This window comes from Paraburkholderia saeva, from assembly GCF_907164555.1.
GTDB lineage: Bacteria > Pseudomonadota > Gammaproteobacteria > Burkholderiales > Burkholderiaceae > Paraburkholderia > Paraburkholderia saeva.
Window position 1 is genome coordinate 1 of sequence record NZ_CAJQZC010000013.1, and the last position, 115,343, is coordinate 115,343.

97 protein-coding genes, 2 pseudogenes and 1 riboswitch are annotated in these 115,343 nt (G+C 63.2%); of the genes and pseudogenes, 53 read left to right on the forward strand and 46 right to left on the reverse strand.

Annotation, left to right across the window (positions count from 1 at the left end; translation table 11 throughout):
- The first annotated feature begins 604 nt into the window (after nucleotides 1-604).
- The 4 genes from LPA36_RS25760 to LPA36_RS25775 all read left to right on the forward strand — a co-directional run bounded on the left by LPA36_RS25760 (nucleotide 605) and on the right by LPA36_RS25775 (nucleotide 5,787).
- Entirely contained in the window at nucleotides 605-2,200 is a 1,596-nt protein-coding gene (locus LPA36_RS25760) for an MFS transporter (protein ID WP_228882978.1), read from the forward strand.
- Between the two features lie 72 nt (nucleotides 2,201-2,272).
- Entirely contained in the window at nucleotides 2,273-3,097 is an 825-nt protein-coding gene (locus tag LPA36_RS25765) for a hypothetical protein (protein ID WP_228882980.1), read from the forward strand.
- Nucleotides 3,094-4,287 (forward strand): amidohydrolase family protein, encoded by a 1,194-nt coding sequence (locus LPA36_RS25770; RefSeq protein ID WP_228882982.1) that lies wholly within the window; start codon nucleotides 3,094-3,096, stop codon nucleotides 4,285-4,287. The genes LPA36_RS25765 and LPA36_RS25770 overlap by 4 nt, the downstream gene beginning before the upstream one ends.
- 159 nt (nucleotides 4,288-4,446) lie before the next feature.
- Complete coding sequence (locus LPA36_RS25775; protein WP_228882984.1) at nucleotides 4,447-5,787, forward strand: metallophosphoesterase family protein; 1,341 nt, start codon at nucleotides 4,447-4,449, stop codon at nucleotides 5,785-5,787.
- Nucleotides 5,788-5,803: 16 nt separating this feature from the next.
- Here LPA36_RS25775 and LPA36_RS25780 read toward each other — a convergent pair whose 3' ends face one another.
- Both LPA36_RS25780 and LPA36_RS25785 read right to left on the reverse strand, forming a co-directional pair.
- On the reverse strand, nucleotides 5,804-6,280 hold the full coding sequence (locus LPA36_RS25780) for a (2Fe-2S)-binding protein (protein ID WP_228882986.1): 477 nt from the start codon (nucleotides 6,278-6,280) through the stop codon (nucleotides 5,804-5,806).
- On the reverse strand, nucleotides 6,262-8,613 hold the full coding sequence (locus LPA36_RS25785) for a xanthine dehydrogenase family protein molybdopterin-binding subunit (protein ID WP_228882987.1): 2,352 nt from the start codon (nucleotides 8,611-8,613) through the stop codon (nucleotides 6,262-6,264). The genes LPA36_RS25780 and LPA36_RS25785 overlap by 19 nt, the downstream gene beginning before the upstream one ends.
- A 317-nt stretch (nucleotides 8,614-8,930) precedes the next feature.
- Here LPA36_RS25785 and LPA36_RS25790 point away from each other — a divergent pair, with 317 nt between their 5' ends.
- Nucleotides 8,931-9,740 (forward strand): mechanosensitive ion channel family protein, encoded by an 810-nt coding sequence (locus LPA36_RS25790; RefSeq protein WP_228882989.1) that lies wholly within the window; start codon nucleotides 8,931-8,933, stop codon nucleotides 9,738-9,740.
- A 127-nt stretch (nucleotides 9,741-9,867) separates the two neighbouring features.
- On the opposite strand, the gene LPA36_RS25795 is transcribed toward LPA36_RS25790, so the two are convergent.
- Nucleotides 9,868-10,485 carry a histidine phosphatase family protein gene (locus LPA36_RS25795; RefSeq protein ID WP_228882991.1) on the reverse strand — a complete coding sequence of 206 codons (618 nt, stop codon included), beginning with the start codon at nucleotides 10,483-10,485 and terminating at the stop codon, nucleotides 9,868-9,870.
- A gap of 253 nt (nucleotides 10,486-10,738) precedes the next feature.
- Here LPA36_RS25795 and LPA36_RS25800 point away from each other — a divergent pair, with 253 nt between their 5' ends.
- Together LPA36_RS25800 and LPA36_RS25805 are read left to right on the forward strand one after the other, a co-directional pair.
- Entirely contained in the window at nucleotides 10,739-12,754 is a 2,016-nt protein-coding gene (locus tag LPA36_RS25800) for a VTT domain-containing protein (RefSeq protein WP_228882992.1), read from the forward strand.
- A gap of 95 nt (nucleotides 12,755-12,849) precedes the next feature.
- Nucleotides 12,850-13,824 (forward strand): VTT domain-containing protein, encoded by a 975-nt coding sequence (locus LPA36_RS25805; protein ID WP_228882995.1) that lies wholly within the window; start codon nucleotides 12,850-12,852, stop codon nucleotides 13,822-13,824.
- Here LPA36_RS25805 and LPA36_RS25810 read toward each other — a convergent pair.
- On the reverse strand, nucleotides 13,769-16,123 hold the full coding sequence (locus tag LPA36_RS25810) for an FdhF/YdeP family oxidoreductase (RefSeq protein ID WP_228882997.1): 2,355 nt from the start codon (nucleotides 16,121-16,123) through the stop codon (nucleotides 13,769-13,771). The genes LPA36_RS25805 and LPA36_RS25810 overlap by 56 nt on opposite strands.
- Nucleotides 16,124-16,286: 163 nt before the next feature.
- Here LPA36_RS25810 and LPA36_RS25815 point away from each other — a divergent pair, with 163 nt between their 5' ends.
- Complete coding sequence (locus LPA36_RS25815; RefSeq protein WP_228883203.1) at nucleotides 16,287-17,699, forward strand: aminotransferase-like domain-containing protein; 1,413 nt, start codon at nucleotides 16,287-16,289, stop codon at nucleotides 17,697-17,699.
- Nucleotides 17,700-17,731: 32 nt separating this feature from the next.
- Nucleotides 17,732-18,016: a helix-turn-helix domain-containing protein gene (locus tag LPA36_RS25820; RefSeq protein WP_228883000.1), complete on the forward strand. Its 285-nt coding sequence runs from the start codon at nucleotides 17,732-17,734 to the stop codon at nucleotides 18,014-18,016.
- Between the two features lie 68 nt (nucleotides 18,017-18,084).
- Here LPA36_RS25820 and dhaK read toward each other — a convergent pair whose 3' ends face one another.
- The 10 genes from dhaK to LPA36_RS25870 all read right to left on the reverse strand — a co-directional run bounded on the left by dhaK (nucleotide 18,085) and on the right by LPA36_RS25870 (nucleotide 27,336).
- Nucleotides 18,085-19,074, reverse strand: a complete 990-nt coding sequence (dhaK, locus tag LPA36_RS25825) for a dihydroxyacetone kinase subunit DhaK (protein WP_228883002.1) — start codon at nucleotides 19,072-19,074, stop codon at nucleotides 18,085-18,087.
- Between the two features lie 17 nt (nucleotides 19,075-19,091).
- On the reverse strand, nucleotides 19,092-19,721 hold the full coding sequence (gene dhaL, locus LPA36_RS25830; RefSeq protein ID WP_228883003.1) for a dihydroxyacetone kinase subunit DhaL: 630 nt from the start codon (nucleotides 19,719-19,721) through the stop codon (nucleotides 19,092-19,094).
- Entirely contained in the window at nucleotides 19,718-20,746 is a 1,029-nt protein-coding gene (locus tag LPA36_RS25835) for an ABC transporter ATP-binding protein (RefSeq protein WP_228883005.1), read from the reverse strand. Before LPA36_RS25835 ends, dhaL begins: the two co-directional genes overlap by 4 nt.
- Nucleotides 20,739-21,842, reverse strand: coding sequence for an ABC transporter ATP-binding protein (locus tag LPA36_RS25840; protein WP_228883007.1), 1,104 nt, complete (start codon nucleotides 21,840-21,842; stop codon nucleotides 20,739-20,741). The genes LPA36_RS25835 and LPA36_RS25840 overlap by 8 nt, the downstream gene beginning before the upstream one ends.
- Before the next feature lie 2 nt (nucleotides 21,843-21,844).
- Nucleotides 21,845-22,042, reverse strand: coding sequence for a hypothetical protein (locus LPA36_RS25845; protein ID WP_228883008.1), 198 nt, complete (start codon nucleotides 22,040-22,042; stop codon nucleotides 21,845-21,847).
- Nucleotides 22,039-22,992: a carbohydrate ABC transporter permease gene (locus LPA36_RS25850; RefSeq protein WP_228883010.1), complete on the reverse strand. Its 954-nt coding sequence runs from the start codon at nucleotides 22,990-22,992 to the stop codon at nucleotides 22,039-22,041. Before LPA36_RS25850 ends, LPA36_RS25845 begins: the two co-directional genes overlap by 4 nt.
- The gene (locus LPA36_RS25855) at nucleotides 22,989-23,945 is read right to left on the reverse strand and encodes a carbohydrate ABC transporter permease (RefSeq protein WP_228883011.1); all 957 of its coding nucleotides are present in this window, start codon (nucleotides 23,943-23,945) and stop codon (nucleotides 22,989-22,991) included. The genes LPA36_RS25850 and LPA36_RS25855 overlap by 4 nt, the downstream gene beginning before the upstream one ends.
- A 109-nt stretch (nucleotides 23,946-24,054) precedes the next feature.
- A complete protein-coding gene (locus LPA36_RS25860; protein WP_228883013.1) occupies nucleotides 24,055-25,383 on the reverse strand; it encodes an ABC transporter substrate-binding protein in 1,329 nt (442 codons plus the stop codon).
- Nucleotides 25,384-25,494: 111 nt separating this feature from the next.
- Nucleotides 25,495-26,514, reverse strand: coding sequence for a LacI family DNA-binding transcriptional regulator (locus LPA36_RS25865; RefSeq protein ID WP_228883015.1), 1,020 nt, complete (start codon nucleotides 26,512-26,514; stop codon nucleotides 25,495-25,497).
- A gap of 393 nt (nucleotides 26,515-26,907) precedes the next feature.
- Entirely contained in the window at nucleotides 26,908-27,336 is a 429-nt protein-coding gene (locus LPA36_RS25870; protein ID WP_228883016.1) for a hypothetical protein, read from the reverse strand.
- Between the two features lie 176 nt (nucleotides 27,337-27,512).
- Between LPA36_RS25870 and LPA36_RS25875 the strand changes: the two genes are divergently transcribed.
- Nucleotides 27,513-28,202: a TetR/AcrR family transcriptional regulator gene (locus LPA36_RS25875; protein ID WP_228883017.1), complete on the forward strand. Its 690-nt coding sequence runs from the start codon at nucleotides 27,513-27,515 to the stop codon at nucleotides 28,200-28,202.
- 85 nt (nucleotides 28,203-28,287) lie between these two features.
- A complete protein-coding gene (locus tag LPA36_RS25880) occupies nucleotides 28,288-29,580 on the forward strand; it encodes a hypothetical protein (RefSeq protein ID WP_228883018.1) in 1,293 nt (430 codons plus the stop codon).
- Between the two features lie 114 nt (nucleotides 29,581-29,694).
- On the opposite strand, the gene LPA36_RS25885 is transcribed toward LPA36_RS25880, so the two are convergent.
- The 3 genes from LPA36_RS25885 to LPA36_RS25895 all read right to left on the reverse strand — a co-directional run bounded on the left by LPA36_RS25885 (nucleotide 29,695) and on the right by LPA36_RS25895 (nucleotide 35,129).
- Nucleotides 29,695-33,168, reverse strand: a complete 3,474-nt coding sequence (locus tag LPA36_RS25885; RefSeq protein WP_228883019.1) for an ATP-binding protein — start codon at nucleotides 33,166-33,168, stop codon at nucleotides 29,695-29,697.
- 10 nt (nucleotides 33,169-33,178) lie between these two features.
- Nucleotides 33,179-33,826, reverse strand: coding sequence for a response regulator transcription factor (locus tag LPA36_RS25890; RefSeq protein ID WP_228883020.1), 648 nt, complete (start codon nucleotides 33,824-33,826; stop codon nucleotides 33,179-33,181).
- A gap of 784 nt (nucleotides 33,827-34,610) precedes the next feature.
- Complete coding sequence (locus LPA36_RS25895) at nucleotides 34,611-35,129, reverse strand: methylated-DNA--[protein]-cysteine S-methyltransferase (protein WP_228883022.1); 519 nt, start codon at nucleotides 35,127-35,129, stop codon at nucleotides 34,611-34,613.
- A 429-nt stretch (nucleotides 35,130-35,558) separates the two neighbouring features.
- Here LPA36_RS25895 and LPA36_RS25900 point away from each other — a divergent pair, with 429 nt between their 5' ends.
- The 5 genes from LPA36_RS25900 (at nucleotide 35,559) to LPA36_RS25920 (ending at nucleotide 40,721) form a co-directional block, all read left to right on the forward strand.
- Nucleotides 35,559-35,804, forward strand: a complete 246-nt coding sequence (locus LPA36_RS25900; RefSeq protein WP_228883205.1) for a hypothetical protein — start codon at nucleotides 35,559-35,561, stop codon at nucleotides 35,802-35,804.
- A gap of 96 nt (nucleotides 35,805-35,900) precedes the next feature.
- On the forward strand, nucleotides 35,901-36,341 hold the full coding sequence (locus tag LPA36_RS25905; RefSeq protein ID WP_228883024.1) for an HIT family protein: 441 nt from the start codon (nucleotides 35,901-35,903) through the stop codon (nucleotides 36,339-36,341).
- Between the two features lie 248 nt (nucleotides 36,342-36,589).
- Complete coding sequence (locus LPA36_RS25910; RefSeq protein WP_228883025.1) at nucleotides 36,590-37,579, forward strand: DedA family protein/thiosulfate sulfurtransferase GlpE; 990 nt, start codon at nucleotides 36,590-36,592, stop codon at nucleotides 37,577-37,579.
- 112 nt (nucleotides 37,580-37,691) lie between these two features.
- Complete coding sequence (locus LPA36_RS25915) at nucleotides 37,692-39,395, forward strand: FAD-dependent oxidoreductase (protein ID WP_228883027.1); 1,704 nt, start codon at nucleotides 37,692-37,694, stop codon at nucleotides 39,393-39,395.
- Between the two features lie 21 nt (nucleotides 39,396-39,416).
- Complete coding sequence (locus tag LPA36_RS25920; RefSeq protein WP_228883029.1) at nucleotides 39,417-40,721, forward strand: winged helix-turn-helix domain-containing protein; 1,305 nt, start codon at nucleotides 39,417-39,419, stop codon at nucleotides 40,719-40,721.
- On the opposite strand, the gene LPA36_RS25925 is transcribed toward LPA36_RS25920, so the two are convergent.
- The 3 genes from LPA36_RS25925 to LPA36_RS25935 form a co-directional block, all read right to left on the reverse strand.
- Nucleotides 40,639-41,238, reverse strand: coding sequence for a LysE family translocator (locus LPA36_RS25925; protein WP_228883031.1), 600 nt, complete (start codon nucleotides 41,236-41,238; stop codon nucleotides 40,639-40,641). The two genes, LPA36_RS25920 and LPA36_RS25925, sit on opposite strands and share 83 nt — an antisense overlap.
- 186 nt (nucleotides 41,239-41,424) lie before the next feature.
- Complete coding sequence (locus tag LPA36_RS25930; protein WP_228883207.1) at nucleotides 41,425-41,682, reverse strand: hypothetical protein; 258 nt, start codon at nucleotides 41,680-41,682, stop codon at nucleotides 41,425-41,427.
- Between the two features lie 267 nt (nucleotides 41,683-41,949).
- Nucleotides 41,950-42,450 carry a nuclear transport factor 2 family protein gene (locus tag LPA36_RS25935; RefSeq protein WP_228883033.1) on the reverse strand — a complete coding sequence of 167 codons (501 nt, stop codon included), beginning with the start codon at nucleotides 42,448-42,450 and terminating at the stop codon, nucleotides 41,950-41,952.
- A 209-nt stretch (nucleotides 42,451-42,659) separates the two neighbouring features.
- Nucleotides 42,660-42,769: riboswitch (guanidine-I (ykkC/yxkD leader) on the forward strand.
- A gap of 57 nt (nucleotides 42,770-42,826) precedes the next feature.
- On the opposite strand from LPA36_RS25935, the gene LPA36_RS25940 reads away from it, so the two are divergent.
- The 10 genes from LPA36_RS25940 (at nucleotide 42,827) to LPA36_RS25985 (ending at nucleotide 58,711) form a co-directional block, all read left to right on the forward strand.
- Complete coding sequence (locus LPA36_RS25940; protein WP_228883035.1) at nucleotides 42,827-43,894, forward strand: putative urea ABC transporter substrate-binding protein; 1,068 nt, start codon at nucleotides 42,827-42,829, stop codon at nucleotides 43,892-43,894.
- A 31-nt stretch (nucleotides 43,895-43,925) separates the two neighbouring features.
- The gene (locus LPA36_RS25945) at nucleotides 43,926-44,741 is read left to right on the forward strand and encodes an ABC transporter permease (protein ID WP_228883037.1); all 816 of its coding nucleotides are present in this window, start codon (nucleotides 43,926-43,928) and stop codon (nucleotides 44,739-44,741) included.
- The gene (locus tag LPA36_RS25950) at nucleotides 44,738-45,529 is read left to right on the forward strand and encodes an ABC transporter ATP-binding protein (RefSeq protein ID WP_228883038.1); all 792 of its coding nucleotides are present in this window, start codon (nucleotides 44,738-44,740) and stop codon (nucleotides 45,527-45,529) included. Before LPA36_RS25945 ends, LPA36_RS25950 begins: the two co-directional genes overlap by 4 nt.
- Nucleotides 45,530-45,548: 19 nt before the next feature.
- The gene (locus tag LPA36_RS25955) at nucleotides 45,549-46,253 is read left to right on the forward strand and encodes an urea amidolyase associated protein UAAP1 (protein WP_228883039.1); all 705 of its coding nucleotides are present in this window, start codon (nucleotides 45,549-45,551) and stop codon (nucleotides 46,251-46,253) included.
- A 14-nt stretch (nucleotides 46,254-46,267) separates the two neighbouring features.
- Nucleotides 46,268-46,909: an urea amidolyase associated protein UAAP2 gene (locus tag LPA36_RS25960; RefSeq protein ID WP_228883040.1), complete on the forward strand. Its 642-nt coding sequence runs from the start codon at nucleotides 46,268-46,270 to the stop codon at nucleotides 46,907-46,909.
- A 185-nt stretch (nucleotides 46,910-47,094) separates the two neighbouring features.
- Nucleotides 47,095-50,718: an urea carboxylase gene (gene uca, locus LPA36_RS25965; RefSeq protein ID WP_228883041.1), complete on the forward strand. Its 3,624-nt coding sequence runs from the start codon at nucleotides 47,095-47,097 to the stop codon at nucleotides 50,716-50,718.
- Between the two features lie 59 nt (nucleotides 50,719-50,777).
- On the forward strand, nucleotides 50,778-52,604 hold the full coding sequence (atzF, locus tag LPA36_RS25970) for an allophanate hydrolase (RefSeq protein WP_228883042.1): 1,827 nt from the start codon (nucleotides 50,778-50,780) through the stop codon (nucleotides 52,602-52,604).
- Between the two features lie 222 nt (nucleotides 52,605-52,826).
- A complete protein-coding gene (locus LPA36_RS25975) occupies nucleotides 52,827-54,983 on the forward strand; it encodes a hybrid sensor histidine kinase/response regulator (protein ID WP_228883045.1) in 2,157 nt (718 codons plus the stop codon).
- A 706-nt stretch (nucleotides 54,984-55,689) separates the two neighbouring features.
- Nucleotides 55,690-57,381, forward strand: a complete 1,692-nt coding sequence (locus LPA36_RS25980; RefSeq protein WP_228883047.1) for an acid phosphatase — start codon at nucleotides 55,690-55,692, stop codon at nucleotides 57,379-57,381.
- Nucleotides 57,382-57,586: 205 nt separating this feature from the next.
- A complete protein-coding gene (locus LPA36_RS25985; protein ID WP_228883050.1) occupies nucleotides 57,587-58,711 on the forward strand; it encodes an aminotransferase in 1,125 nt (374 codons plus the stop codon).
- Between the two features lie 107 nt (nucleotides 58,712-58,818).
- Here the strand turns inward: LPA36_RS25985 and boxA are convergent, their stop codons facing one another.
- The 4 genes from boxA to LPA36_RS26005 form a co-directional block, all read right to left on the reverse strand.
- A complete protein-coding gene (boxA, locus tag LPA36_RS25990; RefSeq protein WP_228883051.1) occupies nucleotides 58,819-60,066 on the reverse strand; it encodes a benzoyl-CoA 2,3-epoxidase subunit BoxA in 1,248 nt (415 codons plus the stop codon).
- 76 nt (nucleotides 60,067-60,142) lie between these two features.
- Nucleotides 60,143-61,570, reverse strand: coding sequence for a benzoyl-CoA 2,3-epoxidase subunit BoxB (boxB, locus tag LPA36_RS25995; RefSeq protein WP_228883052.1), 1,428 nt, complete (start codon nucleotides 61,568-61,570; stop codon nucleotides 60,143-60,145).
- 67 nt (nucleotides 61,571-61,637) lie between these two features.
- The gene (gene boxC / locus LPA36_RS26000; RefSeq protein WP_228883209.1) at nucleotides 61,638-63,341 is read right to left on the reverse strand and encodes a 2,3-epoxybenzoyl-CoA dihydrolase; all 1,704 of its coding nucleotides are present in this window, start codon (nucleotides 63,339-63,341) and stop codon (nucleotides 61,638-61,640) included.
- A gap of 185 nt (nucleotides 63,342-63,526) precedes the next feature.
- Nucleotides 63,527-64,435, reverse strand: a complete 909-nt coding sequence (locus LPA36_RS26005; RefSeq protein WP_228883211.1) for a helix-turn-helix transcriptional regulator — start codon at nucleotides 64,433-64,435, stop codon at nucleotides 63,527-63,529.
- A 182-nt stretch (nucleotides 64,436-64,617) separates the two neighbouring features.
- Between LPA36_RS26005 and LPA36_RS26010 the strand changes: the two genes are divergently transcribed.
- From LPA36_RS26010 to LPA36_RS26035, 6 genes are all read left to right on the forward strand, one after another.
- Nucleotides 64,618-65,097 (forward strand): 4-hydroxylaminobenzoate lyase, encoded by a 480-nt coding sequence (locus LPA36_RS26010; RefSeq protein WP_228883053.1) that lies wholly within the window; start codon nucleotides 64,618-64,620, stop codon nucleotides 65,095-65,097.
- Between the two features lie 116 nt (nucleotides 65,098-65,213).
- Nucleotides 65,214-66,812: a 3,4-dehydroadipyl-CoA semialdehyde dehydrogenase gene (locus tag LPA36_RS26015; RefSeq protein ID WP_228883054.1), complete on the forward strand. Its 1,599-nt coding sequence runs from the start codon at nucleotides 65,214-65,216 to the stop codon at nucleotides 66,810-66,812.
- Between the two features lie 115 nt (nucleotides 66,813-66,927).
- Nucleotides 66,928-68,520 carry a benzoate-CoA ligase family protein gene (locus tag LPA36_RS26020; protein ID WP_228883055.1) on the forward strand — a complete coding sequence of 531 codons (1,593 nt, stop codon included), beginning with the start codon at nucleotides 66,928-66,930 and terminating at the stop codon, nucleotides 68,518-68,520.
- An 80-nt stretch (nucleotides 68,521-68,600) separates the two neighbouring features.
- Complete coding sequence (locus LPA36_RS26025; protein ID WP_228883056.1) at nucleotides 68,601-69,431, forward strand: alpha/beta fold hydrolase; 831 nt, start codon at nucleotides 68,601-68,603, stop codon at nucleotides 69,429-69,431.
- 367 nt (nucleotides 69,432-69,798) lie between these two features.
- Nucleotides 69,799-70,584, forward strand: coding sequence for a 2-dehydro-3-deoxyglucarate aldolase (gene garL / locus LPA36_RS26030; RefSeq protein ID WP_228883058.1), 786 nt, complete (start codon nucleotides 69,799-69,801; stop codon nucleotides 70,582-70,584).
- Between the two features lie 73 nt (nucleotides 70,585-70,657).
- A complete protein-coding gene (locus tag LPA36_RS26035; RefSeq protein WP_228883060.1) occupies nucleotides 70,658-71,554 on the forward strand; it encodes a 2-hydroxy-3-oxopropionate reductase in 897 nt (298 codons plus the stop codon).
- 73 nt (nucleotides 71,555-71,627) lie between these two features.
- Here the strand turns inward: LPA36_RS26035 and LPA36_RS26040 are convergent, their stop codons facing one another.
- Nucleotides 71,628-72,827: a YbfB/YjiJ family MFS transporter gene (locus LPA36_RS26040; protein ID WP_228883213.1), complete on the reverse strand. Its 1,200-nt coding sequence runs from the start codon at nucleotides 72,825-72,827 to the stop codon at nucleotides 71,628-71,630.
- A 257-nt stretch (nucleotides 72,828-73,084) separates the two neighbouring features.
- Between LPA36_RS26040 and LPA36_RS26045 the strand changes: the two genes are divergently transcribed.
- Nucleotides 73,085-73,522: a hypothetical protein gene (locus LPA36_RS26045; RefSeq protein WP_228883062.1), complete on the forward strand. Its 438-nt coding sequence runs from the start codon at nucleotides 73,085-73,087 to the stop codon at nucleotides 73,520-73,522.
- 69 nt (nucleotides 73,523-73,591) lie between these two features.
- Nucleotides 73,592-73,786, forward strand: a complete 195-nt coding sequence (locus LPA36_RS26050) for a hypothetical protein (RefSeq protein WP_228883064.1) — start codon at nucleotides 73,592-73,594, stop codon at nucleotides 73,784-73,786.
- Nucleotides 73,787-73,889: 103 nt separating this feature from the next.
- On the opposite strand, the gene LPA36_RS26055 is transcribed toward LPA36_RS26050, so the two are convergent.
- Complete coding sequence (locus tag LPA36_RS26055) at nucleotides 73,890-75,338, reverse strand: catalase (RefSeq protein ID WP_228883066.1); 1,449 nt, start codon at nucleotides 75,336-75,338, stop codon at nucleotides 73,890-73,892.
- Nucleotides 75,339-75,384: 46 nt separating this feature from the next.
- Nucleotides 75,385-75,861, reverse strand: a complete 477-nt coding sequence (locus LPA36_RS26060) for a DUF3331 domain-containing protein (RefSeq protein WP_228883068.1) — start codon at nucleotides 75,859-75,861, stop codon at nucleotides 75,385-75,387.
- A gap of 478 nt (nucleotides 75,862-76,339) precedes the next feature.
- Here LPA36_RS26060 and LPA36_RS26065 point away from each other — a divergent pair, with 478 nt between their 5' ends.
- Nucleotides 76,340-76,921 carry a TetR/AcrR family transcriptional regulator gene (locus tag LPA36_RS26065; RefSeq protein ID WP_228883071.1) on the forward strand — a complete coding sequence of 194 codons (582 nt, stop codon included), beginning with the start codon at nucleotides 76,340-76,342 and terminating at the stop codon, nucleotides 76,919-76,921.
- A 103-nt stretch (nucleotides 76,922-77,024) separates the two neighbouring features.
- Here the strand turns inward: LPA36_RS26065 and LPA36_RS26070 are convergent, their stop codons facing one another.
- The 4 genes from LPA36_RS26070 to LPA36_RS26085 all read right to left on the reverse strand — a co-directional run bounded on the left by LPA36_RS26070 (nucleotide 77,025) and on the right by LPA36_RS26085 (nucleotide 79,671).
- Nucleotides 77,025-77,573 carry a methylated-DNA--[protein]-cysteine S-methyltransferase gene (locus LPA36_RS26070; RefSeq protein ID WP_228883077.1) on the reverse strand — a complete coding sequence of 183 codons (549 nt, stop codon included), beginning with the start codon at nucleotides 77,571-77,573 and terminating at the stop codon, nucleotides 77,025-77,027.
- A 186-nt stretch (nucleotides 77,574-77,759) separates the two neighbouring features.
- Entirely contained in the window at nucleotides 77,760-78,278 is a 519-nt protein-coding gene (locus LPA36_RS26075; RefSeq protein ID WP_228883079.1) for a hypothetical protein, read from the reverse strand.
- Nucleotides 78,279-78,490: 212 nt separating this feature from the next.
- Nucleotides 78,491-78,970 carry a nuclear transport factor 2 family protein gene (locus tag LPA36_RS26080; protein WP_228883081.1) on the reverse strand — a complete coding sequence of 160 codons (480 nt, stop codon included), beginning with the start codon at nucleotides 78,968-78,970 and terminating at the stop codon, nucleotides 78,491-78,493.
- Nucleotides 78,967-79,671 carry a TetR/AcrR family transcriptional regulator gene (locus tag LPA36_RS26085; protein WP_228883083.1) on the reverse strand — a complete coding sequence of 235 codons (705 nt, stop codon included), beginning with the start codon at nucleotides 79,669-79,671 and terminating at the stop codon, nucleotides 78,967-78,969. The genes LPA36_RS26080 and LPA36_RS26085 overlap by 4 nt, the downstream gene beginning before the upstream one ends.
- 126 nt (nucleotides 79,672-79,797) lie before the next feature.
- Here LPA36_RS26085 and LPA36_RS26090 point away from each other — a divergent pair, with 126 nt between their 5' ends.
- Nucleotides 79,798-80,448, forward strand: a complete 651-nt coding sequence (locus LPA36_RS26090; RefSeq protein ID WP_228883085.1) for a YceI family protein — start codon at nucleotides 79,798-79,800, stop codon at nucleotides 80,446-80,448.
- Nucleotides 80,449-80,574: 126 nt separating this feature from the next.
- Here the strand turns inward: LPA36_RS26090 and tdh are convergent, their stop codons facing one another.
- Complete coding sequence (gene tdh, locus LPA36_RS26095) at nucleotides 80,575-81,606, reverse strand: L-threonine 3-dehydrogenase (protein WP_228883087.1); 1,032 nt, start codon at nucleotides 81,604-81,606, stop codon at nucleotides 80,575-80,577.
- Nucleotides 81,607-81,620: 14 nt separating this feature from the next.
- Nucleotides 81,621-82,820: a glycine C-acetyltransferase gene (locus LPA36_RS26100; RefSeq protein ID WP_228883089.1), complete on the reverse strand. Its 1,200-nt coding sequence runs from the start codon at nucleotides 82,818-82,820 to the stop codon at nucleotides 81,621-81,623.
- Nucleotides 82,821-82,973: 153 nt separating this feature from the next.
- Between LPA36_RS26100 and LPA36_RS26105 the strand changes: the two genes are divergently transcribed.
- The 3 genes from LPA36_RS26105 to LPA36_RS26115 all read left to right on the forward strand — a co-directional run bounded on the left by LPA36_RS26105 (nucleotide 82,974) and on the right by LPA36_RS26115 (nucleotide 85,251).
- Nucleotides 82,974-83,600 carry a helix-turn-helix domain-containing protein gene (locus LPA36_RS26105; RefSeq protein ID WP_228883091.1) on the forward strand — a complete coding sequence of 209 codons (627 nt, stop codon included), beginning with the start codon at nucleotides 82,974-82,976 and terminating at the stop codon, nucleotides 83,598-83,600.
- A gap of 127 nt (nucleotides 83,601-83,727) precedes the next feature.
- Nucleotides 83,728-84,114 (forward strand): DUF2471 family protein, encoded by a 387-nt coding sequence (locus LPA36_RS26110; RefSeq protein WP_228883093.1) that lies wholly within the window; start codon nucleotides 83,728-83,730, stop codon nucleotides 84,112-84,114.
- A gap of 102 nt (nucleotides 84,115-84,216) precedes the next feature.
- Complete coding sequence (locus LPA36_RS26115) at nucleotides 84,217-85,251, forward strand: tyrosine-type recombinase/integrase (protein ID WP_228883095.1); 1,035 nt, start codon at nucleotides 84,217-84,219, stop codon at nucleotides 85,249-85,251.
- A gap of 144 nt (nucleotides 85,252-85,395) precedes the next feature.
- On the opposite strand, the gene LPA36_RS26120 is transcribed toward LPA36_RS26115, so the two are convergent.
- Nucleotides 85,396-86,607: a DNA-binding protein gene (locus LPA36_RS26120; RefSeq protein WP_228883097.1), complete on the reverse strand. Its 1,212-nt coding sequence runs from the start codon at nucleotides 86,605-86,607 to the stop codon at nucleotides 85,396-85,398.
- A gap of 1,836 nt (nucleotides 86,608-88,443) precedes the next feature.
- Between LPA36_RS26120 and LPA36_RS26125 the strand changes: the two genes are divergently transcribed.
- Complete coding sequence (locus LPA36_RS26125; RefSeq protein WP_228883099.1) at nucleotides 88,444-89,796, forward strand: replication initiation protein; 1,353 nt, start codon at nucleotides 88,444-88,446, stop codon at nucleotides 89,794-89,796.
- A gap of 81 nt (nucleotides 89,797-89,877) precedes the next feature.
- Here LPA36_RS26125 and LPA36_RS26130 read toward each other — a convergent pair.
- The 3 genes and pseudogenes from LPA36_RS26130 to parA form a co-directional block, all read right to left on the reverse strand.
- A pseudogene (locus LPA36_RS26130) lies at nucleotides 89,878-90,753 on the reverse strand (ParB/RepB/Spo0J family partition protein); the annotation flags it as partial.
- A gap of 89 nt (nucleotides 90,754-90,842) precedes the next feature.
- Nucleotides 90,843-90,954 (reverse strand): annotated as a pseudogene (locus LPA36_RS29620) (ParB/RepB/Spo0J family partition protein); the annotation flags it as partial.
- Nucleotides 90,955-90,978: 24 nt separating this feature from the next.
- Complete coding sequence (gene parA / locus LPA36_RS26135) at nucleotides 90,979-91,641, reverse strand: ParA family partition ATPase (RefSeq protein WP_228883103.1); 663 nt, start codon at nucleotides 91,639-91,641, stop codon at nucleotides 90,979-90,981.
- A gap of 914 nt (nucleotides 91,642-92,555) precedes the next feature.
- Between parA and arsC the strand changes: the two genes are divergently transcribed.
- Nucleotides 92,556-92,924: an arsenate reductase (glutaredoxin) gene (arsC, locus tag LPA36_RS26140; RefSeq protein ID WP_228883111.1), complete on the forward strand. Its 369-nt coding sequence runs from the start codon at nucleotides 92,556-92,558 to the stop codon at nucleotides 92,922-92,924.
- A gap of 56 nt (nucleotides 92,925-92,980) precedes the next feature.
- On the opposite strand, the gene LPA36_RS26145 is transcribed toward arsC, so the two are convergent.
- Nucleotides 92,981-93,946: a sulfonate ABC transporter substrate-binding protein gene (locus tag LPA36_RS26145; protein ID WP_228883113.1), complete on the reverse strand. Its 966-nt coding sequence runs from the start codon at nucleotides 93,944-93,946 to the stop codon at nucleotides 92,981-92,983.
- 247 nt (nucleotides 93,947-94,193) lie between these two features.
- Between LPA36_RS26145 and LPA36_RS26150 the strand changes: the two genes are divergently transcribed.
- Together LPA36_RS26150 and LPA36_RS26155 are read left to right on the forward strand one after the other, a co-directional pair.
- On the forward strand, nucleotides 94,194-95,570 hold the full coding sequence (locus LPA36_RS26150) for a GntT/GntP/DsdX family permease (RefSeq protein ID WP_228883115.1): 1,377 nt from the start codon (nucleotides 94,194-94,196) through the stop codon (nucleotides 95,568-95,570).
- Between the two features lie 263 nt (nucleotides 95,571-95,833).
- Nucleotides 95,834-96,124, forward strand: a complete 291-nt coding sequence (locus LPA36_RS26155; protein ID WP_228883117.1) for a DUF1272 domain-containing protein — start codon at nucleotides 95,834-95,836, stop codon at nucleotides 96,122-96,124.
- Nucleotides 96,125-96,233: 109 nt separating this feature from the next.
- On the opposite strand, the gene LPA36_RS26160 is transcribed toward LPA36_RS26155, so the two are convergent.
- The 3 genes from LPA36_RS26160 to LPA36_RS26170 form a co-directional block, all read right to left on the reverse strand.
- Nucleotides 96,234-96,443, reverse strand: coding sequence for a zf-HC2 domain-containing protein (locus LPA36_RS26160; protein WP_228883122.1), 210 nt, complete (start codon nucleotides 96,441-96,443; stop codon nucleotides 96,234-96,236).
- Entirely contained in the window at nucleotides 96,424-97,032 is a 609-nt protein-coding gene (locus LPA36_RS26165) for an RNA polymerase factor sigma-70 (protein ID WP_228883124.1), read from the reverse strand. Before LPA36_RS26165 ends, LPA36_RS26160 begins: the two co-directional genes overlap by 20 nt.
- A 495-nt stretch (nucleotides 97,033-97,527) precedes the next feature.
- Nucleotides 97,528-97,734, reverse strand: a complete 207-nt coding sequence (locus LPA36_RS26170) for a hypothetical protein (protein ID WP_228883125.1) — start codon at nucleotides 97,732-97,734, stop codon at nucleotides 97,528-97,530.
- Nucleotides 97,735-98,073: 339 nt separating this feature from the next.
- On the opposite strand from LPA36_RS26170, the gene LPA36_RS26175 reads away from it, so the two are divergent.
- Complete coding sequence (locus tag LPA36_RS26175) at nucleotides 98,074-98,631, forward strand: NADPH-dependent FMN reductase (RefSeq protein WP_228883127.1); 558 nt, start codon at nucleotides 98,074-98,076, stop codon at nucleotides 98,629-98,631.
- A gap of 126 nt (nucleotides 98,632-98,757) precedes the next feature.
- Here the strand turns inward: LPA36_RS26175 and LPA36_RS26180 are convergent, their stop codons facing one another.
- Together LPA36_RS26180 and LPA36_RS26185 are read right to left on the reverse strand one after the other, a co-directional pair.
- Entirely contained in the window at nucleotides 98,758-100,014 is a 1,257-nt protein-coding gene (locus LPA36_RS26180) for a hypothetical protein (RefSeq protein WP_228883130.1), read from the reverse strand.
- 245 nt (nucleotides 100,015-100,259) lie between these two features.
- Nucleotides 100,260-102,524, reverse strand: coding sequence for a hybrid sensor histidine kinase/response regulator (locus LPA36_RS26185; RefSeq protein WP_228883216.1), 2,265 nt, complete (start codon nucleotides 102,522-102,524; stop codon nucleotides 100,260-100,262).
- A 704-nt stretch (nucleotides 102,525-103,228) separates the two neighbouring features.
- Between LPA36_RS26185 and LPA36_RS26190 the strand changes: the two genes are divergently transcribed.
- The 3 genes from LPA36_RS26190 to LPA36_RS26200 are packed head-to-tail and all read left to right on the forward strand — an operon-like array spanning nucleotide 103,229 to nucleotide 105,148.
- A complete protein-coding gene (locus LPA36_RS26190; protein ID WP_228883132.1) occupies nucleotides 103,229-103,597 on the forward strand; it encodes a response regulator in 369 nt (122 codons plus the stop codon).
- On the forward strand, nucleotides 103,590-104,213 hold the full coding sequence (locus tag LPA36_RS26195) for a chemotaxis protein CheC (protein ID WP_228883134.1): 624 nt from the start codon (nucleotides 103,590-103,592) through the stop codon (nucleotides 104,211-104,213). Before LPA36_RS26190 ends, LPA36_RS26195 begins: the two co-directional genes overlap by 8 nt.
- Entirely contained in the window at nucleotides 104,210-105,148 is a 939-nt protein-coding gene (locus LPA36_RS26200) for a GGDEF domain-containing protein (protein ID WP_228883136.1), read from the forward strand. Before LPA36_RS26195 ends, LPA36_RS26200 begins: the two co-directional genes overlap by 4 nt.
- A 9-nt stretch (nucleotides 105,149-105,157) precedes the next feature.
- Here LPA36_RS26200 and LPA36_RS26205 read toward each other — a convergent pair whose 3' ends face one another.
- Entirely contained in the window at nucleotides 105,158-105,436 is a 279-nt protein-coding gene (locus tag LPA36_RS26205; RefSeq protein ID WP_228883138.1) for a hypothetical protein, read from the reverse strand.
- Nucleotides 105,437-105,695: 259 nt separating this feature from the next.
- Here LPA36_RS26205 and LPA36_RS26210 point away from each other — a divergent pair, with 259 nt between their 5' ends.
- The 6 genes from LPA36_RS26210 (at nucleotide 105,696) to LPA36_RS26235 (ending at nucleotide 111,608) form a co-directional block, all read left to right on the forward strand.
- A complete protein-coding gene (locus LPA36_RS26210; RefSeq protein ID WP_228883140.1) occupies nucleotides 105,696-105,944 on the forward strand; it encodes a hypothetical protein in 249 nt (82 codons plus the stop codon).
- A 136-nt stretch (nucleotides 105,945-106,080) separates the two neighbouring features.
- On the forward strand, nucleotides 106,081-106,929 hold the full coding sequence (hpnD, locus tag LPA36_RS26215; protein WP_228883142.1) for a presqualene diphosphate synthase HpnD: 849 nt from the start codon (nucleotides 106,081-106,083) through the stop codon (nucleotides 106,927-106,929).
- Nucleotides 106,929-108,194, forward strand: a complete 1,266-nt coding sequence (gene hpnE / locus LPA36_RS26220) for a hydroxysqualene dehydroxylase HpnE (RefSeq protein ID WP_228883144.1) — start codon at nucleotides 106,929-106,931, stop codon at nucleotides 108,192-108,194. Before hpnD ends, hpnE begins: the two co-directional genes overlap by 1 nt.
- On the forward strand, nucleotides 108,191-110,239 hold the full coding sequence (gene shc / locus LPA36_RS26225) for a squalene--hopene cyclase (protein ID WP_228883145.1): 2,049 nt from the start codon (nucleotides 108,191-108,193) through the stop codon (nucleotides 110,237-110,239). The genes hpnE and shc overlap by 4 nt, the downstream gene beginning before the upstream one ends.
- Entirely contained in the window at nucleotides 110,239-110,958 is a 720-nt protein-coding gene (locus LPA36_RS26230) for a phosphorylase (RefSeq protein ID WP_228883147.1), read from the forward strand. Before shc ends, LPA36_RS26230 begins: the two co-directional genes overlap by 1 nt.
- 164 nt (nucleotides 110,959-111,122) lie before the next feature.
- Nucleotides 111,123-111,608 (forward strand): acyl-CoA thioesterase, encoded by a 486-nt coding sequence (locus tag LPA36_RS26235; RefSeq protein WP_228883149.1) that lies wholly within the window; start codon nucleotides 111,123-111,125, stop codon nucleotides 111,606-111,608.
- A 127-nt stretch (nucleotides 111,609-111,735) separates the two neighbouring features.
- On the opposite strand, the gene LPA36_RS26240 is transcribed toward LPA36_RS26235, so the two are convergent.
- Both LPA36_RS26240 and hpnN read right to left on the reverse strand, forming a co-directional pair.
- Complete coding sequence (locus LPA36_RS26240) at nucleotides 111,736-112,716, reverse strand: MlaA family lipoprotein (protein ID WP_228883151.1); 981 nt, start codon at nucleotides 112,714-112,716, stop codon at nucleotides 111,736-111,738.
- Entirely contained in the window at nucleotides 112,713-115,340 is a 2,628-nt protein-coding gene (gene hpnN, locus LPA36_RS26245) for a hopanoid transporter HpnN (RefSeq protein ID WP_228883153.1), read from the reverse strand. Before hpnN ends, LPA36_RS26240 begins: the two co-directional genes overlap by 4 nt.
- Nucleotides 115,341-115,343: the final 3 nt, after the last annotated feature.

The window sequence follows — 115,343 nt, forward strand, 5'->3', positions numbered from 1 at the left end:
GACTCGCAGTCGCCCGCGAAACCCTTGCCTCTGGCTAACACTTCCCCTTGCCGGGTGTGTAGAGGACTTTCACCTCCCAGTGAGTGCGCCCTGCCGGGCGCACAAAAAAAATGGCCGCAGGAAACCTGCGGCCATTTACCCCCATGTGTGCGGCTTTGAGTCCGCTACGTTTTTCTCGTGTTGTTCTTGTTTTTGTTTTGCTGAGCTTCTTTTTATCCCCGAACTACCTTCGTCCCCGAACTACGCTTTCCCCGACTTACTGGCCCCACGCGCTTCCAACCCCGTATTTGTTCTTATCGTTTGGTCACACTTAGTTACGTTTGGTTACAGTCTATTCATTCCTCAGTCGGACGCCATTGTCGTTTTCTCTCTTAGGGTTTTCCCTTAAAAACAGGGATGGTCCTGCAGGCTTTCGATGTTGCCCGCACCGGCCAGAATCACAGGTGCGAGGGCCACGCCGAAGCCACACCTGCGTGCCGATCGTCGTAAGAATCAAATGGCTTGCTGCTTTCGGGTCGCGGTGCGACATTCATGAAGCCCGGCACCCGCAGGTCTGTCCGCTTCTGACTGCGCGTCGCAACCCCGACATTCCGCGGAGCACCTCATGACTCCCGGCATCACTGCCTTTGATCCAGACAGGCAACTGCTGCCCTTTCGCGAATCGCTCATGGCCATGCTCGGCGTGGCCTTCGTAGCGATGCTGGTGGCGCTCGACCAGACCATCGTCGGCACCGCGCTGCCGCGTATCGTCGCGGACCTGAAGGGCTTCGATCTCTATGCGTGGGTCGCAACGTCGTACATGCTGGCCTCCGTGATCACCATTCCGATTTTCGGGCGGCTCGGCGATCTCTTCGGACGAAAGCCGTTTCTGGTCGCGGCGATTCTCGTGTTCACGGTCGCGTCGATTTTGTGCGGCGTCGCGACGAGCATGCTGTTCCTCGTGATCGCGCGCGGGCTGCAGGGCATCGGCGGCGGCATTCTGATCGGCACGATGTTCGCCACCGTCGCCGATCTCTTTCCCGATGCAAAACTGCGGCTTCGCTGGCTGGTGTTCGTTTCGACCGCATTTGGCCTCGCCAACATCGTCGGACCGACGCTCGGCGGCATGCTGACGCAATACGGCGGCTGGCGGCTGGTGTTTTTCGTCAATGTGCCGATCGGCGTCATCTCGCTGCTATTCGTGTGGCGCTTTTTGCCGCATCTGCGCCACGCGCGTCAGAGCGGACCGGTGCGTCTCGACTGGCTGGGCGCCGCGGTGCTCGCGGTGACGTTCGGCGCGCTGCAGCTCCTGATCGAACTGTTTCCGCGCGAAGGCGTATCGCGCGCGACGATGGTGCTCGGCGCGGTGACCGCCGGCTGCGCCATCACGCTCTGGTTCTGGGAAAAGCGCATGGGCGATCCGATCGTGCCGGTCGACATGCTGCTCGACCGCAAGCTCGCCGCGCTCTTCGCGATGTCGGTGCTCGGCGGTTTCGCGCTGTTTTCGCTCGTGTTTTACGTGCCGCTGCTGTTTCAGGGCGGATACGCGATGTCGCCTCACGATTCCGGGATGCTGATCACGCCGCTTCTGCTTGGAACGACCGTCGGCAGTGTGCTGAACAATCGCATCGTCACGCGCGTGCGGCGCGCGAATGCGATCATGTACGTGGGGTTTGCGTTATTCGCGCTGGGCTGTCTCGTGCTCGTCGCGCTAAACGGCACGGAGCCGCACATCGTCTGGATGTCGTGCATGGGCGTGAGCGGCCTCGGTCTCGGTTTCGTCGCGGCGAACCTGACGATCTTTTCGCAGCAGATCGTCGAGCGCGATCATATCGGCGCGGCCACTGCGCTGCTGCAGTCGTTGCGCACGTTTGGCGGCATGCTGGGCACGGTGATGACTGGCGCGCTGCTCAGCCATCTGTACACGATGGGCGTGCATCGCTCGCTGGACGCATATCAGGCGACACAGTGGTTCAAATCGTTCGCGAGCCCCGAACTGCTGGTGGATCGCGACGAGCAGGCCGCGCTGATCAACCGTCTGATCAGTGCCGGGCATTCCGGCGATGCGATGATGCATTCCGCGCGCGATGCGCTGGTCTCTTCGATCCACGTCGGCCTTGCGCTTGCGACCCTCGCCGCACTGATCGGTCTGTGTCTCGCGTGGTTCGTGCCGCCCGTGCATGTGGGCAACGAGGCGCCCGCTATGCGCAAGCCTGGATAGGTGACCCGTGTTCGCGTGCGGCGACGCGCTTCGCGGCAAAGGTGTTTTCGAAAATCAGAAAAAGGGGTATGAATGACTGGACATGAAATCCTCCATCCGTTAAGGCCTTTTCTAAAAAATTACGTCTGGGAGCACGGACATATCGGCACGCGTTTTCTCGACTGCGCCGATGGCGGCGTGAAGTTCGACGAAGGCAAGAAGTCCCGCTTTGCCGCGGAAAAATATCTGTACGTGCCGCTTGGCAAGGATGCCGCGGACGACCCCACCGCCGGGGGCCCGGCGATCCACGAAGCCGGCCTTGCCCGCTTTCTGCGCGCCGCGCAGATGGGCAAGCCGGAGGAAGCCGGCTCGGTGGCGGAAGTGCAGCGCGCCGTGCACGACTGCGTGGAACTCGGCGTGTTCAGCGCCTACCAGCGCGAGGCGCTTGCCGCCCACGCCCGCTACTCCGAAGAAGCGATGTTCGACGACGAGATCCGCGCGGCAGTCGTCGGCGATATTCGGCGGCTGTACGTGCAGATGCGCGAGCAGCTGTCGCTTTACGACTACACCGTGCTTTACAGTCTGCCGTCGCCGCTCATGTTCAGCGACGCGCCGTTCATCGACTGGCGCGTGCGGATCACGCCTGCGCTGCCGTTCGTGTCGTTGCCGCTCGGGCCGTATGCACTGCTCGTCGGCGGGTCATCGGGACGAACCAGCAAAGCCGCGCCCGTGGTCTGGAAAGCCGCGAGCGCGCTCGGGCCGCTCAAGGACCACAACCGTCATCAGGTAGAGCGCGCGCAGCGCTGGATCGTTGCGACCATCGACGATCAGCTCGTCGCCGTGCAGCCGCGCTTCGCACCGCCTGCTGCAACACCGGAAACGCCTGCAACGCGTGACACAGCGGCGGGGTCGGCATGAGCGGCAATCTGCTGATCACCGATGTGCGACTTGCGAATGGGCAACAGGTCGACATTTCGATTGCCGGCTCACGCATCGAGGCAATCGGGCCCGACCTGAAGCGCGAACCCGGCACGACGGAAGAACATGGCGCAGGCGCACTCGTGCTGCCGGGTTTCGTCGAAGGTCACACGCATCTCGACAAGACCATGTGGGGCATGCCGTGGTATCGCAATGCAGTCGGCCCGAAGCTCACCGACCGCATCGAGAACGAGCGTCGCTGGCGTGCGACGAGCGGCCATGATGCGGGCGCGCAGTCGCTCGCGCTCGCGCGCGCGTTTCTGCATGTGGGCACCACGCGGATTCGCACACACGTCGATGTCGACACAGACGCGGGCCTGCGTCATCTCGAAGGCGTGCTCGCCACGCGCGAAATGCTGAAAGGCGTGATGGACCTGCAGGTCGTCGCCTTCCCGCAGTCGGGCCTGCTCAAGCGCGAAGGCACTGCGGCATTGCTCGATCGCGCGCTGGCCGAAGGTGCCGACGTGCTCGGCGCGCTCGACCCCGCTTCGATCGACGGCGATCCGGTCGCTTCGCTCGATACGACCTTCGCAATTGCGTCGCGGCACCGGAAACCCATCGATATTCATCTGCACGAGCCCGGCGAAACCGGCGCGCGCACGATGTCGCTGCTGCTCGATCGCGTCGAAGCACTCGACATGCAGGGGCAGGTTGTCATCAGCCATGCGTTCTGTCTTGGCGAGTTGCCGGAGCAGGCGCGTGATGCGCTGCTGGAGCGCCTCGCCCGTCTGCGCGTCGCGCTTTTGACGACGGCGCCGCCTTCCGTGCCGGTTCCGCCGCTCAAGGCGTGCGTCGCGGCCGGCGTCACGATCTTCGCGGGCAACGACGGCATCCGCGACGCATGGACGCCGTACGGTTCGCCCGACATGCTGGAACGCGCGATGTTCGTCGGCATGCGCTACGACCTGCGCCGCGACGACGCGCTCGAACTCGCTTTCGATACGGTCAGCGGCGCAGCCGCGCGCGGCTGCGGTTTCGCGGACTACGGCCTTACCGTCGGCGCACGCGCCGATCTCGTGTTGCTCGACGCCGAGACGGTCGCACATGCGGTAGCCGCGCGACCGCCGAGAAAATGCGTCATCTCCCACGGGCGGATCGTCGCCCGGAACGGCGCGGGCGTCGCACAGTAACTGCCGTCTTCAGCGCTCACGTCTCTTCACGCCGGCCTGTCACGCGCTATGTGCGATACCGCACACAGCGCGATAACAAAATATTCGGGCCGCATTCGTTATACCAACACTGGAGACGGCTAAAGACCGCGCACTGCGAGAAGCCGCAAGGAGACCCTCATGACGATGCCGCAGAGCTTTCGCAACCCGTTTGTTTCGCTGTACCAGTCTGTCGTCGATCAGGTCGCGCGTACGACCGCCGGTCTGGCGACCGGCCTCGCCACGCGACCGGGGCTGGAAAACGGGCTCGTGCATGCGGCGGAACAGGTGGCGGCACTCAAGGCAAAGGGTGCTGCGGTGCTGCCCGACGCGCCGCCCGACGGCATCGCGCAGGACGTATGGAAGTGCGCGAAACTCGGTTTTGCCCTCATGGAAGCGCGGGCGCATGGCGATACGGCCTCGGCGGAAAGCATCGAGGACGTCATGCGCTACAACGTCTGCGACCCGAACTGGGCGGGCACGATTGCCAACTATGTGCAGTACTTCGGACCTGATGGCAGCCGCGCAAAAATCCCGTACATCCGGCCCGCTACAGTCGGCCCCGTCACCGTGCCGCTGAAGGCCGGAGCCAGGGTCGCGCTGATCGCCGACTGGGGAACGGGCACCGACATCGCCGTGAATCTGCTGAAGGAAGTGGCGTTGCAGAATCCGGACGTCGTGATTCATCTTGGCGACATTTACTACTCCGGCACGGCGCACGAGTGCGACGTGAACTTCAGACGGATCATCGACGCCGTGCTCGAGCGCGACACAAAAGATCTGCCGGTCTACACGCTCTCGGGCAATCACGACATGTATTCCGGCGGCGCCGGTTATTACGGTCTCATCGCTTCGCTGAACAATCACCCGTGGTTGCAGCCCGCCAGCTTCTTCTGTCTGCGTAATGACGACTGGCAGTTCATCGCGATGGATACGGGCCTGCACGATTACATCCCCGTCATCGGCGACGAAATCCTGACGTACATCGAACCCGACGAGGAAGCCTGGATCATCGACCGCCTGAGCGAGTTCGACGGCAAGACGATCCTGCTGTCGCACCACCAGCTCTTTTCGGCGTTTTCGCAGATCGGTCCGCGCGGCACGAACGGCACGTTTACGGCGTACAACCCGAAGCTCGTCGCGAGCTATCAGCGGTTCGCAAAGGCCGCGAAGCAGCCGATTGCCGCGTGGTTCTGGGGCCACGAGCACAATCTGTCCGTCTACGATCCGTTTCAGGGGCTGCAACGCGGGCGCTGCATCGGCCACGGCGCGGTGCCTGTTTTCGTCGACGACACATCGCCGTTTGCGCCGATGCCCGGCGTCGTCAATCCGCCGAAAGTGGCGGATGTGCAACTGGGCGTCGAGGGCCGCACGTACATGCACGGTTTCACGATTGTTCGACTCGGCGCGGGGAGCGCCGCAACCGCCGAATACTACGAGGACAACAACGGCACCCAGCCGATGTTCACCGAAGACCTCTAGCCGGCAAAAACGCCGCTCAGTAGTAATGCAATGCCTTCGCTGCCTGATGTATGGCACGGCGGATGCGCGGATACGTACCGCACCGGCAGACAATGCCGCACAGCGCCACGTTGATCGCGTCATCCAGCCTGTCCGGCTTGATCTTCGGCTTCACATCCTTGAGCAACGCACAGGCCGCCATGAACTGCGCACTCTGACAGTACCCGCATTGCGAGACGTCGATGTCGAGCCACGCGGCCCTGAGCGCCTTCGCTTCCGCGCCCTCCACGCCTTCGATCGTGGTGATCTTCTCGCCGTGTAATGCGTTGAGTTTCGTCTGGCAGGCGAGGCCCGCCTTGTCGTCCAGATGAATCGTGCAGCCGCCGCAGACGCCCACCCCACAGCCGAACTTCGTGCCGGTCAGGTGCAGCTCGCAGCGCAGCACCCAGAGGAGCGGTGTCTCGGGATCGGAGGCGACGGTGACCGTCTTGTTGTTCACGGTGAGGGAGGACATATTCTCTTCGTCGCAGTGTTGGCAGGGTTGGCCGGGCAGGGCGTTTTCAGGCGCACGTCGGCAGGCTCGAGCGGCAGCGAATAGTGGCGCTCGCCGGTCAGCGCGAAGAGCGCATTCGCGACCGCCGGCGCAACCGGCGGCACGCCCGGCTCGCCGACGCCTTGCGGATGCGCCTCGCTCGGCATGATGTGAACCTCGATCGCTGGGCAGGTCGACATTCGCATGACCGGAAAATCCAGGAAATTGGTCTGCATCACCTGGCCGTCACACAGCGTGATTTCGTTCTGCAACGCGCTCGAAAGACCGAAGATGATCCCGCCTTCCATCTGCTGCGCGATCAGGTTTGGATTCACGGCCGTGCCACAGTCGATGACACAGACAACCCGATGCACGCGCACGCTTTTGTCAGGATCGAGCGACACCTCGGCGACCTGCGCGACGATGCTGCCAAACGCCTGATGCATTGCGATGCCGCGCGCGCAGCGCACGCCCTTCGGGCCCGCCACCGGTTTGCCCCAGTCCGAAGCTGCAGCGGCGCGACGCAATACAGCCAGATGCTTCGGATGCTGCGTCAGCAGGCTCGCGCGAAACTCGACCGGGTCCTTGCCCGCGAGCGCCGCGACTTCGTCCATGAAGCATTCGGTGAAAAACGCCTGATGCGAATGCCCGACCGAGCGCCAGAATCCAACCGGCACCGGCAATTCGACGAACGCATGCGCAACGCGCATGTTCGGACATTCGTAGGGCTGGTCGAACGCGCCTTCGGACGTCGTCTTGTCGTAGGGAAGATGCAGATCGGGCAGGCCGAATGTGCGCGTGAGCACCTGCGGCACGATCGCCTGACCCGCCGACGTGTTGCGCCACGCCACGAGCTTGCCGTCGGCATCGATGCCGGCCTCGAAGCGCGACAGGCACGCTGGCCGGTAGAAGTCGTGCTGCGTGTCCTGCTGGCGTGACCAGAGCGTCTGGACCGGCCGGCCGCCGGCTTCCTTTGCGATGGCCGCGGCCTGCGCGATAAAGTCCAGTTCCAGGCGCCGTCCGAACGCGCCGCCAAGCAGCTGCATTTGAATGTCGACGTTGTCTTCGCTGATGCCGAGCACTTTGGCGACGTGTTTGCGCGCGAGCGTCGGCATCTGCGTGGCGGCCCAGACGGTGGCCTTGCCGTCCTTGAACTGCACCGTGCAGTTGACCGGCTCGACCGGCGCGTGCGCGAGGTACGGCGCGCGATATTCAGCGCTGATTTTCCGGTGCGCCGTTTGCAATGCCGCATCGACGTTGCCCACGGTATAGAACGCGTGGCCGCTGTCCTTGTTGAGCGTCTCGACGAGGCGCGCGTCGATGTCCGCACTCGACAGTTTCGCGGCAGCGCCCGTGTGCCACGCCGGCTTGAGATAGTCGCCCACGGCGGTGAGCGCGCCATACATGTCCCGCGCGATCACGGCGACGCCGCCCGTGCCGCCGTTGAACGGCGGCACGATGAACGTCTTGATGACGCCGAGCTTCGCGGGTATCTGCGAAGCGTCGTAATGCGCGACCGTGCCGCCCAGCGTCGGGCACATGTTCACGCTGGCGTACAGCAGGCCTTCGGGCAGCGCATCGATACCAAAGCGCGCACTGCCGTCGATCTTCGATGGTGCCTCGATACGCCGCAGCGGCTTGCCGATAATCCTGAACTGCGCCGGCACCTTGAGATCGACCTTGCGCGGTATGGGCTGCTGCGCCGCGAGTGCCGTCAGTTCGCCGAAGCTCGCCGTGCGGCCCGAAGGATGCGTCACCTTGCCGGCCGCGACGCTGCAATCCGCCGCGCGCACGTCCCACTTCGCGGCGGCCGCGCCCACCAGCATCGCGCGCGCGGACGCGCCGGCTTCGCGCATCGGCGTCCACAGATCGTTGAGGCTCGACGAACCGCCCGTCGTATTCACGCCGAAATCGCGCGTGAACTTGCGCACCATCCAGATCGCGAAGCGCTTGCTCTCGCTTTCGTCGTCTGGACGAAACCAGAGATCGTCGACGATGCTCTGCTGGTCGTTATAGATTTTCTCGATTGGCGCGTTTTCGACTTTCACCTGCGACCAGTCGGCGTCGAGTTCGTCGGCGAGCATCATCGCGAGGCCGGTGTGCACGCCCTGCCCCATCTCCGACTTGCACATCATGATCGTCACCGTGCTGTCGGCCGCGATCTTGACCCAGCCGTTCAACGCGACCTGCGTGCCTGTCACCGGCAACGGCCTTGACGTCGTCAGACGCTGCGCCGGCGGCATCGCGCTCCAGCCGACGAGCAGGACGCCCGCCGCACCGGCCCCTCCGAGCAGGAAAGTTCTTCGCTTCATCATGCGGCGCCCCGGGTGGAGTCCACGATAAAGGAGCGTCCCGATACGCGCGGGCGCCGTTTGTTCTGAACACTTATAAAACGTTCGAGCAGCGACTGAAATGCTTCATCTTAGTCTGTCCACGCGCAGTTTCCAGGGCAGCGCGGCACGGTAATTGCGATCTGTGCAGACGTAATCTGCCGCGTTCCTGCTGGCCTGATGATTGCTCGCACACGGCTGCACAAGCCTCCACGGGATGCGGGAACATTCCGGCCGCAAGAGCGTTACGAAGTAAGCGCAACAGGGAAACCGCGGAAAAAGCGCGCAAACCAAAGGAAACGATGGAAAATTTTCTCGACCGTATCTTGCACCTGCAGCCTTCGCTGATCGTCACGCTCACGCATGACGCGCTGCACCTTGTGATCGCCGCACTGATCATCGCGGCCGGCTGGTGGATTTCCAACCGCATCGGCGCGCTCTTCGCGAAGGCGCTGGCGCGCACCCATGCGGACCCGACGCTTGCGCCAATGCTGGCCTCGATGGGCGCCTGGGCCGTGCGGGTCGTGGCGTTTGTCGCGGCGCTGAGCGAAGTCGGCATTGCGACGGCGAGCGTACTCGCGGTGCTCGGCGCGGCGGGTCTCGCGATTGGCCTTGCGTTGCAAGGCACGCTGCAGAACATCGCCGCCGGCATGATGCTGCTGATGCTGCGGCCGTTCCGTACCGGCGACATCATCGAAGGCAGCGGCGCGACGGCAGGCATCGTGCGCGAGGTGGGACTCTTCACGACGCACATCGAACGCAGCGACGGCAATGCTGTCTTCGTGCCGAACAGCCAGATCTGGAGCAATCCCGTCATCAACTACAGCAGCGGCGGAACGCAGCGCATCGAAGTGGAAATCGGCCTTGCGCAGCGCAACGATGTCGATTCCGCCATTGGCGAGCTTCAGAAGATGGTCGCAAGCGAACCCCGTGTGTTGAGCAACGCGACGCTTGCGCCGGCCGTGACGGTTGCGAGTTATACCCCCGCCGGTGGTGCGCGCCTGCGCATCGCCGCGTGGGTGCGCAGGCCGGACGCGCCGCTCGCCGGCGAAGATCTGCGCAAACACGCACGCATCACGCTCGAACAGGCGGGTTGCCCAGTCGCTGCGTAGCGATCTGTTGTGTTTGGTTCACTTCTGCCGAGCCTCAGCGGAGAGTCGCACGAGCGCACACCGGTCATTCACAACGGCCGTCCGCTGCCGACATCGCGCTTGTGGGACATGGCGTTCGGCAACGGCGTTATCCGGCTCTGGAACAGCGAAGATTCCACTGCCGCAGCGCGCGGTTCTCGCGATCGAAGCCCAGAATGCTGATCGACGCCGTATCGAGCACCAGATGCGCGCCGAGCGCAGCCGAATCGCCCATCCAGCAGCCGCCCAGCACGCGCAGAAAATGCGCATGCGAGAAGAGCGCGATGCGCCCCTGCATCGTCAGGAGACGCCCGATCAATCCGCGGGCGCGTGCTTCGATCTGCGCGAGGCTTTCGCCTTCGGGAATGGACGAATCCCAGACTGACCAGCCGGGCACGCTCGCACGGATCTCCGGCGTCGTACGGCCTTCGTAGATGCCGTAGTCCCATTCGTGCAGATCCGGCTCGGCTTCAGCGTGCTCGCCGAGGCCCGCCGCGTGACACGTTTCCATTGCGCGTGACATGGGGCTCGTCAACACGTGGTCGAACGGCTGTGTCGCGAGAAACGGAGCAATCAGGCGCGCCTGCTGGCGTCCGCGTTCAGTCAGCGGAATGTCGGTGCGGCCGGTGTGCTGGCCGGACAGACTCCACGCGGTTTCGCCGTGCCGGATGAGCCAGATTTCGAGGTGTCCTTCGTCTCGCGGGGGCGTGGCGGTTGCAGTGTTCATGAGCGGGCTCTTTGGACGGAATGAAGTCGTCGGCGCGACAACACGACGCAACGCGATGCATCGAATGACGCCGCAGGTTGACCGATTCTAAAGCGACTGGGCGAAGCGCGCCGCCGACGGGGCATATGTCGTGCGCCTTACACCGCAACCCGGCCCGCCTGCCCTGTAGCGTGCGCCATGCATTGATCGCATGCTATGTTTCCGGTGATCCAGCGCCGCCCGGCCGCCCGCCCTGAAGGACACACACCCGCAGATGGAGCACGCCTACTTCCAGTTGCTGCATTTTCTGACTGCGAATCCATCATGGGCGCTGGCGGTCGTGGTACTTGCCGCATTCTTCGAAGCAATCGCCGTCATCGGCACGTTCGTGCCGGGCAGCACCGCGATGTTCATCGCCGGTGCGCTGGTCGGCACGGGCACGCTCAACCTCGGCTGGGTGATGGTCTGCGCGATTCTCGGCGCCATCGCCGGCGACGCCGCCAGCTACTGGTTCGGCGCCCGTCACAAGACGACGATCATGCGTCTGTGGCCGTTCAGCTCGCACCCCGGCATCCTGATCGCCGGCAAGAAATATTTCCAGAAGCACGGCGCGAAGAGTGTCATCTTCGCGCGCTTCATTGCGCCAATACGGGCCATCGTGCCGGTTGTCGCCGGCATGATGGGCATGTCGCAGCTACGCTTTTTCGCGTTCAACATCCTGTCGGCACTGCTCTGGGCGCCCGCGCATATTCTGCCTGGCGTCGTGTTCGGCGCTTCGATGGAACTCGCGGGCGCGGTTTCGTTCCGGCTCGTGATCGTCGTGGCGATCTTCGTGGCGATCGGCTGGATGACGTTCAAGCTGATCGGCGTGATCGTCTCGCACGCCAGGAACTGGACCGATGCGTCGCGCCAGCGCCTGCTCTACTGGGCGAAGCACAACCCGCGCGCCACCGGACGCATTGTGCTGCGCGCGCTGAATCCGGACAATCCGGCCACCGGCCTGATCATCGGCATTTCCATTCTGCTGCTGGTCGCGGGCGCGGTGTTCGTCTTCACGCTCAACGATGTCGCGCGCGGGAATCCGCTGGTCCAGATGGATATGTCCGTGTACCGCTTCCTGCGTTCCTTCCATGCTTCGCTGTACGACCGCGCGATCTTCCTGCTCTCCACGCTTGGCAGCGCCCTCACGCTGTCGATGCTCGCGCTTGCCGTCGTTATCTGGATGACGTTCGAGCGGCGCTGGCGTACGGTCCTGTACTGGCTGATCGCCGTCGCGTTCTCGCAGATACTGATTCTCGCGATCCAGATTGCGGCACTCGGTCTGACGACGGCGTCCGTCACGTCCAGCGTGCGCGCGTTTCCGAGCAACCACGTGGCGGGCGCCGTGGTTATCTACGGCTTTCTCGCGTTTCTGCTCGCGCGCCGCGTCGGCCTGCTCTCGCGGATTCTCGTCACGACGGCCACTGCGGCCATCGTTGCCGCCGTCGCGCTGTCGGGCCTGTATTCGGGACTCTTCTCGTTTTCGGCCGCGCTCGGCGGCGCCGCGCTCGCCGCGATCTGGGTGTTTCTCGTGGCGCTGACCGCCGTCTGGCGACATCCTTCCAACCCGACACCCCGGCCGTTCATGCCGCTCGTGTTTCTTGTGCTGATCGCCCTTGCCGTCGCGGCGCAGGTGGACGCGACCCGGCGCAACGAATGGATGGCTGCCGCGAAGCCGGTGCCGGCCATCGTCGTGACGCCCGGTCAGTGGACCGACCGCGTCTGGCGCACGTTCTCCTGCTACCGCGCCGACATGGAAGGCGACCGCCGCGAGCCGATCACGGTGCAATGGACGGCCACCGCCGATCAGGTCCGCACGCAGTTGCTGAGCCGTGGCTGGGAGATCGGCACGCCACTTTCCGCGCGCAGCGTGCTATCGCTGGTTTCGCCCGATGTGACCGCAGCCGACCTGCCCGCGCTACCCAGGCTGAATAACGGCGAGCCGTCGACGCTCGTCTTCATCCGCCCGGATGCGACGGGCGACCAGCGCGACGTCCTGCGTTTCTGGCCGACGGCCTACGCAGTCGAACATCAGCGCGGCGGTGCGCCGACGCCGATCTGGCTCGGCTCGGTGATTCACGAACGCTTACGACGCCCGACCTGGCCGTTCAACGTGCTTCGCCCGGACCTGCGCGTCCAGCCGATGATTCTCGACGAGAGCAGGACCTCGTCATGGCACGACCTGCAGATTGCGAAAAGCACCGGATGTCAGGGCGTGCAGGTCACGCTGATCGCTTCAAGGGCGGGATGACCGCATGGCCGGCCGCAAGCGCGCCGGCCGATCACACGGCACAATAAGCAGATGTAACGAACGGGCCGGTGCGCGTTCATCACAGGAGCGAGCAGGTGATCGAGTTTCCCGCAGCGGCAATTGCGACATGGGGCGCGGTGGTGGTGTTCGGCAACGTGCTGCTGACACGCCTCGGTGCCCCGCTGCCCGCGATTCCGGTGCTCGTCTTTGCCGGCTCCGCGATTGGCAACGGGACGCTCTCATTCACACACATCCTGTTCGCCGCCGTGGCCGCCGCGATGCTCGGCGACTGCGTCTGGTTCGCCGCAGGCCGGCGCTTCGGACACCGCCTCATCGACAGTCTGGCGCGTTTCTCACTCACAGTCGCAACCAGCGTGCGACACACGCGCACGCTCTTCGGGCGCTTCGGCTTGCCGATCGTCGCGGTCTGCAAATTCGTGCCGGGTCTCGCGCTCGTCACGCCGCCGCTGATGGGCACCACGTCCGTCGGGATTTCCGCCTATTTTGCGTGGGACGCCGCGGGCACACTCGCGTGGGCCGCGTTCTGGCTGCTGGGCGGGGCGGTGTTCGAACAGGAGCTGTCGAGGTTCATGGCCGTCGTCCGGTCGCACGGCGCGACGATCTTCGATGTGATCGCCGCCGCTGCTGTCCTTTACATCGCGTATCGCTACTGGCAGCGTCTGAATTTTCGCCGGCGCATCGCGCATATGCAGGTTTCGCCCGAACAGCTCGACGCGATGATGCGCTCCTCTTCGCCGCCCGTCATTGTCGACGCGCGGCCGGAGTCGGTCCGCGACGAAGACCCGTGGCTCATTCCCGGCGCCATGCTGCTCGATCTGCAATCCGCCGAGCCGCTGCGCTCGAAGGTGCTCAAGCGCGACATCGTGGTGTACTGCTTCTGCGAAAACAGTTCGTCGTCGCGGAAAATGTGCGAGCACCTGCACAAGGAAGGCTTTTCGCACACGCGCACGCTGACGGGTGGCCTCGACGCGTGGCGGCAATCCGGCTATGCCGTCAGGCCAATGCCGCCTCGTATTGAGACGTTTCCTGCAGCGCTTGTTGGGACGTAGCGTCCCCACAGGCCGTCAGCAGGACCGGAATCGACTTCGACGTCGGCGTACCCGCGCCATCGGCCACCGATGACAGCGGCACGAGCGGATTCGTCTCCGGGTAGTACGCGCCCAGACACCCACGCGGAATATCGTATTCGACCAGCAGGAAACTGTCCGCGCGACGCTCGATGCCGTCGTCCCATACGCTCGTGATGTCGACCCGCTCGCCGGCCTTGAAACCGAGCATCGCGATGTCGTCGCGGTTCGCGAACAGCACACGGCGCTGGCCGTAGACGCCGCGATAGCGGTCGTCGAGGCCGTAGATCGTCGTGTTGTATTGATCGTGCGAGCGCGTGGTCATCAGCGTCATCAGGCGTTCGCCGTAGAGCGCCCGCGCGCGGTGAATCGGCGTATCGAATGAAATCGCGTGCACGATGAACTGCGCCTTGCGGCTCGGCGTGTTCCAGATACGGTCGCGCGATGCGACGCCCAGATGAAAACCGCCCGGCTGCTTCAGGCGCTCGTTGTAATCCGTAAAGCCTTCGATCACCTTCGCGATGCCGTCGCGGATCAACGCGTAATCGTCCGCGTGTGCGAGCCAGTCGACCTTCGCGCTGCCGAGCGTCGCGTGCGCCATGCGCGCGACGATCGCGATTTCCGACAGCAGATTCTCCGAAGCCGGCTTGTTCATGCCGTAGGAGATGTGGACCATGCTCATCGAATCCTCGACGCTCACGCCCTGCGCCACGCCCTTCTGCAGATCGATTTCGGTGCGGCCAAGCGTCGGCAGGATCAGCGCGTCGTGGCCGTGCACGAGATGACTGCGGTTCAGCTTCGTCGTGATGTGCACCGTCAGCGCGCACGCGCGCATGGCCTCCCAGGTGCGCGGCGTATCGGGCGTCGCAATCGAGAAGTTGCCGCCAAGGCCGATGAACACCTTCACCTTGCCGTCGAGCATCGCCTGAATCGTGTTCACGACATCGAGGCCGTGTTCGCGCGGCGGTTCGAAGTCGTACACTTCGCCGAGGCGGCCGAGGAATTCCTGCGTCGGCTGCTCCTCGATGCCGACGGTGCGGTCGCCCTGCACATTCGAGTGTCCGCGCACCGGGCAGAGACCCGCGCCGCGCCGTCCGATATTGCCGCGCATCATCATGAGGTTCGACAGGATCTGCACCGTCGGCACGGAGTTCTTGTGCTGCGTGAGGCCCATGCCCCACGTCGAGATCACTGCGCGGCCCTTCACGTAGATATCGGCGAGCTTCAGCACCTCTTCGAACGGCACACCCGATTCGGCGACAATCGCATCCCAGCTTTCCGCGCGCAGATCGTCGGCGAACGAATCGAAGCCCACCGTGTGCTCCGCGATGAAACCGACATCCAGTACGCGTTCCAGGTTCGACGCGATGGCTTCGTCATCGAGTTCGATCACGCGCTTCGCCACGCCCTTGATCAGCGCGAAATCACCGCCGACCTTCGGGCGGATAAACACCGAGCTGATTTTCGTGCTGCCCATCGTGATCATTTCGACCGGATGCTGCGGGCTCGCGAAACGCTCGAGGCCGCGCTCCTTCAGCGGATTGATCGACACGATGGTCGCGCCGCGCTTCGCGCATTCGCGCAGTTCGCCCAGCATGCGCGGATGGTTCGTCGCCGGATTCTGGCCGAAGAGCAGCAATGTGTCGGCGTGTTCGAAGTCGTCCAGCGTGACTGTGCCCTTGCCGACGCCGACGGTATGCGGCAGGCCGCGGCTCGTCGCTTCGTGGCACATGTTCGAGCAGTCGGGGAAGTTGTTCGTGCCGTACATGCGCACGAAGAGCTGGTACAGAAACGCCGCTTCATTGCTCGCGCGGCCCGACGTGTAGAACGCGGCGCGGTCCGGATCGTCGAGCTGCTTCAGATGGCGCGCGATCAGTTCGAACGCGTCGTCCCACGAGATCGGCACGTAGCGGTCGCGGGTGGCATCGTAGACAAGCGGATCGGTCAGGCGGCCATGCTGCTCGAGCTCGAAATCGGACTGCGTCATCAGATCGGCGACTGTGAACTGCTCGAAAAGCGCAGGCGTGGCGCGCTTGCTGGTGGCTTCGGCGGCCACGGCTTTCACGCCGTTTTCACAGAATTCAAACGTCGACGCGTGTTCGCGGTCCGGCCACGCACAGCCCGGGCAATCGAAGCCATTCGGCTGGTTCTGCGCGAGCAGCGTGCGGTAGTTGCCGCCCGCGACCTTCTCCTTGAGCAGGTTCAGCGCCACATATTTGAGCGCGCCCCAGCCCGCTGCGGGGTGCGTGTAGGGCTCGATACGAGCTTCGGGTTTCTTCATGACCGTGTCGTCGGGTAGACGCATAAGCAGGCGGATGTGCCGATGGAGTGAAGCGTACTGTGTTCCAAAACGAACGCGGCGCACAGAAAATGTGAAATCCAGGGAGTACAGTTAGAAGAGTCGGGCTACACTGATGGCATTCCCTGTCCGGACCTTCTTCGCCGTGAAGCTCTACGAGAAACTCGCCGACGAAATCGAGACCGCCATTCGCAATGGCGTTTTCGCTGCGGGCGAGCGCATTCCGTCGGTGCGGCAGGCAAGCGAACGCCAGGGCGTGAGCATCAAGACGGTGCTGCACGCGTATGCGCTGCTCGAAGGGCGCGGCGTGGTCGAAACGCGGCCGCAGTCCGGCTATTTCGTGCGCGAGCTGGTCCGCACGCATGCTGCGCGAGCCAGCTCGCCACAGGCGCCCGCTGTCGCTTCCGAGGTCGACGTGAGCCGGCTCGTGCTGTCGACGCTTCGCAGCATCCGTGCGAACGACGCGATGCCGCTCGGCTCGCCGTATCCCGACCCATCGCTCTTCCCGTGGCGCAGGATCAACCAGTACGCGAACGCGATTGCGCGACGGCACGCGAGCTGGAACCTGATGGACGACCTGCCGCCCGGCAATCCCGAACTGATCCGCCAGATCGCACGGCGTTACGCCGAAAACGGCGTGCCGGTCGACCCGCAGGAAATCGTCATCACCATGGGCGCAACCGAGGCGATCAACCTCAGTCTGCAGGCGGTCGCGAAACCGGGCGACACCGTCGCCGTCGAATCGCCGACGTATTACGCGATGCTGCACGCGATCGAACGGCTCGGCATGCGCGCGATCGAAGTGCCGACGCATCCCGTCGAAGGCATCGATCTCGAAGCGCTGGCGCAGATCATCGCGCGCGAGAAGATCGCGGCGTGCATGGTCATGCCGAACTTCCAGAATCCATTGGGCTTCCAGATGCCCGACGCCCGCAAGCGGCAACTGGTCGAACTGCTGGCCGCGCACGACATTCCGGCCATCGAAAACGATGTGTATCAGGAGCTGTACTACGGCGAGGCGCGGCCTTCGACGCTGAAGAACTTCGATACGCGAGGGCTCGTTCTGCATTGCGCGTCGTTCTCGAAGAGTCTGACGGCTTCGTACCGGATCGGCTGGGCGATGCCCGGGCGCTATCGTGCACAGGTCGAGAAACTCAAGTTCCTGAATACGCTGACGACGCCTTCCGTGCCGCAGGTCGCCGTCGCCGACTATCTGCGTCAGGATGGCTACGACAGGCATCTGCGGCACGTGCGCCGGGTTTACCGGCAGCAGGCGCGCCTGATGACCGCCGCCGTGCAGCGGTTTTTTCCCGAAGGCACGCGCACGTCGGCGCCGCAGGGCGGTTACGTGTTGTGGGTGGAACTGCCGGAGCGCGTCGATTCAATGCGGCTCTATCAGGCGGCACTCGCACGCGGTATTACGATCGGGCCCGGTTACATGTTTTCGACGCGCAACGAGTTTCACCATTTCATCCGGCTGAACTACAGCTACGCATGGACGCCCGCAACGGAAACTGCGCTGAGGACGCTAGGGGAACTCGTTGCGCAGATGGCTTGAGAACACACTACAAGCACTGAACGGAGACGCACATGAACGATGAGATCGATCCCGCGCTGATCGCCGTGCTCGCGCAGCTCTGGCGCGCCACGCAGGAAACACCGGAGCGCGCGTGGTCGCTGGCGAAGCTCTCCAAACAGGCGGGCCTGCCGATGAGTGGCTTGCGCCGTCAGTTGACGGCGCTCGTCGATGGCGGCTTTGTCGATACGACGTTCGACGAGGCAGGCACCGGCACCGCACGTTTGACCGATGCCGGACGTGCGTTGTGTGCGGCGCTCTTCGATGAGGGGCGAGCATCAGGGCAGCAATACCATTGAAGTGACTGAAGGCATCCCACGATCCCGCAACGGGCCGCCCTCATACGCCCTTCAACCGCTCCAGACTGCTACCGCCCCCACCGCAATCCCGGCGTATGCACGGCACTATCCCAATGCCGCATCATTTCCGCGTCGAGCACGCAGAGCGTGATCGACGCGCCGGCCATTTCCAGCGATGTCGTCAGCGAACCGACCTGCGCGCGCGCAATACGCAAGTCATGTTGCTGCAACCACGCGCGCGTGGAGTTAAAGAGCAGGTACAGCTCGCCAAGCGGCGTGCCACCGAGTCCGTTGATGAGCACCAGTAACTGCGCATCCGACGCGGGCTTAAGGTCGTCGACGATAGCCGTCAGCAACTCGGCGGCGATCGCATCGGCCGGTTCGAATTTCGCGCGACGTCGGCCCGGCTCGCCGTGAATGCCTACGCCGACCTCGATCTCGTCGTCACCGATCTTGAACGTCAGCGTGCCCGCAGCCGGCACCGTGCAGCTCGTGAACGCGACGCCCATCGACGCGGTCCGCTTGTTGATCCGGTCACCGAACGTCTTGCACTCTTCGAGATTCGCGCCGCTTTCCGCCAGGCTGCCCACCAGTTTCTCGACGATCACTGCGCCCGCCACGCCGCGACGCCCTGTCGTATAGCTTGAATTTTCGACGGCGACGTCGTCGTTGATCAGCACCATCGCGTTCGCCACGTCCGACATCTCCGATGCCATTTCGAAGTTCATCAGATCGCCCGAATAGTTCTTCACGATGAACAGCACGCCCGCGCCAGTATCGACGGCCTTTGCCGCGGCCATCATCTGGTCGGGCGTCGGCGACGTGAAGATCTGTCCGGGGCACGCCGCATCGAGCATGCCGTAACCGACGAAGCCAGAATGCAACGGCTCGTGCCCCGAGCCGCCGCCTGAGATCAACGCGACCTTGCCGGGCTTCAGTTCCTTGCGTCGCACGAAGAGCGGTTCCTGATTCAGTACAACGAGATCGGCATGCACTGTGGCGAACCCCACCAGACTCTCGGCAAGGAAATCGTCGACGTGGTTGATAAATTTCTTCATGGTCTCCGCTCCTTTCGTTAGCCGTTTTGCGCGAGCCGCGCGCAGACCGCCGTGATCATCAACTGGCTGGAACGCGCACCCGGATCGATGTGGCCGCGTGAACGCTCACCGAGAAACGACGCGCGGCCTTTAGTGGCGAGCATGTCGCGCGTCGCGAGCATGTTTTCTTCCGCGACCTTCGGCAACGCCTCAAGCACGGCGGCTTTTGGCTCGCCCGCCACTGCAAGTTCGTCGAAACGCGCGGCGACTGGAATCAGCACGTCCATCATCGTCTTGCTGCCAACTCCTGTCTTGCCGCGCTGCCCGACCGCCTCGACGCCCGCGGCATAAATGTGCGCGAAGCCGGCGACATCCATTGCGTTACCCGCCGATGCTTTCGCCATGCCGTTAAGCAGCGAGAAAAACAGCGGGCCCGACGAGCCGCCAACCGTAGACAGCACCTTCGATGCAGCCAGGTCCAGCGCCGCGCCGAAATCTTCCGCTTCGATATCGGCGCGTACGGCGAGCAGTGCCTCCATGCCGCGCAGGAGATTGAAAATATGATCGCCGTCGCCGATCTGCTGGTCGAGCAGCGCGATTTCGTCGGTGTGTTCCTTAAGCGATGCATATGCGGCGTCGATGCACGCCATGACCGTTTTGCCGTTCATGTCGGAATCCTCCTGCCGTCGGCCCGGAAATAGAGAAGGCTGCGCGGCGGCATCGAGACGCCGACCGACTGCCCTGGAGTGAAGTTGCGTTCGGCAACGGTCGTCGCGACAACGGCCGTTCCTTCACGATCGAGGATCAGCAGATGGCGCAACGGCGAATACTCGAGCACCCTGAGGTTGAGGGCGTCGCCCGTCGGCTGCGATTGCGCGTCATGCAGCACGATGTCCTCCGGCCGGATCGCGACGGTCGCGGTGCCTGCCGGCATACCCGCCGGATCGAACAGCGCGGGTGGCAGCAAATTGATAGGCGGTGATCCGAGACGCTGCGCGGCGCCAAGCGAAACAGGGTTGCCATAGACTTCGCGCGGCGTGCCCAGTTGCACAAGCCGGCCGTGTTCGAGTATGCCGATGCGGTCGGCGAGCGTCGTCGCTTCAACCTGGTCGTGCGTCACGTAGATGATCGTCGCGCCGATCGTGCGGTGCAGCCGCTTGAGTTCGATGCGCAGTTCCTCGCGCAGCTTGGCGTCGAGCGACGACAGCGGTTCGTCCATCAGGAACACCTTCGGCTGCCGCACGAGCGCCCGCCCTATCGCGACGCGCTGCATCTCGCCGCCCGACAGATGCGTCGCCATGTTGTCGAGCTTCGATTCCATATGCAGCATTTCGGCGACGGCCTGAACGCGTGCGCGGATTTCGGATTCGCTGCTGCGCCTTCTGGGTGAGCGAAGCGGAAACGCAAGATTGCCGAATACCGTCAGATGCGGATAGAGCGAGTATTGCTGGAAGATAAACGCGACGTCGCGATCCGACGGATGAACGTGCGTCGCGATTTCGCCATCGATCAGCACGTCGCCGCCATCGGGCTTTTCGAGGCCCGCGATCAGCCGCAGCGTAGTCGTCTTGCCCGCGCCGCTCGGGCCGAGCAGGACGACGAACTCACCGTCCTTGACGTCGATGGAAAGATCGTCCACCGCGACGATGTCGCCAAAGCGTTTCGATACGTTGCGCAACTGGATTTCAGCCATGGCTGTCTCCGTTAGCGGGAATCGTGCGCGCCGCACCTGGCAGCAGGCGCGTCGTAGCGGCGTCGTACAGCAGCGTGCGATCCTTGTGAAACGAGAGGCCCACGGCCGTGCCGGCCGGCAGCCCGTCGTCCTTGCCGGCCCGCACGCGTACGATGCCAAGCGCCGTCTCGACCACCAGCACCTGATGCGAACCGAGATATTCGTCGGCGATCACGTTGCCGCGCAGCGGGCCGTGATCGTCGATAAATATGTGCTCGGGACGAATACCCAGCAACACGCTCGCCGCGTCGGCGTCGCAACGCGGTACCGAAACCGGCGCGCCTTGCAGCAGAACCTGCTCGCTTCCCGCTGTCACGCCGCCATCGACGCGCAGAAAATTCATCGGCGGGCTGCCGATGAAATTGCCGACGAACACCGTCGTGGGAAAGTGATAGATCTCGTGCGGCGATCCGGCCTGCAACACTTCGCCCTTGTTCATCACGACGATGTCGTCCGCCATCGCCATCGCTTCGCTCTGGTCGTGCGTAACATACACAGTCGTCGCGCCCAGCGCGTTGTGAAGCTTGCGCAACTCCAGACACATCAGCTCGCGGAAATCGGCGTCGAGCGTGCCAAGCGGTTCATCCATCAGAAAGGCTTTCGGCTGCCGTACGATCGCGCGGCCCAGCGCCACGCGCTGACGGTCGCCGCCAGAGAGGCCACCGGTCTTGCGGTCGAGAATGTTTTCAATGCGCAGCATGTGCGCGGCGGCATCGACGCGCCGCACGATTTCCTGGCGCGACACATGTTCGTTCTTGAGCGGGAACGCGATGTTGTTGCGAACCGTCATGTGCGGATACAGCGCGAACATCTGGAACACGAAGGCGATGTCGCGTTGCCGCGCGCGCAGCGCGGTCACGTCTTCGCCATCGATGAGTATCTGGCCCGACGTCGGCAGCTCGAGGCCGGCGATCATGCGCAGCGTGGTGGTCTTGCCGCAGCCCGAAGGGCCGAGCAGCACGACAAAACGACCCGCCGTGATCGTCAGACTGGTGTCGCGCACCGCGGTGAAATCACCGAAGCGTTTGTGCAGGTTGGCGAGAACGATCGTGGACATGATCAATCGGGAAAATGACTGGTGACGACGAACGCAAGCGCCCCCACCAGAATGACGGGAAACGACCAGGTGTAAAGCGCGAGCGAAAAAGGCTGGACCAGCATGGCCGTGCCCAGCCCGATCACAACGGTCGATGCCCCTTCGCTATAATTGCGCCGCAGGAAGCGTCGGCGCGGCGTCGTATGGGTCGTCTGATTCATTTGCGCACCGCTCCGAAAGTGATACCGCGCAGCAGATGCTTGCGCAGCACGACGGTGAAGAAGAGGATCGGCAGCACGAACAGCGTCGTCGCGGCTGCTACCGCCGGCCAGTCCTGGCCGCCCTCGCCGATGATGAACGGGATGAACGGCGGCATCGTCTGCGCATCGCCGCTCGTGAGCAGCGACGCAAACGCATATTCATTCCACGCGAAGATCAGACAGAAGATCGCCGTCGCGGCGATCCCGGTAATTGCCTGCGGCAGCACGACCTTCACGAACGCCTGCAGGCGCGTATAGCCGTCGACAAGCGCCGCTTCTTCATACTCGCGCGGAATCTCGTCCATGAAGCCCTTAAGCAGCCACACCGCCAGCGACACGTTCACCGCCGTGTACAGCACGATCATGCCGACGTAGCTGTCGCTCAAGCCCAGCGCGCGATACATCAGGTAGATCGGAATGGCGACGGCTATCGGCGGCATCATCCGCGTCGAGAGAATGAAGAAGAGCAGATCGTCGGCGAGCGGCACCTTGAAGCGCGAGAACGCGTAAGCCGCCAGCGTGCCGAGAAACACCGCGAGAAACGTCGAGCCAAAGCCGATCACGAGCGAGTTCATGAAGCGCGGCAAAACCTTCGAAGGCCCGGCGATCACCATGTTGCGCTTGCGCACATCGCGCTCGTACCACGTCTGTGCCGGCGGCAGGCTCGCAATGAACTCCGGCGTCTGGCGCGAGCGGATCGTGAAGAGATTCACGTAGCCTTCCATCGAAGGATGGAATACGACGACAGGCGGATAGGCGATCGCATCTTCCTGCGTCTTGAAGCTGGTCAGGAAAATCCAGACCATCGGCAGCGTGGCGATCAACGCATACGCAATCACGATCGTGGCGGCCACGCGCTTGCCGCGCGGCGTCGCGGCCACGACCGAATGTTGGGAGGTGGTCGGTCTCATCGCTGTTTCACCCGGTTGAGCGCCTTCACGTAGATGTTCGCCGCGCCGAACACCGTGACGAACAGGATGATCGCAAGCGCCGACGAGTACCCCGTCTGCCACTTTTCGAACGCCGCGCGCTTGAGCGTAATCGACACGGTTTCCGTCACGGAGCCGGGTCCACCCGACGTCAGCAGATTCACCATGTCGAACATCTTGAAGTTCTCGATGCCGCGAAACAGCACGGCAAGCATCAGGAACGGCAGCGTCATCGGCAGCGTGATTGACCAGAACTGGCGCCACGGCGTGGCGCGATCCACTTCCGCGGCTTCGTAGATGTAGTCGGGAATCGAACGCAGACCGGCGAGGCAGATCAGCATCACGTAGGGCGTCCACATCCACGTGTCGACCATGACGATCGTCCACGGAGCAAGCGGCACGTCGCCGATCATCTGGAACGAGGCCGGCGCGATACCTGTAAAGAAACTGACGATGTCGTTAAAGAGGCCCGTTTGCGGTTGCAGCAGGAACGTCCAGAAGTTACCCACCACGGCCGGCGACAGCATCATCGGCAGCAGGATCAGCGTGGTCCAGAAACTGTGGCCCCGAAACTGCCGGTTGATCAGGAGCGCAAGACCGAATCCAAGCAGCACTTCAAGACCGACCGACCAGAAGATGAAGCGCGCTGTGACCTGCATGGCGTACCAGATGTCTTCGTCGGTCAGAATGTCGATGTAGTTGTCGATGCCGACGAAGCGCGCGGGCACACTCGGCATGTTCGACTTGAAGTTCGTGAACGACAGCCGCAGCGCCCAGATCAGCGGAAAGATGTTGATCGCGAGCAGCAGCAGAATGGTCGGAAGAATGAAGAGCCATGCGATCGTGCGATCCGACAGCCCGCGCAGGCGCGCGCTCATGCGCGTCTGCGCGGCCGTTTCAATGCCGTGCGGCGGAAAAGGCTTGTTTGCCAACATGCCTGCCTCCTTTAAGCGAACCCGCACGCGTATCCTGCACACGCGATGCGGGTCCAGTCTTCATACACCTGATGCGCGTTGATGCGCGTTGATGCACCTTGATGCGCGCTTACTTGCCAGCATCCTTGAAAACCTTGTTCCAGTCTTTCACGAGCAGATCGAGCGCATCCTTTGCGCTGCCCTTGTCGGCCACCACGTAGTCATGCACGCGCTTTTGCATGTCGAGCAGCAGTTCGGCATACGTGGGCTCGGCCCAGAAGTCCTTCACGATCGCCATCGACTTCAGGAACGCAGGGGCGAACGGCTGGCTCTTGGGGAAATCCGGCGCATCGACCACTGACTTCGCCGCCGAATAGCCGCCCAGTTGCCACCATTTCTTCTGCACGTCACCCTGGGCAAACCATTTGATGTATTCGAGTGCGTCGTCCTTGTGATCCGAGTACGACACCACCGAAATACCCTGACCGCCAAGCTGCGTGAACTGCTTCATCTCCTTCGGGTTCACGAAGAAGCCGATCTTGTCGCCGCCCACATTCGGATCCTTGTAAAGACCCGGGAAAAACGCAAACCAGTTCATCTGCATCGCGACCTGGCCGGACTTGAATGCGTCGAGGCCTTCCTGCATGTAGGCGTTCGTCATGCCGGGCGCCGTGCAACACTTGTAAAGCGCCTTGTAGAACTCAAGGCCTTTAACCGCACCGGGCGAGTTGACGAAACCATCCAGCTGATACGGCTTCTTCGGGTTTTCATATTCGAAGCCGAAGTTGTAGAGCATGTTCGTCACGCCCATCGTGATGCCTTCGGAACCGCGTTCGGTAAAGATGTACGCGCCGTATACCGTCTTGCCATCGATCTTGCGGCCCTGGAAGAACTCGGCGGTCTGCTTGAGTTCATCCATGGTTGTCGGCGGTTCAAGTTCGCGTTTGTATTTCTGCTTGAACTCGGCGCGCAGTTCGGGGCGCGCAAACCAGTCCTTGCGATACGTCCAGCCGACCGCATCGGCCATTGCCGGCAACGCCCAGTAATTCGGCGTGTTCTTTGGCCACTCCGCATAGCCGACCACGGTAGCCGGCACGAAGTCGTCCATCGAGATCTTGTTCTTCGCGAAGAAGTCGTTGAGCTTGACGTAGTGACCGTTCACCGCCGCGCCGCCAATCCACTGACTGTCGCCGATAATCAGGTCGCACAGCTTGCCGTGTGAATTGAGTTCGTTGATGAAGCGATCCGCGTAACTCGTCCACGGCACAAACTCGAACTTCATCTTGATGCCCGTTTTGGCGGTGAAATCCTTCGACAGTTCGACGAGTGCGTTGGCCGGGTCCCAGGCCGCCCAACACAGCGTCAACTGCTTGCCCTGCGCGTGCGCGCCGCCTGCCATGCTGAGCCCCAGCGATAGCACGGCCGCAGCCATTACCCTTGCTGACGTAAGACGAAACATGAGTCTTCTCCTTGTGTTCTTCCGGTCTCCAACCTGTCAGGCAGCGCCCATGCGCCGGGCGCCGTGTTTCGGCTCTTGCGGATCTGACGAACGGTCCGCGTGTCGCGAGCATCAGGCATGCGCATTCTCACGAAGATAAATTCGGGTTTCCGGCGTCGGAATGGCAAGCGCGCCCCGCACGTCGTTCAGAAAATTGATGGCCGCAAGCCCGGCCCAATGCACGATGCCGCGCACGTCCTGATCGAGGATCACGTCGATCGCACGCCCGGATAGCTGCGCGCGGGTTTCGGCCGTGCATTCGTGACCGACCACAATGAGACGGGCCTTGTCGCCGGATTCCATCAGCGAGGAAGCAATGCCTGAAATGCCGCCGCCCGTCGCATACACGCCGACCAGATCCGGATGACGCGCGAGCAGCCCTTGTACGGCAAGTCCTGCACCATCGTCGTCTTCGGCAAAGTCCGGTTCGGCGACCCAGCGCAGGTTGCGAAAATCCTCTTCGAGTACCTGGGAAAAGCCGGTGCGACGCTCAAGCTGATCGTGCAGGCGCGACGATGCCGAGAGCACCGCAACCGTGCCGATGCGTGCGCCAAGAAAGCGTCCCATCAGCAATCCGGCCGTGCGCCCCGCGATGCGGTTATCGACACCGACATAGGCCGCGCGACGGCTCGACGGCAAATCGGAGAACACCGTGACGACAGGCACACCCGCTTCGTTCATCTCTTCGATCAGCCGTTCGACCCACGGATAGTCGAGCGGCACGAGTACCAGCGCGTCGTAGTCGACGGCCTGTTCGGCGAACGTCGCGGTGTCACGCTGGCTGGAAAAGTCGCATCGATAGAAAGAAGGCGTGATGCGATGTTCGCGAAAGAAGCTCGCCGACAGCGCGATGTCGCGCTCGACGTGATCGAGAAAGCGGGAGTTGACCTGCGGCAGCACGAAGGCCACGCGAAATGAATTCGGCTTTGCTGGCCGCCCGCGACTTGCGCGTTCGTCGCGAAGGTTCGCGAGCGCGATATGCACGCGTTCAGCCGTTTCCGGACGCACCGCCTGGTCGTCGCGCAGCACACGGTCGACCGTGGCCACGCTCACGCCGGCGCGACGCGCAATCATCATACGTGTAGCCGGCATGTGTCTCCTCCGTTGCCGCGCTGTGCATCTTTTGCCGATGCCGCTTTACATCAAGTTAGTTTTTTCCGGCACAAATGCAAGTTTTTTCGCGTCATTAAATGCATCATTTTTGATGGCTTAAATGGAGCAAGCGTTGAAAAGCAATCTTTCGCTGCGCTGCAGGACCGGACGGCCGTGAGCGCGCGTTTCCCTTTACAGCTCTATCGGAGACCTAAGAAAGATATGTGAAATGCAGCGAATTGCTGCGCCACGTCATGGCTTCCATGACGGCGCCCTGACGGATGCGGTCGCCCGCGTTTCGCGATCGGGGAAAATGTCTGAAGATACTTCGCACGACGTCGATACCCGTCACACGCGCATCGATGCCGTCACGCAAACGAGCAATGCAGACGTCTACGGCTTTGTTGTCTCCGGGCCGCCGCCGGACGCCGCGGCCCGCGTGTTCTTGATCCGGAATCGCAAACGGTTGCAATCGCCCTTCGCGCGCTCGGCGTAGGCCTGCGGATTGGTGGTGCGCAGCGTCTGATACTGCAGAAGCGAACGTTCCTGCTGGGTCCAGCCGTAATTCCACTGATAGTCGAAGTCGTTCGCCTCGGGCGTCGAAGCGCGCAGCTTCGCCTTGTAGTGCGCAACCTGATCGGCGGTGAAGCCGCACACTGCACTTCCGAAATGTGCAGCCCGGCCCGCTGACTGGATGGCCTCGTCGGCGCTGTGCAGTTGGCCCCAGGCGCCTGCCGACCATCCCGCAGCAGCAAGCAGCATGGCAGCGGTTACTCGTTGCGGATGCATCATCACGCCTCCGTTCGATATGAAGTCCAGCATACCGCGAAACCACCTCGGCCTGAATGCGTGACATCAACGGCGGCCCGCTTCATGGCTCCCCCCGCCGCCATTTTTATCTCTTTAATGCGGCTCAGGGAAATCACCTGGCAAAAACGACGCGGTAAACCGGTACGATCGTACCAGTACGACCGTACCAAAACCATTTCGCCTCCCACGTGACCCAAAACCCGTCTAGCACCCGAGCCTCAACCGAACCGAGCCCGAAAACGCGGCTCATTGAGGAGGCCATCGCGCTCTTCGCGCAACACGGCATCGAAGGCGTCTCGTTCCGCACGCTGAACAAGGCGGCCGGCGTGTCGAGCCAGAACGCCGTGTATCACTACTTCGGTGACATGTGGGGTCTCGTCGAGGCGGCGATCAAGGTCGCGGTCAAACAGTATCTCGACGGCGTCAGCGCGATTCTCGATGAAGCCGAGGCCGCGCACGCGGCAGCCAATACCGGCGATGCACCGCTGCCGCTTTCGACCGTCGTCGAAGCGCTGGTGCGCCCGATCGTGCGCATTTCGGCCACGCCTTCGGGCATGGCGAGCCTGCAGTTCCTGACTCGCATGATTGGCGGCTCCGGTGCGCGCGGCAAGGAAGTCATCGCACGCGAATGGCGCGAAGTCGCGGTGCGGGTCAACGAACTGGTCTATCGCGCGGTGCCCGCGAACGGCCGCGAAGCCGCGGGCGCCAAGGCGCTTTTCGCATTCAATACCGCGCTCAACGTGGTCACCGATATCGGACTCGAAGCTTACTGGCCGCTAGAGACGACCAGCGTAAGCCGGCTCGACCGCTATCTGCTCGACTATATCGAGGGCGGCATTCGCTTCAGCTCGAAGCAACCTTCAGGCGACAACACCTGATTACATAAAACAGGGAGACGTACAGGCCATGAAATCATCCACAAAGATTGGGTCATCCATTCAATCAGTTGTACTTGGCATTTCGATGCTGCTGAGTACCTCGCTGCTGTCGGCATGCGGCGGCGACATTCACCAGGAAACACCCGACACCCCCGCGAGTTTTGCCGTTTCGCATGCAATGTCGACGTGCTTCTGGCAAGGCCCGTATGGCACGTCGCCTGCCGACACCAATATTGCCTACCCGGATTCCGGTGCGACTTACTGGTCAGCCGTGTTCAAGGTGCCGACCGGCACGCGCGTATTCCTCAAGGGGCAGTTTCCCTATTCGCGCTACATCTCGTACAACAGTTACCGCACCGACAACTCGCCCGCCTCTGCGCTGACCGACTATCAGATCACACCGGACGCGGGCTCGACCAATCCATTCGTCGATGGCGCGATCCGCTACGCGCCGGCTCGCAACTATGCGGTCGAAGTCGTGCCGACAGCGCAAGCGGGCGCAGCCGCCCCGAACACGCTTTACGCCGATAGCGACTTTGGCCAGACGATCACGATCTGGTATCGCGTCTACGCTGCGGACAAGGGCGCGGACACCACGGGCGGCGTCGGCCTGCCCGATCTTCAGGTGCAGCAACCGGACGGCACGATCCTGACGGGCGCGCAGGCATGCAACGTTCTCTCGCCCGCGCAGACAACGCTGCCGGGCCCGGTACTGCCTCCCGCGACGTACAGCGCACTGCGCGACCAGCCCGGCAAGCCGGCGGGATTTCCGGGCGTGAATCCGGCAGTGTGGATGGCGCAATACAACTCGCAATACGGTCTGGGCTGCATGTTCCTCGGCAAATGCGGTGGCACGCCGGTGCGTCAGGTCGCGTACTTCGCGAACCTCGATAACGCGTACGTCACGGCGCTGATCAGCCGCGCGTACGGTCCGGTCGTCGTGCTGCACGGTCGCATTCCAGTCACGCCGAAGACGTTCAACAACGTCGCCAGAATGACGTCCGGCCAGATCCGTTACTGGTCGATGTGTACCAACGAGTTCTATACGCAGAAGGGCACGTCGTGCCTCTACGACGAGCAGGTACCGACGGATGCGAACGGCAATTACACGATCGTCGTCAGCCGGGATGCGGATCGCCCCGTCAATGCGACGACGGCATGCGGCCGTGGCTTCCTGACGTGGTCGGATGCGGGCGACGGCGCCGGCCACACCGACGACGGTCTGCTGATCATGCGCAATATGCTGCCCGCAGCGGATTTCACGAACGCGATCCAGAACACGAAAACGCCGGGCGACGAAAGCGCCGTCATCGGGCCGTATCTGCCGGACGTCAGCTACACGACCAAGGCAGCGTTCGAGGCGCAGGGTTGCAAGTGAGCGTAAGCGCATAGACCTTGCGCTCGCACGAAGCGAAGGCAAACGTCCGGCCGCCGGGTTCAACGAGTCCACACTCCGCGAACCCGGCGGCCGCTCGCTTCCAGTTTTCGTCTTTCAGGAAACGGCGTCGCCGTGGATGTCGAACTGCTCGCTGAGCGTCGCATGCAGTGTGTCTGCCCGCTGCTGGAGGTCGGGCGTCCAGCCGGACGTCGTGCCGCAGCGTTGCTCCAGTTCGCGGCAGTCCTTCGCGAGCACCTGTTCCTGCACCACGAGGAACGCGCCCGCGCTGCTGTGCGCCCACTGCCGCAACATCGCGACATCCTGCCTTTCGATGATGCCTGCGAGCTTCGGCAGATCAGTCGCGAGATGGTCCTTCAGGATCGTCATGTAGCGCGATTTTTCCTCGGCGGCCATGGAGTAGGAGGCGGATGTGTCATCGCCGTGCGGCGCGGGTGTCGCAACTTGCGTCTCCGTCTGCGTGGGCAGCAGCTCCGGCAACGGCTTCGTCGGACTCGCCGCTACGATCGCGCCGCTGCGCACGAGTCCGAGCAACGCCATTTCCAGCTCCTTCAACGAAGCCGGCTTTGCAACGTATGCCGCGAAGCCGCGCTCCCGCCAGTCTTCGGCCTGTTCGTTGCTCGTCACCGCGCTGAACGCGAGCACGGGCACATCCGGATGCGAGACGTGCAATCTGGCCAGCAGTTCGTGCCCATCCATCACGGGCATGTGGATGTCGGTCAGCACGGCGTCGACTTCCGTGTTCTGGAGTGCGGCGAGCGCCTGCCGTCCGTCGCCGACGATGATCGGCTGGCAGCCAAGCGTATCGAGTTGCTCCGCGATCAGTGCCTGGTTGAGCGGGTTGTCTTCAGCGACGAGGATAACGAGGCCGTGCAACGCCGCATCCGGCGCTTCGACTTCGGCGGGACGCTCGGGCGCCGCCTCGACCTCGCCCGACGATTCGCTCAACGCACGCTCGATGGTGGCAAGCACCGACCGGTGATTGAAGGCGTTCACTTCAAACACGCCCTCGGCGTGACGCACCGCGCGATGGTGTCCCGTGCGCGTCATCCATACCACCGGCACGCTGCGCACGGCACGAAGTGCATCGATCGTGGCGCGGTCGTACTCGCCGGTCACGATCATGAAGCCCGGCGTGTAGGCGCGCAGAAACGCTTCGGCCGCGGGCTGCGTCAGCACGATGTTCGTCAGCCAGCCGGCGCGTAGCAGCCAGGTCTCCAGATACTTGCCGCTATCGCGTTCCTGACACACGACGAGCGTCGTGCCGCGCTGCACGGGCGCGGGCGGCTGGGCCTCCGGCGCATCGTGCAACGAAGTCAGCGGAATCATCACGGTAAACGCAGAACCGACGCCCGGCACGCTCTCAACCGTGATATGGCCGCCCATCAGCTCGCACAGGCGCGCACAGATCGACAGGCCGAGTCCGGTGCCGCCAAAACGGCTCGACGTCGTCGCTTCCGCCTGAACGAACGGGCTGAAGATCCGCGACACCAGCACCGCGTCCATGCCGATGCCCGAATCGCACACGCGGCAAACAAGGATGTCGCGTTCCTGCACGTCGACCTGCATCTCGGCGCTGAACGTGATCTTTCCGCACGCCGTGAACTTGAACGCGTTGTTCAGCAGGTTATTGACGACCTGCGCGATGCGCGTGCGGTCGCCGCGCAGCACCTTGTCGAGCGTCGCGGACAGATGCACGTAAAAGCGCACAGGCCGGTCCTGCGCCATCGGCGCATAGGAAAGCGCGAGACTCTCCATATCGTCGATCGGCCTGAACGTCTCCGCGACGAGCTTCATCTCGCCTGCATCGATCTTCGAAAAATCGAGGATGTCGTTGACGATGCGACGCAGGCCGTCGGCCGCCATGCCCAGCGCCCGCAGCCGCTGTTCATGCGGCCGCACGCCCGGGCTGCGCGACAGCAGTTCGAGATTGCCGAGCAGCGCGTTGAGCGGCGTGCGGATCTCGTGACTCATCGATGCAAAGAAGTTCGAGCGCGCGCGCATCGTCGCTTCGGACGCCTGCTGCGCGGCACGAAGCTGCTGCTCGAGCGTCTGCTGCTCGGTGACATCGATGACTGCGCAGAACAGCACGTCTTCGCCGTCGTAACGTGCGGGCGCGTAGGTGATCTGCAGGAATTGCGGCGGCGGACCGCCGGCCTCGGACGGCTTCGCATGCACGATGAAACCGGCGATCTTCGCAAACGCGGAAGCCGACACCTCGTGCCCGCCCTGCTCCCGGAACGCCGTCACGATGTGCGCCGGCAGGCTCGCCTCGCTTCCCAGATGGAGCAGCGCGGCGGCCAGCTGGTTGAAGGTCAGCAGCGAATAGTCGCGTCGCCGGACAATGCACAGCCCAACCGGCGTCGCGCTGACAAGGATATGGTTGATCGTCTCGCTTTCGAGCGCGCGCTCCGTTTCAGTCTGGGAGCGGCGAAGCAGACGCAGGCCCCAGAAGCGGGCTGTCAGCGTGACGCCTGCGATCAGCACGAGTGCGAGCCCGGCAATCACCGTCAGCTGCTCGCTGAGCGCACCGAGCAAACCCGCGTACGAGATGAAATAAACCAGCGAGCCGAAGCCGGGTTGCGTCGGCTCGACGAGCAGCGCGCCTTCGCGCGAATAGACGAAGCGTCCGGGCGTAGCGCCGTTTGCAAGGTCGAGCAGACGGCTGGACTGCTCCGACGTGACAGCCGGCGACGCAGCCACGAAGTGCCTCGCGTCGTTCAGCAGAATGAGCGTGCCCGGGTCGTCCGGACGCGTGAGGCCCCCGAGGAAAGTTCCGACAGGCACGCTTGCGGCGACGAGCGTCGTGGGCGCGTCGTTTTCGTAGACGGCCGTGACCGCCGTCACCACGACGATGTTCTGCACCGGGTCGACGTACGGGCCGATCCAGACGCGCTCACCCGGCGCCGGCGTACCGCGCCCTGTCTTCGACCGGAGTTCGCGCGTCAGCACCTCGCGCAGCTGCGGCGCCAGCTTGACGTCCAGTGCGGATGGCCTGCCGGGCCCCAATGCATCGAGCGCGGGAAGAATCACGCCGTAGCTGTCGGCGAGCCCAAGCAGATATGCGCGGTGATTGAGTTCGAATGCGAGCTGCGTGGCAAGCGTCGAGTCCGCGGATTCGTACAGACGGGCGAGCCGTTCGTCGAGCGCGCTGCCCCACGCGTCGCGCGTGGCCGGCGGCACCAGCACATCGAAGTGCGCGTCCGGCAGTTTGCCGAAGCCGCTCACGATGCCCGTCTCGCGCAACTGGTCGGCGACGCCGGCGGGCAACGGACGCGGCGCCACGATCGCGTCGTAGTAGCGGACGGTCAACTCGGTGCGATGCAGAAACGAGCCTTCGCGGTTAACCAGTGCAGAGACCTCGGTCGCGTACTGCACGACGCGCGCGCGCCGGTAGTCGAGATACCGCGCGGCGGCCAGCATGCTCACCAGCGCCACCGAAACGATCACGATCACCAGCAGCGTGACGATCGTCGCAAAATAGAGATAGCGTTGACGCCGCGCGCTCCGGGCGAGTGCCGCGAACGATTCGGCGAGCGAGTCCTGCGTGAGGTCGAGAATTTTCTGCATGACGCAGCCGTCAGATCAGTCCGTTCTCGTAGGCATAGCGGATGAGATCGGTGTTCGTCTGCAAGCCAAGCTTCTGCATCGCCATCGTCTTCTGGCTTGACACTGTGCTGACCGAACGCCCCAGCTTCGTCGCGATTTCCGACAGCAGGGAGCCTTGCGCATAGAGCCGCACGACTTCGAGTTCGCGTGGCGTCAGATCGGTTGCGGGCGCGGCGTTGACCGAGGCCGAATCGAGTAGCGCGCGGATGGAAGGCGAGTAGAAGTGACCATCGCTGACAGTCACGTGGATGCACGCGCGGACGGTTTCGTCGAGCTGGTCTTCCTTGCTGACGAAGGCGCGCGCACCAAGCTTCATCGCGCGCATCACGACACCTGGATTGGTCTGCGCGCTGACCACGACGATTCGCGTATCGGGATAAAGACGTGACAGGCGCTTGAGCAGATTGAAGCCGTCGATCGATGCATCGCCGTGTCCCATGCTGAAGTCAGTCACGACGACGTCGGCCGGATTCTGCGCCAGCGCCTGCACCAGCTGGCTGCCGTTCGTGCACTCGCACACGACTTCGAATCCTGGCGCCCTTCTCAGGCAGTCCCGCAAGGCGACGACAATCAATGGATGATCGTCGGCGAGCGCGACGCGAATAGGCTTGACTGACATGCCGTTGTTCCTTAGGACGACGGAGGGGAATGTGCTGGCTATTCTCGGAGGCAGTTTAGCCTTTTTGCTAACCTTAGGATATGTCTGATTCACAAATCTGGAATTGGCGTAATTCTTTAGACTGCCGTTCAACGAATATCCGGTTTTGCTGGAATATGAAACGGGTGAACGGGACGTTAAGAGATGTAATGGTGGTCCCTCGCTGCAGCGGTCCGCATGGCATCGAACTCGCGAAAGCGTCCTGCTGTGAACAAGCCTGGCGGCCTCTGACGCCCGGACGGTTGTCGGACTACATTAATCAGGATTGCCCGACACAATATGTGCCGTGCATTCTCAATGGCACTCCTGGCAAGCGGTATCGTATTTCCCTTAAAGTGGCATTCCGGTTTTCAGATATTTCGCATATAACGCGGCAGGTGTTCCGCCTTATACGGCGGGCGTCCCGTTATCGGACGCAGCGAATCTGGATTGACCGGCGTGTCGAACTGTCGCAACGCGCGTTGCAACGGTTTGCCATCTGGCGATGCGCCGGGGAATCGATACAGACGTTGAAGCGAAAGCAGAATTGATCTGATAGATCGGCGTTACTACCATCTCGACAGCACGCGGAGAACGGCTCACGATGGACCTGTCAGCGCCCAATAGTGTGGGCCGGCTGATCCAGGTAACAACGGCGTTTTAGCGGCCCGCCCAGGAATGGACGGGCTATTTTTTTGGCCGTTTTGCGGCCGATATACAGCCGATATGCGGCCGGTTCTGTCCGGGTATCTTGCGCGGTCGTGGCTCAGACGCCGAACAGGTTCATCTGCCGGGCCGATGTGATCGCCGGCCGTTCGAGTGCGAGCAGTCCCTGCTTGCGTTCAAGGCCGCCGGCATATCCGGTCAGGTCGCCCGCCGCCGAGAGCACGCGATGACACGGCACGATGATCGCCACCGGGTTGCGCCCGCTGGCCGCACCGACGGCGCGCGCGCTGTTGCCATCGAGCCCGAGCCGGTCGGCGAGGCCGCCGTAGCTCTCGACCTGCCCATAGGGAATCTTCACGAGTTCGCGCCACACGCGCAGCTGGAACGCCGTGCCCGACGGCTTCACGGCGACCGTGAACACCTTGCGTTCGCCCGCGAAGTATTCGGCAAGCTCATCTTCTGTCTGGCGCAGGACGCGCGCGGTCCCGCCATCGCGATTGTCAATGTGCTCTTCGGGATAGTGCTTCTGGCCGACAAAATAGAGACCAGTAAGCGCGTCGCCTTCCGCGCGCAGCAGGATGTCGCCGAGCGGGCTCGCAATGAGAGTGCACTGTTTCATGGCGCTCCTGGTTCTCCGCTTCTGGTTCTTTCGTGGCCCGCGTGTCTCTCACGGTTCTGGCAGCGGTTCCAGTTCCCATCGAAGGCAGCTTTCGGCCGTTGCCAGTTCCCACTCTAGCGCATCGCTTCATCGTGCATCGCGCCCCTGCTTCGATTTGAGCGACACCCGCTCGCACACCCTCGCGACACGGCGATGACACCCGCACAAATGACCGGAAAGCGCGTGCACCGTGGCTGGGCATGCAAAAAGCTCGCCAGCCCGACGGACACTCGCGTTACACTCATCTGGAACCGCGGCGCCAGGCTGCATGCGGTCCTCCGGGCAGTGAGGCCCACGGCAGAGGGTGCCGCGGGGATGGCCGCCCGGCAGACGAAGTCTGCAGCCAGCCCGTACAATGAACCGCTCAACTACGGAACGAGGACAATGTCGATGCGCATCACCGGCTCTTCCGGGGCAATGACCCTGCTCACCGAATACGACGACGCAACGGCGCGCGAACTCCGCTCGCTGCGCCTCGAATCGACTGAAGACGGCAAAGGCATTCTTCTGATCGAGGTCGATGAACGCAAGCCGGGAATCCACCGCGAAGTGCGTTATGAGATCACGCCCGCGGAACTGATCGCAGCGATTCGCGCTCACGGCGCGGAACTGCCCGGCGAGCAGCACAACCGCTAATTCACCCTGAACCGCCCGCACAGCGGGTTTCATTCCGGCGGCAGCAGGCTTCGCGCCATGTCGTACGCGCGCGCCGCCGATCCACGAAGGCAGACAATGGAATACGATCCGCAGAATGCGTTCGCCCGGATCCTGCGGGGCGAGTTGCCCGGCATCCGCGTGTACGAAGACGAACTGACGCTTGCGATCATGGATATCATGCCGCAGGCCGATGGCCACGTGCTCATCCTCTGCAAGGAGCCGGCCGCCGAGATTTTCGAACTGTCGGAAGAAGGCGCGGCCGCCTGCATGCGCACCACCCAGCGGGTCGCGAAAGCCGTCAAGGCGGCCCTGAACCCGCCCGGCGTGCTGATCGCCCAGTTCAACGGGCGTGCGGCCGGCCAAACCGTGCCGCACGTGCATTTCCACGTCATTCCGCGTCGCGAGGGCGAAACGCTGAAGCCGCACGGCGCAGTACCCGCCGACGCCGGGAAACTACGCGAGCTCGCCGCGCTGATCGTGGCGGCCATGCCCGAAGGCGCTGTCCGACCTTTTTAAAGCGCGATACGCCCCCATCTGGCGGGGATGGCCAGGATGGGAACACGGCGGCCGTCTCTACCGCCGCCAGCGGGCCGGGTGCGTCAAGCGCCCGGCCCGCTGCGCTTCTCCGGCCTGCTGGCGGCCGGCGCGATTCTGAATTTCTTTTGTTTTCAAGTCACATTTGTGCCCGCTTGCACGTCTCAAAAATGCGTCCATAATCTTTGAGTCACCTTCATTTCTGGCCATAAGGCCGCGGATGTAAGCCGATGCTACATGACCTCGTCGAACAGTACGGGCCGTTGCTGGTGTTTGCCAATGTGCTCGCCGCATCGCTCGGGCTGCCCCTGCCCGCGATGCCGTCTCTCGTACTTTTTGGGGCAATGGCTGCGTTGCATCCGGGTTCCATCGGCGGACAACTCCTGCCGGTTCTGGTGCTGTCGATCTTCGCGACGCTGATTGGCGACAGCGCGTGGTTCCTCGCCGGCCGCGTCTACGGCGGCAATACGCTGAAAACACTCTGCAAGCTGTCGCTGTCGCGCGATACCTGCGTGAAGAAGACCGAGCGCTTTTTCGGGCGCTGGGGCGTGCGCGTGCTGGCCGTGGCCAAGTTCGTGCCGGGCCTGTCGATCGTCTCGGTGCCGATGGCCGGCGCGATGGGCGTGCCGTATCGCACGTTCCTGACTTACGACGGCATCGGCGCAGCGCTGTGGTCGGGCGTCGGGCTTATCGTCGGCGCGCTGTTCGCGCCGCAGATCGACATGCTGTTTGCCGGCGCGAGCCGCCTCGGGCGCATGACGGCGGTGGTTGTGGTCGCGCTGTTGCTGCTGTATGGCACGTATCGCTGGATCCGCCGGCGTCAGCTGATCAACAAGCTCGCCACCGCGCGCATGGATGTCGAGGAACTCGACGCGCTGATCACCAAAAATCAGACGCCCGTGCTTTTCGACATCCGCTCGCATGAAAAGCGCAGGCTCGATCCGTTCGTGATTCCCGGCTCGCAGTACGCCGACGAGCGTCAGCTCGCGGAAATCATCGCGAAGTATCCGCACGACCAGAAGGTGGTGATTTACTGCTCGTGCCCGAACGAGATTTCGGCGGCATGGATGGCGAAGCAGATGACCGAGGCCGGTTTCTCCGACGTCGTGCCGCTGCGCGGCGGACTCGACGCCTGGCGCGAAGCCGGTCGCGAGCTGGAGCCGCTGCCTGGCGAGCCCCGCAGCCACGTCGACGCCGACATCGCACCGAACGCGGCGTAACGCGCGGCCACGCAACGCTGCGTTACGGGCGACGCGAATGGCTGCAGCCGGCCCGGCGCATCCGCGCCGTCACCGGCGCCATGAAACACAGAAAAGAGGAAGGAGCCGTCTGATGGCAGCGACTCAGGACAATGCAGGTCAGGAAATCGTAGCGGATGCACCGTTTTCGAATCTGAGCACCCGGCGTCACCAGATGTTTCCGGAACTCACCGACGCGGAAATCGACCGTCTGCGAAAATTTGGCGAAGTCACGCACCGGGAAGCCGGCGAATATCTGTTCCTCACCGGCCAGACCGGCCCGGGCATGTTCGTGATCCTGTGCGGTGGCGTGCGCATCACCCGGCGTGACGGACTCGGCCGCGAGCATCTGATCGCCGAGCACGGCCGCGGCCAGTTCATGGCCGAGGTCGGCCAGCTGTCCGGCAAGCCCGCGCTGGTCGACGGGCTGACGACGCGTCCCGTCGATGTGCTGCTGATTCCGCCCGCGCGCCTGCGCGCGCTGATCATCGCCGAGGCGGAGCTGGGCGAGCGCATCATGCGGGCGCTGATTCTGCGCCGCGTCGCGCTGATCGAAAACGGCTCCGGCGGCCCGGTGCTGATCGGCAAGCGCAACGACCGCCGTCTTCTCGCGCTGGAAAGCTTCCTGTCGCGCAACGGTCATCCGCATTCGGTGATCGATGAGAGCGACGAAGATGCGCTGCGGCTCATCGAACAGTTCGCCGCGCGTCCCGAAGACCTGCCGCTCGTGATCTGCCCGGACGGCACCGTGCTCCATCATCCGAGCGATCCCGAACTGGCGACGGCGCTGGGCATGCTGCCGGATCTCGACGCCTCGCACGTCTACGATGTCGCGGTTGTCGGCGCCGGTCCGGCCGGGCTCGCGACCGCGGTATATGCCGCGTCCGAAGGACTTTCGGTGATCGTGCTCGACAGTCGCGCGCCCGGCGGCCAGGCCGGCGCCAGTTCGCGCATCGAAAACTACCTCGGTTTTCCGACAGGCATTTCCGGGCAGGCGCTGGCCGGCCGCGCGTTCGTGCAGGCGCAGAAATTCGGCGCGCACGTCGCGATTCCCGTGAAGGTGCGAGCGCTCCATTGCGACGAGCAACCGCACCGGCTGGATCTCGTGTGCGGCGGCAGTATCCTGTCGCGCACGGTGGTGATCGCGACGGGCGCGGTGTACCGCCGCCCGCAGCTCGAAGGGCTCGAACGCTTCGAAGGGCGCGGCGCGTACTACTGGGCTTCGCCTGTCGAGGCAAAACTCTGCAAGCATGAAGAAATCGTGCTGGTGGGCGGCGGCAACTCGGCCGGACAGGGCATCGTCTATCTGGCATCTCACGCAAAGCATGTGCACGTGCTGATCCGCAAGAGCGGTTTCGAGTCGACGATGTCGCGCTACCTGATCGATCGCATTCGCTCGTTGCCGAACGTGACCGTGCATCCGCACGCCGAAATCGGCCGGCTCGACGCCGACGAAAGCGGGCTCGCTTCCGTCGTCCTGAAGTCGCCGCTGCCGGACGGCACCGACCACTTCGATACGCGTCACCTGTTCCTTTTTACGGGCGCCGATCCAAACACCGAATGGCTGCGCAGCTGCAGCGTCGAAACCGACGCGAAGGGCTTCGTGCTGACAGGCGTCAATGCAGGATCGGGTTGCGATCTGTCGACGACGGTCGAAGGCATCTACGCCATCGGCGACGCCCGCGCGGGGTCGACGAAGCGCGTGGCGGCGGCCGTCGGCGAAGGTGCGGCGGTGGTCGCGCAGATTCACCAGCTGCTCGCCGAACGGGCCGGTGAAGCGATCGCGCTGGGCGCCTGAGCGCAGCGCGCGCGCCGCGTCTTGAAGACCGTTCCGTTATCGGCTGCCCGCACGCTGCATCTGGCCGCTCAGGGTCTCCTCACGCCGCCGCGCCGCAAGGCGACGAAGGCGGATGTGCTCCCGGCCATCCGCCGCATGGCGCAACTCCAGATTGACACGATTCACGTGGTGGCGCGCAGCCCGTATCTCGTCCTCTTCAGCCGCATCGGCGCGTACGAGCAGGCGTGGCTCGACGCGCATCTCGCGGAGCGCAATCTCTTCGAGTTCTGGTCGCACGAGGCGTGCTTCGTGCCGATCGAAGATTACGGCCTGCTGCGCCACCGGATGCTCGATCCGGTCGGCATGGGCTGGAAATACGCCGCCGACTGGCACAACCAGTACCGCGCCGACATCGATAACCTGCTCGATCACATTCGCCAGAACGGCCCGGTGCGCGCCGCGGATTTTGCGCGCGAGGGCGGCAAGGGGAACGGCTGGTGGGACTGGAAGCCCGAGAAGCGTCATCTCGAAGTGCTGTTCTCGACCGGCCAGCTGATGGTGTCGTCGCGCCACAATTTTCATCGCGTCTACGACCTTACCGAGCGCGTGCTGCCCGGCTGGGACGACGCGCGCGACCTGCAACCGGTCGAAGCAGTCGAACGTGAATTGCTGCTGCGCAGTTGTCGCGCGCTCGGCATCGCGCGCGCGGACTGGGTCGCGGATTATTACCGGATGCCGCGCCGCCCGTACGTCGACGCGCTGAGAGCGCTCGCCGATGAAGGCGAACTGATCCCGGTGCGGGTAGATGGCTGGAAACAGGACACGTTCGTGCATCGCGAGTTCGAGCCGCTGATCGACGACGCGATCAGCGGTGCGCTCGCTTCAACGGTGACCACGGTGCTCTCGCCGTTCGATCCGGTCGTGTGGGATCGCAGGCGCGCGACGGCGCTCTTCGATTTCGACTACGCGATCGAGTGCTACACGCCCGCTGCAAAGCGCAAATACGGCTACTTCGTGCTACCGCTGCTAAGCCGCGGCAAGCTCGTGGGCCGCGTGGATGCGAAGGCCCATCGCACGGAAGGTGTGTTCGAGCTCAAATCGTTTCATCTGGAACCAGGCGTGCGCCTGAGCGGGCGGCTGACCGACGACCTGCGCCGTGCGCTGCAGCGTTGCGCGGACTGGCACGGCACGCCGGCGTTGCGCTTTACGTCGGCGCCGAAAGACGTGCTGGCCGCGTTCGGCGCGGAACCGCGCAAACGCGAAGTCAGTGAAACGCCGCCCACGCCAGCGACAACGAAAACACGCCGAGCACAATCGACGCGCCGCGCTGCACTTTCGACGGATTGACCCACGCAAGCCTGCCGTTGCCAAGCGCCGCGCCGAACGCGATCCACGTGAGCGCCGCCGGCACGAGCAGGCAGACGAAAATCGACATCGCCAGCAGCCAGGCTTCGCCGTTGGCAAATGCCGCGGCCGGAAAGATCGTGCCCGCGAACAGCAGCCCCTTCGGGTTGAGCAGGGTCGCGACGAAGAGCGTGCGCAAACCGGTCGCCGCCTGCGTCGAAGCAGACAAGGCCACAGCCGCCTTCCACATGTTCACGGCGAGATAAGCGATGTAGAGGCCGCTGGCGATGCGCAGCACCGAAGGCAGCCACGGCCACGCGTGCGCGGCCTGCGCGAGAAAATGTCCCCACAGCGAAATCGACACGATGTAGCCCGCGAGTTCAGCGCCCACGAGCGGCAGCGAGCGGCGCAGGCCCTGCCGCAAGCCGGCTGCGGCGAGCAGCGTGTTCGTCGGTCCGGGCGTGATGAGCACTACGGCGATACCGAGGGCGAGCAGTAAGGCTTCGGAAACTGAAAGCATGACAGGTGAGGACTGGCGGATATCGTGCGACTTTTTAACACAGAACGCGGGGCGTCCAAAACCATCCGTAACGATCGGTGGCGCAATGCCGGGAAGATGCCGGAAACAAAAACGGCTGGCATCGCGCCAGCCGTGTGCACACGGAAGCAGCGCCGGTCCGCATGACCGGCGCGAGCGGTACGCGCCCTAGCGTTCGAGCCTCGCGCGTAGTTCGCGGGCGGTTTCGAGCAGACCTTCATAACCGGAGCGTGCGTGCTCCGGCAGGTCCGGATCGCCGACGAACGCGCCCAGCGTTTCGATCAGGCTGTACAGAATGCCCTTCGCCGCGCCCGCTGCAATGCCGCCCGTCGACACCAGATGATCGACGTGGCTCACCGCCGCATCGAGGTGTTCCAGATCCGGCCGCTCACCCGTTTCCTGCTTGTCCGATACTTCGCGCGTCATGATGGTCAATCGCTCCTGTTGAAGGACCCGTGATACATCTTTCACGTTGTTATATACCGATCGCGCGCAGTCGTCCATCGGGCGGGGCCTGAACGTCTGCCAGACGTTGCCGGGCGTATCGACCCGGTAGAAACCATTGCCGTTCGTGTCGCGCGACATCCATTCATCGTACGCTGGCTGGCCTGCCGGCCACACACCGGGCATTGGGTTCTGCGCGAATTCGTCGGGCATCTTTCTTCGACGCGTACCGACGCATGCGTTCGCCATTCAAAACATCGTATTCGAATTCGCGGACTGCTCGGGCACCGGCTGGATCACGTCCCAGTGCTCGGTGATCCTGCCGCCTGTCACGCGATAGATGTTGACGATCGCGCGGCCTCGATCGGACGGATTCAGCGTCGAATGAATATGCACGTAGACGAGGTCGCCATCGACGGCGGAACGGACGATCTCGGAGCGCGCCGCAGGATTGCGCTCGAACACTTTCGTGAAGACATCGACGAGCGCCTTGCGCCCGTCGGGCACGGTCGGGTTGTGCTGCACGTAATTTTCCGCGACGTATCGGTCCGCAGCGCTCAGGTCGTGCTGGTTGAAGAACTGCTCCTGAAACGCCAGCACGATGCGGCGGTTCTGTTCCTGCTGCTTCATGGCGACAGCGGCGGCAGCGGCTGCTGGCGGCTGCGTCTGCGCGCGTGACGGCGCGGGCATCGTCAGCCAGAACGACACGGCGAGCGCCGCCGCGCAGGAGGTCAACCGGTTCGATGTCATCGTTTCAGTCTCCGCAAGAGGGTCATGATGGTTGCGTCTGCACACAAATCGTGCAAACAGGCAGAACGCCATGCAAGCCGCGCTTCATCTTCGTGCATGAACGCGCGGTAAACCCCGGCTGCGTGGGGTTTGCCGGCATGGCACGTTTATCGCTTATCCCTAAGCAAGGGAGCCGGCGCACCATCCGGTTGAGTACGTAGTCACAATTTGCAATGGACGACTAGGGTTCCGGTCTGCGTGGCTTCAGCGCCTGCAGATGCTGGTCCGAGAGTGGTCGACCTCAGGCGAGGTTACACGGCGGGATAAAAGCCCGGGAGAGAACGCGATGATTCGCGCCGCTCCTGCCGTCGATAAACTGTCCTGCGAGGTCAACCCCATGCGCAAGCTTCGTCTTTTCGCCTCTGCTGTCACCGCTCTCTCCATTCTCGCCTCCACCCCGGCATTCGCCGCCGGAAAAACCGACTTCAAGGTCTGCTGGACCATCTACGCGGGCTGGATGCCGTGGGGCGAAGCCAAAACCCAGGGCATCGTCACGAAGTGGGCCAAGAAGTACGGCATCAACATCGATGTCGTTCAGCTCAACGATTACATCGAATCGATCAACCAGTACACCGCAGGCAAGTTCGACGGCTGCGGCATGACCAATATGGACGCCCTGACGATTCCCGCCGCGGGCGGCGTCGATTCCACCGCGCTTATCGTCGGCGACTATTCGAACGGCAACGACGGCGTGCTCATCAAGGGCAAGGGCAAGAAGATCACCGACCTCAAGGGTCAGTCGATCAACCTCGTCGAACTCTCCGTGTCGCACTATCTGCTCGCCCGCGCGCTTGAATCCGCCGGCATGAGCGAGCGCGACGTCAAGACCGTCAACACGTCCGACGCCGACATCTCCGCTGCATTCGCAACGCCGACCGTCAAACAGGCCGTCACGTGGAACCCGATGCTCGCCGACCTGAAGGCGCAACCGGACGTCACCGAAGTTTTCGATTCGACGAAGATTCCGGGCGAGATCATGGACATGATGGTCGTCAACACGAAGACGCTGGCGGATAACCCGGCGCTCGGCAAGGCGCTCACCGGCGCATGGTTCGAGATGCTCGCGCTGATGAAGGCGAACAACGCGAGCAGCACGGCCGCGCTGACCTCGATGGCGAAAGCTTCGGGCACTGACCTCGCCGGCTACAAGGGTCAACTGGCCACGACCGCGCTCTTCTACACACCGAAGGATGCGCTTGCGTTCGCCACCAGCCCGAGCCTGCCGCAAACCATGACGCGCGTCGCGAAGTTCTCGTTCGACCACGGCCTGCTCGGTCAGGGCGCGCCGAACCCGGACGCCGTCGGCATGGCGTTCGACAAGGGGGTCATCGTCGGCAGCAAGAGCAACGTGAAGCTGCGCTTCGACCCGACGTACGTCCGCATGGCCGCGGACGGCAAGCTCTAAACCTGTCATCCACTTCGAAAGACGGCGCACCATGCGACTCATCAACCGACACCCGGGCCGAAGCGGCGCGCTCATGCTGCTGCTCATGCCGTTCATCGTGCTGGTCGCGGTGTACTTCACGGGTTCGTCACTGCGGCTCGCGGCGAACCCTGAAGACAAGCTGCTGCCGAGCGCCACGCAGATGTCCGACGCCATCAAGCAGTTCGCCTTTACCGAAGACAAGCGCACGGGCGAACACCTGCTGTGGGCCGACACGGCCTCCAGCCTTCGACGCCTTGGCATCGGTCTTTTGGTGAGCGCCGTGATCGCGCTGGTGGCGGGCATCCTGACGGGCAGCATTCCGCTCGTCACAGCCACGCTGTCGCCGTTCATCACGGTGATATCGATGATCCCGCCGCTCGCGGTGCTACCGATTCTTTTCATCGTGTTCGGACTCGACGAACTGTCGAAGGTCGTGCTGATCGTGATCGGCATCACGCCGATGATGATCCGCGATCTTCAGCAGCGCGCCCGCGAAATTCCGAACGAGCTGTGGGTGAAGGCGCAAACGCTCGGCGCGACAAGCTGGACGTTGATGCTGCGCGTGATCGTGCCGCAACTGTTGCCGCGTCTGCTGGTCGCGCTGAGGCTTTCGCTGTGCTCCGCGTGGCTCTTTTTGATCGCGGCTGAAGCGATTGCTTCGACGGATGGCCTCGGTTATCGCATCTTCCTCGTGCGCCGCTATCTCGCGATGGACGTGATCCTGCCTTACGTCATGTGGATCACGTTGCTCGCGTGGCTGATGGATGAAGCGCTGCGCCGTCTGACGAAGGCTGCGTTCCCGTGGTACGGCGGAGGTTCACGATGATCGAAGTCCGTAACGTCTGGAAAGAATACGGCGATCAGGTCGTGCTGGAGCGCCTGAACCTGAAGATCGAGCAGGGCGAATTCTGCTCGATGGTCGGTGCTTCGGGATGCGGCAAGTCTACGTTCCTGCGTCTGCTGCTCGGCCAGGAACGCGCGACGCGCGGCGAAATCCTGCTCGACGGCGAACCGCTGCCGGGCGAGCCTGACGCGCATCGGGGCGTCGTGTTCCAGCGCTATTCCGTGTTCGATCATCTGAGCGTGATGCGCAACGTGCTGCTCGGACTTGAACTGCCGCACGCGAAGTTCACTGGGCGTCTGTTCGGTGCGCACCGCCGCGCGGCACAGGATGAAGCCGTTTCGATGCTGGAGCGCGTGGGTCTTGCCGCCGCGCTCGACAAATATCCGCATCAGCTTTCCGGCGGCATGCAGCAGCGTCTTGCGATTGCCCAGGCGCTTGTCATGAAGCCGCGCGTCCTGCTGCTCGACGAACCGTTCGGCGCACTCGATCCGGGCATCCGCAAGGACATGCAGGACCTGCTGCTGAAGCTCTGGCGCGAAACGGGCCTCACGATTTTCATGGTGACGCACGACCTGAAGGAAGGCTTCGCGCTCGGCAGCCGCGTGCTGGTGTTCGACAAGGTGCGCGTCGATCCGCAGGCACCCGGCGCATACGGCGCGCGCATCACCTACAACATTCCGCTTGAACGCAATGCCGATTCCGCGTCCGCGATCCACCTGGCGAAGGCTGCCGTGGAAGGCGCCGCACGCGTCGACGTGCTTGCGGCCTGAGAACAAGGACAACACGAACATGGATTTCCTGCTCGAAGAAAATGTACCCGGCGGCGGCCATACCTCGCTGATCGTGAAACGCGGACAACTGCTGCGCATCACCGATCTGCGCGGTGGCGCCAACGTCAGCGTGATGATGGTCAACGCCGCCGAGAAAAGCGAGCGCCTGAACCTGCCTGACACGCTCAAATGCCAGCACACGGCGAAGCTCACGAAAGGCCATTGCCTCTACTCCGACATGGGCCGCGTGCTTGCCGCGATCGTCGCGGATACGTGCGGCTGGCACGACACCCTCGTGGGCATTTCGAACGCCGAAGAAGTGCACGAAAAGTACGGCATGGGCCGTTATCAGGAACTGCGTAACGCGTTCTTTCGCAACGGCACCGACAACCTGCTCGTCGAACTCGGCAAATGGGGCCTTGGCCTTTCCGATCTGCTGATGACGCTGAACCTTTTTAGCCGCGTCGACGTCACCGATGCGGGCGCGTTGAGCTTCGTGCCCGGCAACTCGAAGGCCGGCGACTACGTCGAGCTGTACGCACCGATGAATACGCTCGTCGTGCTCACCGCCATCCAGCATCCGCTCGATCCGAACCCCGAATACGCACCGAAGCCGGTCAGGCTCACGCTCGCCGGCTCCGATGCCCAGGTCGCCGAAATCTGCCGCACGTCGTGCGACGAAAACGGTCGCGGCTTCATCAACACTGAACGCTTCTTCCTCTGACCGGAGCACGCCAGATGACGACAACGCTCACTGAAAGCACAAAAAATCCCGCCGAAGCCGTCTACCGCGAAACGCTCGCAGCCGGCGAGCCGTGGCTGAAAGAAGTGAAGGCAGGTCAGACGCTGCGCATTCACGATCTGGAAGGCAACCAGGCCGTCGATACGCTGTTCTACAGCCTCGCCGATCCGCGCGAACGCTACGACGCGCAACGCACGCTGCGCCGCCAGCAAAGCCTGTATCTGACAACCGGCACCGTGCTGTATTCGAACCTCGGCAATCCGATGCTGACGATCGTCGCGGATACATGCGGACGCCACGACACGCTCGGCGGCGCCTGCGCGCAGGAAAGCAACACCGTGCGCTACGCGCTCGAAAAGCGCTACATGCATAGCTGCCGCGACAACTACCTGCGTGCGTGCGCGCATGACGGCCGTCTGTCGAAGCGCGACATCAACGCGAACGTCAACTTCTTCATGAACGTGCCGGTCACGGCAAGCGGCGGTCTCACGTTCGAAGACGGCATTTCGGCGCCGGGCAAGTACGTCGAGATGCGCGCGGAAATGGACGTGATCGTACTGATCTCGAACTGTCCGCAACTGAACAACCCGTGCAATGCGTACAACCCGACGCCCGCGGAGCTCCTGATATGGAACTGACCACCTTGCGCGACTGGCTCTACGCGATGATGAAAGCGCGCGCGGAACGTCTTTTTCCGATGCAGCGCACTTCGCTGAAGCGTTGAGCAACACGTAAAACGCAGCACCGCTGACATGCCGTGGACGACCACGGCGTGCATGCCCACGGTGGCGGGACGACCCGCCCATGCCTGACACGTCCTCTCATGTTCGAGAAAGTTCTGATCGCCAATCGCGGCGCAATCGCCTGCCGCATCCTGCGCACACTGCGCGAACTCGAAGTGGCGGGCGTCGCCGTCTATAGCGAAGCCGATCGCGCGAGCCGTCACGTCATCGAAGCAACCGTCGCCCACGGGCTCGGAGAAGGCGCGGCCGGCGCCACGTATCTGGACATCGGCAAGATCCTCGCGATCGCGCGCGCCGAAGGCGTGCAGGCGATCCATCCGGGCTACGGCTTCCTGTCGGAAAACGCCGCATTCGCCGAAGCATGCGAAGCCGCCGGCATCGCGTTCATCGGACCGACACCCGAGCAGCTGCGCGCGTTCGGCCTCAAACACACGGCCCGCGCGATTGCAGGCGAACAGGGTGTGCCGATGCTCGAAGGCACGGGCCTCCTCGACGATATCGACGCGGCGCTGGGCGCGGCGGAACGCATCGGCTATCCGGTGATGCTGAAGAGCACGGCGGGCGGCGGCGGCATCGGCATGCGCGTGTGCCGCTCGGCGGACGAGCTGACCGCGCAGTTCGAAGTGGTGAAGCGGCTCGGCCAGAACAACTTCAGCGATGCGGGCGTGTTCCTCGAAAAGTACATCGAGCGTGCGCGTCACCTCGAAGTGCAGGTATTCGGCGACGGCAACGGTCACGCGATCGCGCTCGGCGTGCGCGACTGCTCCGTGCAGCGGCGCAACCAGAAAGTGCTCGAAGAAACGCCCGCGCCGAATCTGCCCGAAGGCATGGCCGAAGCGCTGTGCGACGCGGCGATCAAGCTCGCGCGCGCAGTCAGCTACCGCTCGGCGGGCACCGTCGAGTTCGTCTACGACAGCCTCGCGCAGCGTTTCTATTTCCTCGAAGTGAACACGCGCCTTCAGGTCGAGCATGGCGTAACCGAGCAGGTGTGGGGCGTCGATCTCGTGCGCTGGATGATCGAGCTGGCCGCCGGCACGCTCGCGCCGCTCGACATGCTCGCGCGCGATCTGCGACCGTCGGGTCACGCGATCCAGGCGCGTCTTTACGCGGAAGACCCAGGCCGCGACTTCAAGCCGAGCCCGGGCCTTCTGACCGACGTCGCGTTTCCCGCAGCCGATGGACGCGCGTTGCGTATCGATACGTGGATCGAAGCGGGCTGCGAAGTGCCGCCGTATTTCGATCCGATGCTCGCGAAGCTGATCGCCTGGTCGCCAACGCGCGATGCAGCCCGTCACACGCTGGGTGAAGCTTTACGTACAACGCGCCTCTACGGCGTCGAAACGAATCGCGACTATCTGCGGCAGATTCTCGACGACACGCCGTTCGCGAGCGGCGAACCGTGGACGCGCTGCCTCGAAGGCCTGCGCTACCACGCCGCCACGTTCGAGATATTGAGCGGCGGCACACAGACGACCGTGCAGGACTATCCGGGCCGCCAGGGCTACTGGGCGGTCGGCATTCCGCCGTCCGGTCCGATGGACGACCGCGCGCTGCGCCTCGGCAACCGTCTGCTCGGCAACGAAGCCGACGCTGCCGCGCTCGAAATCACGATGAGCGGACCCACGCTGCGCTTCAACACGGACGCCGTCGTCGCCATCACCGGCGCGACGCTGCCCGTCACGATCGACGACATCGCACAGCCGATGAACACGTCGCTCTTCATCGCCGCCGGCACGACGCTCACGCTCGGCACGATTCGTGGGGCCGGCGCGCGCGCGTATCTGTGCGTGCGCGGCGGGCTCGACGTCGCGCAGTATCTCGGCAGCCGCAGCACGTTCACGCTCGGCCAGTTCGGCGGACACGGCGGCCGCGCGCTGCGTGCCGGCGACGTGCTGCATCTTCAGCCGCTTGCCGATCAACGCGCGGGCGCCACGTTGCCTTCAACGCTCACGCCGCCGCTCGAAGCCGTACGCGTGCTGCGCGTGATCTACGGCCCGCACGGTGCGCCCGAATACTTCAGCGCGCCGTACATCGAGCGTTTTCTCGCGACCGAGTGGGAGATTCACTTCAACTCGAGCCGCACGGGCGTACGCCTGATCGGCCCGAAGCCGGAATGGACGCGTCAGGACGGCGGCGAAGCGGGCCTGCATCCGTCGAACATCCACGACAATCCGTACGCGGTTGGTGCAATCGATTTCACCGGCGACATGCCCGTGATTCTCGGGCCGGATGGCCCGAGCCTTGGCGGCTTCGTGTGCCCGGTCACGATTGTCGAAGCCGACCTCTGGCAGATCGGCCAGCTCAAGGCGGGCGACAGGGTCCGCTTCGTTCCCGTCGATATCGCCACGGCACGCGCCGCCGCGACTGCACGTGCTGAAGAAACCAGGACGCTGGAAGCGCTGGCGAATGCAACACCGCTTACGCTTGCCGATACCAGCGAAGCCCCTGTGTTGAATTCACCGGTCGTCCTCGATATCGGGGCGGAGCGCGAGCGTCTCGTTGCGCGCCTTTCCGGCGATACGCATCTGCTGCTCGAAATCGGGCCGGCGGAACTCGATCTCGTACTCCGGTTTCGCGGCCACGCGTTGATGCAGCAGCTTGAAGCGCTCGATCTGGACGGCGTGATCGACCTGACGCCGGGCATCCGCTCGCTGCAGATTCACTATCAGCCGGAACGCCTGCCGCTCGCGACGCTGCTCGACACCGTCGAGCGCACCTGGCAACGCGTGCTGCTGCAGCAGGATCTGCGCGTGCCTTCGCGCGTCGTGCATCTGCCGCTTTCGTGGGACGACCCCGCGTGCCAGCTCGCCATCGACAAATACATGACGACCGTGCGCAAGGACGCGCCGTGGTGTCCGAGCAATCTGGAGTTCATCCGGCGCATCAACGATCTCGATTCGATCGATGCGGTGAAGCGCATCGTGTTCGATGCAAGCTATCTCGTGATGGGTCTCGGCGACGTGTATCTCGGCGCGCCGGTCGCGACGCCGCTCGATCCGCGTCACCGGCTTGTCACGACCAAGTACAACCCGGCGCGCACGTGGACGGCGGAGAATTCCGTCGGCATCGGCGGCGCCTATCTGTGCGTGTACGGCATGGAAGGGCCTGGCGGTTACCAGTTCGTCGGCCGCACGTTGCAGATGTGGAACCGCTTTCGCAAGACAGCGGATTTCGCCGGGCGTCCGTATCTGCTGCGCTTTTTCGACCAGATCCGTTTCTACGAAGTCCCGGCAGATGAGCTGCTGCAGATCCGCGCCGACTTCCCGCTCGGCCGATATCCACTGAAGATCGAAGAGACCGAACTGTCGCTCGCGGACTATCAGGGCTTCCTCGAGCGCGAGGCCAGCGAGATCGATACGTTCCGCGCGCGTCAGCAGGCTGCGTTCCAGGCAGAGCGCCAGCGCTGGCACGAAGCCGGCAGCGCGGAAGAAACGCTGGAGCCGCCCGTCGCCGACGAAGCCGGTACGACGGCGCTCGACGACGGCCAGATCGCCGTCGACAGCGAGATCGCGGGCAACCTGTGGCAGGTCCACGTGAATCCGGGCCAGACGGTTGCGGCCGGCGATGTGCTGCTGGTTATTGAATCGATGAAAATGGAAATCTCGGTGACCGCGCCGTGCGCGGGTGTCATCGACGAGGTGTACGTTGCACCCGGTTCGCCGGTGCGCGCCGGGCAGCGCGTCGTGGTCATTGGCCGTGCATGAGCGTCGAATCCCGCGACAGATCCACAATGACAGACACGAACCCACACTCAGGAGCCGGCATGCCTTCCTTCGATATGCGACTGCCGACGTTGCGCGCGGCGTACCGCGCCGGAGAGACCACGCCGCGCCAGTTGATTGGCGAGTTGCGCGAGCGCGCCGCCACGTTGAACGCGGAATTCCATCTCTTCATTCATCTGCTGGACGAAGCGGAACTCGAACCGTATTTCGCCACGCTCGAAGCCGCCGACGCCAGCACGTTGCCGCTCTACGGCATCCCGTTCGCGATCAAGGACAACATCGATCTCGCGGGCATCCCGACGACCGCCGCATGCCCCGCGTTCGCGTACACGCCGGCCGCTTCCGCGAAGCTCGTCGAGCAGCTGATCGCGCTCGGTGCGGTGCCGCTCGGCAAGACCAATCTCGACCAGTTCGCGACGGGTCTGAACGGCACGCGCTCGCCGTACGGCAAGTGCCGCAACAGCGTGCTCGCTGACTACCCGTCGGGCGGATCGAGCTCGGGATCGTCGCTTGCGGTGGCGCTGGGCGTCGCGAGTTTCGCACTCGGCACCGACACAGCCGGTTCCGGGCGCGTGCCCGCGGCGCTGAACAACCTCGTCGGCCTGAAAGGCACGAAGGGGCTGCTTTCGACAGCGGGCGTCGTGCCCGCGTGCCGCACGCTCGACTGCGTGACGTTCCTCACCGCGACCGCGCGCGAAGCAAGCGAGCTACTCGCGCTGACGGCGCAGGAAGATCCCGCCGATGCCTACAGCCGTGCCAATCCGCAATGGAACGACGGCGCCGCGTTCGGCAGGATCGCGCGCTTTCGCTTTGGCGTGCCGCGCGATCCGGAATTTGCCGGCTGCGACGAAAGCCCCGCGCTTTTCGCGTTCGCACGCTCGACGCTCGAAGCGATGGGCGGCGAAGCCGTCGAGATCGACTTCGCGCCGTTCGTCGAAGCCGCGAAGCTGCTGTATGAAGGACCGTGGGTGGCCGAGCGCTACAGCGTCGCGGGCGAACTCGTCGAGACGCAACCGGACGCCGTGCTGCCGGTGATTCGCGACGTGCTTGCGAGGGCACCCGGCACCACGGCCGTCGATGCGTTCCGTGCGCAATACCGCCTGCAGGCGCTCAAGAAAACCTGCGACGCGGTGCTCGAAACCGTCGACTTCGTGCTGACCCCATCGTTCCCGCGCCCGGTGACGCTGGCCGAACTGGAACGCGATCCGATCGGCGCGAATTCGCTGCTCGGTTACTACACGAACTTCATGAACCTGCTCGACTACGCGGCCGTCGCCGCGCCCGTCGGCTTCATGAAAAACGGCCTGCCGTGGGGCATCACGCTCTTTGGCCGCGCGTTCACCGACCAGTATCTGCTGAGCGTCGCCGATGACCTGCAACGCACGTTGAAGCTGCCGCTGGCAGGCGGCGTTTCGTGCGACCTCGATGCGCCCGCGGGTGTGGCGCGCCACGACCGCACGCGCGTGGTGGTGTGCGGCGCGCATCTGGACGGCCTGCCGCTTAACCCGCAGCTAAAGCGCCGCGGCGCACGCCTTGTCGAAGCAACGACGAGCGCACCGCATTACCGTCTGTACGCGCTGGCTGGCGGCAGCGTTGCACGGCCGGGCATGGTGCGTGTCGACAAGGAGGGCGCCGCCATCGCCGTCGAGGTCTGGGACATCCCAAGCGCCGAACTGGGTTCCTTCCTGACGGGCATCGCGGCCCCGCTCGGCCTCGGCAAGGTGCAACTCGCGGACGGACGCTGGGAGACCGGTTTCATCTGCGAGTCGCAAGGTCTCGACGATGCAATCGACATCACGCATACCGGCGGATGGCGCGCGTGGCTTGCCGAACGCGAGAAGGACGTGCATCCGGCTGCAAGCGTCTAGTTTTCGTTTCGACGATGACAAGGTGAACCCCGTCGGCCGGCGCGGCTCACCGGCCGCCGGCTCCCGTATGTTCTCACCTGTCTCGATGAAACAGATGCGCTGACGCTCCCGAACCTTCTCACCGTCCGCCCGCATCGGGCACACGTTGCACGTCTACCAGACGCTCCAGATGGCCGGCTACCGGGTACGATGTCTCTTTCGTCGCTACGGGAGCCCGCGAGCTTGCGCCCTACCGAGTCCTCGGCACTCGACCTGCCACTACCGTCGCGGAACTTTGCGGCGACGCGCCGCATCCTCCTTGTCGTCCTCGCGGCGGCCGTACTGATTCCGCTGGTCTGTCTGATCGGCTACGGCTACTACGATTATCAGCGCCGCACCGTCGATGCCAACGATGTGACCGATCGCCTTGCGCGCGTGGCCCAGGAACATGCGCTCAAGGTGCTGGACCTGAACAACGAAATGGCGACGCGCATTGTCGATCTGCTCGGCGACAGCAGCGACGCCGAAATCCGCGCGCAGGAAGCGCCGATCCACCGGCGGCTCAGCGCCATTGGTGGCGACTTCCCGCAGATTGCGGCGATCTCCCTCTTCGGCAAGAACGGCGACGTGCTGACGTCGAGCCGTTATTACCCCGTGCCGAAGGCATCGGTTGCCGATCGCGATGACTTCCTTTCCGCGCGGGCAATCCGGCCCGAGCCGTATTTCTCGTTGCCGCTGCGCGGCGTGATCGGTCAGGCGGACGTATTCGTAACAAACCTGGGGCGCACGTCGCTGAAGGACGGCAGTTTTCTCGGCGTCGTTTCGATTGCGTTGCAGCGAAAGTACTTCGCCGATTTCTACCGCGAACTGGTCAGCGAGAACCCCGCTGTGACGATCGGCCTGTATCGCCGCGACGGCGGCATCCTGCTGCGCTTTCCCGCAGGCCGGCCAGGCGCGATGCCCGTCGCGAATACGCCGTTCACGAACGCGTTGCACGATGGCGTGCTGTTCGGCCGTCTCCGCATGACATCGACCGTGGACAACGTCGAACGTCTGCTCGCGTTTCGTCGCGTCGGCAACTATCCGCTTTACGTCGTGGCCGGCTACGCCACTGACGCGATCTTCGACGCGTGGTGGCGTCATTACCTGCTGATTGCGGCGATTACCGCGGTGCCCTGCTTCGCGGTGTGCGTGCTCGTGCTGTTCTCGCTGCGCCAGCTGCGCGCCGAGCAGGTCGCATGGGAGCACTGGCAGGCGGAAGTGGCGATGCGTCTTTCCGCCGAGGCATCGAGCCGGCAGATGCGCCGGATGGGTGCGCTTGGCAACCTCGTCGCGAACGTCGCACACGACTTCAACAATCTGCTGATGGTTGTCTCGACCAACATGGGGCTTGCGCGTCGCAAGGGCTTCAACAACGTCGAGAAGGAAGTGACGGCCGTCGAGCGCGCGACGCTCGGCGCGCAGTCGCTTGCGCGGCGCCTGCTGAGCGTCGCGCGCAAGCAGCCGCTCAAGCAGGAAGCCATCGACTTCGCCACCTGGCTACCGGCCGCGACGCATCTGATCCAGACTGCCGTCGGCGACAAGGTGCGGGTCAGCGTGCAGGTCGTGCCGGATCTCTGGCACGGGTTCGCCGACGCGACCGAACTCGAGTTCGCGATCATCAACGTCGCGGTGAACGCGCGCGATGCGATGCCGCTGGGTGGGCGCTTCGTGATCCGCGGGCAGAACGTCCGTCTGACCGCGAGCGACACGAGTCTGCCCGACGGTGAATACGTGCTGGTCTCGCTGACGGACGACGGCGAGGGTATGCCGGAAAGCGTGCTGAAGCGCGCGTTCGAGCCGCTCTTCACGACGAAGGTGAGCGGCGCGGGGACAGGCCTCGGTCTCGCACAGGTGCTGGCCGCGTGCGAACAGGCTGGCGGCACGGCACGCATCGACAGCGTCCCGCAGCGCGGCACGACGGTGCGTCTGTACCTGCCGCGTTACCAGGGCGAGCAGGAGCCAGCGCGGCCCGCCGCGCCGGCCGCACCTGCTACCGCTCCCGCGACGCAGGGCATCGTTTTGCTCGTCGAGGACAACGAGGACGTCGCCGAAGGCGTCGCCGCGGTGCTCGAAGTCTTCGGCTGCAAGGTTCGCCACGAGCCGACCGCCGATGCCGCGCTCGACGCGCTCAATGCCGGCGAAACCTTCGATCTCGTGCTGTCCGATATCCAGATGCCTGGCCGCCTGAGCGGAATCGATCTCGCCGAGCAGGTTCAACAGCAGTGGCCCGCTCAGCGCATCGCGCTGATGACCGGTTACGCGGACGAACTCGAACGCGCCCGGCACCTCGGCGTGCCGATTCTCGCGAAGCCGTTCGATATCGATGAACTGCGCGAACTGGTCACGTGTGCGCGTTGATTGCGGTTTTCGCCCGGGTGATCAGGTGCTTCATGTGAGTACCCACTTACAGTTTTAGCCTTATGTTCTGGAGCTGGGTTTGTGATTTGCTAAGAGCGTGCCGCGCGGCTTTATGCGCAAAAAGATTCCTGCCGGGCGGTCTGCGTTCCTCCGGGCGGCCCGCTGCAGCCCGGTGGGAACCCTCCAGATGCCCCATACAGCTTCGCCACGCACTCCCGAAAAACCTCACCTTAAGGCTGATTCCCGGCGCTCTCCGGTGATTTCTGGCGCGAGCCGCGGCACACCGTTCGCTCTGTCAGAGTCTGCGAAGAGCGGGCTGCTGACTTGCGCTTTCGTCTGTTTCAGCGCACGCAGGTCCGCATCGGCGCACGCGCCCTCGCCCTTTATCCATAAGGGTTTGAGGCCGTCTCACAATGTTTGGAGCGGGTGGGATGATCCTGGCCACGGGCCATGAAACGCCGCTCTCCTGCACCGCGGCTCGCTACACCAGCCGCGTTGCCCACGGTGAATAAAGGCTCCACGCCGGCCTTCACATCGGGGCCTCCCGAAAACCCTCACCGTTCGCCGCACCTCGGTGTCTATGCACATTCGCTGCTTGCGGATTCACCCTGTCGGGTGCCAGGATGCACGTGGTATTGAGGCCCCGGGGCACGCCCGAACCGGCGCCCGCCTTCGCTGGAAAACGCGCTCATAAGGAGATCTGCCGATGCAACCCGATGATCCGACGCTCCCGCCTGACCTTCCCCAGCACGCCGACCAGCCCGACGATCCGGAACGTCGTCGTGTCCTGACCGGCCTTGCGGCAGTCGGTATTGGCCTCGCGCTGACAGGCTGCAAGACCGACCTGCAATCCGCAGGCAGCGGCCCGCGTAGCGCGGCCGATCTCCGGCTCGACGCCGCGCTCCACGATCAGGTTCGCCATATCGTCGTGATCTATGCGGAGAACCGCAGCTTCGCGAACCTGTACGGCAATTTCCCGGGCGTCCAGCATCCGCTCGACGCCGTGCCGGCATCCCGTTACGTGCAGCTCGACCGCGACGGCAAGACGCCGCTCGCGCAACTGCCAAAAATCTGGGGCGGCCTCGTGCCGCAGGCGCAGGAAGTGGACGGCAAGCGCTACATGATTGCCGAGCGCGACATCGTCGGTCTGCCGAATGGGCCGTTCCGTATCGCCGACGCCCACGGCACGCCGCTGCCGAACGGCGTCATCACGCGCGATCTGGTGCATCGCTTCTATCAGAACCAGATGCAGATCAACGCGGGCCGCAACAACCAGTTCGTCGCCTGGGCGGACTCCGGCGGCCTCGTGATGGGCCATTACCGGAATTCGGCCGACTCGTTGCGTCTGTGGAACCTCGCGCAGCAATACACGCTGTGCGACAACTTCTTCATGGCCGCTTTCGGCGGCTCATGGCTCAATCACATCTTCCTGATTTCGGCGCAGGCGCCGTATTACGCGGACATCCAGACCAGCCCGGCGAAGAAACTCGTCTCGATCATCGAAGGCGACGACCCCACCGGCACGCGGCTGAAACTCAGCGCGGACTCACCGGCGTCGGCGCTCGCCGGGCCGCCGAAGTATGAAAACGATGGTCTCTTCACCGCGGACGGTTACGCCGTCAACACGATGGCGCCGCCGTACATGCCGAGCAACGTGCGCCCCGCAGAAGGTGGCGATCCGAATCTGGCCGATCCTTCCAACCCGAAGGTGCTGCGGCCGCAGACGTACGCGACGATCGGCGACCGGCTGTCGGACAAGGGCGTCGACTGGGCGTGGTACAGCGGCGCGTGGCAGTACGCGCTCGACCATCAGGACACGGGCGCGGTGCCGGATTTCCAGTATCACCATCAGCCGTTCAACTATTTCGTGAATTACGCCCCGGGCACCGACGCGCGCCAGCGCCATCTGCGCGATGCAGGCACCGGCGACGACGCATCGACAAACCATCTGATCGCGGACATCGATGCCGGACGTCTGCCCGCAGTCACGTTCTACAAACCGCAGGGCAACCTGAACATGCACGCCGGTTACGCCGACGTCGAATCGGGCGACCGGCACATCACGCAGGTCATCGATCATCTGCAGCGCAGTCCGCTGTGGGCCAACACGGTCGTGATCGTCACCCACGACGAAAACGGCGGATGGTGGGACCCGGTCGCGCCACCGAAGGGCGATCGCTGGGGTCCCGGCTCGCGCATCCCGGCGCTCGTCGTGTCACCGCTCGCCAAAAAAGGTTACGTGGATCACAGCCTCTACGACACCAATTCGATCCTGCGACTGATTACGCGCGTGCATGGCCTCGCGCCGCTAGACGGCGTGATTGCGCGAGACCGGGCGTTCGCGGAGAACGGCGCGACGCCACCTGGCGATATGACCGCGGCGCTCGATCTCGCGTAACGGTTTTGCGGGTTCGTCGCAGACGGACCCGCCACGCGTTTGCCTGGTTCGCGACCGCGACCTGATTCTGGACCGACCCCAGATTCCATTCAATAAAGTCTACGATAGACTTTTCGTCTATACTCAATGCCGAGCCATCGCGCGTGATTGCGACCGGCATGCGCGATCGTTGCGTACGCGTACTTTCAATTCGAGGACGGAAGTCATGGAAATCAGGGAATTCGGTGTCGAACGCTGGATGGATCGCTACGAGAACCACTGCGAGTTGAATCTCGCGGAAACCTGCGTCGAGTCGTTGACGGTCGAAGAACTGCTGCGCATGTCCGGGCGACAGGAGAGCATTCTCGGCGAGATGCTGCCGCTCAAGCTGACGTACGGCGCCATCGACGGCACGGAGCGCCTGCGCTCGAACGTGGCTTCGCTATACGAAAAGCAGAAGGTGCCGAATGTCCTGATCACGCACGGCGCGATCAGCGCGAATGCACTCGTGTACGAGACGCTCGTCGAACCCGGCGACCACGTGATTTCCGTGCTGCCGACGTATCAACAGCATTATTCGATTCCGGCGAGCTACGGCGCGAACGTCGACATCCTCCCGCTTCGCGAAGAGAACGGCTTCCTGCCTGATCTCGACGAACTGAAGCGCCTCGTCAAAAGTAATACGCGCGTCATCGCGATCAACAATCCGAACAACCCGACCGGTTCGCTGATGGACCGGGCCCTCCTCGAACGCTTCGTGGAAATCGCGCGCGCGTGCGGCGCGTGGGTACTGTGCGACGAGGTCTATCGCGGTACCGATCAGGAAGGCGACGGTTTCACGGCATCGATCGCCGATCTGTACGAGAAAGGTATCGGCACGGGCAGCATGTCGAAGACGTGGTCGCTGGCGGGTCTGCGCGTCGGCTGGATCGTCGCGCCGGTCGAACTGATTCACCGCGTGCAGATTCATCGCGACTACAACACCATCAGTGTCGGCATGCTGAACGATCTGTTCGCTTCGATTGCGCTCGAAAGCCGCGACGCGATCATCAGCCGCAGTCACGACATCCTGCGCACGAACCTCGCCATCCTCGACGCGTGGATCGCGAAAGAGCCACTGCTTTCGTACGTGAAACCGAAGTCGGGCACGACGGCGCTCGTGCGATTCGATCTCGACATGACGTCGCGTGACTTTTGCGTCGCGCTGCTCGAAAAAACGGGCGTGATGTTCACGCCAGGTAGCGCGATGGATATGGAAGGCTATGTGCGCATCGGCTATACGAACAATCGCGAAGTGCTGGAAGCGGGGCTTGCGAAAGTGTCGGGGTTCCTGCGCGACATCGCGCGTTAACGGTTGCGGTTGGGGTTGCGGTTGCGATCGCAACAAACGGTGCGCAACGCGGTACCGCGTTGCGCACCGTTCGTCGGCTCCCGCAAACACTCACCTCTTGATCGGCATCAGTACGTTTCGAGATGCAGGCGCCCCTCCCGCTTGAGTGTTTTCCACAGCGGTTCCCACTCCAGTCCGTGCTGTTCGGCGATATCGCGCAACGCCTGCAGTACGCCATCTTCCATGCCCTTCAGGCCACAAACGTAAATGTAGGTATTCGCGTCGCGAAGCATCTGCGCAATGTCCGCGGCGCGCTCACGCATCGCATCCTGCACATACCGCTTCGGCTGACCGGCCGTTCGTGAAAACGCCAGCGTCGTATCGATGAAATCGCGCGGCAGATTCACCAAAGGCCCGAAGTACGGCAACTCTTCCTTCGTCCGCGCGCCGAAGAACAACATCAGCTTGCCGGTCGCGCCCTTCAGCCTGCGGCGGCGGCGATATTCCGTCATCGCGCGCATCGGTGCCGAACCGGTGCCCGTGCAGATCATCAGCAGATGCGAGTTCGGATGATTCGGCATCAGGAACGTGCTGCCGAATGGACCGATCACATCGACCTTGTCACCCTTCTTCAGGTCGCACAGATAGTTCGAGCACACGCCATCGGCCGCATTGCCCTGATAGTCCTGCGTGACGCGCTTCACCGTCAGCGACAGATTGTTGTAGCCCTTGCGCTCGCCATCACGCGGGCTCGCGATCGAATACTGCCGCGCGTGATGCGTCTTGCCATCCTTCGTCGAACCCGGCGGCAGCACGCCGATCGACTGGCCTTCCAGGACCGGAAATGGCATCGTGCCGAAATCCAGCACAATGTGATGTATATCGCTTTCGGTCGATTCGTCCGTGAGCCGGTAGTTGCCGACCACCGTCGCTGATACGGGGTCTTTATGCGTATAAAGATTCACGTAAGGCCTGGCCGACGACCACGGCGGCAACGTCGAGCCACGCACCGTGTCCACCTCGATGCCTTCCGACGTTTCCGCTGATTCTGCCGCACCGCCAGGTTGGGGCGCGACCTCATCGAGCGCAGGGCTCGCGGTCGTGTTTTGCGCAGGCAGCGCGTCCCACGTGAACTGTTCGTCGATGCTGTACGCATCGGCCTCCAATACGTTGCGCCAGTTGTCGATGGCGCCTGTCGGGCACGGCGGCACGCATGCCATGCATCCGTTGCACACATCGGCTTTCACCACGTAGTTGTTCGAATCGTGGGTGATGGCATCGATCGGACAGGTCTCTTCGCAGGTGTTGCAGCGAATGCAGATCTCCGGGTCGATCAGATGCTGCCTGAGGACTGCGATTGGGACTGGGCCATTCATGTCTTGTCTCCCCCTGCATCCGGGTGCGTCGCGATCGTTCGCACCGCAGCCGGGCGCCTGGTATTGCCGGGATGAATCAGTTGAAGCGCACGTATTCGAAATCGACCGGTTGACGGTTGATGCCCATCGCCGGCGGCGCGATCCAGTTCGCGAACTTGCCCGGCTCGATGACACGACCCATCAGCGAAGCCACATACGCGCGGTCTTCCGGCGTCGGTAGCCAGGTGGCTTCGTTCGCCTTCCATTCGTTGTCGTTGACGACGCGGCCATCCGGCGAGACGCGCACGCCGGCGAACGTGCCGATCTCGCGGTTGAACGCCTTGTGCGGCACCGTCATGCGAAAATCGATGCCCGCCTTTTCGAGCACCTTGTTCCAGCGCCCGACACCCGCCACCGAATCCTTGATGTAGTCGTCGCGCAGCACTTCGTTCATCGCGTTGAGCATCGGCACTTCGCGCTCGACGAGCTTGCCGTCCTGCACGTCCAGCAGCTTGTAGTTCTGGCCGTTCAGCTGGTGATCGTCGTCACGTTTGGTTTCTTCATACCGGCCCTTCAGACCCGAGCTGTAGAACGTCGCCGCGTTCGATGATTGATCCGCGCCGAACAGGTCGATCGTCACCGAGTAGTGGAAGTTGATGTAGCGCTGGATCGTTTCCAGATCGATTACGCCCGCGGCGCGCAGCTTGTTGACGTCGTCGGTCTTGAGCTCGTTCATCACCTGCGCGGTGCGCTGGATCACGCGCGACACGCCCGATTCGCCGACGAACATGTGATGCGCCTCTTCCGTGAGCATGAACTTCGTCGTGCGCGCAAGCGGATCGAAGCCCGACTCGGCGAGCGCCGACAGCTGGAATTTGCCGTCGCGATCGGTGAAGTACGTGAACATGAAGAACGACAGCCAGTCCGGCGTGCGCTCGTTGAACGCGCCGAGAATGCGCGGGTTGTTGTCGTCGCCGGAGCGGCGATCGAGCAGCGCGTCGGCTTCTTCGCGACCGTCGCGGCCGAAGTAGCGATGCAGCAGATAGACCATCGCCCACAGGTGACGCCCTTCCTCGACGTTCACCTGGAACAGGTTGCGCAGGTCATACATCGAAGGCGCAGTGAGCCCGAGGTGACGTTGCTGTTCCACCGATGCCGGTTCCGTGTCGCCCTGCGTCACGATAATGCGTCGCAGGTTCGCGCGGTGTTCGCCGGGCACGTCCTGCCAGGCGGCTTCGCCCTTGTGCTCACCGAAGTTGATCTTGCGTTCCGTGTCGCCGGGCGCAAGGAAAATGCCCCAGCGGTAGTCCGGCATCTTCACGTGATCGAAGTGCGCCCAGCCGCCCGCATCGACGCTCACCGCCGTGCGCAGATAGACGTCGTAACCATGCGAGCCGTCCGGGCCCATGTCGCCCCACCAGGAGAGAAAGTTCGGCTGCCATTGTTCGAGCGCGCGTTGCAGCGTGCGGTCGTCGGCGAGATTGACGTTGTTCGGAATCTTTTCGCTGTAGTTAATCGTGGACATGTCTGTTTCCTTGAGCTTGAACGCGTGTATTGCAGGATCGTTGAGCAGGGACGTTCGATAAAGCGCGTTACACGCGGTTCAGGTCGAACTGCGCCTTGCTGCCCTTGCCGTACACCTTGAGCGCGCCCTTCTCGCCCACCGCGTTCGGCCGGTTGAAAATCCAGTTCTGCCAGGCAGAGAGCCGGCCGAAGATGCGCGTATTCATCGTTTCCGGTCCGTTGAAGCGCAGGTTCGCTTCGAGGCCGGTCAACGCATCGGGCGACATCGCCGCGCGCTCTTCGATCGCGATACGGATTTCGTCGGCCCAGTCGATATCGTCCGGCGATGCGGTCACGAGTCCGAGACGCTCGGCTTCGACCGCTTTGACCGGCTTGCCGGTCTGCTCGCGCGCGGCCTGCATCGGTCCGGTTTCGTCGTAGAAGCGGCGACCGATGCGCGACTGGCCGGTGATCATCGGATACAGACCGAAGTTGACGTCGGAGAGCGTGATGGCCGGCTCTTCGTCTTCATTGCCGGGCAGCGCGGCCATGTAAGTGCGGTCGGTGGCGAACGCCAGTTCGGCAAACGTGCCCGCAAAGCAGGAGCCCGGCTCGATCAGCGCGAAGAGCGAACGCGAGGAAACATCGATGCGCGCCAGCGTGCGGCGCAGCATGCCGATCGTTTCGCGGACAAACCAGTGCTCCTTGTGCTGAAGCAGCGTGGCATCGGCGGCGAGCAGTGCGCGGGCGTCGCCTTCCGTCTTGAAGATCCACGTGCCGATGTCGAGTTCGTTGGTGCGCATCGAGAGAATCGCGTCGTCCAGTTCGCGGGCGAACTGCAATGGCCACCAGTTCGCGCCAGCTGCGACGATTGCGTCGATATCGGCAGGCTGGTTGCCGGACGGCGCTTTCGCGGTGAACGTCGCGGTGCGCTTCGTGCGGTCGATCGTGACGTCGACAGTCGCATAGCCGATGCCGTCTTCGCGATCCTGACGTTCGACGCGCGTCAGCGTCACGCCCTTCGCACCGGCCGGACGGTCGCTCTGCGCGGCCAGTTCCAGTGCGCGTGCCTGAACGGTCTGTTTGAAGACGTTCGGCTTGACCACTTCGTCGACGAGTCGCCACTGCTTCGCGCGCTCGCCACGCACGCCTTCGACGATTGTGCAGAAGATGTCGGCGCGGTCATGGCGAACCTTGCGCTTGTCGGTGACGCGGGTGAGACCACCGGTGCCGGGCAATACGCCGAGCAGCGGCACTTCAGGCAACGCGACGGACGACGAGCGGTCGTCGACCAGGTAAATCTCGTCACACGCGAGTGCCATTTCGTAGCCGCCGCCGGCGCACGCACCGTTTACTGCTGCGAGAAACTTGATGCCCGAATGGCGCGACGAGTCTTCGAGACCGTTGCGCGTTTCGTTCGTGAATTTACAGAAGTTGACCTTCCATGCATGCGACGACAGGCCGAGCATGAAGATGTTCGCGCCGGAGCAGAACACGCGGTCCTTGAGACTCGTGACGACCACGGTGCGCACTTCCGGATGTTCGAAGCGGATGCGCTGGATTGCATCGTGCAGCTCGATGTCGACGCCCAGGTCGTACGAATTGAGCTTGAGCTTGTAGCCTTCGCGGATGCCGCCGTCTTCGGCAATGTCGACGCCGAGTGTCGCGACCGGGCCATCGAATGTCAGCTTCCAGTGTTTATAGCGCGACGGCTCGGTGCGGTAGTCGACGCGCGGGCCGACCGGCGCGGCGGATGCCTGAGCCGGGGACGCGGCCGTCTGGCTGACCGGCATGACGCCTGCGGGGGTGCCCTGCTCCACTGATTGAGCGACTGACATGGATGTCTCCTTCGTACATTGCGGGATTGTTGAATGTACGATAGTGCATCTTTTCTGCCGCGTAAAGCACTTTAATGCTTCTTTCGGGTTTTCCCGAACATGCTTTTTAATTCAGTTTTTGCAGCGCCTTTACGCCAATGTCACTCAGAGGCAATCCGCGCCGCCAGCCGGTCGCGCAGCGAGAGATAGCATTCCGCCAGGGGTTTGCCACTCGTGTCGAACGTCATGTCGGCGCGTCCGTAGAACTCGCCGCGGCCTTCCAGGATGCGCTTCAGGTCTTCCATGGCTTCCTTGTTGCCGGACATCGGCCGCAGGTCGCCTTGCGCAATCACGCGCCGCATATGATCTTCCGGCGTGGCCTGCAGCCACACCGTGAAGCAGTGGGCGAGCAGCGCGTTCAACGTGGCGGGCTCGGATACGAGACCGCCCGGCGAGGCAATCACCGCGCGGGGATGCTCCGCGATCACTGCTTCGAGCGCGCGGTGCTCGTAGCGCCGGTAAGCGCTCGCTCCGTATAGCGCGTGAATCTCCGCTGGCGGGCAGCCCGCCAGCTGCTCGATCACACGGTTCAGCTCGACGAAGGGCATTTTCAGCTCGTCCGCGAGCATGCGGCCGAGGGTCGATTTGCCCGCGCCACGCAGGCCGATCAGCGCGATCCGGTTGCGCCGGTTCGGGTCTTGCGGCGCCGTGGCAAGCATCTCCTCGAGCGCGACGCGGGCGCGCTTCAACGTGTCGTGATCGCGTCCGTACAGCAGTTCACGGATGCGCAGCCAGTCGGCCGAAGACGTCGTTTCGTCGCCGACGATCTCGGCCAGCGTGCAGTTTAGTGCCTTCGTGAGTTGACGCAGGAACAGCACCGACGCATTGCCCACGCCGGATTCGAGGTTCGCGAGATAGCGCTCCGAGACGTCCGCTTCCTTCGCCAGCGCCTTGCGCGTCAGGCCGCGCCGCGCCCGCAGCACGCGCACGCGCTCTCCCATTCCGACCAGAAACGGATCGCGGGCTTCACGCGTGTCGTCGACAGTGGCGTCTTGATCCGCGGGCTCCATCGGTTGCACGGCGGCGGTTTGTTTCATGTTGAAGCGTCCTTTGAACAGGCTTTAATGAATTATAGTGCTTGACATGCAATTTGTCGCACGCTAAGTTTAATGCACATTTCAAGACAGCCAGACGCCTGCGGCCTGCGTGCGTCACGGCACCGATCCGCGCTTGACGCGCGGTGGAGACACACATGTCCCCCGACACATTTCGAACGCTGATTGGCGGCGTGACCAGCAGGATCGCGTCACGTCCGCTCGGCCAGGATCTCGCACGCTGGCTGAACACCGAATATCCCGCCTCGGGCACCGCATGGGCCGAACTCGCCGACGCCTGCTGCACGGGCGTGAAGGAAGGCTGGCTGTGCGACGGTGAAGCGGGCGGCATCCGCTACGGACGCATCTTCAAGGCGCTGCCGGAAACACATGGCTTTTCGGTCGACGTCGTCAGCATGACCGACATCGCTGGGCCACATCACGTGCATCCGAACGGTGAAATCGATCTGATCATTCCACTCACCGAAGGCGCGACCTTCGACGGCCATCCGGCAGGCTGGTGCGTCTACGAGCCAGGCAGCGCGCACCGGCCGACGGTCGCGCACGGCAGCGCGCTCGTGCTCTATCTGCTGCCCGAGGGCGCTATCCAGTTCACGAAGCAGGAAGCCACCGCCTGAGGGGCGCCACTTTCCATATCCACGCTCAACGCGTTGCGCTGCACCGCGCCGCATCCGGTGCGGTGATTGAATTCCGCGCCGCAAACCGCCAGACCGACATTCAGAAAGGGCATCTCATGGCCGCATTGCTAGAAAACTTTATCGCCGGCAAATGGGTCGCCGGCAGCGGCGAAGGCACGCTGCTGACCGATCCGGTGACGGGCGAAGCGCTCGTGCGCGTGTCGAGCCAGGGCCTCGATCTGGCCGCCGCATTCGACCACGCCCGCAAGCAGGGCGGCGCCGCTTTGCGCAGCCTGACCTATGCGGCGCGCGCCGCCCTGCTCGCGGAAATCGCGAAAGTGCTGCAGGCGAATCGCGACGACTACTACGCGATTGCGCTCGCGAACTCCGGCACGACGAAAAACGATTCCGCAGTCGATATCGATGGCGGGATTTTCACGCTGTCGTACTACGCGAAGTTCGGCGCGACGCTCGGCGATGTTCACGCGCTACGCGATGGCGCCACGGTGAGTCTCAGCAAGGACAGGTCGTTCACCACGCAGCACGTGCTGACGCCCACGCGCGGCGTCGCGCTCTTTATCAACGCCTTCAATTTCCCGTCCTGGGGATTGTGGGAGAAGGCCGCGCCCGCGCTGCTCTCGGGCGTGCCGGTGATCGTCAAGCCCGCCACCGCGACGGCATGGCTCACGCAGCGCATGGTGGCCGACGTCGTGAAGGCCGGCATTCTGCCGGACGGCGCGCTTTCGGTGATCTGCGGCGGCTCGGCGGGCCTGCTCGACCAGATCGGCGCGTTCGACGTCGTCTCGTTCACCGGTTCAGCGGAAACCGCCGCGAAGCTGCGCGCGCATCCGGCGTTCGTCGAACATGGCGCGCGCCTCAACGTCGAAGCGGACAGCCTGAACAGCGCGATCCTCGCCGCCGACGCCGCGCCGGGTACCGAGGCGTTCGATCTCTTTATCAAGGAAGTCGTGCGCGAAATGACGGTGAAGTCTGGCCAGAAATGCACGGCGATCCGTCGCGCGTTCGTGCCGAAGCAGCATCTCGCTGCGGCCACCGATGCGCTCGTCGCAAAGCTCGCGAAGATCACCGTCGGCAACCCGCGCAACGAGTCGGTGCGCATGGGCGCGCTCGTCAACCGCGAGCAGTACGACACCGTGCGCGCCGGTATCGCCGCACTGCGCGAAGAAGCACGCGTCGCGTTCAATGGCTCGGCGGTCGAACTCGTCGACGTCGATCCCGCTGTTGCCGCGTGCATCGCGCCGCATCTGCTGGTCGTCGACGATGCGGACGTCGCCACGCGCATCCACGACATCGAGGTATTCGGCCCCGTCGCCACGCTGTGCGGGTACACCGTGGCGGCCACGCAGGACAGCTCGCTCGAAGAAGCACATGCCATCGCGCTCGCCCGACGCGGCCAGGGTTCGCTCGTCGCGTCGGTGTTTTCGAACGATGAAGCGCGCCTCGCGCGAATCGCGCTCGAACTCGCCGATACGCACGGGCGCGTCCATGCGATCTCGCCTTCGGTGGCGCAGAGCCAGACCGGCCACGGCAACGTCATGCCGATGTCGCTGCACGGCGGCCCAGGCCGGGCCGGCGGCGGCGAAGAACTGGGCGGCGTGCGCGCGCTGGATTTCTATCATCGCCGCGCGGCAATCCAGGCGCCGGCCGCAACGAACGAAGCCGTGCTGCAGGCAACGTCGAGCGCCAACCCATGAGGCTGAAAGCCGGAGCGGACACGAATCACTGAATCGCCCCATTCAACCGACAGAAAGAACGTGTGACGGCGGCTCTCGCCCGCCGGACGCGCGTCGCCCACGTCAGGAGACAAGCATGGAAGCCCTGGTAGAGCCGACCGCAGCAAAGGGTCAACCCGCCATCGACGCGCCGCCCGTTCATTTCAACTTTGCAGCGCACCTTTTTACGCTGAACGAAGCGCGGTCCCCGAAGCCCGCGTATATCGACGACAACAGTGTCACGACGTACGGCGAACTCGAGTCGCTCGCGCGCCGCTTCGCGAGCGTGCTGACGAAACTCGGCATTCACCCGGAGGAGCGTGTGCTGCTCGTGATGCACGACACGACCGACCTGCCCATTGCGTTTCTCGGCGCGCTGTACGCGGGCGTCGTGCCGGTCGTCGCGAATACGTTGCTGACGCCCGCCGACTACACCTACATGCTCGATCACAGCCGCGCACGTGCTGTCATCGCGACGGACGCGCTGTTGCCGACGATCGCGCAGGCGCTCGCCGATACATCGAACGAAGGCTGCGTGCTCATCGTCTCGCAGCCGCAAAACGCGGATCTGCCGGGCGAGCATGTGTTTCGCCGGATGATCGACGCCTCCACACTGCGCGCGACGCCCTGGCCAAGCCACGCCGACGACTTCGCGTTCTGGCTGTATTCCTCCGGCTCGACGGGCAAGCCCAAAGGTACCGTCCACACGCATGCGAACCTGTACTGGACCGCGGAGTTGTACGGCAAGCGCGTGCTTGGTATCCGCGAGGACGACGTCGTCTTTTCGGCAGCGAAGCTGTTCTTCGCGTACGGTCTCGGCAATGCGCTGACGTTTCCGCTTTCCGTTGGCGCAACCGCGATCCTGATGGCAGGCAGGCCCACGCCCGAGGCCGTCTTCGCGCAATTCACGCGCCACAAGCCGACCATCTTCTACGGCGTGCCGACGTTGTATGCGGGCATGCTCGCTTCACCCGACCTGCCGCAGCGCGCAGACGTGCGGTTGCGCGTGTGCACCTCCGCCGGCGAGGCGTTGCCGCGCGAAACGGGCGAGCACTTCACGGAACGTTTCGGCTGCGAGATTCTGGATGGCATCGGTTCGACCGAGATGCTGCACATCTTCCTTTCGAATCGCGCGGGCCACGTCGCATACGGCACGACGGGTACCGCGGTGCCGGGTTACGACATCGAACTGCGCGACGAAAGCGGCCAGCCGGTGCCCGACGGCGAAATCGGCGACCTCTACATCAAGGGGCCGAGCGCCGCGCTGATGTACTGGTGCAACCGCGAAAAATCGCGCGCGACGTTTCTTGGCGACTGGCTGAAAAGCGGCGACAAGTATCGTCGCCTGCCGGATGGCAACTACACGTACGCAGGCCGCAGCGACGACATGCTGAAAGTCAGCGGGCAGTACGTGTCGCCGATCGAAGTCGAGATGGTGCTGATGCAGCACGACGATGTGCTCGAAGCGGCGGTCGTCGGCGTCACGCGTGACGGGCTCATGAAAACGCGTGCGTTCGTCGTACTGAAACACGCAGAGGTCGCGACCGACGCGTTCGCCGCCGAACTGAAGGCCTTCGTGAAGGCACGGCTCGCGCCGCACAAATACCCGCGCGAAATCCTGTTCGTCGACGATCTGCCGAAAACGGCGACGGGCAAGATCCAGCGTTTCAAGCTGCGCGAGGCATCGTGATGCGCCGCCCGGACCGGACATCGTCGAAACTGCCGCACAATACGCGGTGAAACGCCGTTTAACTTTTCTGCGACTGACCCATGGATCGCCTGACCGCACGTACACCGCTATCGACCGCTTTCACTGAACTGCCTGCCCGCGCGGAACGCGGCGCGCTTCGCATCGAGTATCAGTGGCTCAGCCCGGAGCGCGTCGATGCACCGCTCGCGGTTTTTCTGCATGAAGGCCTTGGCTCGATCGCGATGTGGAAGGACTGGCCGCAATCGCTCTGCGACGCGCTGGGTTTCCGCGGTCTCGTGTATTCGCGTCCGGGTTATGGACGCTCGACGCCGCGCGATCACGACGTCAGGTGGCCCGTCGATTTCATGCACCGTCAGGCGCACGAGGTGTTGCCCGCGTTTCTCGATGCGCTTCAAATCGACGACGCCGAACGCGAGCGCATGTGGCTCGTCGGCCATAGCGACGGCGGCTCGATCGCGCTGCTCTATGCGGCGGCGTTTCCCGACGCGCTCTGCGGCGCGATCGTCGTGGCGCCGCATGTAATCGTCGAGCAGAAGTCCGTCGACGCCATCGCGCAGGCAAAGATCGCCTACGAAACAACCGACTTCAAGCCAAAGCTCGCGCGTTATCACGACGATGTCGATTCGGCGTTCTACGGCTGGAACGATATCTGGCTTAACGCGGATTTCCGTCGCTGGGACATCACGGGCGTGCTGCCTTCGATCACGTGCCCGCTACTTGCCGCCCAGGGCCACGACGACGAGTACGGCACGATGGCGCAGATCGACCTGATCCAGCAGCACGTGGCGCACGCGCAGCTCGCCAAACTCGATGGGTGTGGACATTCGCCGCATCGCCAGGCGCCTTCATTACTGAACACGCAGATCGCTGCGTTTGTGAAGAACCACTAGCCATCCGCTTGCGGTGAGCTTTTTCGGGAGGTGAGCGCGCCGTCGTTTCGCGCTCATCTCCGTCATTGGGCGTTCGGCCCTTTTCCTGTCATCCTTCCCGTCGCATCATGCAGGTAATGCCACGTCCGCTCGTGGCGCGCGTGGGTATTTATATTGTCAGTCGTCGTATAACTCGACAGAAAGGCAGTACAACGCCATGTCATTGTTCAATATGCGGGTTAACGCGGCTATGAAAGCGCATTGGCGCGGGCATAATGCAATTAAGATGTACGACAACAGATAACATCATGTCTTGAACGGGACGCGGATTCGACCTGCGCCGCGGCCCGCTCTGCTCGCCACTCGTCACCCAGCCGAAGGACAATTCATGATCGCTACCTCGCCGTTTCAGTCCCTGCCCAACCGTTTTCGTCAGGCCGTGCGCAACCGCGAGAAGCTCGTGGGTTGCTGGTCTTCACTGGCGAGCCCGATCGTCACGGAAATGCTCGGCGTGATCGGTTTCGACTGGCTGCTGCTCGACGCGGAACACGCGCCGAACGATGTCCTGACGCTCATCCCGCAGTTGATGTCGCTTAAGGACAGCCGCAGCGCGCCCGTCGTGCGGCCGCCGGCAAACGAGAGCGTCGTGATCAAGCGTCTGCTCGACAGCGGCTTCTGCAACTTCCTGATCCCGTTCGTCGACAGCGCCGCCGATGCCGCGCGCGCCGTCGCCGCGACGCGCTATCCGCCGCATGGCATACGCGGCGTGTCGGTCGGCCATCGTGCGAACCGCTTCGGCACCGTCGCCAATTATCTTGAGGTTGCGAACGACAACATCTGTGTGATCGTGCAGATCGAAAGCCGCGCCGCCGTCGAAGCGATCGACGAAATCGTGGCCGTCGACGGCATCGATGCCGTGTTCGTCGGTCCGTCCGACCTCGCTGCTGGCTACGGCCATCTCGGCGACGCGAACCATCCGGAAGTGCAGCAGGCGATCGAACGCATCTTCGCCGCCGCGAACGCTGGCGGCAAGGCGAGCGGCATCCTGGCGCCCGTCCAGGCCGACGCCGAACGGTACATTGCGATGGGCTGCCAGGTGGTGGCCGTCTGCGCTGACCTCGGCCTGCTGCGCAATGCCGCGCAGGCTGTGCACAAGCACTTCATTGCCGCCTGAACCCGACACATCAGACACGCCATATACCCGACTCAACGACACACTGAACCCGACAGATCGAACGGAGGATCACATGCAATCAGCAGGCTTTATCGGACTCGGCATCATGGGCAAGCCCATGGCTGCAAATCTTCTCAAGAACAACGTATCGCTCGCGGCCTTCACGCGCAGCGGCGTGCCCGACGAACTGAAGCAGGCCGGCGCCATCGCCTGTGACAGCCCGGCAGCCGTCGCGGCGAAAGCCGACGTCATCTTTATCATGGTGCCGGATACGCCGGACGTCGAGCGCGTGCTGTTCGGCGAGGATGGCGTCGCGAGCGCGCTGCGCGCAGGCCAGACGGTTGTCGACATGAGTTCGATCTCGCCGATGGCCACACGTGAATTTGCCGCGCGCGTGCGCGAAAGCGGCGCGGAATATCTGGATGCGCCGGTGTCGGGTGGCGAAGTGGGCGCGAAGGCGGGATCGCTCACGATCATGGTCGGCGGCACGCAGGCCACGTTCGACGCCGTGAAGCCGCTCTTCGACATGATGGGCAAGAACGTCACGCTGATCGGCGACGTTGGCGCGGGACAGGTCTGCAAGGTCGCAAACCAGGTGATCGTCGCGGCAACAATCGAAGCGGTCGGCGAAGCGTTGCTGCTGGCATCGAAAGCCGGCGTCGATCCGGCGCGTGTGCGCGAGGCGCTGATGGGCGGCTTCGCTTCTTCGCGAATTCTCGAAGTGCACGGCGAACGGATGACAAAGCGCACGTTCGATCCGGGCTTTCGCATCGAGCTGCATCAGAAGGATCTGAACCTCGCGCTTTCGACCGCGCAGGCGCTCGGCGTATCGCTGCCCAACACGGCAACGTGCCAGGCGCTCTTCAATGCATGCGTCGCGCACGGCGGCAAGGCGTGGGATCACTCGGCGATGGTTCGCGCGCTCGAAGTGCTCGCGAATCACGAGATCGGTCAGCCCGTGAAGGCGTAACGTAACGTCGCGGCGTCGCCGCGCGTTGTATCCGGCTCCCGAAAATACTCACCGATGTGCAGCGCGTTCGCTTTTAGCGCTCGACGTGCTGCGCATCGAGTGGCTTTTGACAGGCGGCCAGCACGGCGCCTGCGCCAAGAATGATCGCCGAATAAAGCAGTCCGCGCGCGAGACCCGCACCATCCGACACCCAGCCAATCACCATCGGCCCGACGATCTGGCCAAACGCGAACACGATCGTGAACGCGCTGATGCCTCTCGCCCAGAGGCTCGCGGGCAGGTTATGACGCACGAAGGCAGTCGTCGACGCGACGGCCGACAGAAACGTTGCGCCGAACATCACACCCGACAAAAACGCAACGAGCGGGTGCGTAACGAGCGCCGGCATGAGCGTGGCGAGCGCGAGCAACCCGTTGAGCACCGCAAGCGCCCAGCCACCGCGCACACGATCGAGGAGCCGCGACCAGATACGCGCCGATGCGATCGTCGCCACGCCGAGCAGGACGTAGAAACCTGTCACGACTGAAGCGTTCATCCCGCTATTACGCAACAGCGCGATGATGAACGTCATGTAGCCGATATAGCCAACGCCAAAGAGCCCGTAGCCGCCCAGCGCAAGTGCGAAGCGCGGCCATCGCAGTTCGCCTGCGACCGCTGAAGCCTGCTGCGTCGCTCCGCCTGCGCCCAGCGGCGCAACCTCTACGCGTTCGACACGTCTCACCGCCACAATCGCGATCGTCGAACTGGCGGCGCACGCGAGGGCCAGCGCGAACCACGCAAACTGCCAGCCGTGCAGCGTATTCACGAGGGTGAGCGGAACCAGGATAGCCGACGCCACAATGCCCCAACCCGTGCCGCCGTAATAGAGACCCAGCACGAAACCCGCGTCGCGCGGGCTCGCGGATGCGAGCCGCGCTGCCAGCACGCCGCCGCTGATAAAGATGAACGCGCTGGCAATGCCGGTCGCGATGCGTTGGGCGAGCAGCGCGTTGGTCTCGGACAGCACGCCGCCGGTCGCCATCAATAGAGCCGTCAGCACGCAACCCGCGTTGAAGAGCATGCCCGCCGTAAAGCGGCGCGTCAGACGCGGAAACGCCAGTGCGCCGAGCAGATAGCCGAGCGCATTGGCCGTGTTCATCGCACCCGCCTGCGCGAAACTCCACGCGAGATCGGCTTTCATCGAAGGCAGCAGGAGCGCGTAGGAAAACCGCGCGAGGCCCAATGCAATTGCGCTTCCGAGCGAAAGCGCGGCAGCCAGCAGCAACGTATTCAGTCGTGCCGGTGATCCGGCATGATCCGCGGGGCCGCCCTGCTCCGGTTCGTCAAAAGCACGGGTATCTGTCACGTTTTGTCTCGTCTCCGGTATTTGTCTGCGCAGTCTACGGGTATGGATCCCGGCGCGCCAGTCTTCAGCGCGCGCGTCTGATACTCCCTGGCGCCTGATGTACCTGATAAGCATTAACAACGATTTACTTGGGCCGGGGGCCTGCGTGGACGAGACTGGTATCAGAGTCACCCGCAGGAGGACGCATGAACTTCGATGACGCGCTCGACGAGCGTGTGCGCCACGCTTACGACGACACATTCGATCACTATCCGGGCACCTTTCGCAGCGAGACGCTGGCGCAGCCAGGCCGCATCGTGCTCGTGCTGATGGCGGCGGTCTGCCTCTGGTCGCTCGTCGAAACCCCGCGGGAACTGAGCCCCGCCGACGGCTCGCTGCGCGTGCTCGCGCTGGCGCTCGCCAAGCTCATGCTGCTTTCGACCGGCGTGGTCGCGATACTCGGCATGCCGCGCATGCGCTCGATCTTCGTGTTCCTGTGCGGCGCGAGCGTGTTCGCCATCGCGTCTGCGTTGCCGGGCGAGTACGCCGCTTCGAAGGAGCTGTTCTGCCTGTCGCTCGTGGAATGCGCGCTCAAAGCCGCGACGGTCGTCGCCTGGGCGCTCTGGTATTTCGAAGCGCCCTGAAGGCGCCGGTCCATCCAGCCGTTCAGCTCACGGTGCATCCGCGTGGGCACCGGGAAAACGGAGGGCATCATGTGCAGCGAAACACATCACGCGTGGCATCATCTGACGAATCGACGTTCGCGCCGGCACGACCGCGGCCGCCCGGGAGCCACGCGCATCGCGCGCATCCTGCGCACTGCGCTGGCGACGCATCGTGTGCTCGCGGTCGACTTCCGGTATCCGCCGTGCTTCGCGTTCGCTGCGTGTTCGCGCACGTCACGCTGAATCTTTCTTCCGCTTAGGCCGATGCAAATAGAAAAGGGGCGTGCGCTCGACGCCACGCCCCTTCTTCAATGCGCTACGGATGCTGAACCACCCTGAAGGCGGATCAGCGCCCTGCCATTTCCTCGACCGCCTGGATCGCCTTCGCGACGCCAGCACCGTAAGCCGGATCGGCCTTCGTGCAATGCTCGATGTGCAGCGCCTGAATCGGCTTCGACACGCCGGCAATCGCGCGCGCCGTGTTGTCGAAGAGCGCCTGCTTCTGCTCTGGCGACATCAGGCGGAACAGCGCGCCCGGCTGCGAGAAATAGTCTTCGTCGACGCGATGATTCCAGTGATCCGCCGCGCCTTCCAGCGAAAGCGGCGGCTCGCGGAAATCCGGTTGCTCGATCCACTCGCCGCGCGAATTCGGGTTGTACGAAGTTGCACCGCCCGCATTGCCGTCGACGCGCATCTGGCCGTCGCGGTGATAGCTGTGCACGGGACACCTGGGCGCATTCACCGGAATCTGGTTGTGATTTACGCCGAGCCGGTAGCGTTGCGTATCGCCGTACGAAAAGAGACGACCCTGCAACATCTTGTCCGGCGAAAAGCCGATGCCCGGCACGACGTTGGCCGGATTGAACGCGGACTGCTCGACGTCGGCGAAATGGTTCTCCGAGTTGCGGTTCAACTCCACATAGCCGACTTCGATCAGCGGATAGTCCTTCTTCGGCCAGACTTTCGTCAGATCGAACGGATTGATCGGATACGTGGCCGCGTCCTTCTCCGGCATGACCTGCACGAAGAGCGTCCAGCGCGGAAACGCCTTCTTCTCGATGCTTTCGTACAGGTCACGCATCGAGCTCTCGCGATCCTTGCCGACGAGCGCTTCGGCTTCAGCGTCGGTCAGGTTCTGGATGCCCTGCTGCGTGCGGAAATGGAACTTGACCCAGTGACGTTCGTTCGCCGCACTGATAAAGCTGAACGTGTGGCTGCCGAAGCCGTGCATATGGCGGAACGACTTCGGAATGCCGCGATCGCTCATTACGATCGTCACCTGGTGCAGCGCTTCGGGCAAGCCCGTCCAGAAGTCCCAGTTGTTTTCCGCGCTGCGCATGCCGGTGCGCGGATCGCGCTTGACGGCGTGGTTCAGGTCGGGGAAATTGAGCGGATCACGCATGAAGAACACCGGGGTGTTGTTGCCGACCATGTCCCAGTTGCCTTCTTCCGAATAAAACTTGAATGCGAAGCCGCGAATGTCCCGTTCGGCGTCGGCGGCACCGCGCTCGCCGGCGACCGTCGAGAAGCGCGCGAACATCGGCGTCGTCTTGCCGATTTCGGAGAAGATTTTCGCGCGCGTGTACTTCGTGATGTCGTGCGTCACCGTGAAGGTGCCGAATGCACCGGAGCCCTTCGCGTGCATGCGGCGCTCGGGAATCACTTCGCGGTCGAAATGAGCGAGCTTTTCGAGAAACCACACATCCTGCAACAGCGCGGGCCCGCGCGGGCCCGCGGTCTGGATGTTGTTGTTGTCGACAACGGGTGCACCAAATGCAGTGGTGAGCTTGTTCATGTCGTGTCCTGTCCTTGTGGGGAGATGGGCGCCAGCGGCGCCCGATTCATGCAAACGCCGACGCGCGGATCATCGCGCTGACGTTGACTGGCACGCGTCGACCGCGATTTCTAGGACGATACACCGCATCGCCGCGACGTATCGGCACGCCGCTAATCGCGCACTGGCCTGAGTTTCGCGCAACGCCCTGAACCCAGACCTGGTCGCCATAGTGGCATGTCGTCGAGCGCCAGCACAGTACGACCGTCGTCGTCGAAAGGCGTTCCAGCACCGTAATTACGGGCGGGACAGCATCGCGGCACGAAGTCTGTTCGCGCCGTGCCGCGCGCGCGCGGTAGCCGCCGTCCGGCTGGCGCGTACGGCGCTCCGGCACGCTTTCGTCCACAGGCGCCGCGCACAGCGCGTCGAGGAGCGACAGCGTCTGTACCCATGGGTCACGCACCCACGCGCCGGCGGGCATCGCGCGGCATGGGCTGGTGCGCGTGCGGGAATCATTCTGGGACGGGAAATCCTGTACGTTCATCGGTCACCTCATACGGGGGTGGCGGGCCAGACGCGCCGCGCTCATGCATGCGGCATGAGCAGGAACGGCAGGGACAACGATGGCGGCCATCATCACAACGCCGCCGTGCGTCTGGCTATTTCTGGAAACGACAAAAAGGGGAACCACGCAAGAAGGCTTCCCGCCGCACACGCGCAGGAAGCCATGCGTTGATCGTAGTCGGCCTCGCGTGATGAATGGGATTAATTGTTGTGAATCTTTTGGCCCCGCATTTAATTAAAACGCGCGAACCATGGCGGCGAGCGACAGACAGAGCGTGGACGCCTCATCGCGGTGCATGCGAGGTGTATCGCCCGTCCGGCAGACCCCACAAGGGAGACACGATGTCTGCTCCCGAACATCCTCACCTTTCCAGGCATCCGCATCGAGCGACGCTTTTGCACATTCTTGCCAGCGATGTCAAAATAGAAACATTGCAGTTTTATGAATTGGGGCAGGTATGGCAGGCGTTCGACAATTCGACGAAGACAGCGCATTTGCAGAGGCGCTGGACGTTTTCTGGCGCAAGGGTTTCCGCGCGACCTCGATGGTTGATCTGGCCGAGGCCACGGGCGTGCAACGCGGCTCGCTTTACAACGCGTACGGCGACAAGGAAGAGATTTTCATGCGGGTGTTCGAGCGATACACCGAACGGTTTATCGCAGGTGCCCAGCAGGCGCTGAACAAGCCTGACGTGCGTGAATCGTTGCTCGCGTTCTTTACCTTTGCGATCGCCTCGATTGCACAGGGCACGCCTTCGCGCGGGTGTCTGTCGACGAAGACCGCGATCGAAATCGATCCGGAATCGCCGCGTCTGCGTGAGGCGCTGCAAAAGATGATCGATCAGCTGGAAGCCACGATTCTCAGCGCGCTGGAAACAGCTGATGCGAAGAAGCGGCTCGCGATTCCCGCGGCGCAGGCGGCAAAGATCGTGGTCACGATGACACGTGGTATCGCCGTGATGGAGCGTGTCTATGGCGAAACGAAATCGCTGAAACAGACGACCTCAGCGCTCGTCGATGCGCTCGTGCCGAAGGCCTGACGCACGCTGCGCTACGCGTCAATTGCCCAGCCGGCGGGAGCCGGGGCATGTCGACAACGAGTGAAGGCGACACGCGTCGCGTCCCGGTAGAAAGCCCGCAGGCTCAACGCGTGCTTTCGAACAGCGATTGCTGCACCGCCTGCGATGCGGTCCCGTTCGTCGATGTCGGACTGTTTGCCGCTTCGATCGCCAGCAGTGTTTCCTTCGCCTTCAGTCCGCCTGCGAAGCCGGTCAGATCGCCCGACGAGCCAATCACGCGATGGCATGGCGCGATGATCGAAACAGGGTTTCTGCCGTTGGCCGCGCCGACAGCACGAACCGCCTTCGGGTTGCCGATCTGCGTCGCGATGTCCAGATAGCTGCGCGTCTCGCCAAACGGGATCGTCAGCAACGCGGCCCAGACCTGCTTCTGGAATACGGTGCCGGCAAAATCGAGCTGGAGATCGAAGCGCGTGCGCCTGCCGTCGAAGTACTCCTTGAGTTGCCGCTCTGTTTCGTCGAGTACCGCATCATGCTCGACCTCGACCATTTCGCTGAGCCGCACGCGATTGGGCCGGTCGTTTTCCCACAGGATGGCGACAAGGCTGGTCCCTTTCGCGACGAGCTTGAGTTTCCCGACCGGTGAGTTCACGACCTTGTACGCGTATGACATTGACCGGCTCCGTTCAATCGCTGATTGAGGCTGGCGACCCTTCGCCATTCGATGTGGCGCGCATCTCCTGGATATCCTCACCATCCTGGAAACGCTCACCTGAAGGCGTCAGTTCGCAACTCCCGAATTGTCTCACCTCTAACGACATCTCCTGGAATTCCTCACCATTGCAGCGACGCAATCGCGTTAGAACTTCACCTTCAGCTGAAAGCCCAACGTGAACGGAAGGTTGTCCGAAGGAATCGGTGGAATCAGAATCACGTTCGCCCCGACACGCTTGTATTCGAACATCAGGATTGGCGCGACCACGGGTCCGATTGTGTGATCGTGGCCGAGACCCCAGTTGCCGTAGTTATAGCCGGAGATAATGCCGCCGATCACGGAGAGCCGCACGAAACCCCAATGCGTGAAGTCGGGCGACCAGACGCCGCCGCCATACCACGACGGACGCGACAGCGAGTTGCGAAAGCCGCCGGCGGTCAGCGCCCATTCGTTGTTCAGCCAGCACTCGACGCCAAGGCCAGGATTGAACTGCCGGAAGTGCTCGTCCGGGTCCGGGTCGATGTGATACGACCCGATCATCACGTCGGCCCAGACGCCGCCCTTGCACCAGTCGGCTGCCTGCGCCGCGGTCGTCGCGCTCAGGCCCGCCGCGGCGGCCAGCGCCAGGCATGCCATTTTGTTTTTCGTGCGCCAGAAACGCATGTCCTCTCCGTCGTCGGTCGGACGCCGACGTGATCCATGTTCTTGTCCAGTTTTTGTTTCACCACCGTCGCGCACTGTACCTCAACGCGGACTGCGCGAAATGGTGGGCACGCTCGGAAAGGCGGGCACGCGACATGCGGCGTGCCCGCCCGGACAGAACATTAACGGAGAACCGATGGCGATTCGGTGAAAAGCGCGGCGTGCGCTGGCGCTTACAGACCCAGATCGGACAGCCCGGGATGATCGTCCGGACGACGGCCGAGCGGCCAGCGATACAGACGGTCCGCCTCACGGATCGGCAGGTCGTTGATGCTTGCGTGGCGATAGGCCATCAGGCCGTTCGCATCGAACTCCCAGTTTTCATTGCCGTACGAGCGGAACCAGTTGTTCGAATCATCGTGCCATTCGTAGGCAAAGCGGACCGCGATCCGGTTATCGGTGAATGCCCACAGTTCCTTGATAAGCCGGTAATCCAGTTCCTTCGCCCATTTGCGGCGCAGCAGGCCGACGATTTCCGCGCGGCCTGTGACAAACTCCGCGCGATTGCGCCAGACGCTTTGCGGCGTATATGCAAGCGACACGCGCTCGGGGTCGCGCGTGTTCCAGCCATCTTCTGCACCGCGTACTTTCTGGATCGCCGTTTCGCGCGTGAAAGGCGGAAAGGGCGGACGGCTTTCGACTGGTTCGGTCATGACTTCTCCTGACGTCGGGTAGATACCCGTCGGACCGACGGGCGAGAGACTGCAATATCTGCCTCGAGCAACTGCTCGCCTGCAGCGCGCGCATCGAGCGCGGCGTCGGCATCGCCGCTGACAAGCGCCACGCCAATGGCGCCGTCAATCAGGATCAGCCATTGCCGCGATAGTTGCGCGGCGCGTGCGGCGCGCTGATCTTTGTGTTTGATCTGACTATTCGCGGTGACGTCCGGGCCGGGCGATTCGACGTAGTCGTCGCACACTTCGCGCACGAAGTGCAGCAGCCGCACCTTGTGGTCCCGCGCGACAACACGGATCGGATCATCGGCTGCCTCGATTTCCCCGGCGGCGTTGAGAAACGCACAACCATGGAAATCGTCCGACGAGAACCATTCCCGCAACACGTCGAACATGCCGAGAAGCCGTTCGCGCGGTGTTGCCCCTCTCGCGAGCGTGCCGTCCGCAAACCAGTTCATCCAGCGTGCGTCGCGCCTTTCAAGCGCGGCGGCCACGAGCGCGTCCTTCGAGCCGAAATGCGTATAGAAGCTTTTACGCGCCGTGCCGGACTGCCGAACGATGGCGTCCACGCCGGTTGCATGGATGCCGCCGGCGTAGATCAGCGCTTCGGCCGCGTCGAGCAGCCGCTCACGCGCGCCCGTCGCCGACGGCGTGTCAGAGGGAGCATGGAAAATCGTCATGAACGAAAGGTAGAACGATCGTTCTCCATTGTCAAGTTTTCGATAGGGCCGCCCGCCGTCGATGGAACCTGGCTGGCGCTCCGCGCTTGCGTTATGGTGATGCTCTTCGAACTACGGATCGACGACATGCGGACATTCACGCTACGCGCAGCACTTACGCGCGCGTTCCTGCTCACGGCGCTTGCTACGGCAGCGGCCTGCACGCCACTTCAGGTGGTGACGCACACGGTCAGCACGACGGAGACGCGCGTGCCTGTCGGACGGTACACGCTCGATCCGAACCATTGCAGCATCACGTTCGATATCGATCACTTCAAGTATTCGCGCTTTACGATGCGATTCGATCGAAAAACCGCACAGCTCGACTGGAACCCTGGCGGGCTGGATAAAAGCGCGGTGACGGTTTCGATCGATGCGTCGAGCCTCGACACGAACGTGCCGATTCTCGACAGGATGGTAAAGAGTGACCAGATGCTGGATGTTGCGCGCTACCCGGAAATCCGTTTCGTGAGCACGCGCTTTGAGCGCACCGGCGATTCACGCGGAACGCTCACCGGCGATCTGACGATTCACGGCGCCACACAACCGGTCACGCTCGATGTGACGTTCAACGGCTTCGCACCCGACCCGCTGACGAAGCAGGACACGCTCGGATTTTCAGCGGAAGGCCGCTTCAGCCGTTCGAAATTTGGACTGTCGACGTGGTACCCGGCCGTGGGCGATGACGTGCATGTGCGAATCCAGGCGGAGTTCGTGAAGCCGCCTGCGGGGGGTTGAGCCTGACCGGTTTTGCGGGTTTGGACCTTACGTTTATCCTGGCGTGCAGGCCCAGGCGCGTGTAAGGAACATGCGTAGCGCTGGATGCACATCCAGCGCTACGTGAGCCGACAACGGCTCAAAGGCTCACGCGGCCGTCCAGTCCAGGATGACCTTGCCGCTTTCGCCGGAGAGCATCGTCGCGAAGGCGCGTTCGTAGTCGTCGACCGGAAAACGATGCGTGAGGATCGGCGACAGATCCAGCCCGCTTTGCAGCATCGCCACCATCTTGTACCAGGTCTCGAACATCTCGCGACCATAGATACCCTTGATCTCAAGACCCTTGAAAATGACCTGGGTCCAGTCGATTGCGGTTTGCGCCGGCGGGATACCGAGGAGCGCAATCTTGCCGCCGTGGTTCATCGCTTCGAGCATGCTGGTGAACGCGCTCGGCACACCCGACATTTCGAGCCCAACGTCGAAACCTTCGGTCATGCGAAGCTCATCCATGACGTCGCGCAGCGATTTGTTTGAAACATTGACCGCTCGCGTCGCACCCATTTTTCGCGCAAGCTCGAGGCGATAGTCGTTGATGTCGGTAATCACGACATTGCGCGCGCCGACATGTTTCGCAATCGCGACCGCCATGATGCCAATCGGCCCCGCCCCGGTGATCAGCACGTCCTCGCCAACCAGGTTGAACGAAAGCGCCGTGTGCGTTGCGTTGCCGAACGGATCGAAGATCGCGGCGAGATCATCGGAGATTTCCGGCGGGATCTTGAACGCGTTGAACGCCGGAATGACGAGATACTCGGCGAACGCACCCTCGCGATTCACGCCGACGCCGACCGTATTGCGACACAGATGACGGCGGCCCGCACGGCAGTTGCGACATAAGCCGCACGTAATATGGCCTTCGCCGGAAACACGGTCGCCAATGGCAAAGCCGCGCACTTCCTGCCCCATCTCGACGATTTCGCCGACGTATTCATGTCCGACGTGCATCGGCACGGGAATCGTCTTCTGCGCCCAGTCATCCCATTTCCAGATGTGAATGTCCGTGCCGCAGATCGCGGTGCGCGTGATGCGGATCATCACGTCGTTGTGACCGACTTCAGGTTTTTTCACGCGCGTGAGTGTGAGGCCGGGCGCGCGTTCGAGTTTCGCAAGTGCTTTCATGTGACGGGCTCCGTTCAGATCACGCCAAGGGCTTTGCCGACGCGCGCGAATGCATCGACGGCGCGATCGATCTGCGCCGGCGTGTGCGCCGCGCTCATCTGCGTGCGGATACGCGCGCGGCCCTTTGGCACGACTGGAAACGAGAAGCCGATGACATAGACACCTTCGTGCAGCAGCGCGTCGGCCATGCGTGACGCAAGCTGCGCGTCGCCGAGCATCACCGGGATAATCGGATGCTCGCCCGGGACGAGCGTGAAACCGAGCGCGCTCATGGCGCGGCGAAAATGCGCGCCGTTTGCACGGACCTGTTCGCGCAGCTTCGCGCCTTCTTCGCTGGCAAGCAGGTCGAGCACCTTTAGGGAAGCCGCGGCGATGCTGGGGGTCAACGTGTTGGAAAACAGGTACGGACGCGAGCGCTGCCGCAGCAGCTCGATGACTTCCCTGCGCGCGGCCACATAGCCACCCGATGCACCACCGAGCGCCTTGCCGAGGGTTCCGGTGATGATGTCGACGCGCGAGAGCACGCCGCAATGTTCCGGCGTGCCACGGCCGTTTTCGCCGATGAAACCGACCGCGTGCGAATCGTCCACCATCACGAGTGCACCGTACTGATCCGCCAGATCGCAGATGCCCGCGAGGTCGGCGATGATGCCGTCCATCGAAAACACGCCGTCGGTGGCGATCAGCTTGAATCGCGCGCCCGCGGCGTCGGCTTCCCGCAACTTCGCTTCGAGATCGGCGAGATCATTGTTGCGGTAGCGGAAACGCTTTGCCTTCGACAGACGCACGCCGTCAATGATGCTGGCGTGATTCAGTTCATCGCTGATGATCGCGTCGGATTCGTCGAGCAGCGTTTCGAACAGACCGCCGTTCGCATCGAAGCAGCTGGAGTACAGAATGCAGTCGTCCGTCTGCAGGAATCGGGCGATCTCGCGCTCCAGATCCTTGTGCACGGTCTGCGTGCCGCAGATGAAACGGACCGAGGCCATGCCAAATCCATCGCGGTCGAGTCCGCTTTTTGCGGCGGCCACGAGCCGCGGATCGTTCGCGAGGCCCAGGTAGTTGTTGGCGCAGAAGTTCAGCACTTCGGCGCCGCCTTCCAGGCGGACGTCGGCGGACTGCGGACTGGCGATCACGCGCTCGGTCTTGTAAAAGCCGTCGCTGCGAATCTGCTCAACCGTGCTGCGCAGATGGGCAAGAAAGGGTTCACGCATGAATCAGGCTCCAGGATGGCCCGGCGGATCACGCCGTGGCATTAGCTCGCGGACCGGCAGCCTGTTATAGTCGGCTGTCAGCTTTACCGGATTAATTCGATTTTTCGAACCTATGTTCGGTATGTCGAACAACTTTAAACGATAGGCCAAACGATGGCAAGTTCCGCAACGCGTCGCACTTCGACGACATCCGCTCCCACGACCGGTGTGCAGACTGCCGCGATAGTTGCAGCGCCGCCACGCGTGGGCGAGCAGATCCAGCGCCTGCGAAGCGAACGGCGCATGACGCTCGACGATCTCTCGCGCGCGGCGGGCGTTTCGAAATCGATGCTCTCGGAAATCGAACGGGACAAGGCGAATCCGACCATTGCGGTCGCGTGGCGTCTCACGAATGCCCTTGGCGTCAGCCTCGATTCGTTGTTCGCCCAACAGAAGCCGCCAGAAGCCATCGCCGTATCCGGGCCCCATGACATTCCCACGTTGAGCGGTCACGATAGTCGCTACCAGTTGCGGGTGTGGGGGCCGATCGATCTCGCGGGCAAGTTCGAGTGGTACGAACTGACGCTGCAACCTGGCGGCGCACTCGTGTCGAATGCTCACGAGCCCGGCACGCGCGAGCACCTGACGGTGCTGAACGGCACCATTGAAATCGAGGCGGCCGGCACGAGCCGCAAGCTGAAGGCCGCCGATACGGCGCGCTATATCGCCGACGAACCGCACGCGATCCGCAACGCGGGAAAAGGCGAAGCCAAAGCGTTGCTGGTAGTGATTCACGGGTAAGCCTCCGCGCTCGGACAACGTCCTCACGATAGCGCAGTGGCAACAATCCGGCGCCTCGGCCGGATGGCCGAGGTTGCGCCAACTACTGTATATTTGTACAGTACTGGTGGATTGACCGGAGCCGAAGATGAATCACCCAAACGACCATGACCTTGCCTCGTTGCGCTTCCAGGCGGCCGCGCGCGATCTGGAACACATCGTGCGCCACATCGCGGCGCGATACATCACCCAGCAGGTGCCACTGACCTGGCGTCTACTGCACGCAATCGAAGCGGAGGCGCTCGCCGACCTCGGCTTTGCGAGCCGTCACGACGCGTTTCTGCTCCTCCTGTTTCAGCGTCCCGACAACCTGCCTTATCCAGAAACTGACGAAACCGTGGATTTCGGAACATCGAACGCATTGCCGGCGGTGTTCGCGTTTGCGGTCAACGCTTATGAAGAGGCGCATGCCGCTGCGATGCAATCCGCAGGCAGGAGAGCGGCGGTGATTCGCCCGCGCGCCTGGGGCGGTTAGCCGGCGAAAGCCGTCCGTTTTCGTTGCATTGGGGAACAGCGCCTGGAATGGAAACCGATGACTGAATAACCTACACTTCACGCAACTAACAGATATTCAGTCATGGCCACTTCACCACCCTCGTCGCAAACGCAACGGCAACCGGCAGGCACCGACCTGTTCGACCAGCAGCGCGAAGACTGGCGACGCGATCCTCGCATTGCGTTCGACACCTGGCTAGCGGGTCAACAGTTCCGGCGCTCATCGGCCGAAGTGTATCGAGCGCAGTGGGGATTATTTCTCGACTGGCTGCAGGTTCGCCGCAAAAGTTTGACGACCGTCGATATGCAAACGATCGCCGATTTCGTCGCAGGCCTCGACATACGCAAACCGCAGCGTGTCCGCTATTTGAGGCTGATCGAGCGCGTGCTCGATCACGTCCGTGAAATCGAACTCGCTTCGACCAATCCTGCGCGCTTCATTGCTCAGGATGGAGACGCAGCGTGGCGGAACGCGCGGGACAATGAGCCGACCGGATTTCTCACTTCGGTCGAGCGGTCTCTTCTGGTTGCGCATCTATTCTCGCCACTCGCTGATCTTTCAGTTGCCGCGCGATGGCGCGAGCGTCGCGACCGCGCATTGATCGCGGTGTTTCTGGGCGGAGGAATCAAGACCGGCGAAGCGCGAACGCTCACCATTAGTTGCGTAAATCCTGGTTCACAGTGGGTTCTGGTGGAGGCGGCGAATCCCACCTTCACGCGGCGCACCCGGCTTTCGCCGTTCGCCGTCGCTGTCATGGATGCGTGGCTTGCCGAGCGGCATCTGTCTGAACTGGCCGGCAATCTTGTTTTTCCCGCTTCGCCTTCGGGACGGCCAATGCATAAGGCCACCATGTTGCGATCGGTCGACGCGTTGATTGAAGCCGCGGGCATTTCGAACGCCCGCGCGGCACGCGCCAGCCCGCATACGTTGCGCAATACCTTTGCTGCCGATCTGTTCGAAGCTGGGGTTGAACCGGAACTCGTGGGTCAGTGGCTCGGATTCATGCAACCTGTCTCTTCGAACCGACTGCATCGTGCGTGGCGAGACTGGATGAACCAGCAGGACACGGATGCATACGATGTTCCGGATCCGGCCTCATCGGCACGTCCGATCTAGCCGTCTCGCCCGCCGGGCCGGGCACATACCCATTCCCGGCCCCGGAAAACCCTCACCTGCCGGCTCCCGAAACAGCTCACCGCTATCGCAGGCGGGTTCCAACCCGATGGATAGCGCGTTGACGTTTTCTGTCGCACCCAACATTCAGTTCGTGGCCGGAGCGGAAACGGTCTCTATCGACAGAAAGCGGGCCACCGCCTGGAGTCTGGAATCGCCCATGCCCGACGAATGCTCACATTCCGGACACTGCAACTCAAAACGGCGATCGACCTGCGACAACTCCGGCTCCCCGTCGCCGCATTTCGGGCAATGAAGCGGAAGGGCCACCTGAGTGTCTGCGAGGGTGCCGATCGCGCGTAGTTCGTCGGATGTCAGGCGGCCGGCGCCGGCCAGCGCGCAGAGCAAATCGGCGATGGCGGGATCGATACCTTCCTGCGAACGCAAGGTTGCCACTTCTTTGCTCAATGCATCGATTTCGTCGGATTGCTCGCGCACCTGCGCGTCCAGACGGTCGCCCCGTGCTTTCGATGAAGCAATCTGCTGAATAAAGTCGAATTCCTTGCGGCTCGCATCACGCACGCCGGACTGGTACGCCGCCGCCATAGTGCGCAACGAATCGAGCTCGACCAGCATCGGCTTCACCCGACGCTCCGCTTCCGCGACCGCGTCCTTGATCTGCTGCGCATAATGCTCCGTGCTCTGACGCATGTCCGCGTGTAACGCATCGATGCGATCGCGCAACCCGGCATTGGTCGCCTGTTCAGTATCGAGGCGCTTGCGAAGTGCTTCGGTTTCGGCTTCGAGACGTCGGACCATAGCCTGCAGACTTTCCTGATGCGCGGATCCGTGAGAATTCGCAGCGGCAAGCTCCGTTTCCAGTTCACGGATGCGGTTCCACGCGGCGTCAGCGCGAATTTCTGCACGTTCGATCGCTTCTTCCGACGCCTCAAGCCGTATTTCCGCCTCGCGAGTTTTCTGTTCCGCAGCTTCGACCTGACGTTGCATCGCCGCGCGATCTTCATCAAGCGTCGAGCGCGCGTGGGTCATTGCCGCCTGGAACAGCTCACCTAACAGTTCACCGGCACGATCTTCGAGCGCCTTCGGTATTGCACCCGCGCCGACGCGTACCTTCGATGCACCCCGAATCCGCTCCCAGAAACTGTCGATGTCTTTAGGAATATCGCTTGCGCTGCCGGTCTGGGTCAGCTCACGCACCGTCGCCATCGAAGGACGGATACCCAGGTCAAAAAAAAGCCGCTTGCATGCGTGAAGCGACAGTTCCTGACGGCGTGCGCCGTTTGCGCGCATCTGCTCGAGTTCCTGGCGAATCGCCAGACGTTCTTCATCTGAATTCATTCATGCCTCGATGGAGCTGCGATCCAGCGAATCATAACAATTTACGTAGTAAACAATACGAATTTATGTTCTCGACTGGTGTCGTGAGTAAACGGAGCATCAAGTCGTGTCTTTATCGCGTGTGAGGCTCCATGTGGGCGATTTTCCGTGAAACAAATCGAAGAATAGCCAATAAGCGTCTGTAAATAAAGGAAATTCTGCCCTTTTTGGAAAAGTCGGGACTGTTTCACGAAGCGCAATGGTGGGCGCGGTTTTGACGTCCGGAAATTTTTCCGGAGGCACCGCAGGTTCTCGTTGAGAGTATTAGAAGTAAACACCCTTGAACCTAGGTTAAAAACGTTAACGCCATGGCAAAGCCTTACCTGGTAAGGCTTTGCGGGCGGTGAGGTGAAGCTTTACGGGACACTTGGTGAGCAATCCCGGGATGCCGCGGTGATGGGGTTCAGGGAGAGGGGTGAGAGGGTTCAGGACAGTGAGTGAGCGGCTTCGGGAGCAGCAAGCAAGGTGGGTCATTCCGATAGGTGAGATTCCTCGGGAGCTGACCGGCCGGAGCGCCTGTAAGGACCTGAATAACATCTGCTGAAAGTGGAAAAGTAGGGGTGAGGAGCTGCGGGACACGCGTCGACGCCCTGTTTTGCCCGATTTTCGAGCCGAAAAAGTCGAGTGGTGAGGCATAACGGGACAGAACGGCACGCGAAGGTGAGGGTTTTCAGGGCTCGGCGGCCGAAATGCCCGGTTTTGGGCGTCCGGAAGCGTTGTGGTGAGTCTTTACGGGAGGGGGACGGGAAGCTTGGGATGAATCGGGACGTGAATTTCGGTGGGAAACCCGATCCGAACGGGTAAAGGTGAGGAAATTCGGGAGGGTGACAGGGAAACGGTACGAATCTGACGATTGCATCGGAACGGAAGACTCCGGTGAGGTTTTTCGGGAGCCAGATTGAGGGCGAATTCCCGATCGGGTGAGTATTTTCGGGAGCGAGTTTGCAGTTACTTACCGCAAAGACCGCTCTGGCGTTGCTTGGTGAGCATGCCTTTCCAGTGATCCAGAATGGAAAGGTGAGGAAATGCAGGAGCCGGATGATTTTCTGCTTTCCTGGATACTGGCGACTCGAGCGGTGTCTTAGGTGAGAGTTTTCGGGAGTGGTTGTGAGCCTGGATACCGGTTCATAAATCACGGGTAAGTACCCGTAATGATTGGGTATTTTTCAATGGTTAGCGAAAGGTGAGACTTTTCGGGACATCGGGAGGCCTATAGCGCCGGAGTTGGTTTCAGGGGATTCGGTGAGTATTTTCGGGAGCCAGAACGGCGATCTGGACTGCCAGCCGTCCGGAAATCCCCGAGAAACGGGGGCCGCGCGGGCATTAAAGGTGAGTGTTTTCGGGACCTTTCCTGCATCGGTCGACTGGATTGGCTGGATTCGAGGAGGGTAACGCGTTTTTTATCGTAAAAAGGGCTGACAATTTTGCGCACCGGCCGTGAGAACAGACGATGTGTAGATGCGGCGGCAGCGTTTTGCGATGCGAAACGCGAAATTCGACGTCAGCGATACGTTGTCACTGCAAAGTCGCAAAATTACGACGACATTAGCCGGTGAGCCAATACGGGAGTTGAAATTACGGTCGATGGCAGGCCCAAAATGGGGTGCTTTTCCGGATCCGGCGACAGGCAACGGTTACCGCCCAAGGGGCAATTGCGCGTTGGTGAGGACTTACGGGAGCGCTTCGAGGTGAGGTGCGGTTCGTAAACACCCTTCACCGACAATGGTGAGATGCGCGCTATAGACGTGCTTCACCGCAGTCGGTATCCTTTCGCCAAATCCCTCCTCGATCCGACGCATGGCCACGAAGCGCGCGAAGAAGACTGATGTGGTGAGCCCAAGCTCCGCCGAATTGCGCAAGGCCGTTGAGGCCATTGCCATTCAGCCCAAGAGCGGCAAGATCACACTCCTTACCCGGAAACTGTTCAATGTGCTGCTAGCGGTGGCTCAGCAGGCCGATGAATCCGGCGATACCTATCGCGCGTTATTGTCCGACATCGTCGCGAATTCCGCGTTCGATTCGAACGATACGGCGCTCGTGAAGGAGCACTTGCGGCGGATGGTGTCAGTGCAGGTGGAGTGGAGCACCGGGACGTCGAGCCAGAAGCCGGGCCGTAAGTGGGGCATTTCCACGCTGATCGCCGACGCTGAAATTCTCGAGGATCCGGCCACGCGGCGCGTGTGGGTCGAATTCTCGTTTGCACCGAAAATCAAAAAGAAACTGCTTGATCCGGTCCAGTACGCGCGATTGAGCCTGCAGTTCCAGAGCCAGCTGCGCAGCAGCGCGGGTCTTGCGCTCTATGAAATCTGCGTACGCTATCTGACGAACCCAAGCCATCTGACGATGCGGGAGGCATGGGAGTGGTGGCGGCCGATTCTCTCCGGCACCCCGGACACGGAAGCCGGTGACGAGGCGAAGCGCGAATACAAATACTTCAAGCGGGATTATCTGCGTCCGGCAATTGCCGAAGTGAATGCCGTCACGAACATCTTCGTCGAGTTGATCGAGCATCGCGAAGGCCGGCGGGTCGCGGAAATCCAGTTTCGGGTGACGGAACGCAAGCAGCCGATGCTCGCGCTCGATGAACATCCGAATGTCTTCGACAGTACGCTTGTCGACCGGATGGTGAAGATCGGCATTCCGCTGAAGGAAGCGCAAACGCTTTACGCCGACAGCGAGGAGAACCGGATTCGCGCGGCGTTGCAGATGACCGAGCAGCGCATGCGCAGCACCACGTTGCCGCCAGTGCGCAGTGCCCCAGCGCTCTTCAAGGATGCTTTGAAGAAAGGCTACGCTCCGCCAGTCGAAGCACTGCCATTGGCGGATGGCGTGAAGGGCATCGCAGCGGCCGTGCCCGCGGACGACCTGAAGGCGCGTCTGCTCGGCGAGTATTCAGCCTATCGTCGCAAGGAAGCGCGCGCGCTGTATGACGAGCAAGGTGAGTCGGAACGGGACCTGGCGCGACAGTCGTTTGAGGAAGACGAATTGCCGTCGCTGGGCGCGCATATGCGTGACGACTGGCGCCGCCGCGGTCTGGATTCAAAGCTCGCCGAGACGGCGTTCTTTGACTGGCTGGCTCGCAAGACGTGGGGCGATCCGACTGATGGCGATCTGCTCGCCTTCACGCTGAGCCAGTCCCGCGCTGCCTGATCGTTTCCTTTGGCGACGATAGTGCCTGCAGTCGATAGTCGATGGGCTGCCTGCGGTGGTAGCAGGCAGCCTCAGCGCGATTCAGGCCTGTTTTGGCAGCAACATCTGTTCGATCTGCTTCAGGATATCGTCGCGCTTTTCACGGGTCAATCCGCGCAACCTGAGTTCCAGGCGGTCGTCGCCGTATGACTTCAGGTCTCCAACCGTCATTCCATCGAGTTTGATATCGAGTCGCTGCGCGTAGCGCTGACGCCCGGCGGGCTTCGCGCTTTCCTGCGCGGTTGCCCGACCTTTGACGATATCTGCCACCTGCCGCGTACTCAGATCATCCGAGAGAATCTTGTTGATCAGCCGCAATGTGGCGTCGGCGCCGCGCGCGCTGTGGTAGCGGCCGACCTGATACGCCATGTTCGAACCAAAGCGGTCTGGACGGGCGACCATCTCATGCATGACGGCTTCGGGTAGCTTCGCGATCGACAGTGCAACTGCGACGGTCGACTCATCAAGACCGAGATGTTCGGCAAGTTCTTTCTGGCTTTGAAAATGTTTGTCGTCCAGAAAACGCTTCCAGACGACCGCGTTATCAAAGACGGTCTGCGAATCGCGTTGAACGTTCAGGTCGTAACCCAGCTTGTAGCTCTGGATACCGATCGGAAGATCGATGACGATCGCCTTGACGGAGTCCTTGTTCGCCTCTTTCAATGCCCGGACGCGGCGGCCACCGTCGCTGACGAAATAGCTGCCGGGATTCTCATAGTCAGGGATCACATGGATCGCCTGTTGCTGTCCTTGCTTCGCCAGATTGACCGCGAGCTCGGCAATCGATGACTTCAAATAGAAATGACGCGGATTGAATGGACTCGGCTTGATGGTCTTCAGCCCAAGTTCAATGACCTGGCCGGGACGATATCCGTGCTCGACGCGCCAGGCGTGGTACTCAGCGGATTCACTTGCAGCCTGTGGCAGTGCAGGCTCTTCGGACGTGGAGACGACCGTGAGATCGGGCTGACTCGAGCGTCCAGGTACATCCGTTGATTTCGCGTCGTTACGTTGAACAAGGCCATCGATCGCATTGAGCCGGTCAAGCGCGGTGCGCTTTTCACTGCTGGTCGTATCAGGACGCGCCTGGAAGCCTTTAGCGAATTGAGAGGGTTTCATTCAGGGTCCTTTATGCGCATAAATTCAGGGAAGCAAGGCGGCGATCTCGTTCGCACACGCCCGTATTTCAAAGCTGGCGAGTTTGGCGCCGCGGTCGTTCATCTGCAGAACGGTCTGTCCAAGTGCCATGGCCTGCTTGTAGGCTTCTCGCGTGGGAATCTGGGTTTTGAGCAATGGAAACCCGAGTTCTTCGAGAGCGCGTTTAAGTTCGCGGGTCAGCATGCGCTTCTCTTCCGTCTTGTTGAGCAGGAAGACCGCGCGAAGGTCCTCATTCATGACCTGAGCCTGCTGAATGAGTTTGACAAGACCGACACTCGACCAATAATCGGCCGGCGACGATGAGGTAGGAATAACAGCGACAGTCGCGGCAAGCAGAACGACGCCAGAGACTTTTTCGGTAATGGACGGCGGACAGTCCACAACAATGATGTCGTAATCGCCGACGAACTTCTTGATCTCGCGATGGATCTGGCCGCCCGCCTCGGAGAGATTGACGACGGGAAAAGGGATTCCCGATTCTCCATCAGACGATGCGCTTGCCCAGTGAACGAGGGTGTTCTGACCATCGGCGTCTACAACGAGGACGCGCTTACCTTTTTCGTGGAAGGCAGCGCCAAGATGCATGGCGATAGTGCTCTTTCCGACTCCGCCTTTTTGCTGCGTGACCGCGATGATTTCAGCTGCCAATTCTTCACCTCATTTTTAGACGCTGATGGATTTTACCGTGATGAATTTCGATTTCAATGTTTTTCGTCGTTTAGACGCGACGATTTAGCCATTCGGCTAAGGTTTATGCGCATAAACGGGTCATGCGGTTCGAAGGGCGTCTGTTGGTCTGGCCCGTCGAGGTCTTGTCGGTGGGAGATTGAGATTTGGCCGCGGCGCGGTGGACCGTTCGTATTGGGTCCACGCTGCTCGGGACTTCAAGAGCGTGTTGTGTATCTGCATGCGGGCGCTCTCTGCGAACCGCGTTGCACGCTCTCGATGGGCAATCGTTACTTACACCTGCCTTCTCATCGGGGTGCCTTTATGCGCATAAACCAGCAGGTGGTGAATCGTCATCGGCCAACACGATTGGGACAGGCGGAAATCAGGCAGGTTGCGTTATGCGCGCGGAGGCGCCCACCAATCGCACACGTCTCTTCCCGTCGAAGCAGGTTTCCGCAAACTGCCAGAATGCAGGGACGCCAGGTAAGTCCTCAACCGTTCCTGCGATGTACGCGAATCCCGAGCGAGGTGACGAACGAGACGCGGGACGCATGTTGCCTGGGGAGCACTACCCGCTCAATCGACATTGCAACCCCTACTCGGTACGGAACACGCCGCCTTCACCGAGCATGTCAACATCAGGCCATAGCTTGCGATCACGCGTTCTTTAGCGCCTTGGCGAGATAGCCCACAAATGACCAACAGCCGGAGTTCGCCCAGTAGTTCATAAGGAACACGCGCCCTCGTCGAAATGCCAGACCAGGATGCAAGCCCCGGTCTCAGTTGCAGTCGAACACCGATCCATCTGCCTGTCGTGCAAGACCGGCGGCAACCGGAATCAGGCCAAGTCGGTACACTTCCGGTTGCTCAACAACAGGCGTACACCTCGAACCATGATCACGATCTATCACAACCCGCGCTGCTCGAAATCGAGAGGTGCTTGCGACCTCGTCGCAGGCAGTTTCAACCCGAAGAACGAGCCGGTGGAAATCGTCGAATATCTGAAGACCCCGCCCTCGGTTGCCCTGCTGAGAGAGCTCAATCGCATGCTGGGGTGTTCCGTGCGCGAGATGATGCGCGATTCGGAAAAAGAATACGCCGCGTTGGGCCTCGCTGCGTCTGACTTGACAGATGATCAGTTATACGAAGCAATCGAAGCAAACCCAATCCTGTTGCAACGTCCGATCGTCGTGCGAAATGGACGGGCGGTCATTGGCCGACCGCCCGAGAATATTTCCGCGTTGTTCGTCAACGCGGATTGATCGACCGTCGCCGCAAAAAAATCTGGTCGGGTTAAAGGAAAAGCGTTGCGCCGCGATTATCCCTTGGCGACAAGCACCGCATCCTGAGTCACGATTTTTGTCGGAATGATGTGCAGTTCAGCGAACGTATCCGCAATTCGCTGTTGCGAAGCAAGTACGGCGGCGTCAACGGGTTTGTAGATGTGCTCGTAGTGTCGAAGGCCCGCTTCGATCACATTTGCGTCGAGGCCCTGAATGGGCGCGAGCTGGGCCGCCGCGTCTGAATAGTGACCGCGTACCCAGGCGCCTTCCTTGCCGACTTCGTCGATTACGACGGAGAGCACATCGCCGTTGTCGCGTGCGAAGGGGCGCGCGCTCAGGAAGAATTGATGGTGATTCACAATGCCGCTCGCGTCCGCAAGCAGCCGTGCATTGGGTTGCTGTTTTGCAGCTTCCAGAAAGGGATCCCAGATCGCCCAGGCATCGATTGCGCCGCGCTCGAACGCGGCGCGCGCGTCGGCCGGCGGCAGAAACACCGGTTGTATGTCGGTGTAGCCGACGCCCGCCTTCTGAAGCGCTGCGACCAGAAACCAGTGCACATCGGAACCTTTGTTCAACGCAATCTTCTTGCCCTTCAAATCGGCAAGCGTGCGGATCGGCGCGTCCCGGTGAACGAGAATACCTTCGGCGTGCGGTGTCGGCACCTCGTAGGCGGTGTAGACGAAATTTGCCCCCGCGGCTTGCGCAATCACGGGCGGTGCTTCGCCGACGTAGCCAAAATCAATCGCGCCAACGTTCAGGCCTTCCAGTAATTGCGGGCCCGCCGGAAACTCAGTCCATTTCACGGACACGCCGAGCGGTGCAAGGCGTTTCTCAAGCGTCTGCTTCGACTTGAGCAGCACCAGCGTGCTCGCAGCCTTCTGATAGCCAATGCGCAGTTCCCGCGCGGACGGCGCCGCGAACACTGGCAGCGCGGACGCGGCCAGCGCGGCGCCGGCGCCGACAATGAATGCACGGCGCGTTGGTATGAAAGTTCGTGACATAAGAGGATTTCTGACGTTATGACGGACGCAACACGGACCGGTTGCGGCCAACAATAAGACGCGCCGCGCCAAATGCGAACTGATGGATTCGCATAAGCAAATCACCCGGCTGCCTGCGCCAACGATTAGAGCAGACGACCGCGACACTCCGGTATCGTCCGGATGGCCAGGGTGTCGTGTTATTCAGTGCCCGCTACAATCCGTCTGTGCCTCTCACCTCGCGTCTTCGATCGATACAGGAAACACCGTGCATCCAGCCACCACTCTTGCGCCATGGGCCGCCCACGACACCCAGCTGATTCTTTCCTGCGTGCTGGGCCTCGCGATCATCATTGTCTTTATCAGTGCCCTCAAGCTCGCGCCGTTTCTGTCCATTCTGGTCGGCACGTTCGCGGCGGGCTTCACGGCAGGTTTGCCGCTCGAAGCGGTCGCGAGCGCGTTCAGCAAGGGCGCGGGCGCGCTGCTGGGCGACGTCGGTATCATCATCGCGCTCGGCGCGATGCTCGGTGCGCTGATGGCTGAATCCGGCGCGGCTGACCGGCTCGTTTCAACGATCCTCAAGCACTCCACGCCGCGCCTGTTGCCCTGGATGATGGCGCTCGTTGCCATCATCATCGGGTTGCCGCTTTTCTTCGAAGTCGGGCTCGTGATGATGGTGCCGATCATCTTCGTCATGGCGCGCCGCTCGAAGCAACCCATTCTGCGCATCGCGATTCCCGCGCTGGCGGGCATGACGACGCTGCATGCGTTGCTGCCGCCGCACCCGGGGCCACTGATCGCCGTCAGTGCACTCCACGCCGATCTGGGCATCACGCTCGGGCTCGGTCTGATCGTCGCCATTCCGGCTGTGATTCTCGCCGGGCCGCTGTACGGTATGTGGCTTTCGAAGCGCATGAACGTCGTCGAGCCCGCGGAAATGGGCAAGTTGTTCACGGCCGAAGCCGGTTCGCTGGAGTCGCCTGGCTTTGCGATTTCGCTGATCACGATCCTGCTGCCGGTCGTGCTGATGCTGGGCCGTACGGTCGCAAAACTGGGGCTCTCGCCAGAAACGTTTCTCTTCGACGCACTCAACTTTCTCGGCGAACCGCTCGTGGCGCTGGGCCTGACCGTGCTCTTCGCAATCGTCGCGCTCGGGTGGTCGCGCGGCATGCCCCGCGAGCGCGTCGGCGGCATTCTCCGCAAGAGCCTGCCGCCGATTGCCGCGCTGCTTCTGACCATCGGCGCGGGCGGTGGCCTCAAGCAGACCCTCGTCGCTGCCGGCATCAGCATGACCATCGGCAAGATCGCGGTCGGCGCTCATCTGCCCCTCATCCTGCTTGCCTGGCTGATCGCCGTCGCGTTGCGTCAGGCGACCGGTTCCGCCACCGTCGCCACGACCACGACCGCTGGCATCGTCGCGCCCGTCGTCGCGGGCCTGAGCGCGACGCACAATTCATTGATGGCGCTCGCAATCGGCGCGGGCTCAGTCTTCTTCTGCCACGTGAACGACGCGGGCTTCTGGATGGTGCGTGAGTACTTCGGGCTGCAACTCAAGCAGACGGTCTTCGTCTGGTCGATCCTGCAAACGATTGTCTCGGTGGTCGGGCTCGCGTTGACGCTTGTTCTTTGGGGTGTGCTGACGTGAAGTCCGATCCCGTCGCCGTAGCATGGCGTCCCTCCGCGACAGACGCCGGCCGCCAGCCGCGATGTGACACGCCGGGAAACGCGGCCACGCTGGCGTTGGCAGGAATTGCCTGCTGAGTGGCAACTGCGCGGCGCGTTGCGTCGCTAGACTGGCTCTATAGGCATCATGCCTGCCGCGTGTAGATGCGATGCGCGAGCGAACTAACCCGGCGAACTGCAAAAAAGACGCGCCACGTCCTTTCCATTCAACACAGGAGTCTTCCCATGCTGGAATTGCGACCCTCTTGCGAAGGCTGCGGCAAGTCGCTGCCGCCGGGCGCGACCGACGCGATGGTCTGCACGTACGAATGTACGTTCTGCGAAGTGTGCGCGTTGAGCGTGCTACGCAACGTCTGTCCGAATTGCGGCGGCAACTTTCAGCTGCGGCCGAATCGCCCGAAGGCGATGCTGGCAAAACATCCAGCACGCGCGGAGCGGCACGAAGCGAAGGTCGACGAGGCATCGCACGCGCGTTATCTCGACCGCTATCTCACGACGCCACCGTCGGAGCGTTGACCGGCGCGGCGAATGTCGGACCGCGTAGCGCAATTGCGCTGCCAGCCGATTCCGATCCCTTCGAGTCCGCCGAAAATTCGACCCGAATGCGCCGGATGAAGCTAAAAGCCTATTGCTCCTCCCTGGCGTCACGGCTACCGCCCGTGCCGCTAATCTCCTGCGACGCTGCGCGTAACAGGCCGATATGGCGCCGGTAGTTGCGGCAACCGCTGCAGGTCGGCAGATGCACGCCAATGGCGATCCATTCGCCGGCTGTCAGCGGGCGGTCGAGCGCGTCGGACAGCAGTCGCGTGATGTGCTTACATTTGCCCATTGGCATCCTCGCTGGAAAAGCCTTTCTCGCTGAGGCAGGTGCGCAAGCGCAGACGCGCACGGTAGATGAGCACGCTGCAGTGATTTGCCGTCATCTGAAGCTCGGTGCAGATGTCGGCCGTCTCCAGTTCAAGGAACTCACGCATCATGAACACGCGCCCGATGGTCTCCGGCAAATGGTCGAGGCAGATCTCGAACAGCGCCCAGAACTGCTGCTGCTGTAACGCGGTTTCGGGCGTCGGCCACGGTCGCGGTTTGGCCTGCGCCGACCAGTGTCCGTTCTCCTTGAACAGCTCCCGATCCAGCACAGATTCGTCGTCGAGCTCGGACTCCAGCGCCGAGAGGTTCACGGTTCGGTGCCGCGCGCGCAACGTGTCGACGAGCTTGTGACGCAGGATGCCAAACACCCAGGTCTTGTGGCCGGATTGGCCCTCGAAACGGTCGGCCTGTGTCCAGGCGGCGGCCAGCGCCTCCTGAACGGCATCTTCCGCCGCCGCTGCATCGCGAAGTTGCAGTCGGGCGAACCTCAGCAGGTCGCGGCGCAGTTGCGCCAGGTGGACCGGATCGTCGAAAGCGGCGCGAGTCGGGGCGCTCATACGTGGCGCTCCGGACGAATAACGTCGCTCGCGTGAACCCGGACGGGCGTGCACGCACACCCGGCGCCGGAGCGCGCCTCATTGGCGCGCGCGAGGCACGAGCGCAATCGTTGTCGGCTGGACGTCGGTGTGAATGCATGACGGCTGTTGTCGCGACCGGCGAGATCAATCGTGTTCATGTGTACGTGTGCGATGACGGTTGGGTCCCCGGGGGGCTCAATTGCGGGACAGGCTCGGGAAGCCGCCCGACAGCATAACCGCACGAAGCGAACTCCGGCTCCGCTCACACCGCATTCTTTGATGACTGGAGCGGGCGCGCCCACCGTTCATTCTCCCGCACGGTTCCGTGCGGCGGGACGAGATTCGGCGAGTCGCGGGTCAGCGGCTCGGGTCCGGTCATCCCGTTCTGGTCGCGTGAAGGGCAGCTTTATGACAGCGGGCTTGCAAATGATTTTCGGGCCACATCCCCCGTCGCGTCGGGGATTTACGAAAGCGTCATAGCTTGCCGCCCCCGTCGATTCCGCTCCCCTGACGCCACACCGCCTTGCCACGCTCCGAGAGTTCGCCGCTGCTATGCCGGGCATCGGCTTCCGTGCCCTTGACCGCCATGTCGCCGCCTGCCTGTTCCTGCGCTTTCTGTTCCTTGTGTTTGCGCGCCGCAACGGCTTCGTCGTGAGACCTGCCTGCGTAGTTCGATGTCATGTCCCTCTCCTTATGTAGAAATCACGGACCACAAAGGTTCGATGCCCTCGCGGCCGCCCGGGTTCACTTTTATATGGCCCAACCCATCGGGAATGCGTTTCATCTTTACCGCATTTTTCCGGGCGGGAATAAATGCCGGGCACTTTCCTTGATGGACAAGGCTTGCCGCCCACTTATCCACAAGGTTGTTCAACGAATCTGTGGATATCTCGAATGCGCAGCGAGTTATCCACCGCAGGCCATGGCACGGGCTTTCTGCCGGCGGCAACCCCGTTCACCTTCTATGATTGAGCATTCAGACCCTTTCGCGCATCGTGCGCTCCACCTGAGGAAATGAACATGGCCTATCACATCGCGGTTATCGTCGGCAGCTTGCGGCGGGATTCGACGAACAGACAGCTCGCCAAAGCACTGGTCTCGCTTGCGCCGGCCGATTTTTCGTTCGACTTTGTCGACATCGGCGGATTGCCTTTGTACAGCCAGGATTACGACGCCGATTACCCGCCGGTAGCCCGCGAGTTCAAACAGAAGATCCAGGCGGCTGACGGCTTGCTGTTCATCACGCCCGAGTACAACCGGTCGATGCCCGGCGTCCTGAAAAACGCGCTCGACTGGGGTTCACGGCCGTGGGGAACCAGTGCCTGGGGCAACAAGCCGGGCGCCGTCGCGGGCACGTCGCCAGGGGCGACCGGCACGGCGCTCGCGCAGCAGCATCTGCGCAACGTGCTCGCTTATCTCGATGTCGCAACGCTCGGCCAGCCCGAGATGTTCATCAAGCACAACGCCGCCGTGATCGACGAAAACGGCAAGATCCTCAACGACGACACCCGCAAATTCCTGCAGTCGTTTGTCGACCGGTACGTCGCGTGGGTCAAAACGCACGGTGGGACGCGCTAAGGTTCCAGTTCACGGATCCATGCCACGCCGCGAGACTGCGCAGCGAAAAAAAGCGGCGCTTCCGGATGGAGCGCCGCGTGTCCCACTACACACAGGACATAACCTGCAGACTTAAGCCATCAAGGTTTAGACGTGATGGTGACCCGTCACGCGATCCCAGCCGTGACGCACAGCCGCCTTGAAGCGTTCCCACGTATCGCCCTGAGCGCCGCGAGGCATCGTTTCCCAGTCGCGACGGGCTTCGGGTTCGATGTCGTCCCACTGGCGGTCCCGGTAACGGACGTCCTGACCCATCTTCGCCCCGTAGTGATAGGCGCCTGAATAGTCCTCGTAGCGCGCGCCTTCGGCCGCGTACTGTTCGTCGTAGTGGCCGCGGAAGTCCTCTTCATATTCGAGGAACTCGTCCGGCACCGGTGCACCAATACTGCCCGCCCCGACAGAGGGTGCGGCAGGCGCCATGTACGCGCCCGACCCCGGCACAGCACCCGTCGATACTGCCCGCGTCGCGTCGTCGTACGGCTCCGGCGTGTCATAGCTCGGAGGCGTGCCGCTCAACGGCGCGTGGTCGCGCGCTTCGACGCGTAACGGGTCGGCACCGCCCAACGGGTGGAGCGGATCGACGCGCGGCGGATCAATCTCCCGCGTTGGGTCGCGCCTCGGTTCACGTGCCGTTTGCGATCCACGTAGCGGCTCAGGGCGGGATTCCATTGCACGTGCGCGCTCCATCGACTCCCTTCGCGCCGTTTCCACTTCGACGTCGCGCGGGCGGGCCAGCGGGTCGGCCTGGCCGAGCGGATCCAGCATCGGTCGTTCGGCTGCCGCAGGCGCCTGCGGAACGGGCTCACGCAGGGGGCGCGTCGTGGCCGGATAGTCCGCAGACGCAGACGAAACCGGCGGCACGGGCGAAAGCGGCGGCGGCACCGCGCCTGCCGCCCCGACGCCGAGTTCGTCGAGCATCGACTGGTCGCGCATCCCCGCCGTATCCATCATCGGCGAATCCCAGGCGGGCGCACGCTCGCCGATATCGATCGCGCCGAGTTTCGCCAGCGTGCGTTCAGCGAGTTCGGCATGTGACTCGCTTGCAGCGTTTACGCAGACAAGCACCGCGCCGCGACGTACCGCATCGGTGTAACGGGCGGTCGTTGCGGGGTCCGCCGGGCGCGGTCCCGAAGCGAAGAGGCTTGAGAGGAACCGCTCGATGTTGGCCATGAAACCGTGGCCGGCGTCGGGATCCGCGGCTGGATCGATGTCGGCCCCGGACGGCGGGACCGGATTGGCCTGCAGTTCGATGTCTGTGCGGGCGAAGCCGGTTTGCACGAGCGTGTCGCGCGCGGCTTCGGCCTGGGTATAGGTGTCGAATAATCCGATCACGGTGTGTCGCATGGTTGCCTCCCTTCGCTTTTACGGGACCGCTCCGGTGAGCCGGGGCGTGCGACGCGTGGCGCGCCGCTGTCCAATCATCGGAGGTAGCGCAACGATCATGCCGGGTCGGCAAAAGTCCCGGTGGGAAAGGGCACGCAGAGGATCACGAAGGGTGGCGGGTCGTCATCCGCCTGCAACGCTGGCGCGTTTTTTACATCCGCAGCGTAATTAGCACTGCGCAAAACATGGCGGCCGTGCGGCGGGGATCATGCGGCAGGATGCGCAGAGGAGAGCGTGTCCTGAATGGTCTGCAGAATCTTGTCGAGCAGCGCGATGTCGAACGGTTTCGACAGCACGCGCACGTCGACGTGACGCGCGCGCTCCAGTTCTTCGGCGTAACCGGTCACGAGAATGACCGGCAGCTTCGTCTCAAACGCGAGTAGGGCTTCGGCGAGGTCGATACCGTTCATCGCGCCCGGCATGTGGATGTCCGAAATGACGAGATCGAACGGCAGCGATGCGCCGGTGCGCAATGTTTTCGCATGCGCCTCGCCGAGGAGTCGCATCGCGGCATCGGCGTTGAAGACGCAGGTGATCTCGTGTCCCATCATCTGCAGCAGGGCTTCGGTGCCGGCGGAAACTTCTTCGTTATCCTCGACGAGCAGAATCCGTAACCCCTGACGCACCGCAGCGGGGTGTTGCGTACCGGATTCCGCAGCGCGCGCGATCTGCGGCACCGCCTCGGCGCGCGGCAGGTACAGACGCACCGAGGTGCCCGCGCCGATCGCGCTGTCGATAGCGGCGAGGCCGCCGGAGCGCTCGCAGAACGCAAACACCTGCGGTAGCCCGAGCCCCGTCCCCATGCCTTTTGGCTTGGTCGTGAAGAGCGGTTCGAAGGCGCGCGCCAGCACTTCCGGTGGCATGCCGATGCCCGTGTCTTCGAGGGAAATCTGCACGAAGTCGCCCGTGAGGGGAAAGCCGTCGTCGTGCCGGAACGCGACGTTGCCCGCACGGACGGTGAAGCGGCCGCCGCCCGGCATCGCGTCGCGTGCATTGACGGCGACGTTGATGAGCGCGAGTTCGAGTTCGGCAACATCGACGCGCGTAGGCCAGACACCCGCGTTCACGTCGACGACGAGCGCGACCTTCGCGCCGAGCGATGCGGTCAGCAGTTCGCGGCAGCCCGGCAGCCAGTGTTCCACGGCGATGGTTTCGTTGCGCAACGGCTGCTTGCGGGCGACGCCGAGCAGTTGCCGCGTCAGCGACTGGCCGCTCTTCAGTGCACGCTCGATGGCGGACAGTTCGCGATCGAGCCCGGGCGCGCCGCGCCGTCGCGCGATCTGCACATTGGTCGACACGATCATCAGCAGGTTGTTGAAATCGTGCGCGACGCTGCCGACCAGATTGCCGAGCGCCTCCATCTTGCGCGACTGCCGGTACGCCGATTCGATCGAACGGCGCATCGACGCTTCCGCCTGCCAGCGCTCCCACGCTTCCTCTTCCGCGCTGAGGCGCTTGAGCGAAAGCCAGATCACGCCCCACAGCACGATCGAGGGCGTGAACATCGAGAGAATCAGCAGGCTCAGATGGCGATACCAGCCTGCCCAGATCGCCGACGTGCGATAGCCGCACGATACGTACACCGGATACGAACCGATGCGGCGGAACGCGAGGATCACGCCGTCGCCGTCCGCGCCGCGCATCTTGACGACGCCTGCGCGCCGGCCTTCCGCGAGCGCATCCGTGAAAGGCGTGCGCGGCTGCGCAAGCGCGGGCTCGCGCGGCCGTTGCGGATATTGTGCGAGCGCGGCGCCGTCGGCGCGGGTGAGGCCGAGCGTCATCGGCGCATCTTCCCCGCCGAGCAGCTCGCGGTAGAACGCGTTGAAGTAATTCGGCCGCAGTGCCACCGAGACGACGCCCGCAAATGCGCCGCTGGTGTCGTGACGCGCGACGCCGGTGTTGAACACCATTTCACCCGCGACATGGCCGATCATCACCTTCGAGACGTGTTCCAGCACCTTGTTGTCGCGCACGCCGGTGAAATCCTCGCGGCCCGCGATCGAAACGGCCGGCGCCGGAAAGAACCGGCTGCTCACCAGCAACTCGCCCGTGCGGTTGAAGATCGACACAGCCGCAACCTGCGGGTATCCGCCGCCCATCGTGCGCAGCTTCTCGTGAATGTCCTCTTCGCGATCGCGGATGCCCGCGTCGTCGAGTCCGTTCACGAGATCGACGACGCGCGCGTCGAGCGCCTCGTTCATGTCGAAGACTTTCAGCGCGTGCTCTTCGGCGACGCGCACGGTACGCAGCGTGACATCGGTCGCATCGGATTCGCGCGCCTTCAGATCGCTCCATGCCATCGTCGCCACGTAGATGCACGGCAGCACGACGGCCGCAATGAGAAGCGCGATCAGCGTCAGGCGCCGCATCGCGAAATGATGTTCGGGAGGCGCAGCCGGAAACAGGGGTTCGTCTTGCCGGCTGGCAGGCGCGCGGCTCGCCCGGGGCAGGTCGGGCCGTTCAGGGTTCATCGTCGTCAGGCTGGAAACGTCGGAAAACAGGGACACCGTGTGCCGACATCATAAACGAGAAGAACGTCAGCCCCGGATTGCGCCCTGCACAATGAAAAGGGCTTTCCCGCTCATACCGGGTTTCGAGCGATTTTTTCGCGAGGTGGCCCCAATCAGCGACGAATCCAGAAGCGCAAACGTACACAAAAGTATAAATGTAGGACTATTTGCCGATTCAGGGGAATATTTATGCCGTGCAAAGTGATTGTTGGGTGGATTTCGTCAAGTCATCCGATTTTGACGCGTTGCTTTTTCGCGGAATTAATTCAAGAATCATTCCTACGACAATTAATGCGTCCGCCATGACCGGACGTATCTGCCGCGGGGCTCGTCCAGACAGTGCGTTACATGCCTGCCGGGGCCGTCCGCGGATGCGGGCGCGGGGGCACCAGGTCTCAGGTCGAGAGGTTGTCTACTTCTGCGCTGTTTACGTACGGGGTAGGCTTGCACCATGTCGGATTCTGGCGTCGTCTTTCGCGTTCACGCACCTTGCCGTGCGAGCGCCTGCTTTCCGCACGCCGCGCTTCGCGGCGCGGCGGAGTCACCTTCGTACGATCCCTTTTCAGCCTGTTTACCCGCATGGCCGGTCCAGCGGCTCAAGAACGGCGTCACGCTGCCGTTAACCCGATTGAGCCTATAACGTCTTTTGACTGCCTACCGCCGCCATGTCCTTGCCTATTGTGATTGCCGACGATTCCCTGCTGGCCCGCAAGGTGCTGACCAAAGCCCTGCCGCAGGACTGGGACGTCGATATCGCCTACGCATCGAACGGCGTCGAGGCGCTCGAGCTGTACCGGGCGGGCAAGGCTTCCGTCATGTTCCTCGATCTGACGATGCCCGACATGACGGGCTTTCAGGTGCTCGAAGCGCTGCAGCACGAGGATCTGAATACGTTTGTGATCGTCGTGTCCGCCGATGTTCAGCCGATGGCGCAGGCGCGGGTGCGCACGCTCGGCGCCATTGCATTCGTTGCCAAGCCGGTGACGCCCGAGGCGGTACTGCCCATCCTCAAGGAGTACGGGTTGTATGTCTGAGCCAGCCCTGAACGAAGACCAGCGCGACGCGCTGCAGGAGGTCGCCAACCTCGCCATGGGTCAGGCCGCGACCCGTCTCGCGACGCTGCTCGATACGTTTATCGAGTTGTCGGTGCCGCGCGTGCGCGTGGTCGATGTGTGCGAGGCCGCCGCCGCGCTGCGCGAGATGACGGGCATCAACGAGGCCGTCACCGCGGTGCGTCAGGGCTTTCGCTCCGACATCAAGGGTGAGGCGCTGGTGATCTGCCGTAGCGGCAGCATCGCGCAACTGTGTGCGCTCGTGAACGACCCGTACGTCGGCTCGGCGTACGACAGCATTTCGCAGGAAGAGCTGATTTACGACGTGGCGAACGTGCTGACGGGCGCCTGTGTGTCGTGCATTCTCGACCAGCTGGGCCGCACGCCGGTGTTTTCGGCGCCGGGACTGCTGGGCGCATCCATGTCGCTCGACGACGTGTTCCAGCCGAAGGTGCTCGCATGGGAAGTCGCGCTGCTGGTCGAAGTGAATTTCGCGCTGGAAGACCAGAGCTTTCGCGCCCACCTGGTGATGCTGATGGCCGAAGAGTCGATCCGTCACATGAATGAGGCGCTCGATGCGCTGCTGTCCAGCCTATGAGTGAAACGTCCGCGTCCTTGAGCGATCTGGTTGTCGAGCGCGTTGGCTTCGGCATCTTCGTGCTCGATCGCGAAATGAACGTGCTGATGTGGAACCGGTTCATGCACGACCACAGCGGCCTGTCCGCGGAACAGGTGGTCGGCAGGTCGATTTTCGCAAGCTTTCCGGAATTGCCGCGCGTGTGGCTCACACGCAAGCTCGAAAGCGTGTTCCAGCTGGGCAGCTTCGCGTTCAGCTCCTGGGAGCAACGACCGTATCTCTTCAAGTTCGACCATGACCGGCCGATCACCGGCGGCGTCGATTACATGCAGCAGGATTGCACCTTCATGCCGCTCACGCGCGACCGTGAAGTCGTGGCTGTCTGCGTGACGATTTCTGACGTGACGGCCGTGAGCATCGTGCAGCGCGAGCGTGAGGAAGCGGTCGCGAAGCTGCAGGAATATGCCGACCGCGACGGTCTCACCGGCATCGCGAACCGGCGCTATTTCGAATCGCGGCTGCGCGACGAATATACGCGCTGGCAGCGCTACGGCGGCGACCTGTCGGTGCTGCTCTTCGACCTCGACCACTTCAAGAAGATCAACGACAAGTTTGGCCACGTGGTGGGCGACACGGTATTGCGCGTGATGGCGCAGCGTGTCGCGGAAGTCGTGCGGGTGCAGGATACGTTCGGCCGCTTTGGCGGCGAGGAATTCGCGCTGCTGCTGCCCTGCACGCCGCTCGAAGACGCCATGCAGGTCGCCGAAAAAATCCGCCGCAAGATCGGCGACACCGCCATCGATGTCCAGGGCACGCTCGTGCCCGTGACGGCGAGCGTCGGCGGCGCGTGCGCGCGTACCGGCGTGCCGGCCTACGAAGTGCTGATCAACGAAGCCGACGCCGCGCTCTACAGCGCGAAGCGGCAGGGACGCAACCGCTCGGTCGCGTTCAACTGACCAGCGCGTTCATTCACTGAGGCCTGCGATCCGTACCACCAGCTGCTCTGGCGCTGGCGCCGCGATCAGCAGACGTGGCTTCGGACGGCTCGCGCCGTCCGGCGTGAAACCGATGAACGACGCCTCGATCAGCGAGCCAAGCGGCGAGTCGCTCCGCTGGACGCTTGCGGTGATCCACGACTGTTCAATCGATTGCAGTGGGCTGTAGGGGCGTTGCGCGGCCAGAGCCCCGCACGTGAAACCCATCAGCATGAGTGACAAAGCGGTGAAGCGGATTGTGCGTTTCATGATATTTCCCGAAAGATCACGGTTAAACCGGCAGACGTAGCCAGACCGCCGCCGATGCAATGAGCCGGGGAAATGAAGTCGTGTTGATTAACGCGAACGTGATTCGACCGGCAACCCGCAGCGATTACCGGAGCGAGACACTTTCTGTGTCTCGATAAGCTGCGTAATCGTTGCCTGGCGTGCGCCGCAAAGATTTGCGGCATCTCAATAAGATCAGTTTAGGCAACCGTCGAAAGCAGCTGAATAAGACCAGTCTTAAATGAAGCGCCATCTTTTTCAGACGGAATTCAGCAGGCGGATTCGCGTGGTCCTTATTCAGTGCAATTGCCTTTTCAGGGTGGAATTTCGCGCTTTCCTTCGACGACCTTTTACGGGGGTGCATGACGTCGAAGAGGCGTTTTTCAGCGTCACGATGAAGCGGCGCATTGCCGGAACGCGCAGCCGCAAGCTGCCTTTTTCGGCGGCATTGTTACGCCGTCCCGCGTTGCCGATGCGTTTTCAGCGGTGAAGGCCAAAGATTGTTATACTTTTCGTCGTTTCCGGCATCCCAGCCGGAGTGTTTCGCGCGTGTCCGCGCGCGCGGACGACATGCCCTGCGTCCGGCCACCTGGCCTCAAACTGCGGGCGCCTCAGCGGAGATCGTCTTGGCCGTTTCCAATCTTGTCGTGGACGATACAGAAACCGACGCAGCAGCCGTAACCTCCGGCAGCTCGTTCTATCTCGCCATGCGCATCCTGCCGGCTGCGCAGCGCGACGCGATGTATCAGGTCTACGCTTTCTGTCGCGCGGTCGATGACATCGCCGACAGCGACATGCCACGTGTCGAACGTGCTGCCGCGCTGGAGTGCTGGCGCGCCGACATCGACGCGTGCTACGCGGGCACGCCGCGCGCTTCGTTGCGCGCGCTGACCCGCCACATTCACACCTTCAACCTGCAGCGCGAAGATTTTCACGAGATGATCAACGGCATGGCGATGGACGCCGCCGAAGACATCTGCGCGCCCGACGAAGCCACGCTGGACCTGTACTGCGACCGCGTCGCAAGCGCGGCGGGCCGTCTGTCGGTGAGGATATTCGGGATGCAGGAAGCGCCGGGCCGCGAGCTCGCGCATCATCTCGGCCGTGCACTGCAGCTCACGAACATCCTGCGCGATATCGACGAAGACGCCGGCATTCACCGCTGCTATCTGCCGCGCGAACTGCTCGCGCGCGAAGGCATCGCGACCACCGACCCCGACGCGATCGCTGACGACCCGTCGCTGCCGCGCGTCTGCGCCGCGCTCGTGGCGCGGGCACGGGCCCACTTCGCGAAGTCCGACGAAATCATGGATGCGCAACCGCGTCGCGAAGTGCGCGCGCCGCGCATCATGTCCGGCGTCTACCGGTGCCTGCTCGAGCGCACCGTCGACCGTGGTTTTGACATCCCGCGCACGAAAGTCACCAAGCCGCGCGCGCGGCTCCTGTGGATCGTCGCCCGCTACGCGCTGTTCTGATGGTCAAACTTGTCCACGTGATCGGCGCGGGCGTTGCCGGCCTCGCAGCTGCGGTGCAACTGCAGCGCCGCGGCGCGCAGGTCGTGCTGCATGAAGCCGCCACGCAGGCAGGCGGACGGTGCCGTTCGTACTACGACCGGACGCTGGGCGCGACGATCGACACGGGCAACCATCTGATTTTCTCCGGCAATCAGGCAACGCTCGCTTACGCACGCGCAATCGGCGCCGCAGACGAACTGGTCGGCCCGGCGGACCCTGAGTTTCCGTTCATGGATCTCGCCTCCAGCGAGCGCTGGACCGTCAAGGTTTCGCCCGGACCGCTGCCGCTGTGGGTGTTCGATTCGAGCGCCCGCGTGCCGAATACGAACTGGGCGGATTATTTCTCGATGCTGCCGTTGCTGTTCGCGAAGCCCGGCCGCTCGATGGCGCAGACCATGCGCTGCAACGGTATGTTGTGGGACCGGCTGCTCGGCCCGCTGTTTCATGCCGTGATGAACGGGGAAGCGCGCGAAGCGACCGCGCAGCTGGCGGGCGCCGTGGCGCGCGAGACGTTTGCCGCAGGCGGCCAGGCCTGCCGGCCGCTCGTTGCGCGCAACGGGCTTGGCAGCGCGTTCGTCGATCCGGCGTTGCGCCTGCTCCAGCACGGCGGCGCGCAGATCAAGCTCGGCTCGCGGCTCAACGATCTGACGTTTTCGGAATCCGGACGCGTCGCGTCGCTGCATTTCGCGGACGAAAGCATCGCATTGGGCGCAAACGAGGGCATGGTGCTCGCCGTGCCGCCGAACGTTGCGCAGTCGATCGTACCCGGTCTGCAGGCGCCACAGCGCTTCAGCGCAATCATCAATGTGCACTTCGCCGTCGAGCCGCCGTTTGGCCTGCCGCCGGTGATGGGCCTCATCGGCTCGACCGCCGAGTGGCTCTTTGCGTTCGACGGCCGGCTGTCGGTCACGATCTACGGCGCCGACCGTCTGACCGGCATGCCACAGGAAGAACTCGTGAAGACGGTGTGGGCCGATGTCGCCCATGCGGCCGGCCTGCCGGCTGAGCCGATGCCGGTTAGTCAGGTCGTGATGGAAGAACGCGCGACGTTCGCCGCGCAGCCTGACCAGGAAATGCTGCGCCCTGCCACGCGCACACGCTGGAACAACCTCATGCTCGCGGGAGACTGGACGGCCACCGGCCTGCCCGCGACGATCGAAGGAGCAATCCGCTCCGGCCAGAAGGCCGCGGACCTGCTTCTGAATGAACCGATGGAACGCCGATGAACGATTTATCCCAGATTCCGCCGATGGATGGCGAGACGCCCGCTGCAATCCCTGCTTCGACCGCTGCTGATACCGTCGACACCACCGTGCCCGCAGTCGCGCCGCAAGACGCGTCGCGAGACCTGCTCGACAGCGCCATCGTGCGCGCGACCGATGCGATCCTCGCCGACCAGCGCGCCGACGGCCACTGGGTCTACGAACTCGAAGCCGACGCCACGATTCCCGCCGAATACATCCTGCTCGTTCACTACCTGGGCGAAGAAGCGAACCCGGAGCTCGAACAGAAGATCGGCCGCTATCTGCGCCGCATCCAGCTGGCGGACGGCGGCTGGCCGCTCTTCACCGACGGCGCGCTCGACGTCAGCGCAAGTGTGAAGGCGTACTTCGCGCTGAAAATGATCGGCGACCCGGAAGACGCGCCGCACATGCGCCGTGCCCGCGAGGCGATTCTCGCCCACGGCGGCGCGGAAGCGTCGAACGTGTTCACACGCATCCTGCTCGCGCTCTTCGGTGTCGTAACGTGGTACGCAGTGCCGATGATGCCGGTTGAAATCACGCTGCTGCCCCAGTGGTTTCCGTTCCATCTGTCGAAGGTGTCGTACTGGGCGCGCACGGTCATCGTGCCGCTGCTGGTGCTGAACGCGAAGCGTCCGGTTGCGCGCAACCCGCGCGGCGTGCGGATCGACGAACTGTTCCGCGGTGCGCCCGTCACGACTGGCCTCTCGCCGCGTGCGCCGCATCAGCACAAGGGCTGGTTCAGCTTCTTTCGCGGCGTGGACGGCGTATTGCGCGCCATCGACGGCCTGTTCCCGAAGACGCTGCGTCAGCGCGCGGTGAACGCGGCGGTGGCGTTCGTCGACGAGCGGCTTAACGGCGAAGACGGCCTCGGCGCGATTTTTCCGGCGATGGCCAACGCCGTCATGATGTACGACGTGCTCGGCTATCCGGCGGATCATCCGAACCGCGCGATTGCGCGTCGCTCGATTGAAAAGTTGCTCGTCATTCACGACGACGAGGCGTATTGCCAGCCGTGTCTGTCGCCGGTATGGGATACGTCGCTTGCGGCGCATGCGCTGCTCGAAACCGGCGACACCCGTGCGGAGGAAGCTGCGGTGCGAGGTCTCGAATGGCTGCGCCCGCTGCAGATTCTCGATGTGCGCGGCGACTGGACTTCGCGTCGCGCGGATGTGCGGCCAGGCGGCTGGGCATTCCAGTACGCGAATCCGCATTACCCGGACGTCGACGATACGGCCGTGGTCGCAATGGCGATGCATCGTGCGGCGGCGGTCACGCAGTCGAACGTCGACAGCACGGCGATTGCGCGTGCCCGCGAGTGGGTCGTCGGCATGCAGAGCAGCGACGGCGGGTGGGGCGCATTCGAGCCGGAAAACACGCAGTACTACCTGAACAACATTCCGTTCTCCGACCACGGTGCGCTGCTCGATCCGCCGACGTCGGACGTGTCGGGCCGCTGCCTCTCGATGCTCGCGCAACTCGGCGAAATGCCGTCCACAAGCGAACCGTCGAAGCGCGCATACGACTACATCCTGAAGGAACAGATGTCCGACGGCAGCTGGTACGGCCGCTGGGGCATGAACTACATCTACGGCACGTGGACCGCGCTCTGTGCGCTGAACGCAGCCGGCATCAAGCACGACGACGTGCGGATCGCACGCGCGGTGCAGTGGCTCGTGAAAATCCAGAACGAAGACGGCGGCTGGGGCGAAGACGGCACCAGCTACAAGCTCGAATACCGTGGCTATGAACAGGCGCCGAGCACGGCGTCGCAGACTGCATGGGCACTGATGGGCCTGATGGCGGCCGGCGCGGTCGATCATCCGGCGGTTGCACGCGGCATCGACTATCTGCAACGCGAGCAGCGCGATCACGGCCTGTGGGACGAAACCCGCTTCACCGCGACAGGCTTCCCGCGCGTGTTTTATCTGCGCTACCACGGCTATCGCAAGTTCTTCCCGCTGTGGGCGCTCGCGCGCTATCGCTCGCTGCGGCGCACTGGCGGCACGCGTGTCACGGTTGGCATGTGATGGCGGTGTCGCGCAACGCGCAGACAGGCCGCGATGCATTGCCGGTGATCGTTGTGGCCGGCATGGCGTTCGAGGCGCGCATCGCGCGCGGTGAGGGCGTCGAGGTCATCTTCGCGGCGCGCGCCGATCTGCTCGAACGCGCGCTTAGCGCCGCCGTGGCGCGGGGTTGCAGCGGCATTCTCAGTTTCGGCACCGCCGGCGGTCTCGCCCCGGACCTCGAACCCGGCACCGTGATCGTCGCGGACGCAGTCGAAGGGCCGTTCGGGCGGGTCGAGACGGACGTCGACTGGTCGGGGCGGCTTGCACTCGCGATCGGCGCATCGTCGTTGAGTGCGCGGCTGCGCCGGGGCGTTCAGGCGGCGGTTGTCGCGCCGCTCGTCAGCGCGCAGGACAAGCTCGCGCTCCATCGCGCCACCGGTGCGCTCGCCGTCGATATGGAATCGCATATCGCGGGCGCCATCGCCGCGGCGAACGGCGTGCCGTTCGCCGTTTGCCGCGCGATCGTCGATCCGGCGTGGCGCACTTTGCCCTCGGCCGCAACCGCCGGCCTGCGCGACGACGGACAGACGGCGATCGCACCGATCCTGCGCGAACTGCTCCGGCAGCCATCGCAACTGGGCGCGCTGCTCCAGGTGGCGGCGGACGCGCGTGCGGCCCGCCAGTCGCTGGTCCGGGCGCGCCATGCGCTCGGCACGGCCGGCGCGTTACGCGCGGCCTGAGTTCCCGCCTGGACCGTCGCCGTTAGCGCGGTCGGCCCTTTCGATTCGATTGCCTCCTCTTGAAATGCAAGGGAAAACCCTGATCTCTCTGTTACAATGATCAGTGTTAACCCTTAGCTGGCCGCAGCACCGAAGACCAGAACAGCAGAAGGACGGGATCCGCCATGAATTTCCACACCAGAAAATGGGTCAAGCCTGAAGACCTGAATCCGAACGGCACACTTTTCGGCGGCAGCCTGCTGCGCTGGATCGACGAAGAAGCAGCCATTTACGCGATCTGCCAGCTGGACAACCAGCGCGTCGTCACGAAATTCATGTCGGAGATCAACTTCGTCAGCTCGGCGCGTCAGGGCGACATCATCGAACTTGGCATGACCGCTACGCACTTCGGCCGGACGTCGATTACGCTGCGTGCCGAGGTTCGCAACAAGATCACGCGCAAGAGCATTCTGACCGTGGAAAAGATGGTGTTCGTAAATCTCGACGAGAAGGGCGATCCCGCACCGCACGGCCGCACGCAGATTCGCTACGCCGACGAAGCTTTCGCCCGTTATCGCGACACTTCGCGCCCGGCAGGGCAGGCACCGGCACAGAATGCGGTCTCCGGCGAGAACGTGCTCGAACGCGTCGAAGCCGATACGATGCACTGAGTGCGAACGAAGGCGCGGGCACGACGTGAACGTCCGTAACGCCTGATTCGCGACCCACAAGAAAACAGCCCGACAGGTACACAAAACCTGTCGGGCTGTTTGCGTTGCAGCTCGCACAACGCGCGGCTTACTGCGCGTTCGGTTTGGGCAGGGGTGCGATTTCGGGCACCTTGCTGTCGGCAGGCGGAGTCGAGCCAGAAGCGCCCGAAGCGGGCGCTTCGCCCGGATCGGTGTAGTTCGGCGCATCCGACGGCGCGTTGGGCTGCGTGCCGGAAGCGGGTGCCGGCGTAGCCGGACCCTGGGCGCCTTCGCCCGGATCGGAGTAGTCGGGCACGCCGCCAGGCGCCGCGCCTGATGCCCCCGAAGGCGGCGCTGCACCGGAATCGTCCGGTTCGCCGTAGTCCGGCAACGCATTCGGCGACGTACCCACCGCGCCCGCCGCGCGCAGCAGCGAGATGCGTTGCTGCGTGTAGGCGTCGCGGACGAAAGAATACTTGTCGAGCGCCGCCTGCGAAAGCAGGTCGGTTGCGCCCAGCAGGTCGGCGCGCTTGCTGACGAACTGCAACAGGTACATCGGATTGCGCACGGCCGGCTCGGCGTAGCTCAGCGGATTCAGGCGGTAATCGACCGCGAGCGAGAGGCTGTCGCGGAACGAACTCGGCCCGAACAGCGGCAGCACCAGATACGGTCCTGTCGGCACACCCCAGTAGCCGAGCGTCAGCCCGAAATCCTGATGATGCTTCGGCAGACCGGCCGGCGTCGCCCAGTCCAGCAGCCCAAAGAGGCCGAAGGTCGAGTTGAACGCGAAGCGCATGATGTCCTGGGTCGCGTCCGTGATGTTCAACTGCAACAGGTTGTTCGCCGCATTGTCCAGATCGCCGAGATTCGAGAAGAAGTTGCTGATGGCTGTCCGCAACGGGCTCGGCGTGACCTTCTGGTAACCCTTCGCGATCGGTTGCGCGACGTAGGTATCGAGCGAATCGTTGAACTTGAAGACGGCCCGGTTCATCGGCTCCAGCGGATCGCCGGGCTTGCGGTCAGGACCCGTTGCACAGGCGCTGAGCGCACACGCGACGGCCAGCGTCAGCGCGGAGGTTTGCATCTTCATCCGTCAATCCCGTGGAGTTTCTTTGTGGCGCGCCTGGGGCGCGGTTTTCCCATCAGTACAGGTTGAAATACCACAGCGCCGACAAGCGTGCAGAAGAGCGACAGAGCGAGCAGTTTTCCCATGCTCGACGTGCCCGGATGATGCGACAGCCAGAGGCTCCCGAACGCCGTCGCCGTGGTCGCGGCGCTGAACATCACGGCGTGCGTCAGGCTCGATTGCAGGAGCCCGGTCTGGCCGTTTCGCCAGGCCATCACGAAGTAGATCTTGAACGCGACACCCACGCCCAGCATCAGCGGCAGCGCGATGATATTCGCGAAGTTGAGCGGCATGTTGAACACGACGCACAGTTCGAGCGTGACCACCGCCGAAACGAGCAGCGGAATCATCGTGCGCAGCACGTCGCCAAAACGGCGCAGCGTGATCCAGAGCAGGATCGTGATCGACAGCACGGCCCAGCCGGCGGCCTGCAGGAACGCCTTGATGATCGTGTCGGCGGAATGCAGGATGGAGATCGGGCCGCCAATCGCGCCGGGTTCGGCCTTTTTGACGGCGTGCGCGAAGCGGGCCAGCGTCACGTCGTCGCCGGGATCGGCGCCGGGCGCCACCTTCGGCGAAATGTCGACGAGCGCGTGGCCGTCGGCCGATAGCCAGTTCCGCGCAATCTGCGGCGGCACGGTTTCACGCGTGACCGGCGTGGGCTGCAGCAAGGCCGTCAGCTGGCCGAGCGCGATCTTCAGCGGCGCGGACATTGCGCGTTCGGCACGATCACGCGTCGCGGCATCGGCGGTGGCGAGCTTCGTCAGCGTGACCGACAGATGCTGCGCTTCGGCGGCGCCCGGACCCGGATGGTCTTCGGCGGCGAGCGCGAGCTGACTGGCGGTGCGCTTGAGCGCAGCGACGCGGTTCGCATCCGTCGAAGGCGGCGCGGGCGTTTGCGTGAGCGCGGGCAGCAGTTGCTGCGCGGCGCTTGCGATCGCTTCGAGTTTCTGCGGCTGGTCGGCGGGGACGAAGGTGTCGAGCGTCGTCACGCGGCCGACTTCCGGCAAGGCCGACAGTTTCGTCGCCATCGTGTCCGCTGCCGCGAGCGACGGCGCAAGCACATGCACGTTGTTGACCGACGCTTCGGGCGCGTCCTGCAGCGAGAGCAGTGTCGCCATCGATTCCGTGTGCGGGTCCTTCAGATGCAGCGGATTGAAGTCGAAGCGCAGGTGCAGGAGCAACGGTAACGCGCCGACGATGACGATCAGCGTCCCGATCAGGACGGGCTTGCGGTTGCGGTCGAGAAAATCGTCGACCGGCGCAAGTTGCCGGAATCCGGGCGACACGGGTTCGCCGAGCGGCGCGAACACCTTGAGGAGTGCCGGCAGCAGCGTCATGTTCGTGAAATACGCGACGAACATGCCGACGCCCGCGATTTTCCCGAGTTCCGACACGCCGCGATAGGCCGTCGGCAGGAACGAGAAGAAGCTCTCGGCGACGGCCACGGCGGCGAGCGTGAGAGGCACGCCGATGCTGTGCGCCGTGTTCAGGAGCGCAGCGGGCAGGCGGTCATCGCGGTGACGCTCCTCGCGGTACTTCACACCGAACTGCACGCCGAAGTCGACCCCCAGCCCGACGAACAGCACCATGAACGCGACCGAGATCATGTTGAGCGCGTCGACCATCATCAGGCCGAGCGCGGCCGTAATTGCGAGGCCGACGAAGAGCGTGATGAAGACGGCCACGATCAGCCGTTTCGAGCGCAACGCGAGCCAGAGAATCACCAGCACGACGATCACGCTGCCGATGCCGTTCACGACGGCGCCGTCCTGCACCGACGCAAATTCTTCGTCCGCGAGCGGCTGTTCGCCGGTGAGACGGACGGTGGCGCCGTACTGCGTGTCCAGATGCAGCGAGGCGGCAGTCGCGCGGATCTCCGCGGAGGCGCGCGCGCCGGGTTCCAGCGCGCCGAAATCGACAACCGGCTGCACCGTGACGAAGGCGCGCGCAGGTTCTTTGGCCGCGTCCTTGTCCACCAGCCCGCGCCACGAGAACACCGACGGCTGGCCGGCGAGGACGCCATCGAGCACGGTTGCGCTCTGCGAGAGCAGATGGCTCATGTCGCCGAGCTTGACCTGGCCGATCTGCAGCGGCAGCAGCAGGCTCGTGGTCAGCACGCCGGCGAGGCCCGTCAGGCCTGGATCGTGGGCGAGCGAATTGATGAGCGGACGCGCCTTCGCGAGCTGCGTGGTGGTCGACTGAACCTCGCTCAACGGCAGGAACAGCAGCCCGTTGTGCTCGAAGAACGGCCCGGCCGCCGGCTGCGACACCGCGACGAATTCCTTCGACTGCTTCTGCAGCGCGGCGGTGAGATCGCGCGCGGCGGCATCGGCGAATTCCGGCGCGCGGGCTTCGACCACGACGAGAACGGTCTGTCCGCGGTCAGGGAAGGCCGCATCCATCGCGTTTTCGAGGCCGGACCATTGCGTGTCGGTTTCGACCAGACGGCTGATGTCCGTATTGATCTTGAAGTGATGCGCGACGTAGATGCCGCTTGCGATGGCGAGCAGGATCGAGAGTGCGATGACCGGCAGGGCATAGCGCACCGACCACGCAACGAGGCGGACGATGGATAACTTCAGCATACA

Coding starts and splice junctions, on each gene's coding strand:
- LPA36_RS25760 (WP_228882978.1), top strand. CDS start 605: ATGACTCCCGGCATCACTGCCTTTGATCCAGACAGGCAACTGCTGCCC.
- LPA36_RS25765 (WP_228882980.1), top strand. CDS start 2,273: ATGACTGGACATGAAATCCTCCATCCGTTAAGGCCTTTTCTAAAAAAT.
- LPA36_RS25770 (WP_228882982.1), top strand. CDS start 3,094: ATGAGCGGCAATCTGCTGATCACCGATGTGCGACTTGCGAATGGGCAA.
- LPA36_RS25775 (WP_228882984.1), top strand. CDS start 4,447: ATGACGATGCCGCAGAGCTTTCGCAACCCGTTTGTTTCGCTGTACCAG.
- LPA36_RS25780 (WP_228882986.1), bottom strand. CDS start 6,280: ATGTCCTCCCTCACCGTGAACAACAAGACGGTCACCGTCGCCTCCGAT.
- LPA36_RS25785 (WP_228882987.1), bottom strand. CDS start 8,613: ATGATGAAGCGAAGAACTTTCCTGCTCGGAGGGGCCGGTGCGGCGGGC.
- LPA36_RS25790 (WP_228882989.1), top strand. CDS start 8,931: ATGGAAAATTTTCTCGACCGTATCTTGCACCTGCAGCCTTCGCTGATC.
- LPA36_RS25795 (WP_228882991.1), bottom strand. CDS start 10,485: ATGAACACTGCAACCGCCACGCCCCCGCGAGACGAAGGACACCTCGAA.
- LPA36_RS25800 (WP_228882992.1), top strand. CDS start 10,739: ATGGAGCACGCCTACTTCCAGTTGCTGCATTTTCTGACTGCGAATCCA.
- LPA36_RS25810 (WP_228882997.1), bottom strand. CDS start 16,123: ATGAAGAAACCCGAAGCTCGTATCGAGCCCTACACGCACCCCGCAGCG.
- LPA36_RS25820 (WP_228883000.1), top strand. CDS start 17,732: ATGAACGATGAGATCGATCCCGCGCTGATCGCCGTGCTCGCGCAGCTC.
- dhaK (WP_228883002.1), bottom strand. CDS start 19,074: ATGAAGAAATTTATCAACCACGTCGACGATTTCCTTGCCGAGAGTCTG.
- dhaL (WP_228883003.1), bottom strand. CDS start 19,721: ATGAACGGCAAAACGGTCATGGCGTGCATCGACGCCGCATATGCATCG.
- LPA36_RS25835 (WP_228883005.1), bottom strand. CDS start 20,746: ATGGCTGAAATCCAGTTGCGCAACGTATCGAAACGCTTTGGCGACATC.
- LPA36_RS25840 (WP_228883007.1), bottom strand. CDS start 21,842: ATGTCCACGATCGTTCTCGCCAACCTGCACAAACGCTTCGGTGATTTC.
- LPA36_RS25845 (WP_228883008.1), bottom strand. CDS start 22,042: ATGAATCAGACGACCCATACGACGCCGCGCCGACGCTTCCTGCGGCGC.
- LPA36_RS25850 (WP_228883010.1), bottom strand. CDS start 22,992: ATGAGACCGACCACCTCCCAACATTCGGTCGTGGCCGCGACGCCGCGC.
- LPA36_RS25855 (WP_228883011.1), bottom strand. CDS start 23,945: ATGTTGGCAAACAAGCCTTTTCCGCCGCACGGCATTGAAACGGCCGCG.
- LPA36_RS25860 (WP_228883013.1), bottom strand. CDS start 25,383: ATGTTTCGTCTTACGTCAGCAAGGGTAATGGCTGCGGCCGTGCTATCG.
- LPA36_RS25865 (WP_228883015.1), bottom strand. CDS start 26,514: ATGCCGGCTACACGTATGATGATTGCGCGTCGCGCCGGCGTGAGCGTG.
- LPA36_RS25870 (WP_228883016.1), bottom strand. CDS start 27,336: ATGCTGGACTTCATATCGAACGGAGGCGTGATGATGCATCCGCAACGA.
- LPA36_RS25880 (WP_228883018.1), top strand. CDS start 28,288: ATGCTGCTGAGTACCTCGCTGCTGTCGGCATGCGGCGGCGACATTCAC.
- LPA36_RS25885 (WP_228883019.1), bottom strand. CDS start 33,168: ATGCAGAAAATTCTCGACCTCACGCAGGACTCGCTCGCCGAATCGTTC.
- LPA36_RS25890 (WP_228883020.1), bottom strand. CDS start 33,826: ATGTCAGTCAAGCCTATTCGCGTCGCGCTCGCCGACGATCATCCATTG.
- LPA36_RS25895 (WP_228883022.1), bottom strand. CDS start 35,129: ATGAAACAGTGCACTCTCATTGCGAGCCCGCTCGGCGACATCCTGCTG.
- LPA36_RS25900 (WP_228883205.1), top strand. CDS start 35,559: ATGCGCATCACCGGCTCTTCCGGGGCAATGACCCTGCTCACCGAATAC.
- LPA36_RS25905 (WP_228883024.1), top strand. CDS start 35,901: ATGGAATACGATCCGCAGAATGCGTTCGCCCGGATCCTGCGGGGCGAG.
- LPA36_RS25910 (WP_228883025.1), top strand. CDS start 36,590: ATGCTACATGACCTCGTCGAACAGTACGGGCCGTTGCTGGTGTTTGCC.
- LPA36_RS25915 (WP_228883027.1), top strand. CDS start 37,692: ATGGCAGCGACTCAGGACAATGCAGGTCAGGAAATCGTAGCGGATGCA.
- LPA36_RS25925 (WP_228883031.1), bottom strand. CDS start 41,238: ATGCTTTCAGTTTCCGAAGCCTTACTGCTCGCCCTCGGTATCGCCGTA.
- LPA36_RS25930 (WP_228883207.1), bottom strand. CDS start 41,682: ATGACGCGCGAAGTATCGGACAAGCAGGAAACGGGTGAGCGGCCGGAT.
- LPA36_RS25935 (WP_228883033.1), bottom strand. CDS start 42,450: ATGACATCGAACCGGTTGACCTCCTGCGCGGCGGCGCTCGCCGTGTCG.
- LPA36_RS25940 (WP_228883035.1), top strand. CDS start 42,827: ATGCGCAAGCTTCGTCTTTTCGCCTCTGCTGTCACCGCTCTCTCCATT.
- LPA36_RS25945 (WP_228883037.1), top strand. CDS start 43,926: ATGCGACTCATCAACCGACACCCGGGCCGAAGCGGCGCGCTCATGCTG.
- LPA36_RS25950 (WP_228883038.1), top strand. CDS start 44,738: ATGATCGAAGTCCGTAACGTCTGGAAAGAATACGGCGATCAGGTCGTG.
- LPA36_RS25955 (WP_228883039.1), top strand. CDS start 45,549: ATGGATTTCCTGCTCGAAGAAAATGTACCCGGCGGCGGCCATACCTCG.
- LPA36_RS25960 (WP_228883040.1), top strand. CDS start 46,268: ATGACGACAACGCTCACTGAAAGCACAAAAAATCCCGCCGAAGCCGTC.
- uca (WP_228883041.1), top strand. CDS start 47,095: ATGTTCGAGAAAGTTCTGATCGCCAATCGCGGCGCAATCGCCTGCCGC.
- atzF (WP_228883042.1), top strand. CDS start 50,778: ATGCCTTCCTTCGATATGCGACTGCCGACGTTGCGCGCGGCGTACCGC.
- LPA36_RS25980 (WP_228883047.1), top strand. CDS start 55,690: ATGCAACCCGATGATCCGACGCTCCCGCCTGACCTTCCCCAGCACGCC.
- LPA36_RS25985 (WP_228883050.1), top strand. CDS start 57,587: ATGGAAATCAGGGAATTCGGTGTCGAACGCTGGATGGATCGCTACGAG.
- boxA (WP_228883051.1), bottom strand. CDS start 60,066: ATGAATGGCCCAGTCCCAATCGCAGTCCTCAGGCAGCATCTGATCGAC.
- boxB (WP_228883052.1), bottom strand. CDS start 61,570: ATGTCCACGATTAACTACAGCGAAAAGATTCCGAACAACGTCAATCTC.
- boxC (WP_228883209.1), bottom strand. CDS start 63,341: ATGCCGGTCAGCCAGACGGCCGCGTCCCCGGCTCAGGCATCCGCCGCG.
- LPA36_RS26005 (WP_228883211.1), bottom strand. CDS start 64,435: ATGGAGCCCGCGGATCAAGACGCCACTGTCGACGACACGCGTGAAGCC.
- LPA36_RS26010 (WP_228883053.1), top strand. CDS start 64,618: ATGTCCCCCGACACATTTCGAACGCTGATTGGCGGCGTGACCAGCAGG.
- LPA36_RS26015 (WP_228883054.1), top strand. CDS start 65,214: ATGGCCGCATTGCTAGAAAACTTTATCGCCGGCAAATGGGTCGCCGGC.
- LPA36_RS26020 (WP_228883055.1), top strand. CDS start 66,928: ATGGAAGCCCTGGTAGAGCCGACCGCAGCAAAGGGTCAACCCGCCATC.
- LPA36_RS26025 (WP_228883056.1), top strand. CDS start 68,601: ATGGATCGCCTGACCGCACGTACACCGCTATCGACCGCTTTCACTGAA.
- garL (WP_228883058.1), top strand. CDS start 69,799: ATGATCGCTACCTCGCCGTTTCAGTCCCTGCCCAACCGTTTTCGTCAG.
- LPA36_RS26035 (WP_228883060.1), top strand. CDS start 70,658: ATGCAATCAGCAGGCTTTATCGGACTCGGCATCATGGGCAAGCCCATG.
- LPA36_RS26045 (WP_228883062.1), top strand. CDS start 73,085: ATGAACTTCGATGACGCGCTCGACGAGCGTGTGCGCCACGCTTACGAC.
- LPA36_RS26050 (WP_228883064.1), top strand. CDS start 73,592: ATGTGCAGCGAAACACATCACGCGTGGCATCATCTGACGAATCGACGT.
- LPA36_RS26055 (WP_228883066.1), bottom strand. CDS start 75,338: ATGAACAAGCTCACCACTGCATTTGGTGCACCCGTTGTCGACAACAAC.
- LPA36_RS26060 (WP_228883068.1), bottom strand. CDS start 75,861: ATGAACGTACAGGATTTCCCGTCCCAGAATGATTCCCGCACGCGCACC.
- LPA36_RS26065 (WP_228883071.1), top strand. CDS start 76,340: ATGGCAGGCGTTCGACAATTCGACGAAGACAGCGCATTTGCAGAGGCG.
- LPA36_RS26070 (WP_228883077.1), bottom strand. CDS start 77,573: ATGTCATACGCGTACAAGGTCGTGAACTCACCGGTCGGGAAACTCAAG.
- LPA36_RS26075 (WP_228883079.1), bottom strand. CDS start 78,278: ATGCGTTTCTGGCGCACGAAAAACAAAATGGCATGCCTGGCGCTGGCC.
- LPA36_RS26080 (WP_228883081.1), bottom strand. CDS start 78,970: ATGACCGAACCAGTCGAAAGCCGTCCGCCCTTTCCGCCTTTCACGCGC.
- LPA36_RS26085 (WP_228883083.1), bottom strand. CDS start 79,671: ATGACGATTTTCCATGCTCCCTCTGACACGCCGTCGGCGACGGGCGCG.
- LPA36_RS26090 (WP_228883085.1), top strand. CDS start 79,798: ATGCGGACATTCACGCTACGCGCAGCACTTACGCGCGCGTTCCTGCTC.
- tdh (WP_228883087.1), bottom strand. CDS start 81,606: ATGAAAGCACTTGCGAAACTCGAACGCGCGCCCGGCCTCACACTCACG.
- LPA36_RS26100 (WP_228883089.1), bottom strand. CDS start 82,820: ATGCGTGAACCCTTTCTTGCCCATCTGCGCAGCACGGTTGAGCAGATT.
- LPA36_RS26105 (WP_228883091.1), top strand. CDS start 82,974: ATGGCAAGTTCCGCAACGCGTCGCACTTCGACGACATCCGCTCCCACG.
- LPA36_RS26110 (WP_228883093.1), top strand. CDS start 83,728: ATGAATCACCCAAACGACCATGACCTTGCCTCGTTGCGCTTCCAGGCG.
- LPA36_RS26115 (WP_228883095.1), top strand. CDS start 84,217: ATGGCCACTTCACCACCCTCGTCGCAAACGCAACGGCAACCGGCAGGC.
- LPA36_RS26120 (WP_228883097.1), bottom strand. CDS start 86,607: ATGAATTCAGATGAAGAACGTCTGGCGATTCGCCAGGAACTCGAGCAG.
- LPA36_RS26125 (WP_228883099.1), top strand. CDS start 88,444: ATGGCCACGAAGCGCGCGAAGAAGACTGATGTGGTGAGCCCAAGCTCC.
- arsC (WP_228883111.1), top strand. CDS start 92,556: ATGATCACGATCTATCACAACCCGCGCTGCTCGAAATCGAGAGGTGCT.
- LPA36_RS26145 (WP_228883113.1), bottom strand. CDS start 93,946: ATGTCACGAACTTTCATACCAACGCGCCGTGCATTCATTGTCGGCGCC.
- LPA36_RS26155 (WP_228883117.1), top strand. CDS start 95,834: ATGCTGGAATTGCGACCCTCTTGCGAAGGCTGCGGCAAGTCGCTGCCG.
- LPA36_RS26160 (WP_228883122.1), bottom strand. CDS start 96,443: ATGCCAATGGGCAAATGTAAGCACATCACGCGACTGCTGTCCGACGCG.
- LPA36_RS26165 (WP_228883124.1), bottom strand. CDS start 97,032: ATGAGCGCCCCGACTCGCGCCGCTTTCGACGATCCGGTCCACCTGGCG.
- LPA36_RS26170 (WP_228883125.1), bottom strand. CDS start 97,734: ATGACATCGAACTACGCAGGCAGGTCTCACGACGAAGCCGTTGCGGCG.
- LPA36_RS26175 (WP_228883127.1), top strand. CDS start 98,074: ATGGCCTATCACATCGCGGTTATCGTCGGCAGCTTGCGGCGGGATTCG.
- LPA36_RS26180 (WP_228883130.1), bottom strand. CDS start 100,014: ATGCGACACACCGTGATCGGATTATTCGACACCTATACCCAGGCCGAA.
- LPA36_RS26185 (WP_228883216.1), bottom strand. CDS start 102,524: ATGAACCCTGAACGGCCCGACCTGCCCCGGGCGAGCCGCGCGCCTGCC.
- LPA36_RS26190 (WP_228883132.1), top strand. CDS start 103,229: ATGTCCTTGCCTATTGTGATTGCCGACGATTCCCTGCTGGCCCGCAAG.
- LPA36_RS26195 (WP_228883134.1), top strand. CDS start 103,590: ATGTCTGAGCCAGCCCTGAACGAAGACCAGCGCGACGCGCTGCAGGAG.
- LPA36_RS26200 (WP_228883136.1), top strand. CDS start 104,210: ATGAGTGAAACGTCCGCGTCCTTGAGCGATCTGGTTGTCGAGCGCGTT.
- LPA36_RS26205 (WP_228883138.1), bottom strand. CDS start 105,436: ATGAAACGCACAATCCGCTTCACCGCTTTGTCACTCATGCTGATGGGT.
- LPA36_RS26210 (WP_228883140.1), top strand. CDS start 105,696: ATGAAGCGCCATCTTTTTCAGACGGAATTCAGCAGGCGGATTCGCGTG.
- hpnE (WP_228883144.1), top strand. CDS start 106,929: ATGGTCAAACTTGTCCACGTGATCGGCGCGGGCGTTGCCGGCCTCGCA.
- shc (WP_228883145.1), top strand. CDS start 108,191: ATGAACGATTTATCCCAGATTCCGCCGATGGATGGCGAGACGCCCGCT.
- LPA36_RS26230 (WP_228883147.1), top strand. CDS start 110,239: ATGGCGGTGTCGCGCAACGCGCAGACAGGCCGCGATGCATTGCCGGTG.
- LPA36_RS26235 (WP_228883149.1), top strand. CDS start 111,123: ATGAATTTCCACACCAGAAAATGGGTCAAGCCTGAAGACCTGAATCCG.
- LPA36_RS26240 (WP_228883151.1), bottom strand. CDS start 112,716: ATGAAGATGCAAACCTCCGCGCTGACGCTGGCCGTCGCGTGTGCGCTC.
- hpnN (WP_228883153.1), bottom strand. CDS start 115,340: ATGCTGAAGTTATCCATCGTCCGCCTCGTTGCGTGGTCGGTGCGCTAT.